At 46.8% G+C, this 115,343-nt stretch carries 89 protein-coding genes, 2 tRNA genes, 1 other RNA gene and 1 pseudogene (1 of these 93 running past the window's edge); 37 read left to right on the top strand and 56 right to left on the bottom strand.

From position 1 onward, the window contains the following. On the bottom strand, positions 1-202 hold the 5' end (the start) of the coding sequence (locus AC1RR2_RS08305; protein ID WP_493221789.1) for a CoA transferase subunit A. 497 nt of this gene lie to the left of the window's left edge; 202 of the gene's 699 nt are visible here — the first part of the coding sequence; it begins with the start codon at positions 200-202; the stop codon falls past the left edge of the window. 216 nt (positions 203-418) lie between these two features. Between AC1RR2_RS08305 and AC1RR2_RS08300 the strand changes: the two genes are divergently transcribed. Continuing rightward, entirely contained in the window at positions 419-976 is a 558-nt protein-coding gene (locus tag AC1RR2_RS08300; protein WP_493221788.1) for a LuxR C-terminal-related transcriptional regulator, read from the top strand. 81 nt (positions 977-1,057) lie between these two features. Here the strand turns inward: AC1RR2_RS08300 and AC1RR2_RS08295 are convergent, their stop codons facing one another. Further along, positions 1,058-1,834, bottom strand: a complete 777-nt coding sequence (locus AC1RR2_RS08295; RefSeq protein WP_493221787.1) for an SDR family oxidoreductase — start codon at positions 1,832-1,834, stop codon at positions 1,058-1,060. A gap of 410 nt (positions 1,835-2,244) precedes the next feature. Here AC1RR2_RS08295 and AC1RR2_RS08290 point away from each other — a divergent pair, with 410 nt between their 5' ends. Next, on the top strand, positions 2,245-3,915 hold the full coding sequence (locus AC1RR2_RS08290) for an electron transfer flavoprotein-ubiquinone oxidoreductase (protein ID WP_493221786.1): 1,671 nt from the start codon (positions 2,245-2,247) through the stop codon (positions 3,913-3,915). Positions 3,916-4,118: 203 nt separating this feature from the next. Next, positions 4,119-6,308, top strand: coding sequence for a TonB-dependent receptor plug domain-containing protein (locus AC1RR2_RS08285; RefSeq protein WP_493221785.1), 2,190 nt, complete (start codon positions 4,119-4,121; stop codon positions 6,306-6,308). Positions 6,309-6,317: 9 nt separating this feature from the next. On the opposite strand, the gene AC1RR2_RS08280 is transcribed toward AC1RR2_RS08285, so the two are convergent. The 30 genes from AC1RR2_RS08280 to acs all read right to left on the bottom strand — a co-directional run bounded on the left by AC1RR2_RS08280 (position 6,318) and on the right by acs (position 38,966). After that, a complete protein-coding gene (locus tag AC1RR2_RS08280) occupies positions 6,318-6,899 on the bottom strand; it encodes an NUDIX domain-containing protein (protein WP_493221784.1) in 582 nt (193 codons plus the stop codon). 58 nt (positions 6,900-6,957) lie between these two features. Next, complete coding sequence (locus AC1RR2_RS08275; RefSeq protein WP_493221783.1) at positions 6,958-7,266, bottom strand: DUF2818 family protein; 309 nt, start codon at positions 7,264-7,266, stop codon at positions 6,958-6,960. 35 nt (positions 7,267-7,301) lie between these two features. Beyond that, positions 7,302-8,780: an NADH-quinone oxidoreductase subunit NuoN gene (nuoN, locus tag AC1RR2_RS08270; protein WP_493221782.1), complete on the bottom strand. Its 1,479-nt coding sequence runs from the start codon at positions 8,778-8,780 to the stop codon at positions 7,302-7,304. 28 nt (positions 8,781-8,808) lie between these two features. Continuing rightward, entirely contained in the window at positions 8,809-10,302 is a 1,494-nt protein-coding gene (locus tag AC1RR2_RS08265; protein WP_493221781.1) for an NADH-quinone oxidoreductase subunit M, read from the bottom strand. Between the two features lie 20 nt (positions 10,303-10,322). Further along, entirely contained in the window at positions 10,323-12,359 is a 2,037-nt protein-coding gene (gene nuoL / locus AC1RR2_RS08260) for an NADH-quinone oxidoreductase subunit L (protein ID WP_493221780.1), read from the bottom strand. A gap of 70 nt (positions 12,360-12,429) precedes the next feature. Next, a complete protein-coding gene (gene nuoK, locus AC1RR2_RS08255; protein ID WP_390209359.1) occupies positions 12,430-12,738 on the bottom strand; it encodes an NADH-quinone oxidoreductase subunit NuoK in 309 nt (102 codons plus the stop codon). Then, positions 12,739-13,389 (bottom strand): NADH-quinone oxidoreductase subunit J, encoded by a 651-nt coding sequence (locus AC1RR2_RS08250; RefSeq protein WP_493221779.1) that lies wholly within the window; start codon positions 13,387-13,389, stop codon positions 12,739-12,741. It lies immediately after the preceding gene. A gap of 17 nt (positions 13,390-13,406) precedes the next feature. Continuing rightward, the gene (gene nuoI, locus AC1RR2_RS08245; protein WP_315472925.1) at positions 13,407-13,895 is read right to left on the bottom strand and encodes an NADH-quinone oxidoreductase subunit NuoI; all 489 of its coding nucleotides are present in this window, start codon (positions 13,893-13,895) and stop codon (positions 13,407-13,409) included. Positions 13,896-13,922: 27 nt separating this feature from the next. Continuing rightward, the gene (gene nuoH, locus AC1RR2_RS08240) at positions 13,923-15,008 is read right to left on the bottom strand and encodes an NADH-quinone oxidoreductase subunit NuoH (RefSeq protein ID WP_493221778.1); all 1,086 of its coding nucleotides are present in this window, start codon (positions 15,006-15,008) and stop codon (positions 13,923-13,925) included. Continuing rightward, entirely contained in the window at positions 15,008-17,338 is a 2,331-nt protein-coding gene (gene nuoG, locus AC1RR2_RS08235; protein WP_493221777.1) for an NADH-quinone oxidoreductase subunit NuoG, read from the bottom strand. The genes nuoH and nuoG overlap by 1 nt, the downstream gene beginning before the upstream one ends. 79 nt (positions 17,339-17,417) lie before the next feature. After that, on the bottom strand, positions 17,418-18,713 hold the full coding sequence (gene nuoF, locus AC1RR2_RS08230) for an NADH-quinone oxidoreductase subunit NuoF (protein WP_493221776.1): 1,296 nt from the start codon (positions 18,711-18,713) through the stop codon (positions 17,418-17,420). Next, on the bottom strand, positions 18,713-19,210 hold the full coding sequence (gene nuoE / locus AC1RR2_RS08225; RefSeq protein ID WP_422994657.1) for an NADH-quinone oxidoreductase subunit NuoE: 498 nt from the start codon (positions 19,208-19,210) through the stop codon (positions 18,713-18,715). The genes nuoF and nuoE overlap by 1 nt, the downstream gene beginning before the upstream one ends. A gap of 71 nt (positions 19,211-19,281) precedes the next feature. Then, the gene (locus AC1RR2_RS08220; protein ID WP_422994655.1) at positions 19,282-20,535 is read right to left on the bottom strand and encodes an NADH-quinone oxidoreductase subunit D; all 1,254 of its coding nucleotides are present in this window, start codon (positions 20,533-20,535) and stop codon (positions 19,282-19,284) included. A gap of 9 nt (positions 20,536-20,544) precedes the next feature. Beyond that, entirely contained in the window at positions 20,545-21,144 is a 600-nt protein-coding gene (locus AC1RR2_RS08215; protein ID WP_493221775.1) for an NADH-quinone oxidoreductase subunit C, read from the bottom strand. A 47-nt stretch (positions 21,145-21,191) separates the two neighbouring features. Next, entirely contained in the window at positions 21,192-21,668 is a 477-nt protein-coding gene (locus AC1RR2_RS08210; protein ID WP_315473244.1) for a NuoB/complex I 20 kDa subunit family protein, read from the bottom strand. A 17-nt stretch (positions 21,669-21,685) separates the two neighbouring features. Continuing rightward, positions 21,686-22,045: an NADH-quinone oxidoreductase subunit A gene (locus tag AC1RR2_RS08205; protein WP_493221774.1), complete on the bottom strand. Its 360-nt coding sequence runs from the start codon at positions 22,043-22,045 to the stop codon at positions 21,686-21,688. 113 nt (positions 22,046-22,158) lie between these two features. Beyond that, positions 22,159-22,243 (bottom strand) — tRNA-Leu (locus AC1RR2_RS08200). A gap of 95 nt (positions 22,244-22,338) precedes the next feature. After that, on the bottom strand, positions 22,339-22,719 hold the full coding sequence (gene secG, locus AC1RR2_RS08195; protein ID WP_493221773.1) for a preprotein translocase subunit SecG: 381 nt from the start codon (positions 22,717-22,719) through the stop codon (positions 22,339-22,341). 69 nt (positions 22,720-22,788) lie between these two features. Then, positions 22,789-23,556, bottom strand: a complete 768-nt coding sequence (gene tpiA, locus AC1RR2_RS08190) for a triose-phosphate isomerase (protein WP_493221772.1) — start codon at positions 23,554-23,556, stop codon at positions 22,789-22,791. A gap of 175 nt (positions 23,557-23,731) precedes the next feature. After that, the gene (locus AC1RR2_RS08185; protein ID WP_493221771.1) at positions 23,732-24,709 is read right to left on the bottom strand and encodes an NAD(P)H-quinone oxidoreductase; all 978 of its coding nucleotides are present in this window, start codon (positions 24,707-24,709) and stop codon (positions 23,732-23,734) included. A 139-nt stretch (positions 24,710-24,848) separates the two neighbouring features. Then, the gene (pnp, locus tag AC1RR2_RS08180; protein ID WP_493221770.1) at positions 24,849-26,981 is read right to left on the bottom strand and encodes a polyribonucleotide nucleotidyltransferase; all 2,133 of its coding nucleotides are present in this window, start codon (positions 26,979-26,981) and stop codon (positions 24,849-24,851) included. Between the two features lie 241 nt (positions 26,982-27,222). Next, entirely contained in the window at positions 27,223-27,492 is a 270-nt protein-coding gene (rpsO, locus tag AC1RR2_RS08175) for a 30S ribosomal protein S15 (protein WP_186915119.1), read from the bottom strand. Positions 27,493-28,103: 611 nt separating this feature from the next. Next, positions 28,104-29,642, bottom strand: a complete 1,539-nt coding sequence (locus AC1RR2_RS08170; RefSeq protein WP_493221769.1) for a 2-isopropylmalate synthase — start codon at positions 29,640-29,642, stop codon at positions 28,104-28,106. Positions 29,643-29,999: 357 nt separating this feature from the next. Next, positions 30,000-30,863, bottom strand: coding sequence for a CDP-diacylglycerol--serine O-phosphatidyltransferase (gene pssA / locus AC1RR2_RS08165; protein ID WP_493221768.1), 864 nt, complete (start codon positions 30,861-30,863; stop codon positions 30,000-30,002). A gap of 164 nt (positions 30,864-31,027) precedes the next feature. Beyond that, complete coding sequence (locus tag AC1RR2_RS08160; RefSeq protein ID WP_493221767.1) at positions 31,028-33,127, bottom strand: AsmA family protein; 2,100 nt, start codon at positions 33,125-33,127, stop codon at positions 31,028-31,030. Between the two features lie 5 nt (positions 33,128-33,132). Then, positions 33,133-33,846: an ABC-type transport auxiliary lipoprotein family protein gene (locus AC1RR2_RS08155; protein WP_493221766.1), complete on the bottom strand. Its 714-nt coding sequence runs from the start codon at positions 33,844-33,846 to the stop codon at positions 33,133-33,135. Positions 33,847-33,854: 8 nt separating this feature from the next. Further along, positions 33,855-34,793 (bottom strand): MlaD family protein, encoded by a 939-nt coding sequence (locus tag AC1RR2_RS08150; RefSeq protein ID WP_493221765.1) that lies wholly within the window; start codon positions 34,791-34,793, stop codon positions 33,855-33,857. A 1-nt stretch (position 34,794) separates the two neighbouring features. Further along, complete coding sequence (locus AC1RR2_RS08145) at positions 34,795-35,670, bottom strand: ABC transporter ATP-binding protein (protein ID WP_493221764.1); 876 nt, start codon at positions 35,668-35,670, stop codon at positions 34,795-34,797. Position 35,671: 1 nt separating this feature from the next. Then, positions 35,672-36,820 carry an ABC transporter permease gene (locus tag AC1RR2_RS08140; protein ID WP_493221763.1) on the bottom strand — a complete coding sequence of 383 codons (1,149 nt, stop codon included), beginning with the start codon at positions 36,818-36,820 and terminating at the stop codon, positions 35,672-35,674. A gap of 166 nt (positions 36,821-36,986) precedes the next feature. Next, positions 36,987-38,966 (bottom strand): acetate--CoA ligase, encoded by a 1,980-nt coding sequence (acs, locus tag AC1RR2_RS08135; protein ID WP_493221762.1) that lies wholly within the window; start codon positions 38,964-38,966, stop codon positions 36,987-36,989. A 402-nt stretch (positions 38,967-39,368) separates the two neighbouring features. Between acs and AC1RR2_RS08130 the strand changes: the two genes are divergently transcribed. The 3 genes from AC1RR2_RS08130 to murI are packed head-to-tail and all read left to right on the top strand — an operon-like array spanning position 39,369 to position 42,405. Continuing rightward, on the top strand, positions 39,369-39,986 hold the full coding sequence (locus tag AC1RR2_RS08130) for a TIGR00645 family protein (RefSeq protein ID WP_493221761.1): 618 nt from the start codon (positions 39,369-39,371) through the stop codon (positions 39,984-39,986). Between the two features lie 33 nt (positions 39,987-40,019). Continuing rightward, positions 40,020-41,540, top strand: a complete 1,521-nt coding sequence (locus AC1RR2_RS08125; protein ID WP_493221760.1) for a fumarate hydratase — start codon at positions 40,020-40,022, stop codon at positions 41,538-41,540. Beyond that, entirely contained in the window at positions 41,533-42,405 is an 873-nt protein-coding gene (gene murI, locus AC1RR2_RS08120; RefSeq protein ID WP_493221759.1) for a glutamate racemase, read from the top strand. Before AC1RR2_RS08125 ends, murI begins: the two co-directional genes overlap by 8 nt. 105 nt (positions 42,406-42,510) lie before the next feature. Here the strand turns inward: murI and AC1RR2_RS08115 are convergent, their stop codons facing one another. Then, the gene (locus AC1RR2_RS08115) at positions 42,511-43,704 is read right to left on the bottom strand and encodes an amino acid aminotransferase (protein ID WP_493221758.1); all 1,194 of its coding nucleotides are present in this window, start codon (positions 43,702-43,704) and stop codon (positions 42,511-42,513) included. A gap of 623 nt (positions 43,705-44,327) precedes the next feature. Between AC1RR2_RS08115 and AC1RR2_RS08110 the strand changes: the two genes are divergently transcribed. From AC1RR2_RS08110 to AC1RR2_RS08090, 5 genes are all read left to right on the top strand, one after another. Beyond that, positions 44,328-44,681 (top strand): DUF1428 domain-containing protein, encoded by a 354-nt coding sequence (locus AC1RR2_RS08110; protein ID WP_493221757.1) that lies wholly within the window; start codon positions 44,328-44,330, stop codon positions 44,679-44,681. 20 nt (positions 44,682-44,701) lie between these two features. Then, on the top strand, positions 44,702-45,175 hold the full coding sequence (locus tag AC1RR2_RS08105) for a VOC family protein (protein WP_493221756.1): 474 nt from the start codon (positions 44,702-44,704) through the stop codon (positions 45,173-45,175). 566 nt (positions 45,176-45,741) lie between these two features. Next, positions 45,742-47,010 carry an alpha/beta fold hydrolase gene (locus AC1RR2_RS08100; RefSeq protein ID WP_493221755.1) on the top strand — a complete coding sequence of 423 codons (1,269 nt, stop codon included), beginning with the start codon at positions 45,742-45,744 and terminating at the stop codon, positions 47,008-47,010. A 195-nt stretch (positions 47,011-47,205) separates the two neighbouring features. Then, positions 47,206-47,592, top strand: a complete 387-nt coding sequence (locus tag AC1RR2_RS08095) for a BlaI/MecI/CopY family transcriptional regulator (protein WP_493221754.1) — start codon at positions 47,206-47,208, stop codon at positions 47,590-47,592. Continuing rightward, positions 47,592-49,226 (top strand): M56 family metallopeptidase, encoded by a 1,635-nt coding sequence (locus AC1RR2_RS08090; RefSeq protein ID WP_493221753.1) that lies wholly within the window; start codon positions 47,592-47,594, stop codon positions 49,224-49,226. The genes AC1RR2_RS08095 and AC1RR2_RS08090 overlap by 1 nt, the downstream gene beginning before the upstream one ends. Positions 49,227-49,343: 117 nt before the next feature. On the opposite strand, the gene AC1RR2_RS08085 is transcribed toward AC1RR2_RS08090, so the two are convergent. From AC1RR2_RS08085 to AC1RR2_RS08075, 3 genes are all read right to left on the bottom strand, one after another. After that, a complete protein-coding gene (locus AC1RR2_RS08085) occupies positions 49,344-52,463 on the bottom strand; it encodes an efflux RND transporter permease subunit (RefSeq protein WP_493221752.1) in 3,120 nt (1,039 codons plus the stop codon). A gap of 9 nt (positions 52,464-52,472) precedes the next feature. After that, entirely contained in the window at positions 52,473-53,651 is a 1,179-nt protein-coding gene (locus tag AC1RR2_RS08080; RefSeq protein WP_493221751.1) for an efflux RND transporter periplasmic adaptor subunit, read from the bottom strand. Between the two features lie 365 nt (positions 53,652-54,016). After that, positions 54,017-54,958, bottom strand: a complete 942-nt coding sequence (locus AC1RR2_RS08075; protein WP_493221750.1) for a TSUP family transporter — start codon at positions 54,956-54,958, stop codon at positions 54,017-54,019. Between the two features lie 440 nt (positions 54,959-55,398). Here AC1RR2_RS08075 and AC1RR2_RS08070 point away from each other — a divergent pair, with 440 nt between their 5' ends. Further along, the gene (locus AC1RR2_RS08070) at positions 55,399-57,858 is read left to right on the top strand and encodes an ATP-binding protein (protein ID WP_493221749.1); all 2,460 of its coding nucleotides are present in this window, start codon (positions 55,399-55,401) and stop codon (positions 57,856-57,858) included. A gap of 155 nt (positions 57,859-58,013) precedes the next feature. Here AC1RR2_RS08070 and lpdA read toward each other — a convergent pair whose 3' ends face one another. The 3 genes from lpdA to aceE all read right to left on the bottom strand — a co-directional run bounded on the left by lpdA (position 58,014) and on the right by aceE (position 64,393). Beyond that, positions 58,014-60,110: a dihydrolipoyl dehydrogenase gene (gene lpdA, locus AC1RR2_RS08065; protein ID WP_493221748.1), complete on the bottom strand. Its 2,097-nt coding sequence runs from the start codon at positions 60,108-60,110 to the stop codon at positions 58,014-58,016. 106 nt (positions 60,111-60,216) lie between these two features. Beyond that, positions 60,217-61,509, bottom strand: a complete 1,293-nt coding sequence (gene aceF, locus AC1RR2_RS08060) for a dihydrolipoyllysine-residue acetyltransferase (RefSeq protein WP_493221747.1) — start codon at positions 61,507-61,509, stop codon at positions 60,217-60,219. 190 nt (positions 61,510-61,699) lie between these two features. Continuing rightward, the gene (aceE, locus tag AC1RR2_RS08055) at positions 61,700-64,393 is read right to left on the bottom strand and encodes a pyruvate dehydrogenase (acetyl-transferring), homodimeric type (protein WP_493221746.1); all 2,694 of its coding nucleotides are present in this window, start codon (positions 64,391-64,393) and stop codon (positions 61,700-61,702) included. Between the two features lie 871 nt (positions 64,394-65,264). Here aceE and folD point away from each other — a divergent pair. From folD to AC1RR2_RS08030, 5 genes are read left to right on the top strand one after another with little or no spacing between them, the layout of a single operon-like run. Further along, positions 65,265-66,110 carry a bifunctional methylenetetrahydrofolate dehydrogenase/methenyltetrahydrofolate cyclohydrolase FolD gene (gene folD, locus AC1RR2_RS08050; RefSeq protein ID WP_493221745.1) on the top strand — a complete coding sequence of 282 codons (846 nt, stop codon included), beginning with the start codon at positions 65,265-65,267 and terminating at the stop codon, positions 66,108-66,110. Between the two features lie 13 nt (positions 66,111-66,123). After that, positions 66,124-68,202, top strand: a complete 2,079-nt coding sequence (locus tag AC1RR2_RS08045) for a M3 family metallopeptidase (RefSeq protein WP_493221744.1) — start codon at positions 66,124-66,126, stop codon at positions 68,200-68,202. A 24-nt stretch (positions 68,203-68,226) separates the two neighbouring features. Further along, a complete protein-coding gene (locus AC1RR2_RS08040) occupies positions 68,227-68,886 on the top strand; it encodes a DUF4124 domain-containing protein (RefSeq protein WP_493221743.1) in 660 nt (219 codons plus the stop codon). A gap of 60 nt (positions 68,887-68,946) precedes the next feature. Next, positions 68,947-69,372, top strand: coding sequence for a DNA polymerase III subunit chi (locus tag AC1RR2_RS08035; RefSeq protein WP_493221742.1), 426 nt, complete (start codon positions 68,947-68,949; stop codon positions 69,370-69,372). After that, on the top strand, positions 69,369-69,926 hold the full coding sequence (locus AC1RR2_RS08030) for a DUF2486 family protein (RefSeq protein ID WP_493221741.1): 558 nt from the start codon (positions 69,369-69,371) through the stop codon (positions 69,924-69,926). Before AC1RR2_RS08035 ends, AC1RR2_RS08030 begins: the two co-directional genes overlap by 4 nt. A gap of 16 nt (positions 69,927-69,942) precedes the next feature. On the opposite strand, the gene AC1RR2_RS08025 is transcribed toward AC1RR2_RS08030, so the two are convergent. Both AC1RR2_RS08025 and AC1RR2_RS08020 read right to left on the bottom strand, forming a co-directional pair. Then, positions 69,943-70,452: an Lrp/AsnC family transcriptional regulator gene (locus AC1RR2_RS08025; protein ID WP_493221740.1), complete on the bottom strand. Its 510-nt coding sequence runs from the start codon at positions 70,450-70,452 to the stop codon at positions 69,943-69,945. Positions 70,453-70,538: 86 nt separating this feature from the next. Continuing rightward, positions 70,539-70,847: a c-type cytochrome gene (locus AC1RR2_RS08020; RefSeq protein ID WP_493221739.1), complete on the bottom strand. Its 309-nt coding sequence runs from the start codon at positions 70,845-70,847 to the stop codon at positions 70,539-70,541. A gap of 185 nt (positions 70,848-71,032) precedes the next feature. Here AC1RR2_RS08020 and AC1RR2_RS08015 point away from each other — a divergent pair, with 185 nt between their 5' ends. The 5 genes from AC1RR2_RS08015 (at position 71,033) to AC1RR2_RS07995 (ending at position 75,909) form a co-directional block, all read left to right on the top strand. Continuing rightward, positions 71,033-71,263 (top strand): TIGR04438 family Trp-rich protein, encoded by a 231-nt coding sequence (locus AC1RR2_RS08015; protein WP_493221738.1) that lies wholly within the window; start codon positions 71,033-71,035, stop codon positions 71,261-71,263. A 71-nt stretch (positions 71,264-71,334) separates the two neighbouring features. Continuing rightward, positions 71,335-72,213: a LysR family transcriptional regulator gene (locus tag AC1RR2_RS08010; protein ID WP_493221737.1), complete on the top strand. Its 879-nt coding sequence runs from the start codon at positions 71,335-71,337 to the stop codon at positions 72,211-72,213. A gap of 8 nt (positions 72,214-72,221) precedes the next feature. After that, the gene (gene lgt / locus AC1RR2_RS08005) at positions 72,222-73,067 is read left to right on the top strand and encodes a prolipoprotein diacylglyceryl transferase (protein ID WP_493221736.1); all 846 of its coding nucleotides are present in this window, start codon (positions 72,222-72,224) and stop codon (positions 73,065-73,067) included. Between the two features lie 465 nt (positions 73,068-73,532). Next, positions 73,533-74,354, top strand: coding sequence for an enoyl-CoA hydratase/isomerase family protein (locus AC1RR2_RS08000; RefSeq protein ID WP_493221735.1), 822 nt, complete (start codon positions 73,533-73,535; stop codon positions 74,352-74,354). A gap of 37 nt (positions 74,355-74,391) precedes the next feature. After that, complete coding sequence (locus AC1RR2_RS07995) at positions 74,392-75,909, top strand: malonate--CoA ligase (protein WP_493221734.1); 1,518 nt, start codon at positions 74,392-74,394, stop codon at positions 75,907-75,909. 3 nt (positions 75,910-75,912) lie between these two features. On the opposite strand, the gene AC1RR2_RS07990 is transcribed toward AC1RR2_RS07995, so the two are convergent. The 3 genes from AC1RR2_RS07990 to AC1RR2_RS07980 form a co-directional block, all read right to left on the bottom strand. Then, positions 75,913-76,371, bottom strand: coding sequence for an EVE domain-containing protein (locus tag AC1RR2_RS07990; protein ID WP_493221733.1), 459 nt, complete (start codon positions 76,369-76,371; stop codon positions 75,913-75,915). Positions 76,372-76,574: 203 nt separating this feature from the next. Beyond that, the gene (locus AC1RR2_RS07985) at positions 76,575-77,621 is read right to left on the bottom strand and encodes a hypothetical protein (protein WP_493221732.1); all 1,047 of its coding nucleotides are present in this window, start codon (positions 77,619-77,621) and stop codon (positions 76,575-76,577) included. 14 nt (positions 77,622-77,635) lie between these two features. Beyond that, on the bottom strand, positions 77,636-79,354 hold the full coding sequence (locus AC1RR2_RS07980) for a molecular chaperone HscC (RefSeq protein WP_493221731.1): 1,719 nt from the start codon (positions 79,352-79,354) through the stop codon (positions 77,636-77,638). Between the two features lie 241 nt (positions 79,355-79,595). Here AC1RR2_RS07980 and AC1RR2_RS07975 point away from each other — a divergent pair, with 241 nt between their 5' ends. From AC1RR2_RS07975 to AC1RR2_RS07945, 7 genes are all read left to right on the top strand, one after another. Next, positions 79,596-80,975 (top strand): SWIM zinc finger family protein, encoded by a 1,380-nt coding sequence (locus AC1RR2_RS07975; RefSeq protein ID WP_493221730.1) that lies wholly within the window; start codon positions 79,596-79,598, stop codon positions 80,973-80,975. Between the two features lie 7 nt (positions 80,976-80,982). Next, positions 80,983-82,680, top strand: a complete 1,698-nt coding sequence (locus AC1RR2_RS07970; protein ID WP_493221729.1) for a DUF5691 domain-containing protein — start codon at positions 80,983-80,985, stop codon at positions 82,678-82,680. Further along, positions 82,677-83,771, top strand: a complete 1,095-nt coding sequence (locus AC1RR2_RS07965) for an ATP-binding protein (RefSeq protein WP_493221728.1) — start codon at positions 82,677-82,679, stop codon at positions 83,769-83,771. Before AC1RR2_RS07970 ends, AC1RR2_RS07965 begins: the two co-directional genes overlap by 4 nt. A gap of 10 nt (positions 83,772-83,781) precedes the next feature. Then, entirely contained in the window at positions 83,782-86,145 is a 2,364-nt protein-coding gene (locus AC1RR2_RS07960; protein WP_493221727.1) for a DUF5682 family protein, read from the top strand. Continuing rightward, positions 86,142-87,284 carry a VWA domain-containing protein gene (locus AC1RR2_RS07955; RefSeq protein ID WP_493221726.1) on the top strand — a complete coding sequence of 381 codons (1,143 nt, stop codon included), beginning with the start codon at positions 86,142-86,144 and terminating at the stop codon, positions 87,282-87,284. The genes AC1RR2_RS07960 and AC1RR2_RS07955 overlap by 4 nt, the downstream gene beginning before the upstream one ends. 177 nt (positions 87,285-87,461) lie before the next feature. Beyond that, positions 87,462-87,866 (top strand): MbcA/ParS/Xre antitoxin family protein, encoded by a 405-nt coding sequence (locus AC1RR2_RS07950; RefSeq protein ID WP_493221725.1) that lies wholly within the window; start codon positions 87,462-87,464, stop codon positions 87,864-87,866. A 48-nt stretch (positions 87,867-87,914) separates the two neighbouring features. Further along, complete coding sequence (locus AC1RR2_RS07945; RefSeq protein WP_493221724.1) at positions 87,915-88,628, top strand: RES family NAD+ phosphorylase; 714 nt, start codon at positions 87,915-87,917, stop codon at positions 88,626-88,628. 128 nt (positions 88,629-88,756) lie between these two features. Here AC1RR2_RS07945 and AC1RR2_RS07940 read toward each other — a convergent pair whose 3' ends face one another. Further along, positions 88,757-89,557: a hypothetical protein gene (locus AC1RR2_RS07940; RefSeq protein WP_493221723.1), complete on the bottom strand. Its 801-nt coding sequence runs from the start codon at positions 89,555-89,557 to the stop codon at positions 88,757-88,759. A gap of 451 nt (positions 89,558-90,008) precedes the next feature. Next, complete coding sequence (locus tag AC1RR2_RS07935) at positions 90,009-91,241, bottom strand: MFS transporter (protein WP_493221722.1); 1,233 nt, start codon at positions 91,239-91,241, stop codon at positions 90,009-90,011. A gap of 297 nt (positions 91,242-91,538) precedes the next feature. Here AC1RR2_RS07935 and AC1RR2_RS07930 point away from each other — a divergent pair, with 297 nt between their 5' ends. Both AC1RR2_RS07930 and AC1RR2_RS07925 read left to right on the top strand, forming a co-directional pair. Next, positions 91,539-92,210: a TetR/AcrR family transcriptional regulator gene (locus AC1RR2_RS07930; protein WP_493221721.1), complete on the top strand. Its 672-nt coding sequence runs from the start codon at positions 91,539-91,541 to the stop codon at positions 92,208-92,210. A 385-nt stretch (positions 92,211-92,595) separates the two neighbouring features. After that, positions 92,596-94,248 carry a methyl-accepting chemotaxis protein gene (locus AC1RR2_RS07925; protein ID WP_493221720.1) on the top strand — a complete coding sequence of 551 codons (1,653 nt, stop codon included), beginning with the start codon at positions 92,596-92,598 and terminating at the stop codon, positions 94,246-94,248. Between the two features lie 78 nt (positions 94,249-94,326). Here the strand turns inward: AC1RR2_RS07925 and ssrS are convergent. From ssrS to AC1RR2_RS07900, 5 genes are all read right to left on the bottom strand, one after another. Beyond that, a non-coding RNA gene (ssrS, locus tag AC1RR2_RS07920) (6S RNA) lies at positions 94,327-94,505 on the bottom strand. Positions 94,506-94,593: 88 nt separating this feature from the next. Then, positions 94,594-94,905: a cell division protein ZapA gene (locus AC1RR2_RS07915; protein ID WP_493221898.1), complete on the bottom strand. Its 312-nt coding sequence runs from the start codon at positions 94,903-94,905 to the stop codon at positions 94,594-94,596. Positions 94,906-94,916: 11 nt separating this feature from the next. After that, positions 94,917-95,129: a DUF904 domain-containing protein gene (locus AC1RR2_RS07910; RefSeq protein ID WP_493221719.1), complete on the bottom strand. Its 213-nt coding sequence runs from the start codon at positions 95,127-95,129 to the stop codon at positions 94,917-94,919. A gap of 178 nt (positions 95,130-95,307) precedes the next feature. Beyond that, the gene (locus tag AC1RR2_RS07905) at positions 95,308-98,760 is read right to left on the bottom strand and encodes a UvrD-helicase domain-containing protein (RefSeq protein ID WP_493221718.1); all 3,453 of its coding nucleotides are present in this window, start codon (positions 98,758-98,760) and stop codon (positions 95,308-95,310) included. After that, a complete protein-coding gene (locus tag AC1RR2_RS07900; RefSeq protein ID WP_493221717.1) occupies positions 98,760-101,621 on the bottom strand; it encodes a PD-(D/E)XK nuclease family protein in 2,862 nt (953 codons plus the stop codon). Before AC1RR2_RS07900 ends, AC1RR2_RS07905 begins: the two co-directional genes overlap by 1 nt. A gap of 291 nt (positions 101,622-101,912) precedes the next feature. Between AC1RR2_RS07900 and trxA the strand changes: the two are divergent. Together trxA and rho are read left to right on the top strand one after the other, a co-directional pair. Next, positions 101,913-102,269 (top strand): annotated as a pseudogene (gene trxA, locus AC1RR2_RS07895) (thioredoxin TrxA); the annotation flags it as partial. A 222-nt stretch (positions 102,270-102,491) separates the two neighbouring features. Next, positions 102,492-103,754 carry a transcription termination factor Rho gene (gene rho, locus AC1RR2_RS07890; protein ID WP_493221716.1) on the top strand — a complete coding sequence of 421 codons (1,263 nt, stop codon included), beginning with the start codon at positions 102,492-102,494 and terminating at the stop codon, positions 103,752-103,754. An 860-nt stretch (positions 103,755-104,614) separates the two neighbouring features. On the opposite strand, the gene AC1RR2_RS07885 is transcribed toward rho, so the two are convergent. The 3 genes from AC1RR2_RS07885 to AC1RR2_RS07875 are packed head-to-tail and all read right to left on the bottom strand — an operon-like array spanning position 104,615 to position 110,603. Continuing rightward, a complete protein-coding gene (locus tag AC1RR2_RS07885) occupies positions 104,615-106,045 on the bottom strand; it encodes an efflux transporter outer membrane subunit (protein WP_493221715.1) in 1,431 nt (476 codons plus the stop codon). Next, the gene (locus AC1RR2_RS07880; RefSeq protein ID WP_493221714.1) at positions 106,042-109,257 is read right to left on the bottom strand and encodes an efflux RND transporter permease subunit; all 3,216 of its coding nucleotides are present in this window, start codon (positions 109,255-109,257) and stop codon (positions 106,042-106,044) included. The genes AC1RR2_RS07885 and AC1RR2_RS07880 overlap by 4 nt, the downstream gene beginning before the upstream one ends. A 47-nt stretch (positions 109,258-109,304) precedes the next feature. Continuing rightward, entirely contained in the window at positions 109,305-110,603 is a 1,299-nt protein-coding gene (locus AC1RR2_RS07875) for an efflux RND transporter periplasmic adaptor subunit (protein WP_493221713.1), read from the bottom strand. Between the two features lie 29 nt (positions 110,604-110,632). Between AC1RR2_RS07875 and AC1RR2_RS07870 the strand changes: the two genes are divergently transcribed. Continuing rightward, complete coding sequence (locus tag AC1RR2_RS07870) at positions 110,633-111,394, top strand: TetR family transcriptional regulator (protein ID WP_493221712.1); 762 nt, start codon at positions 110,633-110,635, stop codon at positions 111,392-111,394. 9 nt (positions 111,395-111,403) lie between these two features. On the opposite strand, the gene AC1RR2_RS07865 is transcribed toward AC1RR2_RS07870, so the two are convergent. Next, entirely contained in the window at positions 111,404-112,036 is a 633-nt protein-coding gene (locus AC1RR2_RS07865) for a trimeric intracellular cation channel family protein (protein WP_493221711.1), read from the bottom strand. A gap of 193 nt (positions 112,037-112,229) precedes the next feature. On the opposite strand from AC1RR2_RS07865, the gene AC1RR2_RS07860 reads away from it, so the two are divergent. From AC1RR2_RS07860 to AC1RR2_RS07850, 3 genes are all read left to right on the top strand, one after another. Further along, entirely contained in the window at positions 112,230-112,499 is a 270-nt protein-coding gene (locus AC1RR2_RS07860; RefSeq protein WP_422991467.1) for a type B 50S ribosomal protein L31, read from the top strand. A gap of 219 nt (positions 112,500-112,718) precedes the next feature. Then, positions 112,719-114,446 (top strand): ArnT family glycosyltransferase, encoded by a 1,728-nt coding sequence (locus tag AC1RR2_RS07855; protein ID WP_493221710.1) that lies wholly within the window; start codon positions 112,719-112,721, stop codon positions 114,444-114,446. A 158-nt stretch (positions 114,447-114,604) separates the two neighbouring features. Then, positions 114,605-114,689, top strand: a tRNA-Leu gene (locus AC1RR2_RS07850). 94 nt (positions 114,690-114,783) lie between these two features. Here AC1RR2_RS07850 and AC1RR2_RS07845 read toward each other — a convergent pair. Continuing rightward, on the bottom strand, positions 114,784-115,266 hold the full coding sequence (locus tag AC1RR2_RS07845) for a phage tail sheath C-terminal domain-containing protein (RefSeq protein WP_493221709.1): 483 nt from the start codon (positions 115,264-115,266) through the stop codon (positions 114,784-114,786). Positions 115,267-115,343 lie beyond the last annotated feature (77 nt).

Genomic DNA, 115,343 nt, shown 5'->3' with positions numbered 1-115,343 from the left:
TCGTTAACAATTGACCCAAACCAAAACCATCGACGCCCGCATTATTGGAGATTGCAGTCAGATTTTTCTTACCGCTGTCCCGCAAAGCGCCGATTAGCGCTTCTGGAATACCACACAAACCAAAACCACCAACCGCAATGGTTTGACCATCTTTGACTATATCAGCCAGTGCCGTTGCGGCATCAGGATAAAGCTTATTCATACGTCTCCCTTTTCTAGGTGCACCAAAAAAATCAAGCATAGAGCGCAAAGCAGAACAATGCAATACCGTAGAACTACTACATGAAAACCGCACAGTCTATCTGCAACGACGCACAAACCCACCAGCAATCTCTCGCCATTACATGCGCTTCATTGTATTCTATGCAGCATGCATTCTCATCACGACGTCCTTACTCATTATTTATTTTTTCTCGCTATGCCCACTGACTTGCCAATCGATTTTGCCAGCATTTTTGAATTGGCTCCCATAGGCATGTGCGTCTCGCAAAATCGTCGCATCACCGCCTGCAATCAGGCTTTGGCGGCGATGTTCGGCTATCGCCAAGACGAACTCATAGGGCAATCATTTTTAGTGTTATATCCTAGTTCTGATGAATTTGAACGCACAGGGGCACGCATAGTGCCTATCATCAACGCGACTGGCACTTATTCAGACGAACGCATCATGAAGCGCGCAAATCAAGAGCTATTTTGGTGCCATGTCACTGGCCGCTCCTTACATCCAAACGATGCGCACGCCGCAGGCATCTGGACTTTTGATGATTTGAGCGCTAAGCGCAAAGTGTCACAAGAGCTATCGACCAGAGAGCGTGAGATCGCCGCATTATTAGCAGATGGTCAAACCAGTAAAATGATCGCACGCAATCTTAAGCTTAGTCCGCGTACGGTAGAAATGCATAGGGCTAAGTTAATGAAAAAACTCAATGCCACCACATCTAGTGAATTGATTAATAAATTACTGCGAATAAGCTAGTCGTGCTGACAGCATCAAGCGCACAAAAAAATACCCGAAAATTTTATTCGGGTATTTTTTGATCGAAACAAAATAGGCAACTTACGACGCGCTCAAACCATCATCAGCTGAAACTATCGCGCCATTGATAAAGCGCGATTCTTCGGCGGCTAATAATAGCAACAAACCATCCAAATCTTCCGGCGTACCAACTCGTTTTCGCGGCAACATATTGATCAATTTTTGACCTTGCTCAGTTCTGAAATGATCTTCATTAATTTCAGTCTCAATATAGCCAGGGCAAATCGCATTTACATTGATACCAAATTTACCCCATTCCACCGCCATGGCTTTTGTCATTTGTACTACGGCGGCTTTGCTCATGCAATAAATACCTAATTGCGGGATCACGCGCAAACCAGCAACGGAGGCGATATTGATAATTCTGTGTTGCTTTTTATGATCACCTTTATAGCGGGTGATCATACGTTTTGCGGTTTCTTGGGCTACAAAGAATGCACCACGTTGATTCGTATCCATCACAAAAGCATAATCTTCGGGCGTTACATCGACCAATTTTTGTTGGGTCGAAACGCCTGAGTTATTAATCAGAATATCAATCGGACCGGCTTCGGTTTCAGCGTGAGCAATCGCCGATTTGATACTCGCATAATCGGTCACGTCTAAAGCGACTACATGGGCGGCACCACCTTCAGCTTCAATTTCTGCGCGCAACTCTTTCAAGCGATCTATGCGACGTGAAGCCAATACAACCTGCGCCCCCGCCATCGCCAAAACTTTTGCAAAGCGAGCACCCAAACCACTCGATGCACCGGTAATAAGGGCAACTTTGCCCTCAAAATTGACTTCTATTCCCATTTCTTTCTCCAACAAAATTATGATCTAAAATTCCGATCTGGTAACTGCTTCTACAATGCCATCTTGCTGCCTTGCCCCCAAGACAAATCAACTTAGCAAATTGTGCGAATCATACCCGCAATCAACATTATGATGGGAAAATGTCACTTGAGAGATTTCTCACAAATCATTTTTTTCCTAAGAAATATGCATTTTCTTGGATCAATTCGAGGTTTTTCCTAGCTGGGCATACAGGCAAGCGCATAAAAATCTGGGATAATCCAGCACTTATGCGCAATTCAAAATACAACAAGAATCAAGCATTAGAAATCCACCACTAGTCGATCACCTTGCACATTTGTTTCCGTGCACATAAGATCGTGGATCGAATTTTGCAAGCGACTGCCTTCAATCTGGAAAGCCCACACACTATGACTACTTCACAGCAATTATTAGAAGAATACGGTCCACGCGATGCGATGGAATATGACGTTGTAATCGTTGGCGGCGGCCCTGCTGGCTTATCTGCGGCGATCAAACTCAAACAACTGGCCGCAGAAAGCGGCAAAGAAGTGTCTGTCGTGGTCTTGGAAAAAGGTGGCGAACCGGGCGCGCATATCTTATCCGGTGCAATTATGGATCCGATCGCCTTGACTGAACTTTTTCCAAATTGGAAAGAACTTGGCGCACCACTCAATACACCAGTCACGGAAGATCGCATCTATGTTTTGACTGAGAATAGCGCATTCAAAACACCGAATTGGCTAGTTCCTAAATGCTTCCATAATGAAGGCAACTATATTGTTTCTTTAGCTAATGTCACACGCTGGTTAGGCCAGCAAGCCGAAGCCTTGGGCGTAGAAGTTTTCCCTGGCTTTGCCGCTGCTGAAGTCTTATTCAATGAGGATGGTTCAGTCAAAGGCGTTGCCACTGGCAATATGGGCGTGAACCGCGAAGGTGAAGCATCGCCTTCATTCCAGATCGGGATGGAATTACATGCGAAATACACCTTGTTTGCAGAAGGCGCACGTGGCCACCTCGGCAAACAAATGATTACGAAATACGAGCTGGACAAAGGCAAAGATCCGCAATCTTACGGCATAGGCATTAAAGAATTATGGGAGATCGATCCTTCCAAACATCAAGAAGGCTTGGTCGTACATACGACAGGCTGGCCGATGATGAGTGAATACGCAGGGTCATTCCTTTATCACCTGGAGAATAATCAAGTGGCGGTTGGCTACGTCGTTGGCCTCGCTTACGAGAACCCATACATCTCACCATTTGAAGAATTCCAGCGTTTCAAAACCCATCCAACGATTCGTGGTTTCTTCGAAGGTGCAAAACGGATTTCTTACGGTGCACGGGCAATCACTGCAGGTGGTTTACAGTCTCTGCCCAAACTGACTTTCCCAGGTGGTGCATTAATCGGTTGTGATGCAGGCTTCTTAAATATGAGTCGTATCAAAGGTAGCCATGCTGCAATCAAAACTGGCATGCTGGCTGCCACTGCAGCATTTGAGGCATTGGGCGCGGACCGTCAACATGATGAACTGGTGGCCTATTCCACCGCATTTGAAGCGTCATGGTTACATGAAGAATTACACGTCGCACGTAACGTCAAGAATTTGCTAAAGAAAGGCGCATACGGTTCACCTTTTGTCTGGTTAGATCAAGTGCTATTGCGTGGCAAAGCGCCCTGGACTCTACGCCATTCCACACCGGATCACGCATGCCTGCGCCCTGCTTCTGAGTTCACACCGATCAACTATCCTAAGCCAGATGGCAAGTTAACTTTTGATCGTTTGTCGTCCGTATTTATCTCCAATACCAATCACGCTGAAGATCAGCCTATCCATCTGACTTTGAAAGATGCGAGTGTGCCAGTCAACATTAACTTAGCAAAATACGCTGGACCTGAAAGTCGTTACTGTCCAGCCGGTGTATATGAATTCGTAAAAACGGATGAAGGGGGTGATCGCTTACAAATCAATGCCCAGAATTGCGTGCACTGTAAGACTTGCGATATTAAAGACCCGACGCAAAATATCGTGTGGGTGACACCTGAAGGTGGTGGTGGTCCGAATTATCCTAGTATGTGATTTATTTTTGAATGGCTCGTTAGTGAGATCGACTCCTTCAAGTGATATGAAAAACCGCTATTACGTAGCGGTTTTTTACTTTTTACTGCGCATTTTTGGACGAATCTCGCTTACATCCAAAAGCAATTTTTTAAAACGATACTAGCCACATAAGTACAATAAAATTCTCAAATTATTAATTACGCAACGTGATAATATTAACTATGCTTTTTACTATCCAGACCCGCCAATTCATGCCACTAATGTATTCCTTACACATAACTCAAAAAACCTTAATCTGTGCCGTCTTGAGTACTTGTTACGCGACCAGTACGGTGCATGCACAAGAAAATAGAGGAAGTAAAGCAGCAACAAAATTAGAACCAACGCAAAAAGTCGAAATCAATGCCAAACAGTATGATGCACGACGCGAGGACACCGCTTCCAAAATCGTAGTGACAGAGGACGAAATTAAGCAGTATGGCGAGTCTAATGTTGCAGAAATTCTCAAGCGCCAATCTGGCGTTACCGTCAGCGGCAATGAGATTCGTATGCGTGGCTTGGCCAGCGGCTACACGCAAATTCTAATGGATGGCGAGCCGCTACCAAGAGGCATGGGTATAGAAACTGTCGATGTTAACAAGATAAAGCGAATAGAAATTCTACGCGCAGGTACGGCAGACTTGAGCACCCGCGCCATCGCCGGCACCATCAATATTGTAATGAAGAAGATAGAGACGGCGAGTCGTGAATTCAGCACTAGTTTGAATCGATCCGCAATTGAATCTTTTGGAAATATCAGCTTGAATCAATCCGACAAGAGCGATCGTTTTTCTTATGGAGTCGGCGTTCGTATCATCTCGGGACATTTTTTAGGTCGTAATCAGACTTTACTAGAGACCCTTGATGGATTAACAGGACAATACGCTACAAAACTCGCACATAGTGAAGCAAAAACCTCATTTCCCGCGCTCAATATCGATCCTAGATTCACGTGGATGCTAGAAAATGGCGATACCCTCACCTTGAAGAATCGAATTTTCTATCAAAAGATAGATAGAGACAGTTTGACGGACTGGGGGAACTCGACTGATAAAACTAAGACACATGACGATAGAAAAGGGCTGGGTGCAGAGCTCAACTGGGAGCGTCGTTTAGCCAATGAATTTGGCAACAAATCCACCTTCAAATTCAATCTAGGCGTAAATCATTTTGTGCTAGGCACTACGGGCTCAGATCAAACCTCGGCTAGCAATTCTTCTTTACCATCGACACGACAAACGCAACTGAATGAAACACATCAAGATTGGAAATCAACTGGCAGTTACGTGACTTCATTTGCTAAAACTCATATCCTTAAAAGCGGATGGGATAGTGCGATCACCATCTCTGATAGCCATAAAACCCAGACGACTATGCAAGCACAGTCGCCGACCATCTTGAACGATAGTAGCGATGTACGCATTCAGCGAGCTGCCTTCTATGTGCAGGATGAATGGCTAACAACCCCGACGTGGTCCAACTATCTTGGACTGCGTTGGGAGATGTTTCAGACTACAGGATCGGGCGACCAGTTTAGCCAATTTAAAAATAAGACCAGTGTACTAAGTCCGATACTGCAAAGTTTATGGAAGCTAGCCGATAGCAAAGAAAACCAAGTCAGATTCGCGTTCGCCCGTAGTTTTAAAAATCCAGAAGCCTCCGACTTAATTCCTACCAAGTTTAAGAGTTTGAATAATCAGTTTGCTTATCCCGAACGCAGTGGCAATCCATTTTTAAAACCAGAAATCGCTCTAGGCCTTGATGCTGGGTTTGAACATTTTGGTGAGAATGGCCTGAAATACAGTGCCTCGGTTTATCTTAAAAAGATTGAAAACCTTATGCGCCGCGACATTAGTCTAATCGATCAAAGATGGGTCGATATGCCTGTCAATGATGGCAATGCACAGGCTCGTGGGTTGGAGTTCGATACCAAGTTTCCCTTATCAATCTTATTTGAGGATGGAAAAAATATAGAATTCAGAGCCAATGCAGCGCGCAATTGGTCGTCAGTTGACAATGTTCCCGCACCGAACAATCGATTTGCACAACAAGCGCGTTTATCCGCCAACACAGGGATAGATTATAAGGCGAACGATATCTGGTCGGGCGGTGCGTCTTATACCTTCACCAACGGAGGACCATTTCGATTATCCCAAGAAAACAGTCGCTATATTAGTGTGAGCCGCCGCTTGGATGCGTTTGTGAAATGGAAGTTGAACAAAGAAACCACAATGCGATTTGTTGCGCGCAATTTGCTAGCGCAAGACAAAGTGAATATCGAACAATATGCCAGCAGTAAGCTCACAACCAAGAATCAAGAATTTGCTCCTTCGTTCAGACAATTTGGCGTCACACTTGAGATGAAATTGTGACGAAATAGTTCACACTGACCATTCTTGCTTAAGAATTTTATCCAGCCAAAAAGCCCCAATAACGGTTTTGACATCGGTAATCTTTCCTGACTTAACCCACTCCAACACGTCAGAAACAGGTGCAGTGAAGGTTTCTAAAAACTCTTCCTCATCGAGCCTTGCCTCGCCCGCAATCAAACCGCGTGCCAGATAAATATCAAGATGTTCATCGGCATAGGCAATCGCGTTATGGATAGTGCAGAGAAATTGCCAGTCGCTGGCGGTGTAGCCAGTTTCTTCTTTGAGTTCACGTTTTGCGCAGACTAATGAATCTTCGTTGGGATCGATTTTTCCCGCGGGGAATTCCAGAAAAACTTGATTCAATGGATAACGAAACTGGCGCTCCATCAACACTGTGCCATCTTCAAACAAAGGCAGGATAACGACGGCGCCCGGATGTTTGATGTATTCACGCGTAACCAGATTACCGTCCGGCAGTCTGACCGTGTCTTTTTCGACATGCAAGAAATTGCCTTGATAGACACGTTGGCTATCAACTTTAATTTCGGCTAATTGAGGGTTTTGATCTGGACCTAGATCTAGAATATTCATGCTGTTTTTGGTCGCTTTGATTAGGTGCTGAGTGGTGGCTAGTTCTTACTGAATTTTGCTAGCTATGACTTTTGCGCAGATAGCGAAAAACGAATCCGGGAAACGCCAATACGATAAACAAGCAGGCTGTTACCGCAAAAAATTCCCATTTCTGTTCGAAGCGATTGCCGGCATTTGACTCTAAAAAGAAGCCTAAAGCACCCACGACAAAATACAGCACAATCAGCTCAGCTAAACGCAGCCAGGCTGATTTTTTTTTCGAAGTCTTTAAGGGGATCAGACCAAAGACACGTTCAGTGATGAACGGCAAACTTGCGGCGAAAAGTGCCACGAAAATCACAAGCCAACTTGATAGTGATGTATTCAAGGCACTTCTCTCTTTAGAATAGGAGATGAAAAAACTTAAGAAGCTAAGGCACTCTTCACTGCATCAACACAGCTACGCAATAATGAGCCTGGCATCAAACCGAGTGCTAACACGGCTAAACCATTGACGCTCAATACCAACTTCAAATCCATATGCGCAGCGATAGGCGAAGTATCAACTGGCTCGTCAAAGTACATTACTTTGACGATACGCAAATAGTAGAACGCACCGATCAACGAGAACAAGACTGCAGCTACCGCCAACCAAATCTGACCGGTAGCTACTACCGAGCTCAACACCGATAATTTTGCATAGAAGCCCATCAATGGCGGAATACCTGCCAATGAGAACATCAGTAATAACATGATGAAGGCGAACCACTTACTACGTTTATTCAAACCTTTGAGATCGGCAATGTTTTCTGCTTCAAAACCAGCACGTGACAACATCAAAATAATACCGAAAGTACCCAAAGTCGTCATGACGTAGGTAATCGCATAAAACATAGAGGCGCTATACGCTTCTGCGGCAAGCTCTGTATTGCCGTTCGAGACGCCAGACAAGAAGCCCAGCAACATGAAACCCATTTGTGAAATGGTGGAATACGCCAGCATACGTTTCAAATTAGTCTGAGCAATCGCGGTGATATTACCAATCGCCATCGACATCACTGCCAGCACCATTAACATTTGCTGCCAGTCGACTGCCAGGCTAAACAAGCCTTCGACTAATAAACGGTAGGTAATTGCGAACGCGGCCAATTTTGGCGCGCCACCCAACAATAAGGTAACGACCGTGGGAGATCCTTGATAAACGTCCGGCACCCACATATGGAAAGGCACAACACCCAATTTGAACGCCAAACCGGCGACCAAGAAAACAATACCAAATACCAGAATTGTTTTATTGGCGGTGACAGAAGCTGCAACCTTAGACATCTCATTCAAATTCAAGGTACCAGTCGCGCCGTAGAGCATAGAAATACCATACAACAGGAAACCTGAAGCCAAAGCCCCCAAGACAAAGTATTTCATCGCAGCTTCGGTCGATACATTATTGTCGCGACGTAAGGCCACCAATGCGTACAAGGCCAAAGACATTAGTTCCAGACCAAGGTAAATAATCAAGAGATTATTACCGGAGATCATGATCATTTGACCCAACAAAGAAAACAAAGCCAAGGTGTAGAACTCACCGCCGAGCAAACCGCTAGTCATGCCGCGATCTGTCGCATACTGACGTCCATAAATAAAGGTCACGCCGACTGCAATGTAGCTGAACATTTTTAGCAGATTCGACATAGCATCAGAAACGAACATGTTATTGCTCAAGTAAACTGAACTACCTGTCGTTGCATTCATCGTCAACACACCACAAACACCCAACGCCAGCAGGCTCAGTGCGTAAGTGATATTTCGCTTTGTATCGCCGAGAAACATATCGATCAGCAAAATAGCGCAAATCGACAGCAGCAAAAATACTTCTGGATAAAGTGATGGTGGAATCAGGTTCATATTATTGATTTCTAATTTCTAATGGCTACTATGGAGCAATTTTAGATGTTGCAACATGCTTCAATAAATCAGCAACGGAGACTTGCATCGCATCGGTGAATGGGGCTGGATACACGCCCATCGCAATCACTGCAATCGCCAGTACGCCCAGCATAAAGAATTCACGCTTGTTCAAATCCGTTAATTTCGCCACGTGATCATGCGTGATCGCGCCGAACACCACGCGCTTGACCATCCATAATGAGTAAGCGGCACCAAAAATCAGCGCAGTCGCGGCTAGCATGCCGATCCAAAAATTAAACTTAACGGCACCGATGATCACCATGAATTCGCCGACGAAACCTGAGGTCGCTGGCAAACCGCAGTTAGCCATAGAGAACAAGACGAACAAAGCAGCAAACTTAGGCATCGTGTTGACCACCCCACCGTAGTCAGCGATTTCACGTGAATGCACGCGGTCATACAATACACCGATACAAAGGAACATCGCCGCGGAAATAAAACCGTGAGAAATCATTTGGACGATGGCGCCCTGCACCGCCAATTCATTAAACATAAAGAAGCCAAGCGTGACGAAGCCCATGTGAGCAATCGAAGAATAGGCTACCAACTTCTTCATATCTTTTTGTACTAATGCGACCAAGCCGATGTAAACCACCGCAATCAAAGACAAGGTAATCATCATGCCGGATAAGTAATGACTAGCGTCAGGTGCGATCGGCAAAGAGAAGCGCAAGAAACCATAAGCACCCAATTTCAACATGATCGCAGCCAACACCACAGAGCCACCGGTCGGTGCTTCCACGTGAGCATCGGGCAACCAAGTATGTACTGGCCACATTGGTACTTTCACCGCGAATGCCATCAGGAACGCCACGAACAACATGATTTGCTCATGCAAAGTCAAAGGTAATTGATGCCAAGTCTGAATATTGAAAGAACTACCAGATTTGAGGTAGAGATAAATAATCGCTACCAAAGTCAGCAAAGAACCTAACAAGGTGTACAAGAAAAACTTAAACGCTGCATAAACACGATTTGGTCCACCCCAAACACCGACGATGATGTACATAGGGATCAGAGTCGCTTCGAAGAAGACATAGAACAGCAAACCATCAGTCGCACAGAAAACGCCTATCATCAATCCTGACAGAATCAGAAAAGCACCCATATATTGGGCGACGTTTTTCTCTATGACTTCCCAGGCGGCGATCACCACGATGACCGTAATGAAGGCAGTCAAAGGCACCAACCACATGGAAATACCGTCGACACCTAAAGCATAAAAGGCATTGAAACGGGAAATCCAGGAAAAACTTTCGACGAACTGCATGCCATGCGCAGTGTTATTAAACCCATCAATAATTGGAAGGGTAACCGCAAAACTGAGCAGTGAACCAATCAAAGAAAGAGTTCGCACAAAACCAGGGCTTTTATCGCGCCCCAAGGCTAATACAACAACACCAAATACGATTGGCAACCAAATCGACAGGCTTAATAATGGAGAGTTTGACAGCATCATGATTATCTTATTATGGTCACTTATTTAGCAAACGGGATAGGCATGAAATAAATCAAGAAGCCCAATACACCCAAAATCATTACCAGCGCATAGTGGTAGATGAAACCAGTCTGGAACAAACGAACCAACTTGGAGAACAACCCGACCAACTTCGCACTACCATTAACGACCAAACCATCGATCAAACCTTTATCGCCGATATTCCACAAACCGCCACCCAACAAACGGGCGCCACCCGCAAACACGATTTCATTGAATTTATCCATGTAATATTTGTTGTCGAGCAAAGAATAAACAGCACTGAACTTTTGTTTAATCATGGTTGGAATCGCAGGCTTCACCATGTAGAAGAAGTAAGACAATGCCACACCAGCCACGGCTAACCAGAACGGTGGCGTCATCAGAGCATGGACGCCCATTGCTTGCCAACCATGGAACTCTTCCTTCAATTCACCCATCGCATGGTGTGCGTGATGATCAATGAAAATCACATCTTTGAAGAAGTCACCGTACAACATAGGTTCTATCGTGTACAAACCGATCAACACAGATGGAATCGCTAACAAAGCTAAAGGAACCCACACCACCGCAGGAGATTCATGCGGTTTTTGTCCCGGTGCCAAGCCATGATGGTGGTCATCATGATGATCGTCGTGACCGTGCGCATCATGAGCGTGACCGAAATTTTCCTTACCGTGGAATACCAAGAAATACATACGGAAAGAATAGAAAGCCGTGACGAAGACACCTGCCAATACCGCAAACTTAGCAAAACCAGCACCAGGCAAATGCGACAACATGACGGCTTCAATAATCGAATCTTTTGAGTAGAAACCCGAGAAGAATGGCGTACCGATCAATGCCAGAGAACCTAATAATGACGTAATCCAAGTCACTTTCATGTACTTACGCAGACCACCCATATTGCGAATGTCTTGATCATGATGCATACCAATAATCACAGAACCCGCCGCTAAGAACAATAATGCTTTAAAGAAGGCATGTGTCATCAAATGGAACACTGCCACTGAGTAAGCCGACGCGCCCAAGGCGACTGTCATATAACCCAGTTGAGACAAGGTTGAATACGCCACAACACGTTTGATATCGTTCTGAATGATACCTAAGAAGCCCATGAACAAAGCAGTGATAGAACCGATGATCATGATGAAATTTAAAGCGGTATCAGACATCTCGAACAATGGCGACATACGAGCCACCATGAAAATACCGGCAGTCACCATCGTTGCTGCGTGAATCAAAGCAGAAATTGGTGTAGGGCCTTCCATAGAATCAGGCAACCAGACGTGCAATGGGAATTGTGCGGATTTACCCATCGCGCCGATGAACAAGCAGATACAAGCAACGGTGATCAACATCCAGTCAGTACCTGGCAACATCAATGGTGCGAGTTCCGCTTTCTTGGCAAAAACTTCGGCGTAATCCATAGAGCCTGCGTAAGCCACTAACAAACCAATGCCCAAAATAAAGCCAAAGTCACCAACACGATTCACCAAGAAAGCCTTCATGTTGGCGTAAATAGCAGTGGGTTTGGTATACCAGAAACCAATCAACAAATAAGAAACCAGACCAACTGCTTCCCAGCCGAAGAACAATTGCAAGAAGTTATTGCTCATCACGAGCATCAACATCGAGAAAGTAAATAAAGAAATGTAAGCGAAGAAGCGGTTGTAGCCTTCGTCTTCAGCCATATAGCCTACGGTATAGATATGCACCATCAATGACACGAAAGTCACCACACACATCATCATAGCAGTCAGGCTATCGACCAAAAAACCAACTTCAAGCTTCAGGCTACCAACCGTCATCCAGTGGTACAGAGTGGCATTGTATTTTGCGCCATCGAGCACTTGCGACAAAGTCATGCAAGACAGAATGAATGCAATCAATACACCAAGAATAGTCGCTGTATGCGACACCTTGCGACCAACCAGATTGCCGAAAAATTTCGTGCCTAACAGACCAGCAATCGCTGCACCAGCGAGTGGCGCTAATGGTACTGCCAGCAATAAATGTGGGTTAAGTTGCCCCGCCATAATGACCCTTTGTTATCTTAATTCTTATAAATTCTCGAACTGCATTCAAACCAAGAAGACTGTTACTACATTAACCTTTGAGCGTACCCAAATCTTCGACATTGATCGTATCCAGATTGCGGAACATCACCACCAAAATCGCCAAACCAATGGCCGACTCAGCGGCCGCCACAGTCAAAATAAAGAAGACAAAAATCTGTCCCGCTGCATCACCCAAATAATGTGAAAATGCGACAAAATTCATATTCACCGCCAGCAACATTAACTCTATCGACATCAATAAAACAATGATGTTTTTGCGATTCATGAAAATACCGACGATAGAGATGGCGAACAAAATCGCGCCCAAAATCAAAAAATGTGTCAGAGTCAAAGCCATTTATACACCTGTATTTTCTGCATTAGTTGCACTTGCCTGCACATCGCCTGTTGAGCGATTTGATTCTGCTTTCATGCTCACAATACGAACACGGTCAGCACGTTTTACTTTCACAGCAGCCGCTGGATCGAAATACTTGCTGTCTTTACGTTTGCGTAAAGTCAAAGCTACTGCGGCAACGATTGCTAACAATAAAATCGCAGCAGCAACTTCAAATGCAAATACATAGTTCGTGAAAATTTCTATACCTAAAGCCTTAGTATCTCCAATTTTTGAGGCTGCGGCAGGAACACTATTGTCTGTGCGCAAAAAGCCTCGGAATAGTACCGCAGACATTTCCAATGCGATAACGACACCAACAATGGCAGCCAGTGGCAAACGTCCCCAGAAGCCTTCTCGCAACTTGTCCATATTGATGTCCAACATCATGACTACGAACAAGAACAAAACCATGACTGCACCAACGTACACCAGCACTAACACGATCGCCAGAAACTCCGCTTTGAGCAACATCCAAATTCCGGCCGCATTAAAGAATGCCAGCACCAGAAATAAAGCCGCATGCACAGGATTACGAGCAGTGATAACTTGCGTTCCAGCGATAATCAAAATCGCCGAAAACACATAAAATAAGACAGTAACAAAATCCATAATTCAGCTCTTCCAGTTTAACGGTACGCTGCATCGGCTTGGCGAGCCGCAGCAATTTCTGGTTCATAACGATCACCGACTGCAAGCAACATCTCTTTGGTGAAATACAGATCGCCACGTTTTTCGCCGTGATATTCCAAGACATGGGTCTCTACGATGGAATCAACCGGGCAAGACTCTTCACAAAATCCGCAGAAAATACATTTGGTCAAATCAATGTCGTAACGTGTCGTGCGACGTGAACCGTCTTCACGTTGATCAGATTCAATCGTAATAGCCATTGCCGGACAGACAGCCTCGCACAATTTGCAGGCGATGCAACGCTCTTCTCCATTTGGATAGCGACGCAAAGCGTGCAGGCCACGGAAACGAGGGGATTGCGGTGTTTTTTCTTCTGGGAATTGCACCGTAATTTTGCGCGCAAACATATAGCGACCCGTCAAGGCCAAGCCTTTGATCAACTCGCGCAGCATTAAGCTGCCAAAAAAATCCTTAATTGCTTCCATTATTTGCTTCCAATTTTCTTTAGCTGTTTACTTCCAAATATTCCAGGAGGTTTGCATCCATGCCGCAACGATCACCAAATAAACCAAGGTCAAAGGAATAAACACTTTCCAACCTAAGCGCATGATTTGATCGTAACGATAGCGCGGGAAAGAAGCACGTGCCCAAATGAACATCGATACCACAACAAAAGTTTTCAAGCCTAACCAAATCCAGCCCGGCAAATAGGCTAACAATCCCAGCACAGGAACGGCGTGACCTATCGGTGAATTCCATCCACCCAAGAACATCAAAGACGCTAAGGCGGAAATCAAAATCATATTGGCGTATTCAGCCAAGAAGAACATGGCGAAGGACATACCTGAGTATTCAACCATGTGACCAGCAACGATTTCAGATTCACCTTCAACAACGTCGAATGGATGACGGTTAGTCTCGGCAATACCGGAAATCACATAAATCACGAACATAGGCAGCAAAGGCAGCCAATTCCAAGACAGAAAATTCCAACCATGCTCAGCAAAATAGCCTTTCATCTGACCGTTGACGACATCTGACAAATTCAAGCTACCAGATACCATCAATACAATCACAAGCACAAAACCCATCGCGATTTCGTAAGAAACCATTTGAGCTGAAGCGCGCATTGCACCTAAGAAAGCATATTTAGAATTGGATGCCCAACCGGCGATAATGATGCCGTACACCTCCATCGAGGTAATTGCCATAATCAGCAACAAACCAGCGTTGACGTTTGCCAAAACGACTTCGGGACCGAAAGGAATCACAGACCATGCAGCCAAGGCTGGCATAATCGTCATAATTGGTGCAATCACGAACAACACTTTATTCGCTTTTGCCGGGATGATGATTTCTTTAAGCAGTAACTTTAAAGCGTCAGCAATCGGTTGCAAAAGACCAGCAGGGCCAACACGATTTGGACCAAGACGCACGTGCATCCAGCCTATCATTTTACGTTCCCACAAGGTCAGGTAAGCAACGCAGCCCATGACCGGTAAAGTGATACAGATAATCTTGGTTAAAGTCCACACCAAAGGCCACAAACCACCGAGGTATTGCACGCCGTAGGACTGAAGCGTATCTAAGAAATTCATTATGCACGCTCCACATTAATCGGGCCGAACATCGCACCCAGTTGATGGGTTGCCAAAACTCCGGCAGCCACGCGCACCACAGTCGCAGGCAAAGTTTTATCAAGCTTAGCAGCGCCTAAGACCGAGCTACCTGCTTGTGTTAATTTCACAAAATCGCCATCAGCAATACCCAGACGTCCAAACTCTGCGGCGCTCAAGCTAATCACTGCGGCTTTCGCATCGGCTGTGCGTTGTAAGGATTCAGAACGACGCACAATCGCATCGGTGCTATAGATAGGCACATCAGATACACGTTCCAAGCCGGTATGCTGAACAGAAGAAGCAATCGCTATATCTGCAATGTTATTTAACTTAGACGACAAATCAGTTTGCCCTTGACCTAAAACAGCATCACGAACCGCTTCTGCTGTTTCAAACTCAAAGTTATCGAGGCCTAACAAATTCCCCAGTACACGCAATACTTTCCATGCAGGACGCGTATCACCTAATGGTTTTACGACACCATGGAAGCTTTGCGCACGACCTTCGCAATTGACGAAGGTACCCGCTGTTTCGGTAAATGGAGAAATCGGCAACAAGACATCAGCGTATTCCATGCCATGTTTAAACGCGGACATAACGACAACCATGTCTGCTTGTGTCAATACTGCTTGTGCTTGATTAGCATTCGCAAAATCGAATGTTGGTTCGGCGTTCAGCAACAGCACTGCCTTACGCGCATTACTTAAGACATGAGTCGCCGTATCAGCATTTGTTGGAACAGCGTCAGCAAGATAAGCACCGACGGTATTGGCGGCTTCGGTTAAGTAACCAAAACCAGCCCCCGTATTTTGCGCTATCCATTGTGCCAAGGCGTGAATCTTAGATGCATCAGGATGTTGCGTCGCTGTGTTACCCAAGAACACACCAGCCGATTGCGCCTCTGTACCTGACAACAAACTAGTCGCAATCGCTAGTGCCGCGTCTGATACAAGGACTTCCGCTAAACCAGCTGGTTTAGCAATTTGTTTTGCGCTAGCAACCGCAGTTGCGATTTCACTTAAGAAAGACAACCATGCAGATGGAGCGAGAACTGCTTTATTCGCGACCTTCATCAAGAGTTCATCATCGGTCGCATGCAAGACACTTAACTTCGTGCCAGATTTGACCGATTGACGCAAACGAGCTGCTAACAATGGGTGATCTTTACGCAGGAAAGAACCAATTACAAAGACTTGCTTCAATTGTGCAAATGCAGCAATAGACATACCCAACCATGGTTTGATTTTGCCAGTTAAAGCCAAATCAGATTGGCGCAAACGCGTTTCGATATTGTCAGAGCCCAGACCACGTACTACGCGCGACAAAAGACTTAATTCTTCCAATGTGGAATGGGCGGAGGCCAAGCCAGCAATAGCATTCGCACCATGCTCATGCTTTACATTTTTCAAACCATGCGCAACATATTCCAATGCCGTTTGCCAATCAGTTTCTTGCCATTGACCGCCCTGTTTCAACATAGGCTTAGTGAGACGATCAGCGCTATTTAAACCTTCGTAGGCAAAACGATCTTTGTCGGAGATCCAGCATTCATTGACCGCATCATTTTCCAAAGGAACGACGCGCATGACTTTGTTGTTTTTAACTTGAACGATTAGATTCGAACCGAGGCCATCGTGTGCGCTGACCGACTTGCGACGTGACAACTCCCAAGTACGCGCTGAATAACGGAACGGTTTGGAAGTCAATGCACCCACTGGGCACAAGTCAATCATATTGCCAGACAACTCTGAATCAACCGTTTTACCAACGAAAGATGTAATCTCTGAATGCTCTCCACGACCGAGCATACCAAGTTCCATTACACCAGCAACTTCTTGGCCAAAACGTACGCAGCGTGTGCAGTGTATGCAGCGGCTCATCTCTTCCATCGAGATCAGAGGGCCAACATTTTTATGAAACACTACACGTTTTTCTTCTTCATAGCGCGAGCTTGTTTTACCGTAACCGACCGCCAAATCTTGCAATTGACATTCACCACCTTGATCGCAAATTGGGCAATCAAGCGGATGGTTAATCAACAAAAATTCCATCACGTCTTTTTGTGCCTTGACCGCTTTATCGCTATTCGAACGAACGATCATGCCTTGTGTCACTGGCGTAGCACAGGCTGGCAAAGGTTTAGGCGCTTTTTCAACCTCAACCAAACACATGCGGCAATTAGCAGCAATCGACAATTTTTTGTGATAGCAAAAATGAGGAATGTAGGTGCCAAGTTTATTAGCAGCGTCCATCACCATGCTGCCCGCAGGGACTTCTACTTTCTTGCCGTCTATTTCAATTTCAACCATGGTGTGCTCTGGGTACGCTAAGCGAATAAATATTCAGACTTGAATTAATTCTCAATTCAAGAACAAACTACAGCCTTGTTTATAAATAAGTCGGAACCAAGCAGTGTTTATGCTCGATATGGTATTCAAACTCTTCACGGAAATTTTTGATAAATGCACGAACTGGCATCGCAGCAGCATCACCTAAGGCACAAATTGTGCGACCTTGAATACCGTCTGCAACCGCATTTAACATATCTAAATCGTCTGGACGACCTTGACCGTTTTCGATGCGATGTACCATGCGATACAGCCAGCCTGTGCCTTCACGGCATGGCGTACATTGACCGCATGATTCTTCGAAGTAGAAGTAGGACAAACGCAATAAAGATTTGACCATGCAACGCGTTTCATCCATCACGATGACGGCGCCAGAACCGAGCATAGAGCCCGCTTTAGCGATGGAGTCATAATCCATATCGGTCGCCATCATCACATCACCAGTCAAGACTGGCATAGAAGACCCGCCGGGAATAACTGCTTTAATCTTTTTGCCGTCACGCATGCCGCCAGCCAACTCTAACAATGTTGCGAACGGTGTGCCCATTGGGACTTCGTAATTGCCTGGCTTAGCCACGTCACCGGACATGGAGAAAATCTTGGTACCACCATTGTTTGGCTTACCAAGTGCAGCATAAGCTTCGCCGCCCATCGCCAACACGAATGGCACAGCGGCAAAGGTTTCAGTATTATTGATGGTCGTTGGTTTACCGTACAAACCAAAACTTGCCGGGAACGGTGGTTTGAAACGTGGCTGCCCTTTTTTGCCTTCTAAAGACTCCAGCAAAGCAGTTTCTTCACCGCAGATGTACGCGCCGTAACCGTGGAAAGCGTGCAATTGGAAATTAAAATCCGAACCGTGGATACGATCACCCAACATATTGGCAGCTCGCGCTTCTTCTAAGGCTTCTTCGAAGCGATCATAGTCAGCAAAAATCTCGCCGTGAATGTAGTTATAGCCAACCGTAATACCCATTGCATAGGCACCAATCGCCATACCTTCAATCAAAGCATGTGGATTGTAGCGAATGATGTCGCGATCTTTAAATGTACCAGGTTCGCCTTCATCGGTATTGCAGACTAAATATTTTTGCCCTGGGAATTGACGTGGCATAAAGCTCCACTTCAAGCCCGTTGGAAAACCCGCACCTCCACGACCACGCAATGAAGAAGCTTTCAGCTCCGCAATCACTTGTTCAGGTGGGATTTTTTCATCCAAAATACGTTTTAAAGATTGATAGCCACCGCGCGCAACATAGTCTTGCAGGTGCCAGTTTTTTCCGTCTAAGCCAGCAAGAATCAGTGGCTTGATATGGCGATTATGTAGACTCGTCATTATTTACCTGCTTCTGTTGTTTGGCTTAGTTCACTGACCAAGGCATCGATTTTGTCGTTCGACATAAAGCTGCACATACGTTTGTTGTTAACCAACAGCACAGGGGCATCGCCACAGGCTCCCATGCACTCACCTTCCATCAAGGTAAATTTGCCGTCAGCGCTTGTTTCTTTGTAGTCGAGACCAAGCTTTTGCTTTAGATGATGTGCTGCGCGCTCACCACCAGACAAGGCACATGGCAAATTGGTGCAAACAGTAATTTTATGCTTACCAACTGGCTTGGTATTGTACATATTGTAGAAGGTCGCCACTTCTTGCACTGCAACGGCAGGCATACCGATGTAATCGGCAACAAACTGCAATACTTCAGGAGATAACCAACTAGTTTCATCCTGGGCAATCGCCAGGGCCGCCATCACGGCAGACTGACGTTGATCCGCGGGAAACTTCGCCAATTCGCGATCAATTTTCTTTAATGCTTGCTCTGATAAGACCATCGCTTTTGCCTCAAATATTGACCCTCAATAAGAGCCAATCATTTATCAATATTTAATTCTTAAATAACCGATTAGCGGTCGATTTCACCGAACACAATATCTTGCGTACCAATAATCGTCACGGCATCGGCGATCATATGACCTTTGGCCATTTCATCCAAACCTTGCAAATGAGGGAAACCTGGTGCACGAATCTTCATGCGATATGGCTTATTCGCGCCATCCGACATCAAATAAATACCAAACTCACCCTTAGGATGCTCAACCGCGGCATAAGCCTCACCAGCAGGAACATGGAAGCCTTCAGTAAACAATTTGAAGTGATGGATCAACTCTTCCATATTCGACTTCATGTTGACACGACTTGGTGGCGCGACTTTATGATTGGTCGACATGACTGGGCCTGGATTATTTCGCAGCCATTCAACACATTGTTTAATAATGCGATTTGACTGGCGCATTTCTTCAACACGTACCAGATAGCGATCATAACTATCGCCGTTCACACCAACCGGGATGTCAAAGTCGAGCAAATCATAGACTTCATACGGCTGCTTTTTACGCAAATCCCATTCAACACCAGACCCGCGCAACATAGGGCCAGTGAATCCCATCGCCATTGCACGTTCAGGCGAAACCACTCCGATACCTACCAAACGCTGCTTCCAGATACGATTATCCGTCAACAAAGTCTCATATTCATCAACGTATTTTGGAAAACGGTTCGTAAATGCTTCAATGAAATCTAGCAGAGAACCTTGGCGATCTTCGTTCAACAAACGCATCGCTTTTTCATTTTTCAGAATCGACGCTTTGTGCTTAGGCATTTCATCTGGCAAATCACGATATACACCGCCCGGACGATAATACGCTGCGTGCATACGAGCACCTGATACGGCTTCGTAGCAATCCATCAAATCTTCGCGTTCACGGAACGCATACAAAATCACCGCCATCGCACCGACGTCAAGCGCGTGCGCACCTATCCACAATAAGTGATTCAACAGACGCGTAATCTCGTCAAACATGACTCGAATGTATTGTGCGCGCAAGGGTACTTCCAAGCCAAGCATCTTCTCGATTGCCATGACATAGGCATGCTCATTGGACATCATCGACACATAGTCGAGGCGATCCATGTAAGGCACAGATTGCAAGTAAGTTTTTTGTTCTGCTAGTTTTTCTGTTGCACGGTGCAACAATCCAATATGCGGATCCGCACGTTGAATAACTTCACCATCCAATTCAAGCACCAAGCGCAAAACGCCATGCGCTGCCGGATGTTGAGGACCAAAGTTTAAGGTGTAATTTTTAATTTCAGCCATGATGCTTCCTTACCCCTTAATCCCGTAGTTTTCTTCGCGAATAATACGCGGCGTATTTTCACGCGGCTCTATTGTCACCGGCTGATAAATAACGCGTTTTTGATCGGCGTCATAGCGCATCTCTACATAACCAGAAACAGGGAAGTCTTTTCGGAAGGGGTGACCGATAAATCCATAATCAGTCAATATGCGACGCAAATCATTATGACCATCAAACAAAATACCAAAGAAGTCGAATGCTTCGCGCTCATACCAGTTTGCTGCACTCCACACATCGACCAAAGACGCCACGATCGGAAATTCATCATCTTCAGCAAAAACACGGACACGTAAACGCCAGTTATGCTTAATTGAGAGTAAGTGCGATACCACAGCGAAGCGTAAGCCTTCCCAAGCACCCTCACCATAAGTGGAATAATCCACGCCACACAGATCGATCAATTCTTCAAATTGGGTGGCAGCGTTGTCACGCAAATCACGCATCACCGACAAGTAGTCTTTTGCAGAGACAATGACAGTCAACTCACCCAGCGCCAATTGCGACTGCATGAGTCGCTCGCCGATGACACCCTTCACTGCCGACTCAAGATTTTCTAATTTGGTAGTCATTTTGCTTTATGTTGTAGTTTTCGCTCACGAATTACACTAGCACCACACTAGCGCGCAATCGTATTGGTGCGCTTAATTTTGTTTTGCAATTGAATGATGCCGTAAATGAGCGCCTCAGCAGTCGGAGGACATCCAGGCACATAAATATCAACCGGAACAATACGATCACAACCGCGCACTACAGAGTAAGAGTAATGATAATAGCCACCACCATTTGCGCAAGAACCCATCGAAACTACCCAGCGCGGCTCTGCCATTTGATCGTAGACTTTACGCAAAGCTGGCGCCATCTTATTACAAAGCGTACCAGCCACAATCATTACATCTGATTGACGCGGAGAAGGGCGAAAAATCACACCAAAGCGATCCATATCATAACGAGAGCAACCTGCGTGCATCATCTCAACCGCACAACAAGCCAGACCAAAAGTCATTGGCCACATAGAACCCGTTTGAGTCCAATTAATCAGCTTGTCCAAACTGGTTGTAACAAAGCCTTCGCTCAATACACCTTCAATTGACATACGCTTTTCCTATCAGGTCACTCCCAATCCAGGGCGCCTTTTTTCCAGATATACCAAAATCCGACCGCAAACTCCAAGATGAAGCCAAGCATCACCAAGAAGCCAGTCCACCCCAACTCCTTCATGGAGACAGCCCATGGGAAGAAGAAAGCAGTTTCGAGATCGAACAAAATAAAGAGAATTGCAATGAGGTAGTAACGCACGTCAAATTTCATACGCGCATCTTCAAAGGCTTCAAAGCCACACTCGTAAGCAGATGTTTTTTGACTATCAGGTCGGTGCGGCGCAATTAAACGGCCCAAGATCTGCGGCACAACACCAACAGCAATACCAACCAAAATAAAGAGAAGAACTGGGAAATAATTTTCGAGGTTCACGTTAGGCTACCCATATAAAAACGTAACATTGATATGTTTATTGCATGATTGGGAATACTTAAATCCACAACCACTTCCTCGATCAAGTCAGCTAGAAAAACTGACTTATTCATTGGTGCCGACGACGAGACTCGAACTCGTACAGCTTTCGCCACTACCCCCTCAAGATAGCGTGTCTACCAATTTCACCACGTCGGCATAAGCCCAGCATTGTACTCGGTTCAGCTCAATTGTTCAACGCACAATTGCAGTAATTCAAGATTTTTTTGCCGAACAAACTGATCTACGATAAGTTATTTTGGAATTTCAGAAGCTTGGCTAGCGGCACTTGCTGGCGCAACCACTGGAGGAACTGCAGCAGCATTCGCAGAAGCACTTGCAGGTGCTGTTTTCGCTGCGGGCAAATTATCCATAACACCAACAGACGGGGTTTTATTAGCACCGAAAGAGGTCAAAACCAAAGTCGCAATAAAAAACACTGCAACAGCGACACCTGTGGATTTCGACAAGAAATTAGAAGAACCTGTCGCACCGAACAGACTACCGGAAGCACCAGAACCAAATGAAGCCCCCATATCAGCCCCCTTACCATGCTGCAGCAAGACCAGACCAACAATAATCAACGCAGACAAAACCTGCACAATCATAACCAAGGTAGATAAAGAAGTTTGCATTTAAAACATCCAAGTAAAATTAATCATTACAACAAAAATAATCCAAAAAACTGAGCGCAGCGAAAAAACTTAAACTGCGCGAATAATTGCGAGGAAGTCAGCCGACTTCAAAGAAGCACCACCAATCAAGCCACCATCAATATCAGGCATTTCCAATAAGGCTTTCGCGTTATCAGGCTTCATACTACCGCCATACAAAATACGAACTTTATTCGCAGCAAAATCACTACGCTCCGCCAAAGTCGAACGCAATACCGCATGCACTTCTTGTGCCATTTCAGGCGTCGCTGTTTTACCAGTACCTATCGCCCAAACAGGCTCATATGCCACCACGATGCGCGCCAAAGCACCATCATCCAATACATCCATTACTGCACGCAATTGAGTCACAACAACTTCATTGGTCTTACCAGCCTCACGCTGCTCTAAAGTTTCACCGACACACACGATAGGAAAAATACTAGAACGCAAAGCCTGCAATGCCTTTTGTGCCACTAACTCATTCGATTCATGATGATAGGCACGACGTTCAGAGTGCCCGACAATGACATACTCACACGAGAAATCAGCTAACATTGCCGAAGATATTTCACCGGTATAGGCACCGGATTGATGAGCCGAAACATCTTGCGCACCAAGTGCGATGGCTGAGGATTTCAACACGGCTTCACATTGCGGCAAAAAAATGGCTGGCACACAAACCAACACTTCACACGCAGAACCGTCTAAGGCAACCTCGGGGGCAAGCTTCAAACTCTCAAGCAAACTCGCATTTACTGCAAGACTGCCATTCATTTTCCAATTACCGGCTATTAATGTGCGTCGCTGTTGTGGCATAAGCTTAAAAATTTAATTAACTGTCTATTGTATCGCGGCAAGGCTATGAGGGTCAATTTTCCAATCATAAGTTTAAAGATGAACACCTCATTTTGTCATCTAGCCGTGCCGAATTTGCCAAAATTCTTAGAATTCATCAAAAATCTACAGAACAACCAAGCCAAAACTACAAAAATCACAATTCAAGCACTAACTTACCAATATGTTGACTCGCCTCCATCACTTCATGCGCCCGACTCGCCTGCGACAAAGAGAAAACCTGATGAATCACCGGTTTAATCGCACCATTTTCCAAAAGTGGCCAAACTTCTTTACGCAAAGCCAGAGCAATTTTGGCTTTAAATTCGACTGAACGTGGACGCAATGTTGATCCAGTCACATGCAAACGACGACGCAACACCTGCGACATATCAAGCTCAGCCTTCGCCCCGCCCAAGAGCGCAATAATGACCAAACGCCCATCATCAGCCAAGCTGTTGATGTTTTTGGACAGATATTTGCCAGCCACCATATCAAGTATTACATCCACGCCCCTACCCGCCGTTTCCGCACGCACGACATCAAGAAAGTCCTCGGTACGATAATTAATTGCGCGAAGCGCCCCCAGTTTTTCTATCGCCCGGCATTTCTCATCAGAACCCGCCGTAGCAAACACTTTAGCACCCAAAGCCGTCGCCATCTGTATTGCCGCAACACCAATACCAGATGTACCACCATGCACCAATAAAGTTTCATCAGCCAATAAGGCTGCTCGATCAAAGACATTAGACCAGACAGTAAAAAAAGTTTCAGGCAGAGACGCCGCCTCAATCATGCTCAAACCTTTGGGAACTGGCAAACACTGCACCAAAGGAGCCACGCAATACTCTGCGTAACCGCCGCCCTGCACCAAGGCACACACCAAATCGCCGATAGCAAATTCACTATTAGACAAATCCCCAGCAACAATTTCACCTGCCACTTCCAAACCTGGCAAGTCGGAAGCCCCATCAGGCACAGCGTAATATCCCATGCGCTGCAAAACATCTGGTCGATTAATTCCTGCGGCTCGCACATGTAACAACACTTCACCTGCAGCAGGAACAGGCACTGGTCGCTCACACAATTGCAAGACTTCAGGTTTACCGTACTGCGTAATTTCGATCGCTCGCATTACCCCCCCCCACCAAATAATAAAGTCACCAAACAAGCATTACCCATAAAAAAAACCGCTCGTAGTTTCCTACGAACGGCCTTAATTTTACGCTGAATTGTTTTCGACGATATGAAGATCATCTACCAACAAGAAGCGATTACGCCTCCGGCGCAACCTCTGCAGGAGCAGCAGCCTCAGCAGCAGCTTTCATCGACAATTTAAAGCGACCGCGATCATCTGTTTCCAAGACTTTCACACGCACTTGCTGACCTTCTTTGAGGTAATCAGCCACCGCATTCACGCGCTCATTGGCGATCTGGCTGATGTGCAACAGACCATCTTTGCCTGGCATGATTTGCACAATCGCACCGAAGTCCAACAACTTCAATACGGTGCCTTCGTAGATCTTGCCAACTTCAACTTCCGCCGTCAATTCTTCGATACGACGCTTAGCTTCTTGACCCGCAGCCGCATCAACCGAAGCGATAGTGACTACACCCTCATCGCTGATATCGATTTGCGTGCCAGTTTCTTCCGTCAATGCACGAATTACCGCGCCGCCTTTACCGATCACATCACGGATTTTTTCCGGATTGATTTTCACAGTAATCAAGCGAGGTGCAAAGTCAGACAATTCCACTTTACCGACTGGAACTGCTTTTTGCATTTCACCCAAGATATGATCACGACCTTCTTTAGCTTGCGCCAAAGCGACTTGCATGATTTCTTTCGTGATACCTTGGATCTTGATGTCCATCTGCAAAGCAGTGATACCTTCTGCCGTACCAGCAACTTTAAAGTCCATATCGCCGAGGTGATCTTCATCACCCAAGATGTCGGTCAATACTGCAAATTTATTGCCGTCTTTAATCAAGCCCATCGCGATACCAGCAACGTGTGCTTTCATCGGCACACCGGCATCCATCAATGCCAAACAACCACCGCAAACAGAAGCCATAGAAGAAGAACCATTGGACTCTGTAATTTCAGAAACCAAACGCACTGAATAGCTGAAATCTTCCGGTGAAGGCAATGCTGCTTGCAATGCGCGTTTTGCCAAACGACCATGACCAATTTCACGGCGTTTAGGTGTACCGACGCGACCTGTTTCACCAGTAGCGAACGGAGGCATGTTGTAATGCAACATGAAGCGGTCAGAATATTCACCCATCAAAGCGTCAATCTTTTGCTCATCACGAGAAGTACCCAAAGTCGCAATCACCAATGCCTGTGTTTCACCACGGGTGAACAAGGCTGTACCGTGCGTACGTGGCAAAACGCCTGTACGAATCGTGATTGGGCGTACAGTGCGTGTATCACGACCGTCGATACGTGGCTCGCCATCCAAGATTTGGGAGCGAACGATTTTGGATTCCAAATCAAACATGATATTGCCAACATCGCCGGAGTCTGGCGCTGCAGTGCCAGCAGCTGCTGCTTGCTCAGCCAAAGCCGCACTCACCGCTGCACTTGCTGCTTTTAATTGCTCAGTACGTGCTTGCTTTTCTTTCGTTTGATACGCAGCGCGCAACAAAGGCTCTGCCACTGCAGTCACTGCCGCAATCAAAGGCTCATTCTTAGCCGCTGGCGCCCATTGCACTTCTGGCTTGCCGCCATCACGCACCAAATCATGAATCGCATCGATGACTGCCTTCATTTGTGTGTGACCATACACAACCGCGCCCAACATCACTTCTTCAGACAATTGTTGCGCTTCAGATTCCACCATCAATACCGCAGATTCAGTACCAGCAACAACCAAATCCATTGCAGATGTTTTCAATTGCGTTGCAGTTGGGTTCAATACATATTGACCATCGATATAACCAACGCGTGCTGCACCCACCGGACCGCTAAATGGAATACCAGATACGCAAATCGCTGCAGAAGCACCAATCATCGCTGCGATATCCGGATCGATTTCTGGGTTCACAGACAGAACGTGCACAATCACTTGCACTTCGTTCAAATAACCTTCTGGGAACAACGGACGAATCGGACGATCAATCAAACGCGACGTCAATGTTTCTTTTTCTGATGGACGACCTTCACGCTTGAAGAAACCACCTGGAATACGACCAGCTGCATAGGTTTTTTCCAAGTAATCCACGGTCAATGGGAAGAAATCCTGGCCTGGCTTGGCATCTTTTTTTGCAACTACAGTTGCCAACACCACAGTATCTTCAATCGATACCAACACGGCACCAGAAGCCTGGCGTGCGATTTCACCTGTTTCCAAGGTCACTGTATGTTGACCGTATTGGAATGTTTTCGTAACTTTATTAAACACAATGTGTCCTTTCACTATTTTCCGACAGATTTCCAGGGGCTGTCGTTCACCTCACCACAAGCAATTCAGCTTCAAATCGCCCTTACCACTTCCAACAATTTCACTACTTTTACTGCCAATGACGCCCAAATTTTAAGCAAATTTAGATGCCCTAAAGGCAAAAAGCCTGCATCAGTCAAACTGACGCAGGCTTTTTACTTTAATTCTTTGCTGTGTTTAGCAAAATACTCTAATGAGTAAATTACTTACGCAAGCCGAGTTTTTCGATCAATGAACGATAACGATTCAAATCTTTCTTTTTCAGATAAGACAATAAACTCTTACGACGGTTAACCATCATGATCAAACCACGACGTGAGTGGTGATCTTTAGAATGAGATTTGAAGTGACCGTTTAAGTCATTGATACGTGCAGTCAACAAAGCAACTTGCACTTCTGGAGAACCTGTGTCGTTTTGACCACGGGCATTATCCGCAACGATAGCGGCTTTTGCACTTTTTTCGATAGACATCTTATTTCCTTTACATGCGATACCAAGAGTTAGCTTTTTTAAACCAGCACCGTCGATATCGTGAAATTACATTAAATAAATCCCATCAGAATTTGATGAGACCGCGACTATAGCATGGAAATTCAGATGGATTCAAGTCCAAACATCAAAAGATTCAGGTCTTTACCATCAAGTCAGCAAGCATAGTTTCACGTTTGTTATTAAATCTAAAGCCCCTCAACGCCGAGGCGCCGAGACGCAGGGGGAAAAACCAAAGAGAGGAAAACAGTAAATCATTAATTTCTTCAACCCAGATTTTCCATTAGGATTTGTGAAGATGACGGATGCACTTTTCGAGGCAGTTTTGTTGCGAGTGAGGAGCAAATAGCGAGCTCTTTGCAACGAAGAGCAACAAAAATGACCGACAATGCGCCGTCAGCACACAAATAGCACCGCAGGTGCGCCTAATGGAAAATCTGGGTTCAATCTCAACAAACTCCAAAAACAAACGAAAATCCAAGAAAATCTTCACCCTTCTCTGCGCTACTCAGCGTCTCTGCGCCTCTGCGTTGAGGGGTTTTGCATCTTCTATCGCTATCCCCTCTAAGCAATTAATCGATACAAATAGATCATCAAATCTGCGGATTCAGCTTTTCGACCTTAGAATGCAATTTATTCAAAGCTGAAATGTAGGCTTTCGCCGAAGCCACCACGATATCCGGATCGGCTCCCACCCCGTTGACGATGCGACCCGCTTTGCTTAATCGTATCGTTACCTCACCCTGCGATTGCGTGCCGGCAGTAATTGCGTTAATCGAGAACAGTAATAGCTCCGCTTCACTCTTCACTTCAGATTCAATCGCACCAACGATGGCATCGACTGCACCATTACCTTGCGCGATACAAGATTTTTCTTTATCGCCTATCGTCATCACAACCACTGCAGAGGAACGTTCACCTGTTTCTGAATGCTGACTGATCGATACCAAACGGTAGTGATCCGCGTCGTGTGAATGCTCCTCATCGGCGACGACTGACATGATGTCTTCATCAAATATTTCGGATTTTTTATCAGCGAGTTCTTTGAAACGAGCGAAGGCGGCGTTAATTTCAGTTTCCGATTCCAAAGCAATGCCAAGCTCTTGCAAGCGCTGTTTGAACGCATTGCGACCTGAAAGTTTGCCAAGCACGATTTTGTTTGCGCTCCAGCCTACATCTTCGGCACGCATAATTTCGTAGGTGTTACGCGCTTTCAAAATGCCGTCTTGATGAATTCCGGATGCATGTGCAAAAGCATTTGCGCCCACAATCGCCTTGTTTGGCTGAACTGCAAAACCGGTAATTTGCGATACCATTTTGGAGGTCGCGACGATTTGCGTGGTGTCGACACCAATATCCAAATTAAAATGATCTTTACGAGTACGCACCGCCATCACGATTTCTTCCAGTGCGGTATTCCCTGCACGCTCACCAAGACCGTTGATCGTGCACTCAACCTGACGCGCACCACCAATCATGACTCCAGCCAACGAGTTTGCAACTGCCATGCCCAAGTCATTATGGCAATGCACAGACCAAATCGCTTTATCGGAATTCGGAATAGTCTCACGCAAACGTTTCAATGTACTGCCATACAATTCAGGCACACCATAGCCAACTGTATCCGCGAAATTAATCGTAGTCGCACCTTCTTTGATCACCGCTTCAATCACGCGACAGAGAAAATCAAAATCAGAGCGACTCGCATCTTCTGGACTAAATTCCACATCATCCGTAAATTTGCGGGCAAAACGAACCGCCTGTATCGCTTGTTCCACAACCTGATCCGGACTCATACGCAACTTCATTTCCATATGCAAAGGTGAAGTCGCGATGAATGTGTGAATACGTTTGCGCTGCGCTTTTTCCAAGGCTTCGGCAGCGCGTGAAATATCTCGGTCATTTGCACGTGACAAAGAACAGATGATAGGTTCACGTACCGCCGCGGCAATCGCTTTGATTGACTCAAAATCGCCGGGCGAGGCGGCTGCAAAACCCGCTTCAATCACATCGACCTTTAAACGCTCTAGTTGGCGAGCAATGCGTACCTTTTCATCTTTGGTCATAGATGCGCCAGGGGATTGTTCGCCGTCACGCAAAGTTGTATCGAATATGATGAGTTTGTCTGCCATGTTTGCCTCCGAAAATGCCGAAAAAAGAACGTAAATTTAAGTGGGAATAAGTAAAAAATTTGAGTAAAACTCGGTAACTTGAATAGATCTTTCCCGCCCCTTGCAAGACGCACATGGGTGAGAGACTACTCAAGTTGTGGGGTATTGGGATTTAGCGCGCGAGCGCTAGTAGCGTGTTCGCTAGTGACAATGCTAGTAGAGATGCCAGGATAGCGGCAACTGGTAATGCCAACGACAAAAGCAGACCGGAGCGATCTGCTTTAATGAATGCTTTTTGAGCATTGGATGTCGTGGATGAGAATTTCATGCAAAAGACTATAAGCGGGATTGCACAAAAGCGCAAGAGCCCGTCCTCAATTATTTCTTAAGGTCGTCGACTTCGCCGTTGTGCGACTCCGGCGTCAATTGCACCAGGCTCACTGGACGCCCATTGCGCCAACGCCAGAGCAGCAAAACATAGCCTGACAACGCATAAATTACAAATAGTGCGAATAAGACTTTTGGCGGATCACTCACCACCGCAACATAGGCCAAGACAATCAAAAATGGTGCGATAAAAGGCACGGATCGTTTCAAGTTTACATCTTTAAAACTATAAAATGGCACATTCGTGACCATCGTTAAGCCTGCAAATAAAGCGACACTCCAAGCAAACCAGCGTACATCGACACCCGGTATAGCCAAATCATCCATGAGCAAAATAAAGCCCGCCACCAAGGCAGCGGCCGCTGGACTTGGTAATCCTTGAAAATAACGCTTGTCGACCACAGTAATGTTCGCGTTAAATCGTGCCAAGCGCAAAGCAGCACCAGCACAATACACAAAAGCCGCTAACCAACCCAGCTTGCCCATACCTTTCAAAGCCCACTCATAGGCAATTAAAGCCGGCGCCACGCCAAACGAGACCATATCTGACAAGCTGTCATATTGCGCGCCAAATTCGCTTTGCGTATTTGTCATACGCGCTACCCTACCGTCGAGACTATCGAGCACCATTGCCACAAAGATGGCTAGGCCAGAATGTTCAAATTTTTGGTTCATCGCCATGACGATGGCATAAAAGCCGCAAAACAGTGCTGCAGTGGTGAATGCATTTGGCAATAGGTAAATGCCGCGAGAAGGCTTACGCGGTGCTCCGAGTAATTCACCATTATTTTTTCTCGCGCCACGTGGAAATAACTTAAAACTGCCCTTAGGCTTACGATCTTTAACTGGCGTCATGCTGATTCTTATTGTGGAAATTGAGCGAAAAAAACCGAGCAGTTACTTAGTCTTGCAAAAAAAATACTAAGTACTCAGTTTGGAATTTCTCAAGTATAACCTCGAAACACGTCGACGAAAATCAAATCAAACCTAAATTAGACGAATGATCAGCACCATCAGCACTATTTCCTGAGCACTAATTTGCGACTTTTCACCGCTGGTTTATCTTCACATATTGGACTATCCGTTGATCCAGAATTCACCAAAGGAATCAATGCTGCGACCGGTGCTAAAGTAGCCAAAGCAATTGCAGCGCCCGCACGTAAAGCGACGATACCTTTATCTATTCTTGTCGTCGGATGTTGTAAGCTACCGCGTACATAGATAGGAGCGCGCAGCGAAATTAACCTGATTCCTTTGCTCTTTTGTGTGATCTCTAAATCAATTTGTTCTTGCCGTAAATTGATAGCTCCCTGTAGATTTAGTCTGGACTGTTCTGTATCGACTACAAACTGTTTGGTTTGCACTAGGCCATTGTGCACAGAAAAATGGGCGGCAAGACAATTCAATTTAACCTCTTCATCGCCAAACACAGTGGTCAGCACGATACTACCGATGTTCAAACCTATCTTCTCCAACAATAACTTACTCACCATGCCCCGATTAATTGCAGCATGCAACTCGCCATTTGACGAACCTAACAAAGTAGCGATGGAATTACCGACAGCTGATATGGATGCATTGCCGTTAATCTCTCCCAAACTGGCGTCCAAGTCTTTCACAAACGGCATAATTTGTTTCAACTGTAACCGATGAGCTTGTACTTGTACCTGAGCGACGATCGAATTTTTTTCGCGACTGTGGCTCCCATCGAGCGTAATATCTGAGCGCAGACTACCGCCTGCCATATCAAAATTCAAAGGCTTCAGGCTCAACACACCATCCTGAAGATTTAAATGTGTCATGAGTTTTGTGATCGATGACGTTTCACTACGAACGATATGGTCTGCACTAAACTTTACGTTCGCATCAATACTCTTCCAACGATCTGTCTTAAAACTTTCAATCGGCAAAATTTTATTGGAAGGCTGCACAGTAGCCAACCCACGCGTTTGTTTGCTCGAGCGCGAATCAAGGCCAATGATAGGTGCGAGATCCGAGAACAATAAGGATTTCGACACGATGGTGCCGCTGAGTAAAGGCCGCGGCGACTTGAATTCAAATTGCAGATCACCAGAAATATCGCTGCTTCCCACTTTCCCTCTAAAGTCGCTGTAGTCCCACTTTCCACCGCTAGCATTTAGGACGCCAGTCAACTGTCCTTCGCTTGAAAATGGTGGTGTCTCTGGAAGGAATATGCCTGTGATCGCATACAACTTTGCCATACTGAGCGCCGCGACCGCTAAACGCATTTGGATAGCCATCAAGTCCATTGGACGCGTAAGTGTGCCAGTTAAGGCTATTATCGATTGATCTTGGCGCAAATAGCCGCGAATCGGGAACGGTCGGGTCTGATCTGTTAAGGCCAATACTGCCCCAACCTGCCCTTCTCCAACAATCGCTTCATCATTTAAGTTACCTGTCAAATTCCAGGCGAAGCTGTAATCCGAATCGCTACTATCTTCATTGATGCCGATCTTGATATCAGCGTGCTTGATCGCGTCTTGCAAATAAATCGTGCCGTTGGTCAACGCAATTTGTTGTAAGCCCAATTGCCACAACGAGGTACCAGCCGGTTTTCTAACTGTCCAATTGTTTGTACCATTCGCCAGTCGTTGAAGATGCACTAGTGGCGCGGAAAGCCGCAATGTGGGAATGCTAATTTCTTTATGTAAGAGCTTCCATGGATTTAAAGAGAAACTCACTTCCTTAATACTCGCCGTTTCATCTTGAATTTGATCTGCTATGTGAACGGATTCTTTTGTCTCGCTTTCTCTGACAATGGACTCACTTTTTTGTTGCTGAAAATCGGCAGGATTAGCAATATGAACGTCGGTCGCAAAGAACTGTGGCCAAGGTATGAAGCTGTGCCAGGCTTTGTCGAGATTATTTGACTCGGGGTTAGCATTTGATTTGAAATTCGGTGTCGGTTTTGTCCATTGCAAACGAAGCTCGCCTCGAATTTGAAATGGCCGCCCCAATGCCTCGCTCATGCTGGCATTAAAGCGTGGCTTCGCGCGGTTCCAGTCATATGTCAGTAGAACAATCAGCGCAATCGCGGGAACAAGGATCAATAGCGTTAGGATGCCAAGCAATACTTTTGTTTTAGTTTGAAGTTTCATCTCGCTTAGTGTTTCTCTGATGTGGGCGAACTCACTTGCTGCGGCGCTTTCGACTGACTTTGTTGCCGATGTGTCTTGGCACAGAAATCAGCAACTTGTTCGACCAGCAAACGCACAACCTGATTGGCCGCCACCACGCCGCCGTATGGGTCTTCGCTGGTCGCGGCCACCGCAGCATCAAATTCTTGCCAAGCAATGACGCGACGACTTGCGATGTCAATCAAATGCGCACGCAAAGTAAAATGGACCTGGCTCGGCGTTCTAAAAAACTCGTGCTGCAATCGAACAATCTCAAGATCTAAGCGCAATTGCCCGCTTGCCCCCGATGGCGATTGCAAGACCGCTTTAAAATCACCAGTTCGCTCTAAGGCATGACTCATCAAGGGCAGCAACATGGCGGTCGGTGGTGCAGCCCATTGACTTAGGCTAAAGTACTCCAACTGAAATGATAGGCGTACATAAGCAATTTGACTGGTTTCAAAGCCAGCCGCCGCGCGCGGCATGCTTAACATGATGGTTGGCGCTTCTGGATTGCGGAGCTTGTCTCTATGATTTTCCTGAAGTGCAGCCCCAACCGTAAGGTTAGCGCCGCTCAAGGCGTACACCGAGATCTGATCGACCTTATTCGGAGTTAATAAGGAGCAGCTACTCAACAAACAGACTACACTAAGCCAAAAAAAGTAGCGCAATGAGGAGGTCAAGATGGGATGGAAAATCATAAAGGCTTTCATGGTTTTACTTTTTCGCCCGGGCCTAGGGGCGCGGTCTGACGACCTCGTAACAAGCTCGCAGGATTGCGCGCAGTTTGATCACTCAGCTGCTTTAGAGATGCTGACAAGACATTCAATTCCACTAGAAGGCGCTCTAACTCAGGCAGCGTCTCATCAGTCAATTGCTTAATTCCACCATCTAATCCCTGCATCGCGTGTTTAGCCCCTGTGCTGGCAAGCTTTGCTTCGTCTGCCATCTTTTGCACGGCATCGGAAGCGCTGCTGATGCGCGCCAATACCGGCTCGACTTGCGGTGCGATTCGAGCTGCAGTGTCAGCGGTCATCGCTGCGGAATGCATAAAGCGCTGCAATTCTTGACGCTGCTCCGCGAGCGTAGCCATGAACAATGAACTGTTGGCGAGAATCTTTGTCACTTCCAAACGATTTTGATCACTGAACATCGCGTTGACATTGGCTGAAGTGCGATCCAAATTGGCCAGCACCGTGGTCAAGACATTTTCCAATCGTGTACTGAGTGATGGCTTGGTGCCAACAATGGGGTAAGGATTATCGCCACGCACTTGAAGAAAAGCCGAAGCCGCAGTACTGCCACTTAGCTCAACATAAGCGATTCCGGTCAAACCCTGGGTTTTTAACACTGCGACGGTATCAACTTTGATCGGTGTTGACTTTTCAATGGCAAACAGCAAGACCACCTGTTCTGGCTGTGAAGGATTTAGTTGTATCGATTTGACCTTACCGACCGTCACACCAAGATACTTGACTGGCGCATCCATATTCAGCCCCGCGACCGATTCATTCACAATCGCCATGTAAGTTTGAATTTCTTTCTTATGCCCAAAGCCAACTGCTAGCCACAGTATTCCCGCTAGCAATGCAGCGCATAGCAATAAAACGAAAGCACCCACTGCTGCGTAATTAACTTTCGTATCCACGTTATTCCTTCAATGTTTCAGCCTGCAAAGGCGTTTTTGACTGCGCTTGGATTGGTGTTGCTGATGTTGTCGATTGCGTCTGCGCCGCCCTTCCACGTGTTCCGTCAAAATAGCTACGCACGGCAGGTTCCTGCATCCTTGCTAACTCCTTCATAGAACCGACTGCAATCACATGTCCGTCTCCAAGCACCGCGACCCTATCGGTCACCTGCCATAACAAATCGAGATCGTGCGTAATGATGACAATGGTGGTATTAAACAAATCGTGCAGAGTGTGAATCAAGCGATCAATTCCACTCGCGCTATTGGGGTCAAGCCCTGCTGTTGGTTCATCTAAAAACAAAAGTTCTGGGTCGAGTGCAATAGCACGCGCCATCGACGCGCGCTTGAGCATGCCGCCACTCAATTGCGCTGGAAACTGCACGGCAGTTTCCAGCTTCAAACCAACCATCTGCAGCTTCCATGCGGCCAGCTCATCAATGACTGCTTGCTCCAAATCCGTGTTTTCCGATAGCGGCAAAGCGATGTTGTCATGGATGCTCAAGGTGCCAAATAAACCACCGTGCTGAAACATCACACCACAGCGTTGTCGCAAATCGAGCGCATCTTCCTCTGTAATGCCTTTCAGTTCTTTGTCGAGAATTTTGATGGTTCCGGCGTTTGCCTGGTTCAACATGATCATCTCTCGCAATAGACTTGATTTACCCGAACCACTACCGCCAACAATCGCAAATATCTCACCCGCCCTGACGTCCAGATCCAAATTTTCATGCACCACATGATCACCAAAACGGGTGCTAATGCCACGCATTTCAATCACATTTTTGCTGGTCGTGCTTGGTGTATTCGCCTGCAAAAGTAGTGATGACGCAGTCATATCAAAGATCAATCAAACTAAGTACGATAGAAAACAGGGCATCAAAAATGATGATGATAAAAATCGATTGCACGACACTGCGCGTAGTCTGCTGCCCTACACTATCGGCGTTCGCCTTGGTTTGAAATCCTTGAAAGCAGCCTATCGTCGCAATCACCAGCGCAAACACCACCGCCTTACCCACGCCTATCAAAAACGAAGCCAGCTGCACTTCGTGACCAAAGCGCAAAAGAAATTCAGGAAAATCAACCGCTAACTGCGAGCGCGCCATCACCATGCCACCCAGCACACCAGCGATATCCGAAAAGACCGTCACTAAAGGCAAGGCCACTAGCAATCCAATTATTTTGGGTAGCACCAAAAGCTCTATAGGTACGATGCCTATCGTTCGCATCGCATCAATCTCCTCATTCACCACCATGCTGCCGATTTGTGCGGCGTAGGCTGATCCAGAACGCCCGGCGACGATAATTGCCGTAATGAGCGGGGAAAATTCACGCAACATGGAATAACCAAGCAAATCCACGACAAATATATTCGCGCCGTAATGCTTAAGCTGGTCGGCACCTTGATAAGCAATCACGATACCAAGTAAGAAAGAGGTAACACCGATGATCGGTAAGGCGTCCAAACCCGCGATCTGAATTTGTCGCAGTATCATGCGTAGACGCCAGCGCCTGGGGTGCCATAAGACTTGCTCCAAACTTTGCGCCACTTCACCAATAAAGCTCAATAGGACTAGAACGCTATGCGCAGCGCGGTAACTTGTTTTGCCTAGACACACCAACATTGTCGGCTTCACCTCTTTCGAAACCGACGGAGCTATGTCACCGCTCTTTTCGGTATCAACCACAGCAACCACGTCCACCAGTCTTTGATATTGCGCAGGCCAGTTCAGGAACCGTATGGTCTTTCCTTGTTGCCTAATCTTGTCCAACTCACTTTGCAAAATCCAAAACCCTGCACTATCGATTTTTTCGAGACTGGCACCATCCAATACAATTTCACTGTGTTCGGGCACCACCAGGGCCTGCAGTTGGGCGAGTTGGCTTTTAATGGAAGCTAGATTGCGCGCAGTCCATGCACCAGACAAGGCCAGCACTGAATTTGGCTTTGGCAGATTATTTGTAGTGATCGCTTGAATTGGCATCAGTCAAATCAGAGTAGGTTTTCATCCTCGTAATCTGACTGGATTTTGCTGAACTATCAGTTCGCAAGCGAACATAAGGATGTTCAAAGTAAAAAGACCTCCCAGCCTGATTGGCTGGGAGGTCTTTTAAATTTCTGCTACTTAATCTACTGAACGTTTAATACTTCTATTGTGCTTGCTTCAGTTGCTCCAAAATCGCAGGATTTTCTAATGTTGAGATATCCTGCGTAATTTCTTCGCCTTTTGCCAACACGCGCAATAAACGACGCATAATTTTTCCGGAGCGGGTCTTCGGTAAATTATCACCAAAACGAATTTCTTTCGGTTTCGCGATTGGACCAATTTCCTTAGCTACCCAATTGCGCAATTCCAAAGCAATTTGTTTCGCTTCCTCACCAGTTGGGCGACTACGCTTCAACACGACAAAAGCACAAATTGCCTCGCCTGTCGTGTCGTCAGGTTTGCCGACTACGGCTGCTTCTGCAACCATAGGGTTAGCGACCAATGCGGATTCGATTTCCATCGTTCCCATGCGATGACCGGAAACATTCAACACGTCATCGATACGACCGGTAATGGTGAAATAGCCTGTGTCTTTATTGCGAATCGCGCCGTCACCCGCCAGATAGGTTTTACCACCTAACTCTTCAGGGAAATAACTCTTCTTAAAGCGCTCGGTATCACCCCAAATATTACGTATCATCGAAGGCCAGGGACGTTTCACCACCAAGATACCGCCCTGCCCGTTTGGCAGATCAGCGCCGGTTTCATCGACGATCGCCGCCATAATCCCAGGCAAAGGCAAAGTACATGAACCTGGCACCAAGGGCGTTGCACCTGGTAATGGTGTGATCATATGACCGCCTGTTTCAGTTTGCCAGAAAGTATCCACGATAGGACACTTCTCGCCACCGATATTGCGGTAGTACCACATCCATGCTTCAGGATTAATGGGCTCACCGACCGAGCCTAGTAAGCGCAAGGATGTCAGATCATATTTACTCGGATGAATCGCTGCATCGCCATCGGCTGCTTTGATCAAAGAACGAATCGCAGTTGGCGCGGTGTAGAAAATCGTCGCTTTATGCTTTTGTATCATGTCCCAGAAGCGGCCGGCGTTTGGATAAGTTGGAATACCTTCGAAAACGATTTCAGTCGCACCCATTGCCAATGGGCCGTAGGTAATATAAGTGTGGCCAGTAACCCAACCAATATCCGCCGTACACCAGAACACATCATTCGGCTTAATGTCAAAAGTCCACTTCATCGTGAGCATCGCCCACAACAAATAACCGCCAGAAGAATGTTGTACACCTTTTGGTTTGCCTGTCGACCCAGAGGTGTAAAGAATAAACAGAGGATGGTCAGCATTCACCCACTCTGGTTCGCATTCGGTCGCTTGATCAGCAACAAGTTCGTGCATCCACAAATCGCGTGCTGCATTGAATGGCGCGTTACCACCAGTACGCTTATAAACCACAACTTTAGAAACTTTTTCGCAGTCGCCGAGTGCTAAAGCTTCATCGACAATCGCTTTCAAAGGCAAATGTTTACCGCCGCGCACTTGCTCATCGGCCGTGATCACCAGTGTGGCGCCAACGTCAACGATACGTTCTTGTAAGGATTTCGCAGAAAAGCCACCAAATACGACAGAATGCGTTGCACCGATACGAGCACATGCTTGCATCGCGACGACGCCTTCAACTGACATCGGCATGTAGATAACAACACGATCACCCTTTTTTACACCCAGAGTGCGCAAGCCATTGGCAAATTGACAGACTTTGGCATGCAACTCTTTATAGGTGACTTTGGTAACGTCACCGACGTCAGATTCAAAAATCACAGCGACTTTATCGCCCAGACCTTTTTGTACATTCACATCAAGACAGTTGTATGACACATTGAGCAAACCATCATCAAACCATTTGTACAAAGGGGCGTCGGACTCGTCCAAAGTTTTGGTGAACGCTTTATGCCAATGCAAATTTTCGCGAGCGAGCTTTGCCCAAAAGCCTTCGTAGTCATTGGCAGCCTCAGCACAGAGTGCGTTGTACGCGTCCATGCCTGAGATCGCGGCGTTTGCAACAAAATTCGCCGGTGGGGGGAACACACGTGATTCAGTCTTTACTTCTTGATCCGACATAATTGTCTCCATGCTGTTGTGAATATCAAAAAAACTCGAATTGCAGATGCCCTGAATATGTATAGACAAGTTTCACATCGCAATTGACGAATATTTGCCGATTCGCCTTCAAGCCTTTTTGATATTCACCACTTACTCTCTTTTGACGTTGATTCTAAGGCTAGCAGCCCAAAAAAGCTATTTTTTAGTGAGTGGTATTAGGGGTAATTTAAGGATTCAGCGACAGCATAGACTTGATTTAAAACAAGCAAAGTGCATTTAAGCCAGTACGCAGACATGACCGGCCCATCGGTGTAAAATGCACGCAAATTTTGTATCCGCAAACTAGCTTCATTTAAATTCAAGAAATGATTCACTTAGTGCAAACAAGATAATTACTTTTATTAGTTGAAAAGGCTACGCATGTCCGACAATTCACACGCTGTTGAAACACCACAAATTTCCCCGATTTCCAAATTCATTTTCGCCAGCCGCTGGCTGCAGTTACCTCTGTATCTGGGCTTGATTTTGGCACAGTGCGTTTATGTCTTTCATTTTTGGGTCGAACTCGTTGACTTGATTCGTGCCGCGATGGGTGATGCTACCGCTCTGCAGCACCTACTTGATGCAGTTTCTGTCGTTGGATCCGAAGCAGCAAGACCAAGCAAACTCAATGAAACCACGATTATGTTGGTGGTACTAGGCCTGATCGACGTAGTCATGATCTCCAACTTGTTAATCATGGTAATCGTCGGTGGTTATGAAACTTTCGTTTCCCGCTTAGGATTGCAAAATCATCCCGATCAGCCAGAGTGGTTATCACATGTGAATGCGACGGTACTCAAAGTTAAGTTAGCCATGGCAATCATCGGTATTTCATCGATTCATTTGCTAAAGACTTTTATTAATGTCAAATCCTACGACGCCAAAGATCTTATCGCGCAAACTGTCATACACGTGGTGTTCCTACTGTCTGCATTAGCCATCGCATACTGCGATCAATTGATGACTAAGACGCAGCAGCAAGCACAAAAACATTAATTTTCTTTTTCATTACTTAGCCAAGAGCCAACAATGACTACCATTATTAAACAAGACGATTTAATCGAATCCGTTGCAGCTGCATTGCAATACATCAGCTATTACCACCCTGCCGATTACATCGCGCATTTAGCGCGTGCTTATGAGATAGAACAAAGCCCGGCAGCGAAAGATGCGATTGCCCAAATTTTGACCAATTCACGTATGTGCGCTGAAGGCAAACGCCCGATTTGCCAAGACACTGGTATCGTCAACGTTTTCTTAAAAATCGGCATGGGTGTGCGTTTTGAAGGTTTCTCTGGCTCGATTATTGATGCCGTAAACGAAGGTGTACGTCGTGGTTATGCTTTCTCCGATAACGTCTTGCGCGCCTCTATAGTTGCCGATCCTTTGTTTGAGCGCAAAAACACCAAAGACAATACGCCAGCGGTAGTTCATATGGAATTGGTGCCTGGAGATACGGTTGATGTGCAATTAGCGGCCAAAGGCGGCGGCTCCGAAAACAAATCTAAATTCGTCATGCTCAACCCTTCCGATTCCTTGATCGACTGGGTCATGAAAACCGTACCTACTATGGGTGCGGGCTGGTGCCCACCAGGTATGCTCGGCATCGGTATCGGCGGCACCGCAGAAAAAGCCATGTTGATGGCGAAAGAATCCTTGATGGAAGACATCGACATGCACGAGCTCAAATTGCGTGGACCACAAAACAAAACCGAAGAATTGCGTATCGAATTGTGCGACAAGATCAATGCGCTAGGTATCGGTGCGCAAGGTTTGGGTGGTTTAACGACCGTGCTCGACGTGAAAATTAATATGTACCCAACCCATGCCGCGTCCAAGCCGGTCGCGATGATCCCGAATTGCGCAGCAACACGCCATGCGCATTTCGTACTGGATGGTTCAGGTCCAACTTATATGGAGCCGCCATCGCTGTCCAACTGGCCAGACGTGCATTGGGTTGCTGATACCGAAAAATCCAAACGCATTGATCTCAATACTTTGACGAAAGAAGAAGTAGCTTCATGGACGCCAGGTCAAACCTTGCTGTTAAACGGCAAAATGTTAACCGGTCGTGATGCCGCGCATAAGCGTATTCAAGACATGCTGGCAAAAGGCGAAACCTTGCCAGTTGATTTTACCAATCGTGTGATTTACTACGTCGGTCCAGTTGATCCAGTGCGTGACGAAGCGGTGGGTCCAGCAGGTCCGACGACGGCAACGCGTATGGATAAATTCACCGATATGATGTTAGAGAAAACGGGATTGATCTCTATGATCGGTAAAGCCGAACGAGGCCCAGCAGCAATTGAATCGATCAAAAACCATAAATCAGCTTATTTGATGGCAGTCGGCGGCGCGGCGTATCTCGTCTCAAAAGCAATCAAGACTGCAAAAGTAGTTGGCTTTGCTGATTTGGGAATGGAAGCGATCTACGAATTTGACGTCGTTGATATGCCAGTCACAGTCGCGGTCGATTCTAAAGGCACTTCAGTGCACAATACCGGTCCAAAAGAATGGCAAGCAAAAATCGGGATTATTCCAGTTGCTTAACATCGTAGAGACTCAAGCAAAAAACAAGCACGCCGACAGCAGAGCGCCTGTCGGCGTGTTTGACTCTGGTATCGGTGGCTTGTCAGTGCTCAAGCATTTGCGCGAGAAGTTACCGCTTGAAAATTTTTTATACGTCGCGGATACGGCCTACGCTCCATACGGCGAACGCAGCAACGAAGAACTAATTGACCGCAGTATCAAGATTACTGAGTTCTTCTTGCAACAAGGCATTAAGGCCTTGGTCATCGCCTGTAATACGGCCACAGCGGCAGCCGTCAATACCTTACGTGAACGCTACCCTGCTCTGATCATCATCGGCATGGAACCGGGCATCAAGCCCGCAGCAGCACGCAGCGCCAGTAAGATTGTCGGCGTGTTAGCAACCCGCAGCACTTTGCAGAGTGAAAAATTTAATCGCTTAAGTGAACAACTGGGGCGAGAAACGCAGACACAATTTATTCCTCAAGCCTGTATTGGTCTTGTCAATCAAATTGAGCAAGGCGATTTGCATTCGGCTGAAATTCTGAATTTATTACGACTTTATGTTCCGCCCTTACTCGATCAGGGCGTAGATACGCTGGTACTCGGCTGCACGCACTATCCCTTTGTCGAACAACAAATACGTCAGGTGATACGCGAGCATCAGATTGATCAGATCAAGCCTATACACATCATTGATACTGGCGAAGCGGTTGCGCGGCGCTTATCTGATCTTTTGGAAAAACAGCAATTACGGAATACCTGGCATCAAATTATGCAGCCTTTTCAGGCGTGGACCACAGGTGATGCGGGCACTTTACAAATGGCTTTAGGATTTATCACAGAAGGCGAATCAAGCCCCGTAGCGCAAGCACTGGATATCTAGACTTTTAGCGACGATGTGGCCGCAGCGCTTCTGCGATATTCCTCCAACAGACAATAAAAAAGGACAGAAAAATCTGTCCTTTTTCAATCTAAGTAACTACGAAGATTAAGCTAAAACCGCCGCCATCGCCGCCGCCGTTGCTTCTACATTGCGCGTATTTAAACCCGCCACGCACATACGACCGGAACGTACCACATACACGCCAAATTCTTCTTTCAGGCGATCACACTGCGCTGCTGTCAATCCAGTGTAACTGAACATACCGCGTTGCGTTAAGAAATAGCTAAAATCACGGCCAGGTACTTTGGCCACCAAAACATCATGCAGCGCCTTACGCATCGCTTGAATACGATCACGCATAGCCACCACTTCGGCTTCCCACATAGGGCGCAATTCTGGATCAGTCAGAACCGTTGCGACCAACTGACCACCATGCATAGGAGGGTTGGAATAGTTACGACGAATGATGGCTTTCATTTGTCCCAAAACATTTACCGCTTGCGCCGCATCTGGACAAACCACACTCAATGCGCCGCAACGTTCGCCGTACAAACTCATGCTCTTAGAGAATGAGTTTGCGACGAAGAAACTTAAACCTTGGTCAGCCAACAAACGAATCGCAAAAGCATCTTCTTCAATACCATCGCCATAGCCTTGATAAGCTAAATCTAAGAATGGAATCAGATTACGCTCTTTCAATACCGGTACCAATTGTTCCCATTGCGCCTTAGTCAAATCCACACCCGTTGGGTTATGGCAGCAGGCATGCAACAGAACCACCGATTTTTCTTCAGCTTGTTTCAGGCTCACCAGCATTTCGTCGAAACGCAAACCACCTGTTTCAGCATTGTAGTAAGGATAGGTTTTGACTGGCAAACCAGAGCCTTCAAATACCGCACGGTGGTTGTCCCACGTTGGATCGCTCACCAACATTGTCGTCTCTGGGAAATAACGTTTCACAAAATCCGCACCCACTTTTAAACCGCCACTAGAGCCAACAGTTTGCAAAGTCACGACACGGCCTTCTTTGACCGCTGGGCGGTCCGCACCGAACAATAAATGTTGAACCGCGGTACGGAAATTCGCAGCACCTTCCATAGGCAAGTAAGGACGCGCACCCGCAGCTGCCACCACTTTCAATTCTGCTGCACGCACAGATGGCAACATAGGAATCTTGCCGTTATCGTCAAAATAGATCCCAATCGACAGATTAATCTTGTTTGGGCGGGTATCTTTACCGAACGCTTCATTCAAGGACAGAATAGGATCGCCTGCATAGGCTTCGACGTGCTGAAACATGTTAAAACTCCAATGTGAGAAAAATCATAAACAAACAAAAACGTTAAGGGAGCAACGATATTAGCCTGATTTCTAGACAGAAAAAAGGGCAAAACGGCTCAACCAAAATCCAGCTATTCGTTAGTTGCATGACCCGAGTATCTACGCAGATCAAGCTGGCAAGTGCTTAATAATTGCTCAAGCACCCTACGCAGCGATCATGCTGGCAACTTGTTTAGTTGCCGATATCGAAGTCTCAGTGCAAAGGGAAAATGATGATTTCCAAGAAGTTTGCGCCCAGCATATGAGGCAAAACAGCAAAAAAGACGAATAAAGCAAGATTTCACGAAGCGCATATTTTGACACAATATCTGTGAATTAAATGCCCAGCGCTTAGCATTTTTTCGATTTATCTCCAGAATTGTTAGCGCCGCAAGTCGTTAATCAGGAACAAAATCCATATTTGCCTTGCTTGATCAACATCTGATATTTACACTCATTAAGATTGTTTCTGCTGTGACCAATTTCATTGCCATTCAGCGAAAGAATTAGAACAAACACCTAGCCTTAGCTTTTTGTCACACTCCCCCGCAATTCGTGAACACGAATATTTGTAGATTTAAATTCTTTTAGAAGGCGCCATCATGAACTACATAGACGGTTTTATTATTCCGGTACCCACCGCAAGTCGTGAGATTTACAAATCCTACGCAGAAAAATCCGCTGCCCTTTTCAAAGAGTTCGGTGTCATCAACATCGTTGAATGTTGGGGCAATGACGTACAAGCGGGTAAGATCACTTCATTTCCGCAAGCTGTCATGTGCAAGGAAGATGAAACAGTCGTGTTCTCGTGGATGACCTGGCCCTCCAAAGAAGTAAGGGATGCGGCATGGGAAAAAATGATGGCCGATCCACGCTTTGCGCAGGAAACTCTACCTATGCCGTTTGATGGCAAGCGTTTGATCTATGGTGGATTCGAAAAACTAGTGGAATTCTAAAAATCTAACAAGGAAACCCAATGAAAAAAATTATGCCCTGCCTATGGTTTAACTTCGATGCCGAAGAAGCTGTCAATTTCTATCTGAGCATTTTTGAAAGTGGCCAGATTCTGGACGTGTCCCGCTATGGTGATGCTGTGCCTGAACTTGAGGGTAAAGTCTTGACCATGCGTTTTGAGTTAGAGGGCCAGGAATTTCTCGCCTTAAATGCTGGGCCACAATTTCCATTTACCGAAGCGATTTCACTTTTTGTAGACTGTGAATCGCAAGAAGAAGTCGACCACTATTGGGAAAAGTTATCCGAGGGTGGTACGCCAGGACGCTGTGCATGGCTTAAAGATAAATTTGGACTGTCATGGCAAATCGTACCGCGTAGCCTGGTCACGATGCTACAAGATGACGATGCAGAACGCTCAGCACGCGTTATGAAAGCAATGATGGAGATGGGTAAAATCGATGTTGCGGTGCTGGAGGCTGCCTATAAAGGAGACTAAGCATCACCATAGATAGCCCAAGCTTTGATGGGCTTCTTTAGTGTTAGGACAAATATTCTGCAACAAATCAATATTAGTCGATTGGGGGAAATTTATGCCCGTGTGGATTTCCCCCGATTCAAAATCAAAAAAGACTCTCTTTCGACTTAGCCGAGATTTCCCATTAGGATTTGAGATGTGGAAGGATGCACTTCCCTAGACAGTCGTGGTGTGAATGAGGTGCCAATAGCGAGCTATTGGCAACGAAGAGCAACAAAAATGACCGAAGATGCGCCCTCGGCGCGCCTAATGGAAAATCTCGGCTTAGCTTAGTGTAGCAACAAACTGTGCAACTCCTCTCCGATGCGCGATTCCGTTTGCCCTTACCATATCCCCCAGATTAAACATTTACCAACAATCAGCACTGTTTGACATTTTCAAAATAAAGGTGCTACACTTGCAGCATGCTACAAAAGTAGCACAACATAGAAAAGTAATTGGATGGGGATATGCGAGATTCAGTCTGAAAAATCCATTTAAAAATTTACTTAACAACAAGATACGACGATACTTTACCTGGAAATGTTATGAAAAAAATCTTCTTAAGCCTGCTGCTTGTTTTAAGCACACTGCTTGCGAGTACACCAGCAACGGCTCAAAACAACGAAAAAATGGTGGATGTCGCCAACGGTAAATTGCATGCCATTCTGGCTGGAGACGGACCGTACACCGTCGTCTTCGAATCGGGTTTCGTCAGCGACTTAAGCGTCTGGCACAAGGTCGCGCCCAGCATAACCAAACATGCTCAAATACTGGTGTACTCGCGCGCAGGTGTTGGAAAATCCCCAGCACGTCTTCAGCCACTTAACCTGAGTCAGCATGTCGAAGAGTTGCAACAATTAATAGAATCCTTGCAAATCAAAACACCGATCATCCTAGTTGGTCATTCCTACGGCGGATGGGTAGTCCGTCAACACGCTGCCCGTTTTCCACAAAAAATTGCGGGTTTGGTCTTAGTTGACCCGGCGAATGAAAGCTTAGAATTAGAATTGAAAAAACTCGATGCGCAAAAAGTGCTGCAAGATCAAAAACGTTTAGAAAACATGGCGCCGCCTGCGGCCAAGGCCGATTTAGCCTTAGTCCAGCAAATTTTTGATCAGGCTAAATTACCGAATACAGCTGCACTCCCGGATGTACCTATGGTCATCCTGACCTCAATACAAGCAACGCGTAATAATCCATTTTTTCAAGAAACTGCACCGGCTTTGCAAGTTAAACGTGATCTACATGCCAAGTTGTTTCAATCGTTTTCAAATGGTGCCCACATAGTGACTTCGCGCAGTGGCCATCACATTCAATTCGATGAGCCACATTTGGTCATCAGAGCGATTGAAGACATGATCACTAACCTCGATAAAGAAGCACAAAAACAAGCCAAGCAATTAGCAAAACAAAAAGCAAAGCAAACTTTGATGCAAGATTTAGAGAAAGCCGGAAAAGAGATCGCTGCCAAAGAAATTACAACGGCGATCGATAGTGTGAATACCGCATTAAAAGCATCTCAATTTTCAGAATCAGAGATTAATCAGCTGGGTTTTGATTTGATGCTCAAAGCCAAACAAGGCGTGCTCGCAGAAATGGTTTTGGCATATAACGTGATGCAATTCCCACAATCCGATAATGCATATGACAGTCATGGCGAAGCCTTACTCAATCTACAGCGCTACGAAGAGGCTCGCAAACAATTTCAAAAAGCGATAACATTGGGAAAAGCTAATCCGCAACGTAGTCCTAAAGCATTACAAGGCTACCAAGATAATTTACAAAAAGCGGAACAAGCACTACAACAGAAATAATTCAATCAACTGCCAATGCAGTTTAGTAAAACCCTGGTCTCATTTTTCGTCATTCCCAAGAAGGCGGGAATCCAGCGGCGTAAAGCCTAAAGACACTGAATCGCTGCCTACGCAGGGATGATACGCCGATGTCTTGAACTAAACTGAACGGCATAAACAATCAACTGCAATTACTTTATTCAGTATTCAACTCCTATGGATAACATTAGCATCGAAGATTTACCTTGGCGTGAACGACAAATTGTCGAAATTATTTATCGCCTGCAAGAAGCGACTGCCGCGCAAATACAAGAAGCACTGGAAGACCCACCCAGCAATTCGGCGATTCGTGCCATGTTGGCGCGACTGGAAGACAAAGGCGTTCTATGTCATCGTGAAGAAGGCCAACGTTACCTTTATAGAGCAGTACAAGCAAAGAAGAAAGTTGCCAGCTCCGCTTTAAAGAAACTGGTAGGTGTGTTCTATGACAATTCACCCGCCAGTGCGGCCACCGCCTTACTCGGCATGTCGGGGAAATTAAGCGACCAGGAAATCGATCAACTCCAAGCCTTAATTGATAAAGCCAAGAAGGATGGACGTTAATGCAAACCAGTAGTTTGAATGCACTATTTGGCAGAACATATGGCATCACACTACTCGATTGCGTCAATGCATTAGGAAAGCTTAGCCTGATTTTATTGGTCGTCCTGCTGGTACTCGCTGGTTTGCAGAAGCTATCTGCCGCCAAGCGAGCACTAGCAGGACGTTTGACTTTAGTCGCACTTCTTCTTGCGCCAATCGCCATCGCCCTCGATTGGAAGATACTGCCTAGCTTTGCCGTGAATGCACCACTTGCCTGGTCAGCGGTCAGCGACGCCGCGCTCAATTTGCCCAGTTTACCTAAACTAGGTTATGTCGCCGCGCACCAGCAATTGAGGGATGGAGAACCATCGCTTGCTTATGCGCTGATTGTCACTTATGTGTTCGTCGCTTTACTACTGCTTAGTCAACTGATCTTCGACTTGTGGCGCTTAATGAAATTGAAGCGCAGGCTGAGCTTGTCAATTTCAACAAAAAAAGCGACGGAAAGGCATAAGCTTTGGCATGCAAGATTAGAAAGTCTGCGCCAACAATACAAAATTGAACGGCCTGTTGATTTATTTTTTTCCTCACAGATTACTGCGCCGATTAGCTGGGGCTTACGGCGACCTTGCGTCCTGATTGATCTCAAAAGCTACGAGTACCAAGAACCCGACGACATCTTGCGTCATGAGCTGGCGCATATTGCTAATCGTGATTGGCCTACATTGATGCTGGCAAGATTGATCACCGCGCTATATTGGTTTCATCCTTTGATCTGGACTATGCAAAAACAACTGCGTTTCAATATGGAATGTGCTGCTGATGACACCGTAATACGCATGGGCGGTCGCCCTTCCCATTACGCTGAAATGTTAGTTCAGGTTTCGCAAGCCGCCAACGCTCAATCACAAGCTGAGCATGATGCGGCAACAGCCTTGGCTGCTCGCGGCAAAACTTTGTATCAACGCCTACTTGGCATTCTCGATCCGCATAAAAGCAGACAACCAGTCACTTCCTTGGACTGGACCATTACTAGCCTGTTTACTGTCGTTTTGTTAGTCGCTACCAGCAGCATCAGCCTGGTCGGCGAGCAAGCAAGCTGGCCGCAACATCTGTTTATTGAGACTAAGTTGACAGGAACTAGTCCCGGCGATGCTGGCAAACGCGCAGCAATCGCCTTAGAAGCTTTAAACAATCCGAATTTTACTGCGCTGGCAGCTGCCTTACGCAGTGCTGATTTTGCGACACGTCATGCAAGTGATGTCGCCTCGTTCAAGCAACGACGTGCAATTGCGCCCCTGATTTTGGCACTGCATGATGATGACGCCAATGTGCGTCGATTGGCATTGTGGGGCTTGAGCGAAATGCGCTTCTACGAAACTATCCCTGTCATAGCCTTAATGCTGAAGGACCCGAATCACTTGGTACGTGCAGAAGCGGCACGCGCGATTGGCGACTGTGGCGAACGCGACTGGTCAACACAATTATTGGCTCTATTATCCGACCCCTCGCCTTACGTCCGACAACAAGTTGCCCATGCCTTAGGTGATTTAGCTGATCCACGCAGCCTGCCTGCACTGCAAGCCCATTTGCAAGACAGCGATCCTGACGTGGTAACTAAAATTAAATGGGCGATACAAGAAATTAATCATTGAAACAATTCTGCTTCAAACCCGAAGTCAATTCGAGTAAAAAAAGCTGGCAAATGCTTCTTCACATTTGGCCAGCTTTTTATAGATCAAAAAGAACTATACTGCAGATATCGATTTTTGCTACGACTTACTTCGTTTTTTAAACAAGCGTTTCATCCAATGTTCAAAATCATCGACATAAGTAAATACCGCCGGCACCACCAAAAGACTCAACAAAGTCGAGGTAATCAAACCACCTATCACTGCAATCGCCATCGGTGAACGGAAACTAGGATCGGCGCCCCAGCCCAAAGCCAAAGGCATCATGCCTGCGCCCATCGCGATCGTCGTCATGATAATCGGACGACTGCGTTTATGACAGGCATCGACCAGAGCGGCAAACCTATCCATCCCGGCACTGCGTGCAATGATGGCATAATCGACTAACAAGATGGAGTTCTTAGTCACAATGCCCATCAGCATAATCAGACCTATCATGGACGGCATGGACAACGCGCGACCGGTAACTAATAATGCGACAAAGGCGCCACCAATACTCAGGGGTAAAGCGGCCAGTATCGTTACTGGTTGTAAGAAGTCCTTGAACAACAAAACCAGAACGCCGTAAATACACAAGACGCCAATCAACATCGCAATACCAAAGCTGGCAAACAATGCCTGCATTTCTTGCGCATCGCCCAACTCTGCAATACTGACGGGCGCTGGCAGATTTTTCATGGTTGGCAAAGCACGTGCTTCTTCATTGACTTCGCCTAATTGTCGTCCACCTAGTTCGACATCCAAAGTCACGTTACGACTACGATTAAGTCTGTCAATTTGCGCCGGACCAGATTCCATACTGACTGTCGCGACACTGCTGATCATCACAGGACCATTTTTTCCTGGTACCGTCAGACGTTCAATCGACGCAAGATCTGCGCGTACATGGTCTGGCAATTTAACCCGTATCGGTACCTGACGCTGTGCCAAATTCATTTTAGAGAGCGCCATATCGTAATCACCAGCAGTGGCGACGCGCACCGTTTCTCCTATGCTTTCTGCAGTGACACCCAGATCTGCCGCCTTCGCAGAATCGGGACGAACAATAATTTCAGGACGCACCAAAGACGCACTAGAACTGACATTCCCTATGCCTTTTAATGTGCGCAATTCGCGTTCGACTTTGCGCGCAGTTTCTAGCAAAACCACAGGGTCTTCACTCTTTAATACAAGTTGCAATTTGACACCTGTATCTAAAGGTCCGACAGAGAATTTAGCCCCTGCAATATCGCTCATTTTAGTGCGAATCAAATTATCTAAATCCGACATCGACTCCTTACGTTCATCGCGATGCACTGCAATCACCGTGAGTACCGCGCGACGCGCTTCCGCCGCTGCACCTGGCGCAAAAGCATCGCCGCTGGAACCACCACCGATAGAGCTAAATACACCCTTAATACCCTTCACATTCATAATCGCTAAACGCGCACGTTCGGCAATATCGCTGGTTTCCGATAAAGTGCTGCCAGGTGGCAGTTCGATATTAACTTGGGTCTGCGCCCTATCCGAAGGTGGTACAAAGCCAGTCGGCAAATATTTGGCTAGAAGAATAGATCCAGCAAAAAACAGCGACGCGAAAAACACTGTGATTAAGCGATGACGTAAGCACCATTGCATGGTGAACATATAAGTTCGCATCATCCAACTGTCCGGTCTTATGTCAATATTGCCCGCTGCATCTTTCTTCGGTGCTTTCAAAATATAAGCTGCCATCATCGGTGTCAGCAAACGCGCCACCACCAAAGACGCTAAAATCGCAATCACCGCCGTCCAGCCAAACTGTTTAAAGAATAAACCAGGTACCCCACCCATAAATGCCGTAGGCAAAAATACGGCGACCAAAGCAAAAGTTGTTGCGATCACCGCCATCCCGATTTCATCCGCCGCTTCGGTTGCGGCCTGCATAGGCGTTTTACCCATCTGTAAATGGCGCGCGATATTTTCGATTTCGACAATTGCGTCATCGACTAAAACACCGACCACCAGGGCTAAAGATAACAAGGTCACTGTATTAAGTGTATAGCCAAAGTATTTGAGGCCCAAAAAAGTAGGAATCACAGAAAGTGGTAAAGCAGCCGCTGCCACCAAAGTCGAACGCCAGTCGCGCAAGAACCACCACACCACCAACACCGCCAGCAGCGAGCCTTCGTACAATAATTCCATTGAACCTTTGAAATTTTCTTCTACTGGCTGTGCATTATCAATTGCATGTTGGAATACGTACTTTGGATAGGCTTTTTTGAGTTCCTCTATCGCCGCGCGAGTACCTGTGGCGACATCAACTTCAGACGCACCTTTGGTACGAAATATCTCAAATCCGACCACAGGCTTTCCATTGAACGTCGCACGAGAACGAGGTTCACTTACCGTGTCGCTCACGCTGGCAACCTGATCTAAGCGTATATGTCGGCCATCTGGCAGTGGTATATCTAAACTGCCCAATTCTTCCGCTGTCTTTACCGTCGCGATGGTGCGCACAGCCTGTTCTGCACCACTGACATCGCCGCGACCGCCGGGCGCTTCTTTTTGAACAATTTTCAAACGACGCGAGACATCGACGGCGGAGACGTTTAGCGCCGCCATTTTATTGGCGTCTAGTTCCACACGGATCTCGCGATTAACACCACCCATGCGCTTCACCGCACCAACACCAGGCACACTACGCAAACGCTTGGATACGGTGTTATCCACGAACCAACTTAAGTCTTGCACGTCGGGCGTGGTATTTTCTCCAGCGACTAAAGGCGTATCTTTGCCAGGTGGTGCAGCCTCAATGGTATAAGTCAAAATCACGCGACCAGCGGTCGACATTTTTGTCACTGTCGGGTCGCGCATTTCGCTCGGCAAATCGGCACGCACGGTAGCGACCGCATCGCGTACTTCATTCACCGCATCGGATAAAACTTTTTCCAGGATGAATTCCACCGTGACATTAACATTGCCGTCCAGGACATTGGTGTACACGTTCTTGACACCTTGCAAACTGGCGACAGCATCTTCGATTTTTCGTGCAACTTCCGTTTCTAATTGCGCTGGCGCAGCACCCGGCAAACTGGCATTGACTGTCACCAAAGGCAATTCAATATCAGGGAAATCTTGAACTATCGTGCTGCGAAAAGATAAAACACCTGCTAGCGTCAGCAAGGTAAACAACATAATTGCCGGGATAGGATTTTTAATAGAAAGCGTAGAAAAATTCATCGTGCGCCTCTATTTCTTTACAGTAGAGGGGGCAGCAGTAACACCTGCTGTGGGAGGCAGCAGTTTTACCAGATCACCATCATTTAAGAAACCGACACCACTTGCAGCGATTTGCGTTCCCGCATTGATGCCACTTAGGACTTCAATTTGTTCGCTACCATTGACTTGCATACGACGTCCGGTTTGAATTTTTACCTGCGTCACGCGTTGGTCGGGATTGAGTTTAAACACATAACTAAATCCATCACGTACCACTACTGCCTGCTGCGGAATAGTGATGGCCTGAGAGTTTCCTAGGAAAAACTCACCACGGGCAAACATGCCAGGCTTAAACGCGGCAGCGCTCTTAGCTTTCGGCAAAATCAAATCCACATACACCAGACCAACGCGATTAGTCACATCTACCGTCGGGGCCACCATACGCACCTTGCCCAGCGTTTGTTCACCGTTGGGTGCGATCACGGTTACGCTCATACCGGTGAGCAATTTACTCAAATCAGCAGAAGTTACTTCGGCACGCCATTCCAAACGACCTTGACGTATCATGCGAAACAACTCAGCACCGTTACCGAGCACGGCACCTACCGTTGCCATCCGCGCCGAAATAACACCCGCATCCGGTGCCACTACTTGCGTATATTTCAAACGCAATTGCTGCACATCGAGGCTCGCTTTAGCGGCCGCCATTCTGGCCTTTGCCGTTTGCTCTACCGTCAGATACTGCCCTATCTGTTGTTTACTAATCGCGCCACTAGCTTGCAAACCACGCGCCCTGTCGGCATTTGCCGTCGCATCCATGGCGCTCGCCTCGGCCTCAGCCAATGCGGCCTTAGCTTGTGCCACATCGGCGCGCACCGCTTCGCTATCGAAGCTCGCCAACAACTGACCACGCTTCACCACATCACCCACATTCACCATCAATTCAGTCACACGCAAACCGCTAGACTGCGATCCTATCGTCGCTTCCTGCCATGCAGCGACGCTGCCATTAGCGACTAACTTGGTTGCCATTTGACCGCTACCGACTTGGGTTGCGGTCACGGTTAATGAAGGCTTTGCCGTGCTGACTGCGGATGCCGTCGACGCAGCGCTTGCCTTTGCGCTGGCAACTGTTTGCGCTTGCACCGGCGATATCGTCGCAAAGAAACCGAGCAGTAGGAGATTGAAGGGGATATACGATTGCTTCATCTTTGTATTTCCTTTAGTAATTTAAGAATAATTCGAATTGCGTTTTTCTTGTTTCTCCCCGGCCCACCCACTTGAATCTAGCGTATTGACTAATGAGGCAAGATCGCTTCATCGGCGACAAGATTTTCTTTTATGATTTCTCTTGAGTCGACTTCAATTTTTTCATTCGAACTTAGTGACTCAAAGCGTATCGCCATACTAACCGATGAGAAGGAACTCGAACCAGGAAGTTTCACGGAAACCTATACAAATCCAAACCTGCTACTTAGCAGGAGACCATGCATATTAAATAAAGGTTCAAAAAAAAGCGCCTCGTATTTCTACCTGGCGCTTTCTTTATTGACTAACGTCACAACTATACGGAACTAACGCTCACGCCACGCCGCACGTAATAAAGTCGCGGCGACGATCAGCACCACCGCTAATACTATCCAACGCACCGCATCGAGAGGCAATGACTTAACCACATAGGCCGCTACCAGAACCGCAGGCACGCCACCAATCGCGATACCTAAGGCGGCAGACGGCAGATATTTCCCATTTTGAAAAAATCCTATACTACTAATCGGCATCAAAAATGCACACGAGCCCATCATGATAGGAAATGCCGCTAGTGGGCTCATACCCAACAAACTGACCAAGATCATGCACGGCGCATACAGACCTATTCCTAAAGGCATCAAGATACCGAGCAACAAATTACCAATCACACCTGCCCACCATTTCCAGCCAGTTAATGACAAGGCATCCAAACCTGATGGCAAAATACCCTGCATCGACAGGAACATAATGGTGGCAGCGATTAACAAAGCTAAGCCCATACCAATACGAATCTGGAATCGTGGCAAATGTCCGACCATCTTGGTACCAATCGCAGCTCCCATGCCTGCCGCCAATATCATGGGCAATAGAGTCCCCGGCGCGACCTGCACTATTTGAATAAAGATCAGCGCTTGGGTAATGGTTCCCAAGGTATGCCCAACATTGAGTGTGCCGGGGATCAACTCGTCGGGCACCAACTTAAACAGTCTGAAAAATGCCGTACTCGGCGCAAACGAGCCTATGCCCAAAGTATCGAAAAAATCGGTGATCACACCAATCGCAATTTCTATCGGTTTAGGCCAGTTCCACGCCTGTCCAGTTTGACGCATCTGGCGTAATCGTTTTGCCCAAAGCAAAACAAACATCAGCGCTAAACCAGCAAAGACCACCAGTAAGCCCAGGCTTAAATCAGCGCTCTGCAACTCGCAGCCGGTCAGCATTGATAATAGGACGAATACAAAACCAGTTTGAGCAAAAGTTTTCATAAAATACCTGCGGATAGAAAGCGAGTGAAATTGCAGTACCGATAGGATCATGAGAATGAGCTAGCGATCAAAAAAATTAATATATTTAAAAAATATGTAGAAGTATCCTTCGTCCTTACGATTAAAAGCAAGACATATTTTTCACTTTCCTTCAAGCTAGAGCGTGTCGACGGCAATTCTAAATAAGCCTGATGTGAATGAGGCGCCAAGCGCTAGCATTTGGCGAGCAAGAGCAACAAAAGCAAGCGACCTCGCCCCCTTAGCACGCGAACAGCAGCGCAGCTGTGCAGTATGAATAATCTGGGTTAAATCAACAACAGACAATTCATTTATCAATTCGATTCGCGACTTTCTTCGCATTGCACTGAAAAAATACGAGTAGAATAAATTCAAGCTCAGTTCTTAATTTGTATCCTTGTTCGCTCACAGCGCAAATCAACGTGAATCCCCTGCCCCAACATCATTTTAGAGATCGCTTAGCTAATATCCTCATGCTAAGTCTGATATTACTTACTCTAATTGCCTTGTACGCGAACGAACACTGGATGACACGCCGTTTGCGAATCGATACCAACACTGCATTTGGACTTAGCGTCGTGGACGATAGGCCAGAAGGTGGGAAAAGCCTTGCAAGCCTACACAAGAGTCCACAAGGTATACGCATGGACTGCGAGATTCAAACGGGCTATCAATGGCCATTCTGTGAACTGGAAATTCGCTTAAGCAATGATCGCAAAGGGATAGATCTAAGCCAATTTGATTCCCTCAAACTAAAGCTTCGTAGCGATGGACCGGAGGTGATACACCCCGTTCGAATTTTTTTGCGCAACTTTAATCCAGCTTATTCCAAAGCCGATATGGGTGGCAGCTTAAAGCCACACGAAATTGTGTATGACCCCAACCAAACCAAGGCGGAGGTCGAATTCAAATTAAGTCAATTCATGGTGGCATCATGGTGGGCGCAAGACCATTCAACCAGCATTGAGCATCTTGGGCCAGAATTAAGCAATGTGGTCGCGGTCAGTTTCACCACCGGTGGTAACGTTGTGCCAGGTAAGCACCATATCACTTTAGAATCCGCCGAGTTCGTCGGCTTAATGGTGTCACCAGAAAATTTTCGTTTGGCGATTATCTTTATCTGGATCGCAGCTATTCTGACTTATCTAGGCATGGCGTGGCAGCGATCAAAACAAGATTTGATCGAATCGGATCGACTCAAAGAAGCTTTAAAACAAACTAATCAGATGCTAGAGTCGCGCGTTGAAGAACGCACTCGCGCCTTAGCATCAAGTAATTCTAGGCTGATAGAAACGCTACAAAGTTTAGAAGGCACCCGCTATGAATTAGTGCAAAATGAAAAAAATGCGGCTTTAGGTGCATTGGTCGCAGGTGTTGCCCACGAATTGAACACGCCTATCGGCAACGCACTCTTAGTCAGCAGTACTTTATCGGACAAAATCAAGGAACTAGAAGTCATCAGCGAGAGCAAATTCACGCGCAAGGCTTTGAAGGATTTTTTCTTCGAGGCCTATCGCGGCACCGACATTTTGCTGCAAAATTTGGAAAGAGCGTCTGCGCTCATCAGCAGCTTCAAACAACTCTCAGCCGATCAGCATTCCGAACAAAGGCGCGAGTTCTCGCTGATCGAGGTGGTGGAAGAAACTCGTCTGGCGATGCTGCCATCCATCAAACAAACCCGGCATATTTTTCAGTCGGATATCTCGCCTGACATTGTCATGAACGCATATCCTGGACCGCTGAGCCAAATCTTTATGAATTTCATCAACAACGCCATTTTGCACGCGTTCGATGGCATCGATCAAGGTCATATGCTACTGACGGCAAAGTTAGTCGGCACTGACAAAGTAGACATTATTTTCAGTGATGATGGCAATGGTATCCCGGCACACGTATTGCGCAGAGTCTTTGAACCCTTTTTTACCACTAAGCTAGGTAAAGGTGGCAGCGGCCTTGGCATGCATTTAGCCCATACCGTTGTCACCCAAATCTTCGGTGGAAAAATCGAGATCGAATCCAAACCTGGAGAAGGCACCAGCATACGCATGTTGTTACCTCTGTTTGCCCCAGAAATCGATCAAAGTTTGATGAAAATCGGTGCGCCTAAAGATGTTGTCGAGGACTACCAGCTCTTTCTTGAAAGTAGTCAGATAAAGTCTATTGCTGATTTTTCTGGCGAGTTTTCGGGCGAACACAGTCGCAGAGATGTGGTTGAACTCGCGTTCTTTATCCGCGCATTCCAAACTGTCTGGCCAGATGCCAAATATGAATTAGTCCCTGTTGATAGTTATGCCAATGGTATAGAGCAGTTACGATCCTGCACTATCGCGGCGCTTGCCACCACTTGCTGGCGCTCGGATCTGCTGGCCTATGCAGAAGAAATTTTCATGTCCGATGCCATGATCCAGGATGGCAAATCATTGGTTGGTATCTACACCCATCCCAATAATCAACACGCACTGACTTGCAAAACCCTGGCTGATTTTATCCAATTAAGATTCGTCTCCAACCGCGATTGGAGCGCAGATTGGAATACCTTAGAACAACTGGGCGTACAGCATTGCGTCGATGTAAAAACATGGCGACAGATGGTGTACATGGTAAGTAGTGGCGAAGTTGACGCCTTATTAGCGCCGTTTAGCAAAGTGCGCGCTATGAATATAGAACTGGACGATTGCAGACTAGTTCCAGTACCTGGTCTGCGTATCGCGCTAAACGGCTCACGCCATTTCGCCAGTAGCACGACCGCCCAAGGAAAAGCCATAGCAGAAAAGATTTTCCCTCAATTACAAGCCGCGCTACAAGATGGCAGTTTTGAACTGGCACTTCAGCAATGCGGTTTTTACAATACGACCACCAAAGATTGGACTATTCTTAATTGATCGAGCTGTTCTCCCAAAAACTGAGTAAAGATTTAGAAAACAAAAGATATAAAAAAAACCCGCAAGCGAAGTGCTTGCGGGTTTTCTTATTCAAGACTAATCAATCAACACCGAAAAAAAACGGCTCGCCTAAAGCAACTCAATAAATTGTCGGCTTATTTTTTACGTTGCGGTGGCAAATCAGTACAAACACCTTTGTAAACTTCGGCGGCCATTCCCATAGACTCGCCCAGAGTTGGATGAGGGTGAATCGTTTTACCTATATCCACAGCATCCGCCCCCATTTCGATTGCCACTGCCAGCTCACCTATCATGTCACCTGCATGCGTACCCACGATAGCGCCGCCAATAATACGCTTACTCTCGGCATCGAAAATCAACTTAGTAAAGCCTTCAGCACGGCCATTGGCGACCGCGCGACCAGATGCAGCCCAAGGGAAAACGCCTTTTTCGATTGCCAGGCCTTTGACTTTGGCTTCATCTTCAGTCACACCCACCCATGCCACTTCAGGGTCGGTATAAGCAACGGATGGAATCACAGTTGCGTCGAAGTAGGCCTTATGACCTGCTGCCGCCTCTGCCGCCACATGTGCTTCATGCACGGCTTTGTGCGCCAACATAGGTTGTCCGACCAAGTCACCGATTGCAAAGATGTGAGGGACATTGGTGCGCATTTGTTTATCGACGTTGATGAAACCACGATCTGTCACTGTCACGCCTGCTTTATCAGCAGCGATTTTTTTACCATTAGGGCTGCGACCCACTGCGACCAAAACCAAGTCATAAATCTGAGGTGCCGGTGCTGTAGCGCCCGCTTCCGCCGCTTCAAATGTGACCTTAATGCCCTCAGAAAGTGCTTCCACACCGACTGTTTTGGTCTTCGTCATCACATTATCAAAGCGATGCTGATTATGCTTTTGCCAGACCTTGACCATGTCACGATCAGCGCCTTGCATCAGACCATCCATCATCTCTACTACGTCAATCCGTGCGCCTAGCGTGGAATAAACGGTTGCCATTTCCAGGCCAATAATACCGCCGCCAATCACCAGCATGCGCTTAGGAATTTGACGTAACTCGAGTGCGCCCGTGCTATCGACGATACGTCTATCTTCGGGCACAAATGGCAAGTTCACTACAGAAGAACCCGCAGCGATAATCGCTTGCTTGAACTTTATGGTTTTCTTGCTGCCATCAGCGGCAGTCACTTCTATATGATAAGGACTGACAAACTGACCGTTACCTTGTACGACATTGACCTTACGCGCTTTCGCCATGCCAGCCAAGCCGCCCGTCATTTGCTTGATCACACCATCTTTGTGCGCACGCAAAGCATCAAGATCAATTTGTGGTTTGGCAAAAGTTACGCCATGACCCGACATCGCTGCGGTTTCGTCGATGACGGCGGCGACGTGCAATAAGGCTTTGGATGGGATACAGCCGACGTTCAGGCACACACCGCCCAAGGTCGCATAGCGCTCGACCAAGACCACATTCATCCCGAGATCAGCTGCACGGAAAGCGGCTGAATAACCGCCCGGTCCTGCGCCCAAGACCATCATGTCGCATTCGAGATCGACTTTACCGCTGTAGCTTGATGCCACTGGTGCCGGTGCAGCAGCCACTGCTGTAGAAGCCGGCGCGGCTGCAGGTGCGGCTGCAGGTGCAGAAACTGGTGCAGAAGCACCTGCACCTTCTACCAATACCAACAAACTACCTTCAGCGACTTTATCGCCGACCTTAACTTTGATTTCTTTCACCACGCCAGCGTGACTGGAGGGAATTTCCATACTAGCCTTGTCGGATTCCACGGTAATCAAAGACTGGTCTACTTTGACCGTATCACCGACTTTGACCATTAATTCAATTACTTCAACTTCTTTGAAGTCGCCGATGTCAGGCACTTTGACTTCGATGATGCCGATCGATGCAGCTGGTGCAGCAACGGGCGCAGGTGCGGCTACTGGAGCAGTGGTAGTTACCACTGCAACTGGTGCAACTGCGGCGCTTGCACCAGCAGCTTCAACAATAATCATCAAACTACCTTCAGCGACTTTATCGCCGACTTTGACTTTAATTTCTTTCACCACCCCAGCATGACTGGAGGGAATTTCCATACTAGCTTTATCGGATTCAACCGTGATCAAAGATTGATCTACTTTAATCGTGTCGCCAACTTTTACCATCACTTCGATAATTTCGACTTCCTTAAAATCGCCGATATCCGGGACTTTGACTTCAATTGCACTCATAGTATTTGCTCCGATTTTATTCTTCGTAGGGTGGGCATATGCCCACCGCCTTTTCCTTAAGATTTACCTTACGCGTGGGCACAATGGCGTGCCCACCCTACGTTTTTTACAGCATCGTTTTGCGCAAATCAGCGAGTACATCCGCCAAATAGGCAGTGAATTTCGCCGCCATTGCGCCGTCGATCACGCGATGATCGTAAGACAAGGACAAAGGCAACATCAGGCGTGGTACGAATTGTTTACCGTCCCAAACGGGCTTCATCGAAGACTTGGAGAGACCAAGAATCGCTACTTCAGGTGCATTAATAATCGGCGTAAATGCGGTACCACCGATACCACCTAAAGAAGAAATCGTGAAAGTCGCGCCTTGCATATCGGCTGGTTTCAATTTGCCATCGCGGGCCTGGGCAGACAACTCGCCCATTTCTGTGGCGATCTGTGACAGTGTTTTTTGATCCGCGTTTTTAATGACAGGTACCACCAAACCATTTGGCGTATCAGCCGCAAAACCGATGTTGTAATACTGCTTCAAAATCAAGTTTTCACCGGTTGCATCCAAAGAGGCATTGAAGGCTTTGAACTTCTTCAGTGCTGCCACGCTAGCTTTGATCACAAACGCCAACATCGTCAATTTCACACCGGATTTTGCCAACGCATCATTCGAAGATTTACGGAAGTCTTCCAGACCAGTGATATCCGCTTCGTCAAATTGCGTAACGTGCGGGATCATGACCCAGTTGCGATGCAAGTTTGGACCGCTGAGTTTTTTGATGCGGGACAATGGCAATAATTCTGTGGTGCCGAATTTACTGAAATCCAATGAAGGCCATGGCAAGAGATTCAATCCTGCTCCACTACCATTGCTGCTTGCTGCGGCAGCGACTGGTGCATTCGCGGCACCCGCAACTACACCCTTCACATAATTTTGTACGTCTTGTTGCGTGATACGACCTTTGGGTGCCGTGCCTGCTACTTTGCTGAGATCGACACCGAGTTCACGTGCAAATTTGCGGATTGACGGGGAAGCGTGCGATTTTCCTGCAGCCGCTGTTGCAACAGTATTTGCCGCGGCTGGTACACTAGCGGCAACTGGGGCAGATACGGCTGGTGCTGGTGTAGGAGTCACTGCCGCTGGTGCAGGTGCCGCCGCTACCGCTGCGCCATCTGCATCCACGATCACTACCAAAGAACCCAAGGCAACTTTATCGCCGACTTTCACTTTAATTTCTTTCACCACACCCGCATGGCTGGATGGAATTTCCATACTGGCCTTGTCGGATTCCACGGTAATCAGTGACTGATCGACTTTAATCGTGTCGCCGACTTTGACCATCAACTCAATCACTTCAACTTCTTTGAAATCACCGATATCCGGGACTTTGACTTCTACTGTACTCATAATGTTCGCTCCGATTCTTTACGAAAGTGCTGACATGCACCGAATTCAAATTTTGGAAATTGATTAAAACCCCTCAACGCCGAGACACAGAGTCACGGAGAAAAGCAGGAGAGAACCAAAGCAAAGTTAAAAAACTCTTGATTTTCTCTGTATCTCAGTGTCTCTGTGTTGAGAGGTTTTGAATTACAAATTACACAGTCACCGGATTAGGCTTATTCGGATTGATGCCGTATTTCTCAATCGCTTGCGCCACGACGGAAGCTGAAATTGAACCTTCATCAGCCAAGGTTTTCAACGCGGCCACAGTCACAAAATAACGATTCACTTCGAAGAATTCACGCAATTTTGCGCGGCTGTCAGAACGACCAAAACCGTCTGTTCCCAAAACTTTATAGCTACGATCTTTAGGAATAAATGCGCGCACTTGTTCGGCGTAAGTACGCATGTAATCGGTAGAAACAACGATAGGACCTGCGGTATCTTTCAAGCATTCAGCAATATAAGGAACACGTGGCGTATCGGTTGGATGCAACATATTCCAACGCTCAACGTCTTGACCATCACGCGCCAATAATGTGAAGGAAGGTGCGGACCAAATATCAGCCGCGATACCCCAGTCGTTCATCAACAAATCCGCTGCAGCAATCACTTCACGCAGGATCGTACCTGAGCCTAACAACTGCACGCGGTGTTTCGTTTGTGCTTCAGATTTCTTGAAGGAATACAGACCTTTGATAATGCCCTCTTCTTGCCCAGCAACCAGACCTGGATGTGCGTAGTTCTCATTCATCACGGTGATGTAGTAGAACACGTCTTCCTGATTCGTAACCATGCGACGCAAGCCATCATGAATAATGACTGCAACTTCATGGGCAAAAGTTGGATCATAAGGAACGCAGTTAGGAATCGTCGATGCCATCACATGACTATGACCATCTTCATGCTGCAATCCTTCACCGTTCAAAGTAGTACGACCAGCAGTACCACCGATCAAGAAACCACGTGCGCGCATATCGGCTGCTGCCCATGCCAAATCGCCGATACGTTGCAGACCAAACATAGAGTAATACGTGTAGAACGGGATCATCACACGGTTATTGGTGGAGTAAGAAGTCGCCGCAGCGATCCATGAACTCATACCACCGGCTTCGTTAATACCTTCTTGCAAAATCTGACCCGCTTTATCTTCGCGATAGTACATAACCTGATCTTTATCGACTGGCTCGTACAATTGACCGACTTGACTGAAAATACCAATTTGACGGAACAAACCTTCCATACCAAAAGTACGCGATTCGTCAACCATAATTGGTACCACACGCTGACCGAGACTGCTATCACGCAACAGGGATGTCAATACGCGCACATACGAAGCTGTCGTGGAGATTTCACGACCTTCAGCCGTTGGCTCCAACATTGCTTGGAATGCAGACAATGGCGGCACTGTCAGCATTTCATCCGCTTGTTGACGACGTTGTGGTAAATAACCACCGAGTGCCGCGCGGCGTTCTTGCAGGTACTTCATTTCTGGCGTGTCGTCAGCCGGTTTGAAGAAAGGAATTGCTGGCAAATGTTCATCCGCAATTGGTAATTGGAAGCGATCACGCAAAGCTTTGATTGCTTCGTCATCCAGCTTCTTGGTATTGTGCGCTGTATTACGTGCTTCGCCGGATTTACCGAAACCAAAACCTTTGATACTTTTCGCTAAGATGACTGTCGGTTGATCAACGCTTTCTTGTGCGACTTTGAATGCGGCGTAAATCTTGTGTGGATCATGACCACCACGAGTCAAACGCCAGATATCGTCATCCGACATATGCGCAACCATGGCCAAAGTGCGCGGATCTTTAGCAAAGAAATTAGCGCGAACATAGGCGCCGTCTTTCGCTTTGTAGTTCTGATATTCACCATCGACGGTTTCCATCATGATCTTACGCAAAGCACCTTCTTTGTCTTTTGCTAGCAACTCATCCCAGCCTGAACCCCAAATCACTTTGACCACGTTCCAGCCTGCGCCGCGGAAATCGGACTCAAGCTCTTGAATGATCTTGCCATTGCCGCGCACTGGACCGTCTAGACGTTGCAAGTTACAGTTAACCACGATCACCAGGTTATTCAACTTCTCACGACCCGCCATACCAATCGCGCCCATGGATTCTGGTTCGTCCATTTCGCCATCGCCGCAGAAGGCCCACACTTTACGTTTCTCGGTATCAGCGATACCACGAGCATGTAAGTACTTCAGGAAGCGAGCTTGATAGATCGCCATCAAAGGACCCAAGCCCATCGATACCGTTGGGAATTGCCAGAAATCTGGCATCAATTTTGGATGTGGATAAGAAGACAGACCTTTACCATCGACTTCACGACGGAAGTGCAAGAGTTGATCTTCGCTCAAACGACCTTCGAGAAAAGCGCGAGCATAAATACCAGGAGAAGAATGACCTTGGATATAGAGTAAATCGCCGCCATGATCAGCGGTTGGCGCATGCCAGAAATGATTGAAACCTATACCCAGCATATTCGCCAAAGACGCGAAGCTGGATAAGTGACCACCAAGATCACCATCGAGACGATTCGCTTTGACCACCATCGCCATCGCGTTCCAGCGCATATAAGAACGCAGACGTTCTTCAATTTCCAAATTGCCTGGGCAATGCGCGCCTTTATCCGCAGGAATCGTATTCACATAGGCCGTGTTGCTAGAGAATGGGATATTCGCACCACGACGACGCGCCAAATCCATCATGCGTTCCATCAAATAGTGGGCGCGATCCGGACCTTCCGTATCAATCACAGCCTCTAAAGCATCGAGCCACTCATTGGTCTCGATCACATCAGGGTCATTCACGGCTTGCGCCAAAATTTGGTCTATTTGTGACATACGGTCTCCTCGTTGATCAATTTACATTCGCAATCTTAAATTCGCAATTTATTTTCGCGATCTACATTCGCTAAATTCATCTGCATTCATTGCTACTTTTTTATTGTTTCAGACAACGGCACTTTTACTGGCCTCGACTTTTGTATCAATTTTCTAGCTTGTCTGAAATACGCCAAAAGCTCAATGAATTTTGGATCTGAATTTTAAAACTGAAGCATTCTAACAGCAGTTTTCGCAAATTTCAAATTACGATATTCGATTTCATAATGTGATATTCATGTCGCAACGCAACATACACAATTGCTGGTGTTTTGATATTTTTTGTGACATCCAAAAACCAAAATCCCTCAACACCGAGACGCTGAGACTCCGAGGGAAAGCGAAAGGAGAGAAAACCATGTTTTTGTGATTCGCTCAAAACTATTTAGCTCAGAAGCGAGAGATAAAGAGAAAAAGGGCCAATAAATTCTCGACATTCCTCTGCGCAACTCGGCGCCTCTGTGTCTCGGCGTTGAGGAGTTTTCTCGAATTCGACATCAACAAGTGTTAGATTGCCTAGTGCCACACCCATTCAAAAAAGTGGTGTTTGCAAAACAATTTTGTTCGTCGTTTTTTATCACCACATTTTCAAAAGCCCCAAACACCGATTCAGCAATCTATCGTCACAAGTTAAAAACCTATAAGTTAAAACTGCTTAGACATGATCCGTACCAGATTTTCCTACTACAAACTGCCTTTTTAAGTGCTATTTAAAATGAAAAAGCGCTTCATCCTTTATAATCATGACTTATCCTTTCTTTGCAATCCTGGCTAAAAAGCAGTTAAAAAATCAACTAACTTCCTCCTCAGCCACTTTTCCGAGTTCAACATCATGACGGCACAAATCATCAGCGGCACCCAGCTTTCTCAACAAATTCGTGAAGACGTTACCAAACGCGCAGCAGCCTTGACCGCGCATGGCAAGCAGCCCGGTCTGGCCGTAATTTTGGTCGGTGAAAACCCTGCTTCGCAAGTCTATGTTCGTAACAAAGTCAAAGCTTGCGAAGATTGTGGCTTTTATTCAGTGCTGGAAAAATATGATGCAGACCTGAGCGAAGTGACTTTATTAGCGCACATAGAACGTCTAAACAATGATCCGAAGATCAACGGCATTTTGGTGCAATTACCTTTGCCGGCGCATATCAACGCGAATAAAGTCATAGAAGCGATTGCGGCTGAAAAAGACGTAGACGGTTTTCATATCAGCAATGCAGGCTTGCTGATGACAGGCCAGCCCTTATTCCGTCCTTGCACACCGTATGGCGTAATGAAAATGCTGGAATCGATCGATTACCCAGTTCGTGGCGCGAATGCGGTTGTAGTCGGCGCCTCCAATATTGTTGGCAAACCACAAGCCATGTTGCTCTTGCAAGCGGGCGCTACCGTCACCATATGTAATTCCAAGACCCGTGATCTGGGCGCGCACACTCGCAATGCCGATATTCTCGTTGTGGCCACTGGCAAACGTAATATTGTGACTGCCGATATGGTCAAGCCCGGCGCGGTGGTACTCGATGTCGGCATGAATCGCGATGATGAAGGTAAATTGTGTGGCGATGTCGATTACACGAATGTCAAAGAAGTTGCCAGCTACATCACCCCAGTACCAGGCGGAGTAGGCCCGATGACGATCACGATGTTATTAGTGAACACCATAGAAGCTGCTGAAAGAACTTAATAATATGACTGAAATGACGACCCAATTGATGACCTCAACCAATCCCCTGCTCGACTTCAGCGACCTGCCCCGATTTGAGCAAATCAAACCGGAGCATGTGAGCCCAGCGATCGATATGCTATTAGAAGAATCGCGCGCTGTGGTAAAACAATTAGAAGCGCCGATACCGGACATCCATTGGGATAATTTCGTCACACCATTAGAAACGGTGACTGAAAAATTAGGTCGCGCCTGGGGCATCGTCAGTCATCTCAATTCAGTACGAGACACGCCAGAACTGCGCGCGGTCTACAATGAGAACCAACCCAAGGTCACTGAATTCTGGACTGAGTTAGGCCAGAATCTGCATTTGTATCAGCACTACAAAGCTTTGAATACGAGTGCGGACTATCCCAAATTAAGTCCTGCCCGTAAGAAAATCATCAGCAATGCTTTGCGTGATTTCAAACTCGGCGGCGCAGAGCTGGCGGACGACAAAAAGAAACGTTACGCAGAAGTACAAGAAAAGCTGGCTGCACTCTCAACCAAATTTTCTGAAAATGTTTTAGATGCGACCAATGACTACAAATTGCTAGTCACCGATGTTGCCGAACTCAAAGGCTTACCAGAAGAAGTTTTGCAAGCGGCTCAGCACGCCGCCGCACAAGATGGCAAAACCGGTTATCAATTCAGCCTGCATTTCCCTTCGTATTTTCCGCTTTTACAATACGCAGAGAACCGCACGCTACGTGAAACCATTTATCGCGCTAACGCCACCAAGGCATCTGAATTAGGCGGTCATCCTGAATGGGATAACACTACCATCATCGACGAATTGCTTAGCCTGCGCCAAGAAGAAGCAGAATTGCTCGGCTACCAAAATTTTGCTGAAGTATCTTTGCTGCCTAAGATGGCCGAAAGTGCGGCACAAGTCGAAAGTTTCTTGCTCGATTTGGCGCACAAAGCCAAACCATATGCGGAAAAAGATCTGGTGGAACTACGTCAATTCGCCCAAGAACAATTCGGTATCAGCGACTTACAAGCTTGGGACACCACGTTTGTTTCAGAAAAATTACGCGAACAACGCTATGCGTTCTCAGAACAAGAAGTGAAACAATACTTCCCGGAACATAAAGTCGTCGCTGGATTGTTTAATGTTATTCAATCCCTATTCGCAGTCAATATCAAAACGGATGTCGCAGCCACTTGGCATCCTGACGTGAAGTTCTATCGTGTAGAGCGCAATGGCGAATTAGTCGGACAATTTTATGTGGATCTGTACGCACGCGCCGCCAAACAAGGTGGTGCATGGATGGATGATGCCCGCGCACGTTGCCTTAAAGCGAACGGTGTACAAACACCGGTGGTCTACCTGACTTGCAATTTCAATGCACCTGTTGTGGTGGATGGCGTGACCAAACCAGCCACCTTTACCCATGATGAAGTGATTACCTTGTTCCATGAATTTGGACATGGCCTGCATCAATTGTTGACTAAGGTCGATGATATTTCGGTTTCCGGCATTTCTGGCGTGGAATGGGATGCGGTGGAATTACCATCGCAATTTATGGAGAACTTCTGCTGGGAATGGGATGTATTGCAGCAAATGACAGCCCATACCGATACCGGTGAGCATTTACCACGCAGCCTGTACGACAAAATGATCGCTGCTAAGAATTTCCAATCTGGATTGCAAACCCTACGTCAAGTTGAGTTCGCCTTATTCGATATGCGTCTACATGATGGTAGTGCGCGCGTTGCGCAACTCAGCGTTGCGCAAGTGTTGCAACAGGTCAGAGATCAGGTTGCAGTGATGCAGCCACCCGCGTTCAATCGCTTTCAGCATTCATTCGGACATATTTTTTCTGGTGGTTATTCGGCTGGTTACTTCAGCTACAAGTGGGCAGAGGTTTTGTCAGCGGATGCCTATGCAGCATTTGAAGAAGCCGCTAAAACAGAAGGAAGTAGCCTGTCACGTAAAGTGGGACAAGCTTTCCAAACCGAAATTCTGGAAATGGGCGGCTCGCGCCCTGCGCTTGAATCCTTTGTTGCATTTCGCGGCAGAAAACCATCCATAGATGCCTTATTGCGCCATAATGGTATGAATCAATAAATAATCGATGTGGAGATTATCGCAATGCTATTCAATGTGACGCAATCGACTTCAGCAAGGACAAAAAGCCTGCAAGCTTGCTTGGGCGTTTTTGCTATGATCGGCCTGGTATCTTTGTCCAGCCTAGTCCAGGCACAAACGTATAAATGGATAGGCCCAAATGGAAAAATGGTCTATAGCGATACGCCACCACCTGCGAATGCCAAAAAACTTATCAGCAAATCGATGCAGGGTACGGCGCAACAATCAAATGTCAAATTCCCACCTGACCTCGATATTGCAGTTCGCAAAAATCCAGTCACACTTTATGCAACGGTCTCTAGTACACCGTGTGCCGCCTGCAATGAAGCACGCAATATGCTGAAGCAAAATGGCATTCCCTTCACAGAAAAAACGATAGACACCAAAGACGATGTCGAAAAACTCCGTCAAGTCAGTGGCGATACTCAATTACCCTTAATGCTGGTCAGCAAAGCAAAATTTGCTGGCTTTGATGCTGTCGAGTGGCGCACCGCCTTAAGTACCGCTGGCTACCCTGAAACAAGCATACTGCCAAAAGATTATCGTTATCCAGCACCGGAACCTGCCGCACCGCCGGCACCGACTGAAAATAAGGAAAAAGCCGAAAAGGCCAGCGAACAAGTAAAACCCCGAACCGCGTCCCCCACAGGTATTCGTTTCTGAGTACAAGATGCATGCGAACGTTTAGCTACGCTGCACACATAAACTAAGTTTTGAACAAATATGACCAGAGTTGATTTTCATAGTCAGGTAAGCGACAAGATTCACTACACTTGTCGCCTCATCCGAAAAGCACGTGCTGCCAATTGTCAAATTCTGGTGTTGAGTCAAAATGCGGAACAGGCTCAGACATTGAACCAGGCGCTATGGGATTTTTCTGCGACTGATTTTTTACCGCACGTACTCATCGAAGATCCGCTGGCGGCACAAACCCCCATACTCATTGCCTCTCATCTGACTATGCCATTGCCTCATCATGATGTGTTAATTAATCTTAGCCAGTCATTGCCAGAACAGTTCCAAAGCTTTCAACGCGTAATCGAAATAATTTCAAGTGAAGAGCAAGATGCTGATGCCGGTCGTCAACGCTTTCGTCTCTACCAACAACAGGGTATAAAACCCTCTCACACCGTCGCCAACGCATCATGAATGATCAAATTGATTCTAGTATTCCCACATTGACAGAAGTCATTGCGCCGGCAACGGCAACTCCACCGGTCAACGAGAATAAACCGGCCTTACCCAAATCGGCGCCATTGATTGCAAGCGCAGCGCCGCTCCGACCCACGCCATCAAGTATCAGTCCTGCCTCATCAGCCAGCACTTCGCTCATGCCCGCAACAAGCAACACAATAGCGAAACCAACGGCGATGCCAGCAAGCGCAAAACCAACGATCATCGCAACTAGTGCTGATAAAGCAGCACAACAAGTAAGCGTGCCTATCGTTGACAAACCGTTGATGTCCGAGGACGAGTTTCAACTCTTGGAACAGACGGTAAGAGAGAATGTCCTACGTCAGGTACTATCACGCGTTGATTTTGTCCTTGAACACAGAGTACGCGACAGCTTGGCTGAGGTTTTGCAGAGCGCAGTCGATCAACTGGCCGATGATATCCGTGCTGGCTTGCGCCAGAGTCTGGAAGAAGTCGTCACACGTGCTGTTACCCAAGAATTGACCAAGTTAAAAAGTCACAAGTCTTAAACGGCACACCAAACGACTATTTAGCGATGCGAACCGAAAGTTCAGGCATTTTTTCATCAAAGGCAATGCGTGTAGAAAATTTGGCCCGTTTCATAGGGAAACGCGAGTGAAAGTGACGGACATTACCCGAGCCAGAAATCGCCCTGCGCACAAATTGATAATACGCCTCCATATCCACCACATGGATCACTAAGAAATAATCAATTTCGCCCGACACAAAATAACATTGCATAACTTCAGGCTCATGATTCATACAAGCCTCGAAATCACGCATGTGCTCATCAGACTGGTTGGACAAAGAAATCTCAAGGAAGGCAAGCATGCCGTAGCCAAGAGAAAAAGGATCAACCATGGCAACATCTGCGCTGATAATGCCGGCGTCTCGCAAACTCTTGATGCGACGCAAGCAAGTCGGCTGCGAAATATGCAATTTCTCAGCCAATACTCGGGTCGAAGTTTGATTATCTTTTTGCAGAAAATTAAGCAGCTTGCGATCAACTTTATCAAGTGTTTGAAATTTAGCCATAGATCTGTGCGTATGAATGAAAGAAATGCCCTGAACCAAAATAAAAAAGCCCGGAATCTTCCGAGCCTTTTTGGAATGCGGTCAGCTTACTTCAAAGACAGTATCCAGGTAACCAAAGTTTTAGCTTCTGCTTCAGTTACTTGAGCATTTGCTGGCATAGGAACTGGCCCCCAGACACCGCTGCCACCCTTCAGCACCTTAGTTACCAATTTCGTTTCTGCGGTTTTATCGCCTGCATATTTCTTTGCGACTTCTTTAAAACCAGGGCCTAAAACTTTTTTTTCCACTGTATGGCAAGCCATGCAGTTTTTTGCTTTTGCCAGATCGGCATTTGCCATTGCAGAACCCGAAGCCAACAAGGCCGCGCTGGTGACGATCATTAATGCTACTTTCATCGAAATTCTCCTGATTAAATTTGAAGTACAGATATTCTACCGCCTTTTGCTTCTATTTCACTCCAGCAACGTTGCAAAATTTCACTTGGTTGACCCGCCAGGAAATAATCCCTATGATGGTCTTAAGACTAGTATCATTCAAGTCGCGATTATCCTTATTCAAAGCCCATTTACCATATCCAATTATGTTACTGATTATTCCTATTGTTATCCTCTACGCCTTAAAACTGCTTGAGCTGAAATTTATGGAAAATGTTTCATGGTGGTGGATTAACGGATTTGCATTTGCCGCCTTTATCTGGTTTGAGTTCTTGGAACGTATGCTAGGTTTAGATAAACGCAAGGATGAAATGCATCATAAAAAAATGCACGAAGCACGCATGAAGCGCAACTTCAAAGACGGCAAAAAAAAGTAAATTTGCCACCCTGCTTCGCTCCAACCTTACTACCTGAAACCCTATACGCCTAGTCACTTACGCGCACGTCCATGCAAATAGAACTGCGTCAACTCAAATATTTTGTCGCGGTCGCTGATGAAAAACATTTTGGTCGCGCTGCACTAAGACTAAATATGACGCAGCCTCCGCTGTCCCAAGCGATACAACATTTAGAAAACCAATTGGGCGCGCAATTATTCATACGTACTACGCGCCATTTTCAGTTAAGCGCTGCTGGACATGCTTTGCTGCCTGAAGCCCGGCGCTTGTTGGCGCAAGCAGAATTGTTGCCGAAACTCGTTCAACGTGCGGCCAATGGAGAAACGGGCGAGTTGCGACTGGCCTTTATTTCGATAGCAGATTACAGCATTTTGCCACCTATCCTGCGAGCCTTTCAGCAAGGGCATGAATCCGTCAAAATGGAATTGATAGAAGCGACCAGTGATAAACAATTAGAACTGCTGGAAAAAGCTGAAATTGATTTAGGATTTCTGATTGCGCCGGTACCTGAATCTCTACTCAATACACTACATTATAAGAAAGTGCGTAGCGAGGCTTTGATTTTGGCCATCCCCGAATCGGAAGCCCACAGAAAAGCACCGCAGGATTTGACCACGTACAAAGATTTGCCATTAATACTTTTTCCGCGCAAAATCGCACCTGCTTTGCACGATAGCATTTTGTCCTGTTTCGGAAGCGTTGGATTGACACCAGTTATTTCACAAGAAGCCATACAAATGCAAACGATCATTGCGCTAGTGTCTGCCAATATGGGAATCGCATTGGTACCCGAATCGGTCTCCAACTTAAAACGCCCGGGCGTCACTTATTTCCCGTTGGCGCAAAGTCAAGATGCATTGGAAATTGGTATCGCCTGGCGCAAAGATAATCCTTCGCCTGTGTTGCAGGCTTTTTTACATCTTTTATAGAATTCAATATGCTGGAACATCCCAACTTCGACCCAGTCGCGATTCGACTTGGCTTCATCAACATCCATTGGTACGGCATCATGTACTTGGTCGCCTTTGCGCAATTTGTCGCATTAGGCCGCTTACGTCTGCGCCAGAAACACATTGCAGCTCTAGGCTGGACCAAGGAGCATATTGACGACATGCTATTTTATGGCGTGTTAGGCGTGGTACTGGGTGGGCGTTTAGGCGAGGTAGTGTTTTATAACTTGGCTTACTATTTGGCTAATCCTTTAGAAATTTTCATGGTGTGGAAAGGTGGCATGTCGTTTCATGGTGGCTTTATCGGCGTGTTGTTCGCGATGTGGCTATGGGCGCGTAATGCGAAAATGCCACTGGTTCATGTCTATGACTTTATTGCCCCTTTAGTACCTCTGGGTTATGCCGCTGGACGCATTGGAAACTTCATTAATCATGAATTACCAGGCCGTATCGCTTCCAGTGATTTAGCTTGGGCGATGAAATGGCCTGGTATCGCCTACCCCGTACATCCGTCCCCCATTTACCAGGCCTTAGTCGACGGACTTTTGCTATTCATACTGGTATGGATTTATGCGCGCAAAACACGTCCCGCGCTGGCAGTCGGTGCATTATTTGTATGTTTATACGGTTGCGCGCGTTTCTTCACAGAATATTTCCGCACCCCTGACTATGAGGTTAATTTACTTGGCATGACGATCTCGGCAGGACAAATGTTGTCCTTACCCATGATACTTGGCGGTCTGCTATTGCTCTGGCTTGCCTATGCGCATAAATTTGAACCTAAGGTTTCTTTACCAGTTCGAGAAAAAAACAAGAATAGGAAAGCAAAATAAGTTGAATTCGATTATTCAACAAAGAGAATGTGAAAAATAAGAAATAGAATTTGCGCAAAGCGATCGCTATCTGGTATTGCTTGCATAAGATCAATTGACTAGGGCCTGTTAACATTTAAATTGGGAGTGCGAATGCGGAAAAACGGGCACAGGGCTAGGCGTCAAGGCGCGCCGCAGTGCGAGCACTGTAAGCGACTTGCAACAACGCCATGTGCCCGTTTTACCCATTCCCGAAGGGTTCAAGCCAAAAGGCGCGATGGACAGCGTTGCAGCTCTTGCCGAGGCATCAGCCTCGGCGGCGAACTACGCCTTGCCATCCCACCTTTTGGCTTGAACGCATCTCCCGATTTAAATGTTAACAGGCCCTAAACACGCTTTGTGCTGGCTTGATCGGCGAACGCTATTTATGAGCAAGACGCTTGCTATTGCCTGAATTCTTAAAAAATAAAAAACAAGGAGACCGCAATGAACAATATACAAAACAGTGCCGATAGCGGCCTTCCGGAAGAAGTACAAGGTGAAATTCTATGCGAGATTCAGGGCAAAATTGCCTACGTAACGATTTCCAACCCAGACCGCCTCAATGCCATCAATATGGGTATGTGGGGCACCCTTACCAAGCACTTCATCGCCCTCGATCAAAATACCGACTTACGCTGCGTGATTATCCGTGGTGCCAATCGGAATTTTGCGGCGGGTGCTGATGTCCAGGAATTTGCTACAGTAAGAAATACCTTAGCGGACGGAATGCGCTATCACAATCAGGTCATCGCAGCAGCGCTCAAAGCGATCGCTGGATGTCAGCATCCTGTCGTCGCCGCTATCGAAGGCGTCTGTGTTGGAGGTGGACTGGAAATCGCCATTTCTTGTGATATCCGGATTGCCGCGCCTAACTCACGTTTTGGTATTCCAATTAACAAACTAGGTTTCCCCTTAGCGCCACAAGAGATGCAAAGCCTGCTTTCATTAGTCGGCAAAGCCGTGGCATTGGAAATTTTATTGGAAGGCAGAATCTTAAATTCCATAGAAGCGAAGAATAAGGGCTTGGTGCATCGCCTGTCCGACAATGTGCCAGCAGAAGCCTTGGAAACCGCAGAAAGAATTGCACGTGGTGCGCCGCTAGCGGCCCGCATCAACAAAAAAGTGATACGCCGCCTCAGTTTTGTTCCTGAACCACTCAATGAACAAGAGCAATTAGAAGCCTTTTCCTTCCTCGAAACCAATGACTATCAAGAAGGTGTGCTCGGTTTCCTCGCCAAAAAAACGCCTGAGTTTACAGGCAAATAATAATTAAGCAGTCCTATTTCCGTTGCAACGATTTTCTATGAACGCCAACCTTTACGCCCTATTCGAAAAAAACTTCCCTTCCGATGTAAATCGCTGCTACATAGAAACGCATGATCAACGCTACTACAGCTGGCGAGATATTTCGCGTGCCAGTGCCAAACTCGCCAATCTCCTGGTTAGCTTAAATTTACAACCTGGCGCCAGAATCGCGGTGCAAGTCGAAAAGTCGCCCGAGGCTTTGATTTTATATCTGGCAAGCTTGCGTGCTGGCTATGTTTTCTTGCCATTGAACACCGCCTATCAACATGCTGAAATTGCTTATTTCGTTCAAGATGCTAGGCCAGAAGTAGTCGTGTGTTCTCCGCAAAATTTTGGCTGGGTTTCACAAATTGCGTTTCAAGCAGGCAGCAAACATGTATTCACTTTAGATGCACCAGCACTGGGAAATAATCGCGGCAGCCTGCTAGATCGCGCCACAACGATGTCCGACCAGTTCACTACCGTTCACAGTCGCGCAAGCGATCTGGCGGCGATACTTTATACGTCTGGGACTACAGGACGCAGTAAAGGTGCCATGCTAAGCCACGACAACCTCGCCTCCAATGCCAAGGTATTACAAGAGGCTTGGGGTTGGCAGCATGACGATGTCTTGCTACACGCCCTGCCCTTATTTCATGTTCACGGTTTGTTTGTCGCTTTGCACGGCGCGCTTTTAAACGGTAGTAAAATGATTTTTTTGCCCAAATTCGATGCGGATCTGGTGCTCGATTATCTGCCGCGATCCACCGTGTTTATGGGTGTGCCAACCTATTATGTGCGCCTATTGCAGGACAGTAGATTGAATCAAAACGTATGCGCTACTATGCGACTGTTGATCTCCGGTTCTGCACCTTTGTTGCTGGAAACCTTCCGTGATTTCAAGCAGCGAACCGGTCACACTATCTTAGAACGCTATGGTATGAGCGAAACCACCATGCTGGCTTCCAATCCTTACCATGGCGAACGCAAAGCGGGCACGGTAGGCCTGCCCTTGCCTGGAGTTCAAATCCGCCTAACGAATGCTGAAGACAAGATATGCGGCGTGGATGAAATTGGCGATATCCAAGTCAAAGGTCCCAACGTCTTTCAAGGCTATTGGCAGATGCCGGAAAAAAATGCCCAAGAATTTACCGCCGATGGCTACTTCCGCACCGGTGATGTCGGTAAGTTTGATAGTGATGGCTACTTAAGCATCGTTGGGCGCAGCAAAGATCTGATTATTTCTGGCGGCTACAATGTTTATCCCAAAGAAATCGAAGGACTAATTGATGAAATGCCTGAAGTAGCAGAGTCCGCTGTCATCGGTCTATCACATGTCGATTTCGGCGAAGCGGTATGTGCGGTAATTGTTTTAAAGACGGCTACAACGCTAGACTCGGCAACGGTAATAACAAGATTAAAATCGCAAATCGCTAACTTCAAAGTACCTAAACAAGTTTTCTTTCTCAATGAATTACCGAGAAACAGCATGGGAAAAGTACAAAAAAATTTGCTCAGACAACAGTTTCAAAATTAGCGACTACTTTTTATCCAATAGCTTCAATACCGCTTTCCATTCGAGCGCAGTCACTGGAGTAATCGACAAACGACTCCCTTTCTGCAACACCACCATACTCGCCAAATCTTCATTGGCACGCATTTCCGCCAGACTTAAGACGCGCGTCTTGCGAATCGCTTTCACATCAACCAAAATCCAACGCGGATTTTCTGGCGTCGCTTTCGGATCGTAATAATGACTCTTAGTATCAAACTGCGTGGCATCGGGATAAGGCGTACTGGCGACTTCCGCAATGCCAACCACCCCCGGCTCATCGCAGCTAGAGTGATAAAACAAAACCCCATCACCCAACTGCATTTGATCGCGCATAAAATTACGCGCTTGATAGTTACGTACACCAAACCAGGGGGCTGCACCAATGCGCAAGGCGTCATCTATGCTAACTTCGCTGGGTTCTGATTTCATTAGCCAGTATTTCATTTAAATTCTCACTTTCAATTCAAAATAGCTACTTATTTAAAAAGCTTTCTTTTTTTAAACATTTCGAATAGACGTTAAATTTGGTGCTTAGCTAAGCCTTTTACATCGCAAATAAAATTCGATCACTCTTTTCAGTAACGAATTGAATTCTCATTACAAATATTTATTAGGTTTGCATCGGAGGTCTATCGCTTGCACTTAGCTTATATTCTATAAATAAAGAACAAAGCCATCAAAAAAACCACTAACAATTGCAACACAAATGGCGACCATTCATTGTCTGTAAAAAATTTATCAATTTGAGCCAAGTTCAAGGTCGGCGGCTGAAAAAATTTGTACTCCAGTGCCCGCTGATGCCAAGTCTGCAAATTCTCATACTTCGTCACCATCGCCAACCAAGTCGGATAACTACTCAGCATCTCGTCGATAAAATAAATATTTTCACGCAAAAATTGCTTGGTCGGCGCTGCATCATTTCTGGCGAGGCGTATCAAGTTAACTTGTCGATTGCTGCGTGCCTCTTCTTGCAAATTGAAAGAACTCATTTCATCGACCGCACGATCGAGGTAGTAACCTACTTCTTGGAATCTCAACAACCTATGCTTGTCTTGATTCCAGCCAAAACACTTCACCGCAGCGCCAAACAAATCACCATTACCCGTCTGCCAGCCTTGCGCTAAATGTTCAGCAAGCAGCCACTCAAACAAGTCACGGACTTCAACATTAATCAAACGCTCGTCATCCAGATACATACGCAGCAAAAACTCCGTCTGACCGACTTCTTCTGCTTTTTCTCCTAGATGATGCAGAAACTCCATGAAGATATGACGGGCAAGGTCAATCGCATAAACGGCTTGGTCTTCATTATTCTCTACGGCACTGGAAGTCGGGTCGCTGGGAACATGCTCGGTCGATACTGCGTTTTCTAAATTTGCGTTTGCCTCAGCATTGGCATCATCCGTCGCAAGAGATGAGATATTCGGTGCGCTCTCGTCATGTCCCGGAGTCAAGCCCAATCCTGTCGACTGCTCAGTCTCAGCATTTTGCTCAGCAATATACTGTTCGCGCCATTCTTTACTACGCGCCCAAGCCAAAGCACGCTCATATTCCTCACGCAGATTTTGAAAACCTTCGAGATCATTATCCTGATCGATCTGCTTGAGCGCTTTGGCATAAGCGCGTTTAATCGTGCGTTCATCGGCATCTTGTTCGATACGATGATCAATAAAAAAAGCGGGTATATCAAACATAATGCGCTCTTTGCTTATTCAGTGAAATCGGGATGCAATACGACGTCTTGCTCGATTTGATCTAGTGCTTCGGAAAATTGCTTTTGTGCTGGCGCAATCAGTTTAGGATTTTGCGTTTCGATCACACGTTCAAATTCAGCGATCTGATGACTCAGCCAATCACGTGCCTCGCCTTTCAATTGTTGATACACGCGATCTGCACGTGCCAACAAAGTGCGAACTTCCAACGCATCACGCGGATGCATTTTCAACTTTTCCAATTCGACCAGACGCTGGGCGATTTCATCCTCCGTGAGCAAACCTGGATTGCCTTGAATAAGCATTTTTTGTACTTTTTGCGTGCGAATCACGGTGGCCTGCACTTCCAACAAGCCGTTCACATCATAGGTAAATCGCACATCTACACCATTCTGATCACGTGGCAATGGCTCCAAATTAATTTCCAATGAACCCAATAAAATATTATCTTTAACGAGGCGTGATTCGCCTTGATAAATATCGAGCTGTAATAATTTTTGATTGTCTTCAATCGGATAATATTGCGCGACACGACTGATAGGCACCGTGCTATTTCTTTCAATAATCGGTGAAAAATGCCCACTGACATTTTTGTTATTCGCCAAACGCATCGCCACTTCCACACCTAAGGAGTAAGGTGCGACATCGGTCATTACGACTTCATCAAGTGCTGCATCTTTCATCTTTAAGCCAGCCTGAACCGCAGCGCCCATCGCCACCACTTCATCAGGATTAATCTCGCTAGCGGGGAAACGGCCGAACATTAAGGTCACCAGACGCTTTACAATCGGCATACGCGTAGCACCACCCGCTAACACGATGCTATCGAGTTGATTGCTGCGTAAATTGGTGTCACGCAAAGCGCGTTCGACAGGCTCACGTAAACGCTTAATCAATGGTGCAGCTAATTTAGACAAACTCTCTTCGTCGAATTCAAGTTCCAAAAGTGCATCCGTGGTCTGCACTTCCATCTTCGCTTTTTCTTCCGACGACAGATCGCGTTTCGCTTTCTCTGCTGCCGCAAACAGCTGCTGCATAAAGCGGGGATCATTACGCACCTTGGGTGGAAAGGCATGCTTTTCAATAAAGGCATCGACCATGATCTTAGTGATGTCTTCACCACCTAAATAATTATCGCCGGCAGAAGCCCGCACTTCCATCACGCCATCGAACATCTCCAAAATCGAGACATCGAATGTGCCGCCGCCCAAATCGAAAACCAGGAAGCGACATTCATCTTTAAACTCATGCATGCCATAAGCCAAAGCCGCAGCGGTCGGTTCATTCACCAAACGCTCGACTTTTAAACCAGCAAGTTGCCCAGCAGTGCGCGTCGCTTTACGCTGCGCATCGGAAAAATAAGCAGGAACCGTGATCACCGCCTCGGTGACCGCTTCACCCAGGAAGGCCTCGGCATCCGCCTTTAAGCTCTTCAAAACAAAGGACGACAGCTCTTCCGCACGAAACTCTCGCTTACCTAATTTGATTTTCTTATCGCTGCCCATATAACGTTTAAACACAGCAGCGGTCAATTCTGGATGCGTTTGTAAACGCTCTTTGGCGGCACGTCCGACCAAAATACTGCCGTCTTCGTCAAGACTGACGCAAGACGGCGTCAAGGTATCGCCCAGACTATTAGGTATCAATTGCGATTTCCCATCACGCCAGATTGCTACCAAGCTATTGGTCGTACCTAAATCAATGCCGATTATCATGCTGCACACCTTTATTCTGAGCAAAAAAATAAGTGCACATTATCTATCGCTGCAGATATTGTGCACTTGCTATTCACGTGTTGACGAACCTGAAGCATTGTAAAAGGAATCAGTTTGCTTGACAATTTTTACATGCCCAGATACTCAAGAAATGCGTCAATGAATTTATTCGGACACGAGATTTTTTAACAATTCATTCAAGGGCTCTGATAAGCTGCTTGCTTTTTTAACTTGTCAAAACATGCTAACGGCGGAACAAATTTTAGCATTGGCACCGGATGCTGCTTCAGCAAAAGCAGGAAGTGGGCAAGCCAATCTCAGCTATTGGTCACAACTTGGCGCCAACGAAGAAGCTTTATGGGGACTTTGCCAAGGTAGCGGCAAAGAACCATATCGCACGCAAATCGAACTTGGCACACCAGCCTTTAAATGTTCATGCCCTAGTCGTAAATTTCCCTGCAAGCATGGCTTGGGACTCTATCTACTTTACACAAAACAGAAAGATCAATTTCAGCACGCTCAACCAGAATGGGTAAGCGAGTGGTTGAAGGGGCGCGAACAACGGCAGGAAAAGAAAGCCAGTAAAGCTGAAGAGACTCAAACGCTAACGGCGGAGGATCTCGCCAGTCGTGAAAAATCCGCACAAAAACGACAAGACAAACGTGAAACCAATGTTGCCAACGGTATCGCGCTTTTAGAGACATGGCTAAGTGATTTGGCGACCGAAGGTTTGGCTGGATTACGCGCTAAACCCGCCAGCGCTTGGGAAGCTATGGCTGCCCGCATGATCGATGCACAAGCTGCAGGACTCGCCACCAGAATACGCGATATCGGCATGCTAATTTACGGTTCGAGTCAGACGGCATGGGAAATCCCAGTGGCACGCGAGCTTGGTAAGCTCAGTCTCTTGCTGCAAACCTACAATAAAATGACACAGGCACCGGAATTGTTGACGTCTGAGCGGCAAATCGATGTCCGCACCGCGATAGGTTGGGTCGCCAACCAAGAGGATGCGCTGAAACAAAATGCCTATGAAGATCATTGGCTAGTTTTGGGGAACGATACTCATCATGAGGCGCGCCTTAGTCGTCGTGCCTGTTATCTTTGGGGCATGCGCACAAATAAGACCGCCATGCTGCTTCAGTTTGCCGCAGGTGGGCAAAGCTTGCCTAGCCCTTACCTGACTGGCAGCGTTTATCAAGGCGGCGTGCACTTCTATCCATCTGCGACACCACTCAGAGCACAAGTCAGTGGCGACTTGCAGCGTTGTCAGGAGCAAATATTCAGTCTGGAAAAGCAGGTGTTTTCTCATCAATTACAATGGTTCGCAGAGCAGCTAGCCGTCAATCCTTTCGTCGATGCACTGCCCATCATACTCAGCGATGTTCGTACCTTGTTTGTCAATCAGCTTATTCCAAAATGCACCTTAATCACAGCGGAAAATGAGCAAATTATGCTTGCGCCGCAATTCAAACATAGTTGGCATTTACACGCCTTAAGTGGTGGCGCTACTTGCACCATTTTCGGCCTCTGGAACGGCTTGGAATTCATGCCGCTTAGTGTATTGGCGGCCGCCGGTTTGCCAGCGCATCAGCAGATTCATAGTTTCGATACGGAGTGAACGCGATATGAGCGATATCTTACTTCCTGAAAAAATTCATAAAGCCGTATTGGTAGGCAGTTCACGTTGTGCGCTCCATCCGCAACAGGATGAATTGAGTAACGCATCCGAATTAACGACTTTATTACAAAGCGCCGACTCGCCCCATTTACGTTTATGGCAAAGTATCGCCGCCAACGATTTATGGCAACGCGCGGGCTATACACCGCCTTTACTGAATGACAGTCATGCCCAAGCGGGCACCTCACTTTCGCCAAATAAAATTACAGAAGCTGAAAACTGCCCTTTAGCGGCACAAGAACTCTTACATCGAATGCTGCGCGACATTCATGCCGATTTACTGGAGCAATGGTTGCAGTACGCTCATGCTAAAGGAATCAGCTTACCTGCGCGTTTTTTGGTGCCACTGCTCAACAAAGCCAACAAAAATCCGTCCTTACAAAACATGCTCAAGCCTGTATTGGGCATACGCGGCCAGTGGTTGGTTGCACAGCATCCTGATTGGCAAACACAGTATTTGCTAAACAGCGATAAACAAGCAAGCGCTGAATCCTTGACCGAACAATGGCACCTGGCCAGCGCTCAACAACGTTTGGACATCTGTCAAAATTTACGTTTACGTAATCCCCAACATGCTCGTGAATTATTGCAACAGGATTGGGCAAACGAATCCCCAGAAAATCGTGCCAACTTGCTCGCATGTCTACAAGTCGGATTAACGACCGATGATGAAGATTTTCTCGAACTCGCCTTAGACGATAAACGCAAAGAAGTACGAACCGTAGCGCAGGAATTACTACGACAGTTACCTGAGTCAAAATTGGTGCAACGCTGTCTAGCTCGTTTACAAGGAATATTTCAACTCGAAAAATCGACGGGTATCAACGCGGCTTTAGGAAGCTTCTTCTCCAAGCTCGGTGCCAATCCTCTACAAGCGAATTTAACGGTTCAGTTACCAGAGGTTGCAGATAAGAGTATGAAACGCGATGGCATAGGCTTGCAAAACTATCCAGGATTGGGAGAGAAAGCTGCATGGCTGCGCGACTTGATGCGCTGCACCCCAGCACAACATTGGGTCAACACTTGGCAGCTAGAACCAACGCAAATTTTACAACTATTGTCGCAACATGAATTTAAGGATGCCTTGTTACAGGGATTACTCAGTTCCCTATGTGAACAAGGACAAGATCGTTTGAGTGATCCAAGTTACACCGATTGGATAGAGCTGCTAATCAGCCAAATCAGCAAAGACAAAATCCATGTCGACCTCAATCTCATCCACGCCATAGTCAAGCGCTTGCGCGAATTGACACCCAGCACGCAGGATCGATTATTGATCGCCTGTATGGAAAACTATTCGCGCCAAGACTTACACCTACTCTACGCTTGGAGCCAACAGCAAAGTGCCGCATCTGCATCGATTTCTGAGTCAACATCGACAGTATCTGCAGCACTGTCACACGCCTGGCTCAAACATGTGCAAAGGCAGATGGCACAGAGTAAACAGACGGGCTGGGATTTGCGTCAGCATTTAAAACAAATTGCCTATTGGTTAGATGCCAGCGATTTATCTTATATCGCGCAATCCTGGCCAACCGATGACTGGGAACACTGGTCATTCTGGCGCGAGGCGGTTCATGAATTTCGCGACACTTTACAATTTCGCCACCAACTTAAACACAGTTTTATGGAGACCTCGACATGACACAAGCAAGTACTGAGCAAGTGATACGCCAACAAGCAGAACAACAATATGCGCACGAGCTGACAGCGCTAAAAGAAGTCGATCAACGGCAACGTCCGCCTAATTGGCAACTGTCTCCCTGGGCAGTGTCGACCTATCTGCTTGGAGGCAAACTCGATAATGGTGTTGAGATTAGCGCGAAATACATAGGCAATCGGCGCATCATAGAAATCGCCATTTCGACGTTGGCAACTGACCGAGCGCTTTTGTTACTCGGTGTACCGGGTACAGCAAAGTCTTGGGTATCCGAACATCTGGCAGCAGCCATCTGTGGCAATTCCAATTTAATCGTGCAAGGCACCGCCGGCACTTCCGAAGAAAGCATACGTTATGGCTGGAATTACGCCCAACTCCTAGCCAAAGGGCCGAGTATGGAGGCAGTTGTCGCCAGCCCGATTATGCGCGCCATGCAACAAGGGAAAATCGCCAGGGTGGAAGAGCTGACCCGAATTCCTGCCGAAGTGCAAGACAGCTTTATCAGTTTGTTGTCCGAGAAATTTTTACCAATTGCTGAGCTAGACGATTACATTCAGGCCAACAAGGGCTTCAACGTCATCGCCACCGCCAATGACCGCGATCGTGGCGTCAATGAGCTATCGAGTGCCTTAAAACGTCGCTTCAACACTGTCGTTTTGCCGCTACCAGAGACAGCAGAAGAGGAAGTCAGAATCGTTGAATCACGTGTTGCCAGCCTTGGTAAATCATTGGAGTTACCTGCTGAAAAACCAGCTTTACAAGAGATACGCAGGATCGTCACCCTATTCCGTGAATTACGTGCAGGCCAAACTGAAGATGGCAAAATTAAACTCAAATCACCAAGCGCGAGTATGAGTACGGCTGAAGCGATTTCGGTCGTCACTAACGGCATGGCGCTCGCAGCACATTTTGGTGATGGCAGTTTGCGTGGTGCCGATTTAGCCAGTAGCGTGATTGGTGCCGTCATCAAAGACCCGGTACAAGATCGCGTGGTCATGCTCGAATATCTAGAAACCGTCGTCAAAGAGCGCGATGGTTGGAAAGACTTATACCGCGCATGTCGCGAAGTCATCTAAGCGAGGCATCATGGCGGTTCATCTTTTCGGCATTCGGCACCACGGACCAGGCTGCGCTCGCAGTCTGGTCAAGGCTCTCCACGAATTGCAACCTGACTGTATTTTAATCGAAGGCCCACCGGAAGCCGATACGCTGCTGCCGCTGGTGAGTGCCGAAGGCATGCAAACACCTGTCGCGATTCTGGTGTATGCACCTGCCATGCCACAACATGCGGTTTATTATCCTTTTGCCGAATTTTCGCCAGAATGGCAAGCGATACTCTACGGACAACAACACAATGTAGAAACACGCTTCATGGATCTGCCTCAAGCCTATCGGCTGGCGGAAGAGATGAGTCTGGCTGCTGAGCCTGTATCCGACACTGAAACCGAAACTGAATCTAATGCATTGGACATTACTTTACAGGAGCCAAATACATCAATTGATGAAGATCTAAAGACTACACCACTGCGCACCGATCCATTGCTTTGGCTAGCGCAAGCTGCAGGCTTCAGCGATAGCGAAACCTGGTGGGATCATCTGGTGGAACAACGTCAAGACAGTCTCGATCTATTCGCTGCGATCGAAGAAATCATGGGCGTCGCTCGTAAGGAATTAAGCGCAGAATCGGAAAGTAGCGAAAAACTCAGCCTACGTGAAGCGCAGCGCGAAGCCTATATGCGGCAAACGATACGACAAGCGATGAAACAAGGCCACCAGAGAATCGCCGTGGTGTGCGGAGCCTGGCATGTGCCTGCTCTGCGTAACATGCCTAGCGCCAAGTCCGATACTGACATTCTCAAGAACCTGAACAAAGCTAAAGTTACAGCCACTTGGACACCTTGGACTTATGGCCGCTTGTCTGCCGCCAGTGGCTACGGTGCGGGTGTACAAGCACCAGGTTGGTATCACCACTGTTGGAATACACCGCAAAAAGCGGCCATGTATTGGCTGACAGATGCCATGCGTCTACTCAGAAAAAATGATCTGGATGCATCGTCTGCGCATTTGATAGAAGTACTACGTCTGGCAGATTCACTCGCCAGCTTACGTGATCGTTCTCGCCCCGGCCTAGACGAGCTACTAGAGTCACTGCAAAGCGTGCTGTTTGGGAATAGTCACGCACCAATGCAATTGATTCAAAATCAATTACTCATCAATGACCGTCTCGGCAGCATTCCATCCGAGACCCCGACGTTACCGCTGGTAGCTGATGTCAGAGCGCTGCAAAAACGTCTGCGTCTAGCGCCAAAGATTGAGCACGTCGATCTCGAACTAGACTTGCGCCAAGAAGCGCATTTAGAAAAAAGCTGTTTTTTACATCGTTTGAATTTACTTGGCATTCACTGGGGTAAAACGCTCAGAGTCAATGGCAAGAGTGGTAGCTTTCATGAGCATTGGCGTTTAACTTGGCAAGCTGAATTTGAATTAGGTCTGATAGAAGCGAATGTCTGGGGCGCGACTCTAGAAAGCGCATGTGATGCCAAACTGCGTCATCAGGCACAGCATTGCAAACAACTTCCGCAGCTATCTAAGTTGGTAGAAGATATGCTGTTAGCGGATATCAAATCAGCGGTACCGACACTGATGCAGGCGATGCAAAAACTCAGCGCCAACACGAATGACGCGGGGATTTTATTGGAAGCCCTCCCCGCGCTGGCGAATATTCTTCGCTATGGCAATACGCGTGGTACCGATCTGAATATGGTGGCAGAGGTATTTGCTGGTTTGGTGCAACGTGCCTGCATTGCCCTCCCGATTGCAGCGCATGGCATTAATAGCGATGCGGCACAGACGCTACTGAGACAAATCAATTTGGCAGATCAGGCTCTGCAATTATTACAGCAAGAAGAATACAAAAATGCCTGGTTAGCGGCTCTGCAATTAACCAGTTCGCCACACAATCACGCACTGATTGCGGGTCGTGCGGTCCGCCTACTGATCGATCATCAAGCGTGGGACATAGAACGATGTGCATCGGCGCTGTCGCTAGCTTGCAGCAATCCAATCAATCCACTTGCCAGCGCTGAATGGCTAGAAGGATTTTTGCAAGGTAGCGGTTTATTGCTGATCATGAACGATCAATTATGGCAAATCTTGCAGGATTGGGTAGCTGGTTTATCAGAAGAGATTTTCACTGAATTACTGCCATTGCTGCGACGTAGCTTCTGCCACTTTGAAGCAGCGGAGCGCCGTCAACTTGGTCAAAAGGTCTCGACTGGTCTCGTTCAACTGCAAGGTAAAACGAACCAGCAAGTTGTCATTAACGAACAGCGTGCACGCTTGATGCTCCCCATCTTGTCCAAGATTCTCACCCCAGTGAGTGAACGGACTCCAGATCCATCCCTACAGCCGACTACCGATCAAAACGCCATCATCTTAAACAAACTATGAGCACCAATTCTCCTTCACTCAATGATCGTCGCTGGCGTTTAATACTCGGTAGTGAAGCCGATAATCTGCCACTCTCCCCCACCGACATCGGCATAGATCGCGCACTACAGGCGCTGTATGAACCCGACGATAAAAATCGCAAAGGGGGTCTGCAAAGCTCAGCACCAACGGTGGCACGTTGGCTAGGCGATATACGCGAATACTTTCCCAGTAGCGTGGTGCAAGTCATGCAAAAAGACGCCATGGATCGTCTTGGTTTGCAACAAATGCTCATGGAACCAGAGTTGTTACAAACAGTTCAGGCAGATGTCCATCTAGTCGCAACGCTGCTTTCGCTCAATCGCATCATGCCGAACAAAACTAAGCAGACGGCACGACTGGTGGTGCGCAAAGTGGTGGAAGAGTTAGAGAGAAAATTAGCCAACCCGCTGCGGCAGGCCGTTTCTGGCAGCTTAAACCGCGCCGCCCGCAATTTCCGACCTCGTCACAATGAAATCGATTGGATACGCACCATCCGCGCCAATCTCAAGCACTACCAAGCGGATTACCAAACCATCGTTCCTGAGCGCCGCATCGGTTTTGCACGCAAAGGACAAAGCCTGCGCGATATCGTTTTATGTATAGACCAAAGTGGTTCAATGGCACCATCGGTGGTGTATGCCAGTGTCTTTGCCGCCGTACTCGCTAGCATCAAAGCGGTCAGTACCCAAGTCGTGGTCTTTGATACTGCCGTGGTGGATTTAAGTCACTTGTTAGAAGACCCGATTGAAGTCTTATTCGGCACCCAACTCGGCGGTGGTACCGATATCAATAGCGCCCTCGCCTACTGCCAAGGTTTGATACAGAGGCCGCAAGATACGATTTTTGTACTGATCAGTGATTTATATGAAGGTGGCAACGCCAATCAAATGCTAGCTCGAGCGCAAGCGTTGGTCGATAGCGGCGTACAAGTCATTGCTCTACTCGCCCTCGATGATCAAGGCGCACCAAGTTATGATCGACACCATGCGAGTGTTATGGCGGCCATGGGTATCCCCTGTTTTGCCTGTACGCCTGATCAATTCCCAACTTTAATGGCGATGGCGATACAAAAACAAGATATTGCGGCTTGGGCTGCCAATCAAGCCAACGCGAAATAAACGAGTAGAAACACAGTGATCAAACCTAGTAGGCCCATGCAAATAGATAAAAAGCAATTTAAAAACACATCTAAACCGTTTTTATTGCAACAAAATTTGTTTCCATTAAAACGAAATGCTATAGTTCAACACCAGTTTCTTTTTTACCTTTGCCTTTTTATGAATAGGAGCGCATCCATGTCTGGCCTATTACGACAAGCAGAACCGCACATTCCCGCCTCGGAGGATCGTGGTGCCTTGGCGAAGATGGTGATGACACTGATGGATCATTGGCAATTATCGACCGAAGATCAAGCTGCATTGCTCGGCATTGCTGCCAGTAATCGCGCGACCTTGACGCGATATCGCAAAGGCGAAGCGATAGGCACCAATCGTGATCAATATGAGCGAGTCGGACATCTACTCGGGATTCATAAGAATTTGCGACTGCTATTCCCACAAAATCGTGAACTGGCTTATTGCTGGATGACGACCCGCAACCGTGCTTTCGATAATCTATCGCCAGTGCAGGTCGTTCGTGAATGGGGGTTTACTGGGCTGTTGATGGTGCGCTCCTATCTTGATCGCGCTCGTGGGGTTTAATTCTTTGGTCCATCGCATTTCATCGACATCCTCTAGCCCTCTCCACGCATGCAATCCTTATTTTCTAAAGTCAAACTCCATGACGTTCATGAAAACGTCTATCGAAATATCGTCTCACTCCAAATTTCACAAGACTTATTCGACGACTTAAGTGATGCACCGGACGATTGGGCCTTGGCACAGCAAGTGGAAGATGAAGTAAAGCCCCCGACCTTTATCTCCGCAACACCGATCATCCACCGACCATTTGAGGACGCGCATTGGTTCAATGCGATCACCTGGCCTTTTCAACATTGGCAAGCGAGTCGTTATTCTGATGGGCAATTTGGGGTCTGGTACGGTGCAGAATCGATAGCAACCACGGCATACGAAACTGCCTATCACTGGTATCACGGTTTATTGACGGACGCCGGTTTTCAAGAGAAGAATGTTCGAGCGGAACGCAAGGTCTACACCGTCGCCTGCGATGCAGCGCTACTTGACTTACGCCCTTTCCACAAAAGCCAAACAGGCCTGATGCACAAGACAGACTATAGCTACACACAGGCTATCGGCACTCGTTTACACCGTGAGGGGCACCCGGGACTAATCACCCACTCAGTACGCAATCCATCTGGCCATTGCTTTGTGATCCTCAATCCCAATGTCTTATCTGGTCCGCGCCACTGCTGCCACTTATCTTATCGTATTGATGGCGATAAGATTTATGTCGAAAAACAGACGGGAGATGCGTGGTTGACGATTTCGGTTTGCGCTTGTTGATCGGTTTATTGAATTAGAAGATGATGTTTAAGCTATCTTTTCATCACTTCAAACTCAAGTTGAATAAGGGCATACGACAAACTAAGCCAAACTTTGATCGCGGGGTTAGCGCATTCCAAGCTTTCACTTTAAGAACCAAACTTGCCATAGCGTTGAAAATCTGAAAAATAGAGGACTATGACCTTCCCCTGTAACTTCAAAGGCAAATACAGCTCGTAGTTACCACTTTCAGCACGAAAACGCATGTCCATTTGGCTCTTTGTAAAAGCATTTTCTAAATACGCACGCTCGTCCTTAGTCGAGCTATAAATATAGTCTTGCTTCTCTTCGACTTTCTTTGAGGAGTCGTAAGTGTTGCCTTGAAATGCCAAAAACACGCGCTTGTCTCCTATGGAGTCGGGAACAATCACTTTCACTTCTGGAAAATTCTTGTCAATTTTCGCCATCACAGAAAGAATCTTTGCGGCATCTTCGACATAAGCATTACTAAATTCATAAACAGCGAGCTTACTAAGTTCTTTTTGATTTTCAGCAACCATTGCTTGTGCCGCCGACACTAATAATTCCTTTTTCTTTTGTGCTGACAGTGCATTACCCGCAAATAGCAAGCCAACAATGACTGGCACCGATGCCACAGCCGTATAGAACTTTACTCTGGAAGAACGATGAGTCGAAACTGTGCTTGCATCGTTGACAGTTATTGACTCGGAAATCTTTGACAGGTTAGACATCAGGTTCAATACGATAGAACTACCTAGAATTGCAAAGATCCCTAATATGCTGAGATAGAAGGTCTCAGTCATATGTCCACGAAATATTTTCAAATCGAATATGGTGATCGTCAAAAATGTAACGACCCAATAGAACAAAGCAATGGTCGCATACAGTGCGACGCGATTGGTAATTTTGATGATGGAGGCGTGATTCATATTCTTTGAAAACCTTTAAGTAACAACATGAGATCGCTTAGGACGAATTGCTTCTTTCTTTTTGCTTCCCTTAGCGCTTGATTCCAAGCACGCAGTTTACTTCGTGCGACCTGAATTTTCAGATACTAACATCCGCGTATCAAATTTTTCAAAATTAAAAGCTACTGGCATTAGCAAAAAAAGCCACGCGATCCATGCCTTTCATCTCAAACATTCAAGACGAAAAATGCCTTCAACAAAAACGAAAAATATCTCAAGAAAACTTATAAGCACTGAAGACTATCAATAGCACCAAGCTTATAAGCAGCCTAACAAAACACATAGCGATTCGCCAAATCCACAATAAATGCGGGCTGCAGATACGCACAGAACACCAAAACCAATATCAATCCGATCAAGATCGAGATCAGCGCATGGCGCGTTCTTGGTCTAAGTTTCATATCGATCAACCTCATGCGGCGGCTGGCAATTTGGAATCGCGTTCAATAGCCGCTTCGTTAATCGGCAGATTGATCAGCGTGGCGAAAATTCCTAAGCCAATCACGATCACCCAAACCGCATCGTAGTTACCGTTTTTGGTGTACATATAACCGCCCAACCAAGCACCGATGAAGCTCCCCAATTGATGCGAAAAGAAGACAAAACCAGACAACATGGACAAATATTTCAAACCAAAAATTCCCGCGATCACGCCGTTGGTAAGCGGCACGGTTGACAACCATAACAAGCCCATCGCAGCGGCGAAGACGTACACACTGTAAGTGCTTAAAGGAGCGAGGATAAACAAGGCGATCACGATACTACGACTGAGGTAAATGCTCGACAAGAGATAAGATTTAGGGAATAAACCACCCAATTTCCCTGCCCCATACGAGCCGAAAATATTGAATAAACCTATCAGTGACAAAGCAATCACGGCGACGCTGGGATCAGTAATGCCTTTATCCTTTAAATAGGCCGGCATGTTCATGCCAATAAAGACTAATTGAAAACCACACACAAAATAACCCGCCAACAAGAGTAAGAAAGGTTTGTGCGCAAAAGCTTCCCGCACCGCCTCCATCATACTCTGTTGTGGACCAATGTCGACCGTGCGCTCTGGTTCTCGTAATTTCCAGGCCATGGGCAACATCACCATCAACATTAACGCGGCAAGCACGTACAAGGCATTTTGCCAACCAGCGTGTTGTATCAATTGCTGATCAACTGGCATCATAAAAAACTGACCAAAAGAACTGGCTGCCGACGACATACCAAAAGCCCATGAGCGTTTTGCCTCTGGCGCTGTGCGCCCTATGATGCCGCTGACTGCACCGAATGTAGTACAGGCCAGCGCAGCACCGATCAATACACCCGATCCGATAATGAATAACAAAGGATGATTGACTAAGGCCATCCATAACAAACCAAACGCAAATAAAACTGCCCCCAGCACGATGACTTTTGCGGTACCTAGTTTATCTGCGGCCATACCTGCAAAGGGTCCGAATACGCCCCACATCAGATTTTGAATCGCGATCGCCATTGAGAAAGTCTCACGCGTCCAGTGGTATTCTTGCGAGATGGGCTGCAACCAAAAACCAAAACCATGACGCACGCCCATTGATAAAGTGAGAACAAATCCTGTCGCTAACAATACCGTTTTCAAATCGGGGGATTTCAATTTTCTCGTGTAATCGGTCATGACGTACTTTCAAATAGGCACAAGCGCCTAGTTTAACGGAATTCAAATTGGTGCGTTTTCCTCTGTCGGTTTTAGGATTAATTATTGAACAAGGGAAGCATGGAAATAATAATACGCTCAAGCTCTTTGAAAACGACATCAGCAGCTTTAAATCATCTCCAGATTTAGATGCATAAAACGCTTAACTTGCATTAGAATTCTCCACCCCTTAACAATCAGTGTCCTCACTCCAAAGCACTATACCAAAGCCGTATGCATTCGCCCCTTGCAAACTTTATTGACTTGTAACCCACACCTATGAATGAGATCACTGTTACGCCAGCTCCCAAAAGACGACGCGCCCGCCGCGGTGATCTGGAAGAGCAAATGCAGCTAAGGGAAAAAATAATCCAAGTCGCAACGATCATCTATCAACGAGATGGTATCGAGGCACTGACCATGCGTTCGGTCGCAAAGCAAGTCGGGATGTCGGCAATGGGTTTGTACTATTACTTCAATGACAAATCGGAACTCCTGGTTGCTTTGTGGGACAGCATATTGGACGAACTACATCTACAAGTTGCAAGCGCGATTGCTAGCCCCGGAAGCGCTCGCCAACGTCTGCGTAAGAGCATAGATGCTTATCTGAGTTATTGGGAAGCGCATCCAGAAAATTTTCGGCTGGTGTATATGTCTGAGCAAACAGTACGCGGGGCCCACAGTCAAAAACTGACCATGTCATGTAGCTACAAAAATGTGATTGCGATCTCGCTCCCCTTGATAGAGCAAGTCGCCATAGAAATTCAGGGTGACATCAATAAAGCACCGATGGCGCGTGACCTGCGCTTAAGCCTGATGGTAGGTTTCTTACATTCTGAATTAATCAATGTTCGCTATCCTTGGATAGACTTAGCTCAATTACGCTTGCATGTCATAGAGTCAATTGCCGTCGCTGTGGAAAACTGCCTGGCGCAGAATTTGCTTGAGTAATTCTCAATATAGTCCGCATTTAGTCACTGTCTCTACAAGAAGTTTGAGCCTGATTGCCACTCAAATCAGTGACTTATCTAGCGCGCTAGCATGTACGAACGAAAATTTGGGGAATTTGATCTCGATAAAAGCTTGGAGAACGACGACAAAATCATTTTTTTCCATGTCAAAAAAAGACAGTAAAAAAATTTCCACATGGAAATTATTTCGTTTTACGTGTAAATTCTAAGAAGCTAACTTAATTCCACAAAAAGGCTATCTTAAGAAATCGATCAAGCTCTAACAAAACTAAAACACTAACTTTCCTTCAACTAAATCACTATCTCCAAATACTTTTGCTTTATTTTCTACAAATGGGGAACGCTTACAACTAAGAAAGCCTGAAATGCGATTAAATACGCCCATAACGCAAAATGAATTTCACATCAGTGATTCTGACTCCATCGTTTCCACCACCGACTTACAGGGAAATATCACTTATGCGAATCCTTATTTCATCGAGGTCAGCGGCTTTACTGAAGAAGAGTTAATCGGAGCGCCCCAAAATATCATTCGACACCCGGATATGCCAGTTGAAGCGTATGCAGATTTATGGAGCACAATAAAATCTGGGCTGCCATGGACAGGCGTCGTTAAAAACAGGCGCAAAAATGGAGACCATTACTGGGTCTACGCCAACGTCACACCCGTCATAGAAAATGGCCAAGCAACCGGCTATATGTCAGTCAGGACCAAGCCTAGCGTGGCACAAATTCGTCAGGCAGAGCAACTCTATAAAGACTTTAAAAACGGCAATCCCAATAATCTGAAATTGCGCCAAGGTAGTGTCGTAAAGTCAGATCTAGTAAGCAAATTCAAATCACTAATTAACTTCAGCATCAGTCAACGAATAGCGATCAACGTCGTGCTGCTGTTTTTGGCAATTGCCAGCATACTCACCAATTTACTGCTATCTCAGGCAAAACCATTTATCAGCAATATAGGAATGGTCACCATACTCGGTTTCGCATTCGCTAATACCGTGTATCTTTGGTATAGCTTTCATATCGCAGTCGTCATCCCCAGCCAACAAGCACTGATGGCAAGTAAGATTATGGCTGGTGGCGACTTAACAGCGAAGATAGAAACAAACCGAACCGATGAACTGGGACAAGTATTAAGAATGCTACGTCAAGTGAAAGTGAATTTGCATTCGATCGTTGGCGATGTACGTAAAAATTCGGAACACATTCGGGTCGCAACGCAAGAAATCGCTGCCGGCAATATGGAATTGTCTGGCAGGACGGAATCGCAAGCATCCTCTTTGGAAGAAACGGCCGCCAGCATGGAAGAATTTGCATCGACGGTTTCGCAAAATACCGACAATGCGAATATCGCCAACAAGATGGCGAGCGATGCATTAGGTATTGCTGATCATGGCGGCACTATTACCAAACAAATGGTAGAAACCATGGAAGAGATCAACCTCTCCTCAAAACGTATGATCGATATCACAGGCATTATTGAAGGTATCGCGTTTCAAACCAATATTCTGGCGCTCAATGCCGCGGTCGAAGCAGCTCGTGCGGGTGAACAAGGTCGTGGCTTTGCCGTCGTTGCGTCAGAAGTACGTAGCCTGGCTCAACGCAGTGCTGCCGCCGCCAAAGAGATTAAACAATTAATTGATACGTCGGTAGAAAAAATCCATACGGGCACAAGTTTAACCGCTCAAGCCGGGAGTGCCATGCAAGAGATTCTAAGTTCGACCAACAAAGTCAGCGGTATCATGAATGAAATAGCTTCTGCATCACGTGAACAAAGTGCTGGCATTATTCAAGTCAATGAAGCGGTCACCCTAATGGACACGGTCACTCAACAAAATGCCGCACTCGTTGAAGAGGCTGCTGCTGCCGCAGGAAGTCTAAGTGAACAAACACAAACTTTGGTCAAAGCCCTGTCCGTGTTTAAGTTGGAACATGCATCAAACCATACTGTGCACAAAGCAAGTACTACGAAATTGCACTCAGCACCTAAGGGTTCACCAAGATTGCTTACCTAGGCAAATCAAGGCTGTCCCCCTTCTGTCCATAAAAAAAGCACTTATCAGCGATGATAAGTGCTTTTTTGTACAAACGAATTAGTTCCCACCAGTGCCGCTATGCCGGCATCCTGAACCCGGCGGTTCAAGTCGGCCAAGGTCAGTTCAAATCGGGTTCATCGGACATAAGCGACGCTCACACCATTGAACAATTTCCAAAGCCTATGCACATAAATGGTTCAAGGAATATATGGCACTGGCGAACACGGTAGGAGTTCGTAGTTTACTCCTTATTTATTCCGAAATCAGAAAAATCTTCAAATTTTTTCTGATTTTTTTCATTGTATTAAACAATAAAGGCGGCGCTTAAAATAGATTTTCTTGTGGCGTTAATGCTTGATCAATGGTGTCGCTCATGGCGACAATTTTTTGCTTCACTTCACCTATGCTTAAGCCTGATAACGGTCCATCATGGGCCTTGGTCGCTAACAAATCAATTGCCATACTTAATGCGGCCATGACGGCGATTCTGTCTGTCCCTTTGACTTTAGAAGCTTCACGGATGCCGGACATTTTTTCGTCCAAGTAAGACGCCGCTTGTTGCAAGGCACGGTCTTCACCTTCTTTGCATGACAACTTATAAGTTTGTCCCATGATGTTGACATCAATTTGAATCACTTTAGCTTCACTCATGCTACATCCTTCATATCATCAGCTGGTAATTGTGCAAGAATTGCTTCCACCCGATCATGCGCATCCTGCACGCGCTCACGCAACTCTTTGTTCTCAGAGGCGAGATCAACTGCGGTACGACGCAGAGCCGCATTTTCCAGACGCAAGGTTTGAGTCAACTCCGCTAAGCGGCTGACCTTTTCTGCGAGTTGTTCAAATTCAGAAATCATCTTGGCAAATTCTTGGCAAATAGGACGAAAATTAGACTATCGATATTTAAGTCGGGTCAAAGCTAAATCAGCTCTGAAAGTAAAACGTCTTTAATTATAAGGGGTATTTTCATACAATTGTGCTGCTTAGTTGTTCTACTTAATTGAACCGTTTCTTTCTCCCACTTACAAGCTACCACTAGGCAATTAATCCCCGTCCCGCAAACTCCACCAAACGACCATCACCCAATATCAAAGCCGTTTTTATCGTTTTCATAGGATAAATAGCCTGTAAGGCGTCATGGTATGTCGCTAACTGGGCTTGATATGCGGCTTCTTGTAGCCCAGATAATTGACGTTTATAGTCCAAAATCCATACGATATCCGACAACACCACCAATCTATCCAGACGCAAAATCTGTTGTTGAAACACGATATCCATTTCATTCCTGGCGTACTCAAACAGACGCGCATCAAAAAATTTCTGCAAATGGGGATTCTTTAAAATCGCCACCGCTTGTTCGCGCACCACTTTTGCCACCGATAATGCACATGGCAGCCAAGAAGAAATCACTTCGGCTGTTGGCACCTTGATAGGCCACATCTTATTTTCGCTTTCAGTCAGACGTTCCATTAAAGCATGTAGCGCAATGCCTTCAATCTGTTCATCTGTTTGCCTAATCGAAGGCGCTGGACTTGGCAACGCTAGGTCTGGTGGCGTAAACAAATGCAAAGAAAAAAACTCTTTTGCTGCAACGCTTGCATCGGCTCTCTGTGCGACCACTTCGGCTTCTTCCAAGTGTACGAAGCGCTGATACCAACTTCCATGCTGCACACCAGGATACTCACTCATACTGTCGGCGGCCTTGTCGCTAGCGATCCCACTCACGATTAAAATCTGTTTGGCACGAGTGACCGCGACATATAGCAAATTCCAATTTTCTTGCTCAGCCTGTTCTTCTTCCGCTTTGAATAAATCATCACGCGCAGCACCTCGTTCATCTTTTTTACCGAAGGCGGAAAAATGTTTTTTGCCACCTTCATGCAAAGGCCATGCACACAAAATACCAATATTGTCTTTGGCTGTATCACTATGATTACAATCAAGCATCGCGACCACTTTGGCTTCCAGACCCTTAGCACTATGAATAGTCAAAATACGTAGCGCATCAACACCACTACCAATATTGGACTCATCGGGGGCATCGTTTTCTGCCCCTCTATCAAATTCTTTCAAGGCAGCGATAAATTTAGGCAGACTGGGATAACGTCCGCCATCCATGTTTAATGCTAGCTCGGTAAACGCCGTGATATTGCCGATAATCTGTGCCCGATTCGTTGCAGGAGCTGCTTGTGCATAACGTTGTACGAGATCACCTTGATGCAAAATTCTATCCAACAAATCGTGTACAGGTAGGTCATGGGCAGCTTGCATCCAGGTTTGTAATAAAGGCCCAGCACGCAACAAAGCGGGCGATGCGGCCTCGCCCTCAGCGTTAGCACTTATCGCAGACAATAGCCGCTTCCACCACGAACTTTCACTACCTTGCGCCAAGAGAATCAAGTCCTCGTCGCTAGCAGCAAACATAGGAGACTTCAGCACGTGGGCTAGCGCGCGATTATCACCTGGCGTGATCAAAAAATTGAGCAAGGCGATCAGGTCCGCAATCTCTAAGGTCGAGAGTAATCCACCGCGACGATTTGAGACAAAAGGAATACCAGCTTCACGTAATGCTTTTTCATATGAAGCCAGATTGCTACGGCGACGCACTAATAGCATCACGTCTGACCAGCGTAAATCTGCCTCATTTTGCAAATTAGATTCTGCACGCAAAAGCAATAAGGCTTGCGCTAATTGCTGCCCTTCTTGATAACGCCTTATATCGTCTTCCTCCTCGGCGGGTGTGGTCAAGGGATCGCGCAAAGGAAAAGGGCTACTCGCTCCCGCCTCTTCCTCGCTAACGACTTGACCGCGAATCAAAGGCAGGCGCAACACACTTCCCCTCATCGTGGCTGCGGTAGTTTGCGCCGAGTAGATAGGATTACCGGTCATCGCTTGATTCAAGACTTCGACTATGGCTGGCGCGTTTCGACGCGTTTGATTGGTACGCAAGATCGCTGCACCTTGCCCCGCCAACATGTCACGTGCAGCGATAAAAACACGCGGATCAGCGCGTCGAAATCGATAAATCGATTGTTTAGGATCGCCCACGATAAACACCGTCGGCCGGTTCGTGTCTGCGCCATACGCATCGAGCCAGGCATTAATGATATTCCACTGCAAAGGATTGGTATCTTGGAACTCATCGAGCAAAATATGTTTGTAACGCGCGTCCAGACGTCCATGCAAATACGCGGCAAAATCCTCATGACTCAAGAGACGATAGGCCTGCCATTCCAGATCAGCAAAATCGAGGGCGCGTTGCTCAGCTTTTAAGCTTTGATAGCAATTCAGGTAAGCCTGTCCGACGGTGAATAGGGCTTCATTCAAGCGTAGCACCGATGCTTCTTTGCTGCGTTTCTCCAACACCTTGAGAGTTTCTGCGATGGCATTGCACTCATCATGAAAGGCGTCCTCATTGTCGGCACCTAACCAGGCCGCGATAGACAGGCTTAAAGCCTTGGTTTTACGATTTTTTCGATTGCTGCCATCGGCACCATAAAATTCATTGGTTAAGGCAGCAAAATGTTCGAGACTGACATCGCCACCTCGCGCCATGGCCTCAAGCGCAGTCGTTAGCGCTGTTTCAATCGCAACGCCGCGCTTTTGATTTTCAGGACTACCTTTTCCTAAACAAATACCCACTTGCTGTATACGTTCTAGCAATGCATGATCCTGCCATACTCGAAGCCGCGCATCGTAATGTGCATCGTCTCCCATCAAATCAAGCAAAAGCTGTAAGGGTGCTTGCACAGAACGATCTTGGGTCACGGCCCACCATTCCGCTCGCTTATCGATAAAAGCATCGAGCATCACTTTGGCGGTAAAATCACCAAGCGCTTCATATAAATACATGAGCTGTTGTTTAATCTTGCTTGGTGCTGCATCTTCACTTGTTTCCTCACTATCGTAGACATTGCTAGTAAATTCGGGATCAATATGGATGCCGATTTGCTGCATCAATTGCCCCCAGGCTTCACGCTGCAAACTACCGGTCGCTTCGACCAAAGTAAATCCATGCGGCACACCAGAAGCTAATGGTGCCAATTGCAGTAAACGTCCGAACCAACTATGGAAGGTATCCATAGACAATCCTTGCGGATTACTCAATAAATTCTCATAGAGTTTACGAGCGCGTGGCAAACAAGTCGGTAAGTCGAGTTCCGCAACGCCGCGTTCGCGCAAAATAGTGGCAGCATGCGTGTCATCCGCCAGAGCTAACTCTGCCAATAGTTCCATCAAGCGATGCCGCATTTCTTGCGCAGCTTTACGGGTAAAAGTAATTGCCAATAGTTCTGCCGGTTCTGCTCCATCTAATAATAGTCGCAGCATACGGGCAACCAATAACCAGGTTTTTCCACTACCTGCGCAAGCCTCTACTACCACCGAACGATGTGGATCGCACGCCGCCGCCGTGAACTGCGCAGCATCCACCGCGTGTCCATTGAGTTCATAGGCTTGTGCGGCGCTCATGTGCGAAAGCGAATTCATTACCACGCTCCTTTTCGGCACAGACCACGCACGTCGCAATATTGACAAACACTCTCGACGCCTTGCGCTGGCAAGGCTGCGCCTTGCTGTATCGCTTGCATATTTTTTCGTATCGCTTGTTCCAATTCAATTTTCCATACGCGGTATTCTTGCGCCTCAACCGAACCTGTTTTTTCACGCTCTAATTCTAAGGCGACGTAACTTGCTGTGTCCGGTGCATCTAACAATAGCTTGGCGACGGCTGTTTCTCCCTCGCTTTGGTCTGCGGTCGATTCAAGCACGGGCTGCAATAGGCCATAAAAGGCAAGTTGATGATCGTCAAAATGTTTTAAACGCGTTTTGAGTGAACTCTTGGTTTTGGTTTTGTAATCAAGTACAGCTCGCTCCACGCTGCCATTCTCTAACTGCCGCTCATCAATACGATCAACCCGACCACGCAATTTAATTTCACCATCATCCCACTGTAATTGGGATTCTGCCCACACTTCGCCAAAGGCAAATTGCCAACCGTCTGCTTCGTGCTGATTGGCCCACTCTACATAAGCAGGAATCACTTTGCGCCAACGCACGCTATAACCCAAAGCAGCTGGACTATGTTTCAAGACGCGGGCAAACCACATATCGGAAATGGCATTGAGCAATCCACTCCTATCAGCATTTAAGGGGATTTTATCCTGCTGCAATTGATCGTGATAAGCCTTCAAAATCGCGTGCAGCCAATCACCATAGTCGCGTTTCTCAGGCATATCCGACAATTCATCAATCGCCGCCAACTTCAACATGCGACCCGCAAAAAATTGATAAGGACAAGCGATCAGACTGCTAAAACCACTGGCCGACAAGGTGGTTGGCATTAAGGCCGCCGCACTTGGCTTCGGTTGCTCACTAGTCTGCGCTTGCAAACGATGTTCTGCCAAAGGCAATGCCTGACTATGTAATGCGGCTAGATTTTGACGCGCCAAAGCCAAATTAACTTGTTCTATCCACGGACTAACGGGATTAAGTTCACCATTAATTTGCGATTGCCACGAGAGAACCACCTCGATATTCGACAAAATTAATTCTGCGAAATCACGTTGCTGTTGCAATCGCCGCTCCTCGCGCGTCACCAAACCACACTCGCGTCGCACAGCATTTGTAAAAAACAGCGTCTCTTGTGCCTTTGAAGGCAAATGTTTGGCATCACCGCCAATCAAATACACCGCATCGAAATGACGCAAGCGCGCGCCATTTAAAGGCAACATCACGACACGCTGGTCGACTTGTTCCAATTTAAAGGGTGTGGCTTCCATTTGCAGATTAATGAAGGCTCGCCACTCAGGGAAACTAAAATGCGTATCCAATCCATGACAATCTGCACCCAAAGTCTGCAACATCTGTAGCACCTGCGCGCCAGCCACATCTTGTTGCAACAAGGCTTGCATACCAAGCGTATCAAAACTTTGCAGGCTGATCGTAGTCCAGTCCTTTAAGCTACGACGCGAAGCACTGGAACTGCTGACATAAGTATGGGCGAGACGCGCAATCGCTGCGACCCATGCCCGCGCCTGCGGTTGACGTTCCAAAGTGGACAGCACCGCATCCCACCCTCCTACGACATTATTTCTACGTAAGGCTAGCTCGATATCCATGATGAGATCGGCTTTATCAATTGCACCCGATAGCGCCGTATCGGCATTATCGATTCCTTCCAGTTGGCATGGCAAAAACGGGGATTTAAGAAAATCCAATAAAGCGATGGTATCGGCACGCGTCGCCAGCATTTCAAACCAAGCGGCTAAAGCAGCTGCAGCGCGTGTCGTTGAAAGTTTCCAGCCAGTTTCATCCGCGACGATCACATTGGCCCGTTCTAACAAGGCACGCAAGCGACGTGAGACCACTCGATCTTGGGCAATCACTGCTATTTTTTGCTTGCCCTGCTGTATCCACTCCACAATAGTTTGTGCAGCTTGCTCCGCTTCTTGCTCCAAGCTATGTAGTTCACACAGGCGCAAGCGCTGCCAATCAAAAGCTGTGTGTGGCATCGATTTTTGGGCAGTGGCATCTGCCGAACATAAATCATTCCAAGCCAAACGCATAGTTTCAGGCACAGCGGATGCCTGCCAATCTATGCTATACAAATGAACCTGTTGATGCCTCTGGTAAGTTTGCAGGAAGGCTTCTTCCAAAGCGTTCGGCAAGGTCGGAGCGATCCAAAATAACTCGGTATTGGCACTTTGCGCCAGACGCATCATGTGCTGAATTGCTTGTACCGTTTGATCATGCTGATCAAGCTGCCCTTGCCACAAGGTCCACACCAATTGCGTTTCATCCGAGACGATTTTATGCACAGGTAAAGGCAATTGCGCCAATGCCTCATGCCAGGTCGCTTGCATTTTTTCGGTATGAATTTCCTGCTTACTATCCAATACCTTAGGTAACCAGACCTGCGTCAGTTCATCAGACAAAGTCAACAAAGTCTGTGCTAAGGGCAACAGATCGGTATTGCGTTTCGCGCCAAATAATTTCTTCAGCCAGGCATGTTGGCGCAACTCAGAATACAAGCGCATCAGACGTTCACTATTTGCGGTCACAGCCACGCCATGTGGCACTTGCATTCCCAACCAGGCAAACATGGTCTGTATGCGCGGTGGAATAAAATGACTACCCAATTCCTGACTTAAAGCACGCAATAGTAGATGCGCATGTTCAAAGGTGGGTACAACAACTCGAACATCAGAAAAATCATTACTTTGACTTAGCTCTGGCGTCGCAAATAAATCCGCTGGTAATTGAGCCTGATGCCGCGCTTGTATGAATTCGCGTGCCACATGGTTCCAAAACTGCGCAGAAGCAGGGATAAGTCGGGTAATTCTTGCCATGGGGTCTGATAATGAATAATCGTAAATACCAAGAAACAAACTTAGTAGCGAGGAGGATGCAATCTGATCAGGCATTTTATGCGAGCACCGTCATAAAATGCAGCTGGAATAAGGAAAAATCAGTAAATAAGCCACTTTTTTAAAAATAGGGTATGATTTACCACTGTCGATGCCGCAATAATTCATAAAAGTGATTTCGCCCCAGAGAAATGGCAAGGAGGCGCACTTGAAATAGGCGGAAGTACCCCCAAGTTCAATCCCTGATTTAATTTATTTAAACATCCCCCTCTTTTAGAGATTAACCAGAATAACGAGAATTCTATGAGCGACAATATCATTTATGTAAGCGATGCATCTTTCGAAGCTGATGTATTAAAATCTGACAAACCAGTCCTGGTCGACTTCTGGGCTGAATGGTGTGGCCCTTGCAAGATGATCGCGCCAATCTTAGAAGAAGTTGCCAAAGAATATGACGGCAAAATCACGATTGCTAAGATGGACGTTGATGCGAATCAAGCCGTACCAGCAAAATTTGGTATTCGCGGCATTCCAACACTGATTCTGTTCAAAAACGGCGAAGCAGCTGCACAGAAGGTCGGCGCTCTGGCAAAAGGCCAATTAACCGCCTTTATCGACGGCAATATTTAAGTTACTATTCTGCTGTAGATCATTATTTCAGGCGATGTTACAAGAAAGTTTTTACATCGTCTGAATTAAGTCTTACAATACGCTGAAATTGGTGTACCACCATAAAGTATAAGTAGCGACCGGCATCAAACCCGCTCTGCAGTTTTCTAATCATCCAGTAGTTCGTTTTTTCACTTCTGTTCACTCCCCCACCTCACTCTCCCATCCCGGGACACTCACAACATGCATTTATCTGAATTAAAGGCCTTACACGTCTCCGCACTGTTAGAAATGGCCATTGGTCTCGATATCGATAACGCTGCGCGTATGCGTAAGCAAGAATTGATGTTCGCGATCTTGAAAAAGCGCGCCAAAGGCGGCGAACAAATTTTTGGCGATGGTGCACTCGAAGTCTTGCCCGACGGCTTTGGCTTTTTGCGCTCGCCCGATGCCAGCTACATGGCATCCACCGACGACATTTATATTTCTCCTTCACAGATCCGCCGTTTCAATTTGCACACGGGCGATTCGATCGAAGGTGAAGTCCGAACACCAAAAGATGGCGAGCGTTATTTCGCCCTGGTGAAAGTGGACAAGGTCAATGGCGAAGCGCCAGAGATGTCCAAACACCGCATTCTGTTTGAAAACCTAACACCGTTACACCCAAATAAAATCTTGCAATTAGAGCGCGACATGCGTGGTGAAGAAAACACCACAGGTCGTATCATCGACTTGATCGCCCCTATCGGCAAAGGCCAGCGTGGCTTGTTGGTTGCGTCTCCCAAATCGGGTAAGTCAGTGATGTTGCAGCACATCGCCCACGCAATTACGACCAATCATCCAGATGTGACTATGATCGTTCTGTTGATCGATGAACGTCCAGAAGAAGTGACTGAGATGCAGCGTTCCGTGCGCGGTGAAGTGGTTGCGTCGACATTCGATGAACCTGCCACTCGTCACGTACAAGTTGCTGAAATGGTCTTGGAAAAAGCCAAGCGTTTAGTCGAAATGAAAAAAGACGTGGTGATCTTGTTAGATTCCATCACGCGTTTAGCACGTGCCTACAACACAGTGATTCCAGCATCCGGCAAAGTCTTAACTGGTGGTGTGGATGCCAACGCTCTGCAACGACCAAAACGCTTTTTCGGTGCAGCACGTAATGTAGAAGAAGGCGGCTCCTTAACCATCATCGCGACTGCCTTGATCGAAACTGGCAGCCGTATGGATGATGTGATCTACGAGGAATTCAAAGGCACAGGTAATATGGAAGTGCATTTGGAACGCCGCTTAGCAGAAAAACGTACTTATCCAGCGATCAACCTGAATAAGTCTGGCACACGTCGTGAAGAATTGTTGATTAAGCCTGATCAACTCCAGAAAATCTGGATCTTGCGTAAGCTTTTATATAGCATGGACGAGATCGAAGCGATGGAATTCATCCTCGATAAAATGAAGGCTACCAAAAACAACTCAGAATTTTTCGAAATGATGCGTCGTGGCGGGTAATTAAATTATTCGCTTTTGGTTTGCTTTAAACGAGAAGGCCGGACTTTATGTTCGGCTTTTTGTTTTTTGGGGATGATTTTGGAATTGTAGCGAGATTATTTTGAAATTAAAATTTCATCGGCAAAAACTAATTCCTCAGTAACTCATCGTCTACAGGTCGGGTGTGGCCCGACAGCCACTCCCTTTCTTTGCTTCGCCAAAGAAAGGAAGCAAAGAAAGGCGACCACGCTGCCACTGGCCTTCGGCTTCCCAATTGTGCAAGACAAAAAATGGGAAAGCTTCGAAACTCGCTTCGCTCAAACAACGAAGCTTTCTTTATCCATTTTCTGTCTTGCACAATTGGCAGTGTCAGAAGTGGATAAAAGTCAAAAGCAACAGCAACACCAAGACAATCAATACCTACGGTCATTAATTCTTCCAACAACAGTTGTAGGTCGTTGTTTTTGACTCTGTTTTTGACTCTGTTTTTGACTTCCCCCGTTTGAGACGATGTAATTTGTGCTTCACTGAAAATGGATAAGAAAGTGTTGTTGTCGGAGGTGTAGCAGGGAATTCGAGGCGCATGCGCCTCGCCTGCGGAACGGTGTTCGCTTGCAAGCGAACATTCCTAAGTACAGTTTCAACACTTTCCCATTTTTTGTGATGCACAAATTATGCTGAAGCGAAGCGTAAGCACCCGCAGGGCGAGTCTACGGTCACCTTTTTTGGAGGACCTTTTTTGGCGAAGCAAAAAAGGTGCTTGGCTGTCGGGCCACACCCGACCTGCGAACGATGAGCAGATCAGATAATAAATTTGACTCACAAAAAAGCCGAACCTTCTACAGTCCGGCTTTTCAAATACTGCCAACAAACAAAACCTACTACTGCCCCCAACCGCCCCCAACAGCCTTGTACAAAGCCACACCAGAACTCAGCTTCGCACGTTGGCTATCAATCGCAGCAATCTCCGCTTGCATCAAATCTCTTTGTGCATTCAAGACTTCAACATAAGCGCTATAACCGCTTTGATAACGCAGATTCGACAAACGATAAGTTTCACGTACCGCCGTTAAACGAGATTGTGTTGATGCATCAATCTCGGCATTGCTCGCTGCATTATTCAAACTATCGTGCACATCGCGAAAAGCGTTTTGCACAGTTTGAACATACTGTCCCAAAGCCTGACGTTTGCGAGCTTCGGCACCATCGACTAGTGCGCCGACTGTTCCTGCACGAAACACGGGTTGCACTAGACTGGATGCCACATTCCACAATAACGACGCTGGGCTAAACAGATCTTCCAACACACGAGATTCACGTCCCAGAGAAGTCGTTAGGCGCAAGCTTGGATAGTAGGCTGATTTCGCCTGACCAACATCGGCATTGGCAGCAACCAAAGCTTGCTCAGCGGCGACAAGATCGGGGCGACGCGCCAACAAATCAGATGGCAATTCTGCCGCTGTCGGCAGATTTTGTACCAATTGTTGCATTGTCAAACCACGTGGAATCTCGGGATTCATCACCTGCTTTGGTGTGCGTCCGACCAACACTGCCAAAGCTGACTCGACATTACGCAGCGCCTGTTTTGCTTGCGTAAAAGCGATCTCACCTGCAGCGAGTTCAGATTCTGCATAATGCAAATCGATATCACCAATTGCACCTGCAGCATGACGTTTGCGCTGTAAGCTTAAATTTTCTTGACGGCTCTTCAAAGTCGTTTCAGCAAATGCTAACTGGGCGTCGAAAGCGCGCAGAGAGAAGTAAGTTTGTGCCACATTTGCGACTAAGCTAATTTGCACTGCATCGCGTGTGGATTGCTGCGCCAACAATCGTGCTTTCGCGGCTTCATCGGCACGACTCAATTTACCAAACAGATCTAGCTCATAGGCCGCACTCAAACCGAATTGATAATTCTCTGCAACCAGCTTGGCATTAGCTGGCAACTTACCGGAGTTTTCACTGGTGCGAGAACGGCTCACTGCCAAGTTGGCATCCACAGTCGGGAAACGATTTGCCAAAGCAATTCCAGCAGTCGCTTTGGCTTCATCCATACGCGCCGTGGCAATCAATAAATCTTGATTTTGTTTCAGTGCATCGTCGATCAGTTGATTCAACACGGGATCTTGTAAGCCCTTCCACCAATTCTTTAATGCGGCATTTTGCACATTAGAGGATGATGTTGATTGCGGCAAATCCAACTGCGGACGTTGATAGTCGGGACCGACAGAAATACATCCAGCCAAAGTTAAACTCAACAGCAACGGCAGCATCTTCAAGCTGGAGCCTTGAGGAAAAATCTTCCCTAATCTCATGATTTCACCTCGTTATTTTCTTTAACAGCATCATTACTTTTCACATCCTTTTCCACTTTTCTAAAAGGATTCTCAAATGGATCATTGGCATATTTATGCTCTGGATGATCAAAGTCCGTATCTAAAGTTTTAAAGCGACGGTCATAGATCAATTTGAAGAACAATGGCACCAAGAAAATCGCTAGGAAGGTTGCGGCAATCATGCCACCCAATACACCAGTACCCAAAGATTGACGTGCTGCGGCACCCGCACCACTGGAGAATGCCAGAGGCACCACGCCTAAAATAAACGCCAGCGAAGTCATCAAGATAGGACGGAAACGTAGGCGTGCAGCTTCCAATGCTGCTGCCACTGGCGCATAACCTTCATGTACTTTCATGACTGCAAACTCGACAATCAAAATCGCATTCTTCGCTGACAAACCGAGCAAGGTCACCAGGCCGATTTGGAAGTACACATCGTTATTAAAGTGACGCAAATACACCGCCAATAAAGCGCCGAAGATACCGAATGGCATTGCCAACAAAACGGAGAATGGCAAGGACCACTTCTCATATTGGGCTGCGAGGATCAAGAAAATCATCAAGACACCAGCACCGAGCGCCAATCCACCTGCATTGCTGCTACGCTTCTCTTGGAATGATGCACCACCCCAATCGTAAGTCACATCCGCTGGCAACACGGCTTTTGCAGCACGTTCCATCGCGGCAATCGCCTGACCTGAACTGAAACCAGGTTTCGCATCGCCCAGCAATTTGATCGCTGGCAAAGCGTTGAAACGCTGTACAGAATCAGGGCCTGTAATGAACTTGGTCGTTGTAAAGGCACGGATAGGAATCATCTGACCAGTCGTCGAACGCACATACAAATTGCCGATGTCTTCTGGCTTAGCACGATACTGCCCTTCAGCTTGTAATTGCACAGTGTAGACACGACCATTTTTATTAAAGTCGTTCACATAGTAGCTACCCAAAGTTGCGGCTAAAGTATTGTAGACATCCGATAAGACCACGCCCATAGAGCGCGCTTTTTCGTTATCGACATCGACAAACAATTGTGGCGAATTCGCTTGCCACAAAGTCTTCACACCCGCTAATTCAGGCTGCTTATTGGCTTCGGCGATCAAGGCTGGCAATAATCCCGCCAGACGCTTAACACCACCCTCGCCCTTGTTTTGCAAATAGAATTCAAAACCACCGGTTTGTCCCAAACCTTGAATCGCAGGTGGACTGAAAAATAATGGCAAACCCTCTTTGATATTGCCCGTGTGCATAAAGGATTCACCGACTAATTCTTTTGCAGATTTATCGCGCTCATCCCAGGGACGCAATGGGAAGAACATGGTCGCAGCAGACGATTTCAAACCGCCACCGCCCAAGAAATCCAAACCAATCAAAGCAAAACGCGTGTCAATGTTTTTGTTGGACTCTAAGGCGGTTTCCATTTGCTTGACCATCATATTAGTGCGCTCTAAAGAAGCACCTTCTGGCAAGATCGCAGCACCGATGAAATAGCCTTGATCTTCATCTGGCACCAAACCACCTGGTACAGTTTTCCAAAGCAAACCAGCCAAAGCGATCATGCCAACGAACAAGCTCACACCCAACACCGCGCGCTTCAAAAAGAAAGTCACACCAGCGGTATAGCGTCTGGTCAAACGTGCAAACGCATGGTTGAACCAATCAAAGAAACGATTATGATTTTCCGCACCCGGCTTCAACAAAATCGCGCACAAAGCGGGTGTCAAAGTCAAAGCAACGATACCGGACAAAATCACTGCGATAGAAATCGTGACGGAGAATTGTCGATACAACTCACCAGCCAAACCACCCAAGAATGCAATCGGACCAAATGCGGCCACCAACACCAAGACAATCGCAATCACCGGCCCAGTCACTTCTTGCATTGCTTCAATCGCTGCTTCTTTCGGCGACATGCCTTCTTCGTTCATTAGTCGTTCGACGTTTTCCAACACCACAATCGCATCATCGACCACAATACCAATTGCCAGCACCATGCCGAATAAGGTCAAGGTATTGATACTGTAACCAAGCATGTGCAAACCAGCCATCGTACCAATCAAGGAAACCGGCACTGCTAAAGTAGGAATAATCGTGGCGCGCCAGCTTTGCAAGAATACGTAGACGACGATAAATACCAAGACCATCGCTTCAGCCAAAGTCTTCAAGACTTCATAAATCGATTCTGTCACAAAGGGTGTGGTGTCATACGGCGTTTTGTACGTCATACCTTCTGGGAATTTCGCCTTTAATTCTTGCAAAGTGCTTTCTACGGCTTTGCGTGTATCCAGCGCATTTGCCCCCGTTTGCAAGAAAATACCGATGTTGGCGGATGGGTGACCATTAATACGTCCATACAGATTGTAATCTTTGGAACCCAGCTCAACCCTTGCCACATCACTCAAGCGTATCGTACTACCGCCCTTGCCCGCTTTAATAATGATATTGGCGAATTCGGACGGTTCTAATAAGCGACCTTTGGCCGTCACGGTCATGGTCAGTTCTTCGGTGTTATTCGGCGGTGCGCCTATCTTACCTGCCGCGTATTGCGCATTTTGTTCTCCGACTGCGCTCGCGATATCGCTAACGGTCACACCTAGTTGTGCCATGCGATCAGGACGCATCCAAATACGCATTGCATAGTCCTTCGCACCGAATACTTGTACATTGGTGGTACCAGGAATGCGTTTAATCGCATCCAACACGTTTTGCGTAACGTAGTTCGACAAGTACAGACTATCGTAGCGATTATCTTCAGAATAGAAGGCGGCAACCACTAAGAAATTAGACGAGCTTTTCGATACCGTTACGCCTTGGCGCCTTACTTCTTGCGGCAACTTCGCTTCTGCCTGACGAACACGGTTATTGACGTTCACGGCAGCGATATCTAGATCAGTACCGACTTCAAATGTCACGTTAATAGAGACGCGACCATCGGCTGCAGAAACAGAATCCAAATAGAGCATATTTTCAACACCATTGATTTGCTCTTCAATCGGTGCAGCAACAGTACGCTCTAACACTTCAGCAGAAGCGCCAGGGTAGAAAGCAACCACATTCACCACCGGTGGTGAAATTTCGGGATAACGTTCTATTGGCAACACGCGCAAGGCGGCCAATCCAGCGATCACGATGATCAAGGACACCACGGTCGCGAATATCGGTCGATTAATAAAAAATTTAGAAAACATAGTGAGTCCTTAAAATCGATAGTGATGCACACTCATCCTCGTGGGACTCAGTGCGCAGCTTTCGCACTGGCGGAAGCAGAAGCTGCTGCAGCTGATGGGGCTGCAGGTGTTGGGCTTGCAGCCGCTTTCGCATCAATCGCCACGGGTTTAACTGTCATACCAGGGTCATGTGCTTTGATAAAGCCATCGACCAAGACGCGCTCACCCGCTTGCAATCCTTTGGTCACAATCCATTCACCACGCGACCAGCCATCCAACTCGACTGGACGCGGCACCAATTTATTATCTGGCGACACGCCAAACACCATCTTGCCCATGGGACTATCAATCACTGCACGCTGAGGAACAGCGATTGCCGCTTGACGCGTTGCGCCTTGCAACAGCACGCGCACAAATTGACCTGGACGCAAAGCCCCATCTGGATTAGCGATTTGAGCGCGTGCATCAAAACCACCTGTCGTCGTGTTGACTTTCTCGCTCAGGAAATTCATCTTGCCCGCGGTTGGGAAAATGTCACCATTGGCCATTTTCAATTTCACGTTGAAATCCAGACCACCATTGCTGGCACGCTTACCGGGCAAATGTAATTTGCCGTCGGCCAGATCCGCATTCAATTTCAAATAGTCAGCTTCGCTCACACTGAAATTGACATAGATAGGATCAGTCTGAACGATGGTCGTCAACAAACTATCTGCTGGCGTCACCAAACTACCATTTGGTTTAACCGCAACACCTGTGACACCCGAAATCGGAGCGACTACTTTGGTATAGCTAAGATTTAACTTCGCTTCATTGACTTGTGCGCGCACTTGCTTAAAGCTTGCTTCAGCCATTTCTAAAGCCGATTTGGCGTCGTCATACTCACGTTGACTAATCGCTTTCTCGGTTGCTAATGGTGTTAAACGCGCATATTCACGTTTTGCCTGATTTAGCTTCGCTTCGCTGACGCCAAGTGCCGCTTCGGCCGATGCCAACTGAGTTTGATAAGAGCCCGGATCAATTTGAAACAGCACCTGACCAGCTTTGACTTTGGCACCCTCTTCATACACACGCTGTTCCAAAATACCACTGATACGCGCACGCACTTCGGTTTCGCGGATACCCGCGGTTTGTCCAACAAATTCAAAATCAACCGGCAAATCACGGCCTTGCAAGGTGACGACATTGACTTCTGGCGGCGGCATTCCGCCTCCAGATGGCGCGCCTGACGCCCCCTGCTTATTACATGCACTCATACCCAAAATAGGTAAAGCTAAAGCAAGCACAATCGCTAACTTATTGAATTTAAATGAAAAAGCCTTCACATTTTGGCTATTTTTCTGATGTCGAATGAAAGTCTTGCTCATGAATTCCCTCTTTAAATGATGATTGCAGTGTGCTATTATATACATACACGAATGTTTGTATAGTTCAAAATTATAAAATCCGTCAAATATATAAAAATAAAATATCAGGTAGATCGCGTCGTTATAGCGCATTGATTGAGACATCGAGGAGCTCCACCATGGTCAGAAAAACCAAAGAAGATACCCAGCAAACTTATGAGGCTCTGCTCAATGCGGCTGAACAGGTATTCTGTGAAAAAGGGGTTTCTAATACGACCTTAAACGACGTCGCGTGCGCAGCAGGAATGACGCGCGGTGCGATCTATTGGCACTTCAAAGATAAAAAAGAATTATTTCATGCTCTGTGTGATCGTGCTTTTATGCCAATGGAAATTTTGCTCAATGAGATTACCAGCAGCACCATTGAAGATCCAATTGCAGCACTTCGCGAACTGAATTTACACTTTATAGCGCAAGTGACTGCAAATTCAAGACAAACCAAAGTATTTGATATTATTTTTCATCGCTGCGAAAAGACTGCCGAAATGCAATCCTTCATTCAAGAGCGCGAAAGCCGCAATGAATGTATGGACAAGATTGGTGATATCTTCCGTGCCGCGGTCACGAAGGGGATGTTGCCTCCCAACACAGATATTCAGATCGCAGTGCAAATTAATCACGCGTTTCTGATTGGACTAGTTCATGAATGGTTGATAGACCCAAGCGCTTATGATTTAGCCATGCAAGCAGAGGCCATGATCGATTCGGTGCTATTTGGTTTAATAAACAGACCTCCACTCAAAAGAAGCTAAATTAGGGCATTAGCCAGGTAACTTCCAATCAAAACGCACCGCCATCAAACGCAGGAATAAGGTCACAGCAATACCGCTGATGACCGCAAACAATTCTGTCATTCCAAGCAAGGTCAGGCCCAAATACGCCCAACACCCCAAAAAGGCGCAAGTTGCGTACAGCTGACCACGGCGAAATACCATAGGAATTTCATTACAAATTATATCGCGCAAGACACCACCAAAAATTCCAGTGATCACCCCCATCATCACGCACACAAACAGAGGCATCTTCATCCCATACGCCAAGGAAGCGCCACCGACGCTAAACAAGCCTAAGCCCAAAGCATCTGCGTACAAAATCACACGCTCAGTCACCACCTGCCGCAACTGTCGAAAGAATGGGGAAACCAAAATACAAAAAACAAACACCAAAGTCGGGTATTCATAATTCTCTATCCAGAACAAAGGACGTCTGTCCAACAAAATATCACGTACAGTACCGCCACCAAAAGCCGTAATAAAAGCCACCGTGAATACACCGACCAAATCCATTTTCTTACGTCTGGCCTCGACCAAACCGGAACTGGCAAACACAAATACACCAATGACTTCAACCACGTGAAGCACAGTGCTCATCCCAGCATGAATATTTGTTGACATACTTTCCCTCAGTGACCCGCCAGCGCGGTCAAAATCGTGCAATTCTATGATTTTATTGTATAATTGCGGGCTTAGCTTGATGCTAAGAAACTTTTTATATGATTTAAACCCTGGCAAGTGATAAGCAATCGGGTCAAGAAGCAAGACGACCGCCGAAGTGCGTATTGGCTACCAAACTATTTTTGAGGCAAGCATGAGAGACGGTATCCACCCAAATTATCGTGAAGTTTTGTTCCACGATGTATCTAACGATTTCAAATTCATCACACGTTCTACAATCAATACACGTGACACAATCGAATTCGAAGGCGCAACTTACCCATTAGTAAAGATCGAGGTTTCTGCGGAATCCCATCCTTTCTACACTGGTAAACACAAAATTGTTGATACAGCAGGTCGCGTTGATAAATTCCGTAAGAAATTCGGTACTGTTGGTTCTAAGACAGCCATTTCTAACCAATAATTTGCGATATGACGCATTTTGTCGGATAGTACGACGATGCGACAAAGTTACATCAGCAGTAAAAAAAGGCAGCTCAGGCTGCCTTTTTTGTATCATCAAGTTTTACACTAAACGTCATTTACATTCCTCTGCTTCAGTCTGTCGGGCAGCCTGCCGCGTTATCGCACACCGACATACAAGTAGAGAAACGAAGCGTTCATTTCTCTATCGAAAAGATCTATGAAACCAGTCCGCCTGCCCGCCGCTGCCACTATCGCCCTACCACGCTGGAGTATTTTTGCGCTCTGCCTGCTCTACATACTTCCCGGCTTGATAGGTCGCGACCCATGGAAAGGCGTCGATGCAGCCAGCTTTGGCGTGATGTGGACAATGGCACATGGCAATCTGCATGATTGGTTATGGCCACACATTGTCGGTTTACCAGTGCCAGAAGAAGGTCCCCTCGCCTTTTGGCTAGGTGCGCTATGCATCAAACTATTTGGCGGTCTGATTGGCGATCCGATGGCAGCGCGCATTTCCACTGGTGTGGCATTTTTAATTGGCTCAATATCAGTCTGGTATTGCACCTATCTATTAGGTCGTCGTCAAGAAGCGCAGCCTTTGAAACTAGCCTTTGGTGGTCAACCTGAGCCACGCGATTTTGGTCGTACGTTAGCGGATGGTGCTCTATTAATTTATCTCGGCTGCCTTGGCCTTTTACTGCCCAGCCACACCACCAGTACGGGTCCTTTATACATCGCCTTAATCGCTTATACGCTGTATCTCTGCATACGCTTTTTTGATCTTCCACAAAAAATCACGGCAATTAAAATGGGCCTCATTTTAGGCCTACTGGTACTAACCCGTGGCTGGGTTTTACCCGCGGGACTGTTTCTCACATTACTAGCGATCTGCATTTATCGCAAACAAGCGCTCTACAAATACCTGCTTGGCCTAAGCCTACCCGTCAGTATCTTGATCGTCGGCGCATGGTTCTTTGCACTACAACAAATTCAACCTTATGCCAGCTCTCCACTTGAAGGCTGGATGGACTGGAATTATCGTCAAATTGGCCTCCCGATTTTTGATAACTTTAAACATTTCCTCGGTTACGGTATTTGGTTCGCCTGGCCAGCATGGCCCTTCGCTGCATGGGCTATTTTTGCCTGGCGCAAACAAGAACGCGCCTTACACATCTCTTTGCCTTTAGGATTCTTGATCTGTTTCACGATCTTGGCCTTATTAAATCGCACCCATGAAGAAGGTTACCTACTTCCTCTATTGCCTCCCTTAGCTATCTTGGCTGCATTTGGATTGCCGACCATGAAACGCAGTGCCATCAACGCGGTGGACTGGTTCGCGGTGATGGTGATGACAGGGGCAGCGGGCTTATTTTGGTTTGGCTGGATCGCAGCGCAAACTGGATGGCCAGTTAGAACCAGCACCAAAGTACTCAGCTGGGCGCCGGGTTTCACACCGAGTTTTAATGCATTCACTTTCATTATCGCTCTGGTCGTCACCATCATCTGGTTCCGCATTGTGTACTGGCGCATCTCGCGCCAACCATCGGTGTTATGGCGTGCCGTTGTATTGTCTAGTGGCGGCGTGATTTTGTGCTGGTTCTTACTGATGTCTTTGTGGTTACCACTGGTCAATCACCGCGTCAGCTATTCCATCGTCGCGCAAGACATGATACAAAAAATCAGTACGCCCTACCGCTGCATAGACAGCAAACTCGGTCCATCACAACGCGCCTCGTTCGCCTATTTCAGCGGCGCCCATTTTGCAGGCTTTAATGAACAGAATTGTGACCTGCTGCTAACGCAAGGCAATCGCCGCTTCCAAGGCAAAATCAAAGGTCCCGTGGACAAAGACTTTCCCGGCACTTGGGAAATGATTTGGGAAGGCCAACGTGCAGCGGATAAAGATGAGTTCTTTACGCTCTACAGAAAAGTAGAAAAGAAATAAATCGCCTGTGAAATACTGCCCAAGAAATCAAAAACAAGATTTGCCGAATAATTAAGCAAACCAAGCTATTCAAAGAGCGAAACCATAAAATATAACAGCAATTTAGACCAAGTGCTTGCAATAATCGAAGCGTCCTGTCATAATTCTGTTCATGCGTTGCCGAGATGGCGGAACTGGTAGACGCACTGGACTCAAAATCCAGCGCCGCAAGGCGTGCCGGTTCGATTCCGGCTCTCGGCACCAAAAGTATTCAAGCCTCTTGAGAAATCAAGAGGCTTTTTGCTTTGTGGCGCAATCATTCAATTCAATTCAATTCCATTACGCCCGAACTCTTGCGCTATTGGCTTGTCGCCATCTGCTGTTGAAAGGTGATGACAATAAATTCCGCAGGATGCGCCACCGCGACTCGTATAGTGACCCTCATAAAACCATTAAGGATGTCATCTGCAGTCATAGTCGTACCCAAACCACAAGCTACAGAAAAAGCGTCCGAAGGACTAGCACCCTGCAAGCCACCTTGTTGCCATACCGAAGTCAAGAAGCTATTAATCATACTTGTCACCGCCGCCCAAGTATTCTCATCGTTCGGTTCAAAAATATAAGCACGTGCGGCTTCTTTGCATGATTGTTCCAAATACGTCATCGTGCGACGCACCTGAATATAGCGCCAATCATCGCTATTTCCGTCAAGTGTACGAGCACCCCATATTAAAATACCTAGTCCGTTAAAAAACCGAATCGCATTAATGGATTTTCCCGTTACAGCATCCACATTTAAATTTCCTTGTTGTGCATCGCTTAAACGAATCGGCAATGACACTGTAAACCTCCCTCAATCAGTGCCAGGTATTACTAGAGTTTTGAGGTTGGTGAAACAACCGGTATTCAACAGGGGTC

Source organism: Undibacterium sp. GW821-FHT11H02, assembly GCF_058808015.1.
Note: the sequence above shows the minus strand (reverse complement) of the source record. Positions and strands in the feature narration are given on the sequence as shown.

What these genes read in the sequence shown, in the direction of transcription:
- AC1RR2_RS08300 (WP_493221788.1), top strand. Translation starts at nt 419, where the DNA reads ATGCCCACTGACTTGCCAATCGATTTTGCCAGCATTTTTGAATTGGCT.
- AC1RR2_RS08295 (WP_493221787.1), bottom strand. Translation starts at nt 1,834, where the DNA reads ATGGGAATAGAAGTCAATTTTGAGGGCAAAGTTGCCCTTATTACCGGT.
- AC1RR2_RS08290 (WP_493221786.1), top strand. Translation starts at nt 2,245, where the DNA reads ATGACTACTTCACAGCAATTATTAGAAGAATACGGTCCACGCGATGCG.
- AC1RR2_RS08285 (WP_493221785.1), top strand. Translation starts at nt 4,119, where the DNA reads ATGCTTTTTACTATCCAGACCCGCCAATTCATGCCACTAATGTATTCC.
- AC1RR2_RS08280 (WP_493221784.1), bottom strand. Translation starts at nt 6,899, where the DNA reads ATGAATATTCTAGATCTAGGTCCAGATCAAAACCCTCAATTAGCCGAA.
- nuoN (WP_493221782.1), bottom strand. Translation starts at nt 8,780, where the DNA reads ATGAACCTGATTCCACCATCACTTTATCCAGAAGTATTTTTGCTGCTG.
- AC1RR2_RS08265 (WP_493221781.1), bottom strand. Translation starts at nt 10,302, where the DNA reads ATGATGCTGTCAAACTCTCCATTATTAAGCCTGTCGATTTGGTTGCCA.
- nuoL (WP_493221780.1), bottom strand. Translation starts at nt 12,359, where the DNA reads ATGGCGGGGCAACTTAACCCACATTTATTGCTGGCAGTACCATTAGCG.
- nuoK (WP_390209359.1), bottom strand. Translation starts at nt 12,738, where the DNA reads ATGGCTTTGACTCTGACACATTTTTTGATTTTGGGCGCGATTTTGTTC.
- AC1RR2_RS08250 (WP_493221779.1), bottom strand. Translation starts at nt 13,389, where the DNA reads ATGGATTTTGTTACTGTCTTATTTTATGTGTTTTCGGCGATTTTGATT.
- nuoI (WP_315472925.1), bottom strand. Translation starts at nt 13,895, where the DNA reads ATGGAAGCAATTAAGGATTTTTTTGGCAGCTTAATGCTGCGCGAGTTG.
- nuoH (WP_493221778.1), bottom strand. Translation starts at nt 15,008, where the DNA reads ATGAATTTCTTAGATACGCTTCAGTCCTACGGCGTGCAATACCTCGGT.
- nuoG (WP_493221777.1), bottom strand. Translation starts at nt 17,338, where the DNA reads ATGGTTGAAATTGAAATAGACGGCAAGAAAGTAGAAGTCCCTGCGGGC.
- nuoF (WP_493221776.1), bottom strand. Translation starts at nt 18,713, where the DNA reads ATGACGAGTCTACATAATCGCCATATCAAGCCACTGATTCTTGCTGGC.
- nuoE (WP_422994657.1), bottom strand. Translation starts at nt 19,210, where the DNA reads ATGGTCTTATCAGAGCAAGCATTAAAGAAAATTGATCGCGAATTGGCG.
- AC1RR2_RS08220 (WP_422994655.1), bottom strand. Translation starts at nt 20,535, where the DNA reads ATGGCTGAAATTAAAAATTACACCTTAAACTTTGGTCCTCAACATCCG.
- AC1RR2_RS08215 (WP_493221775.1), bottom strand. Translation starts at nt 21,144, where the DNA reads ATGACTACCAAATTAGAAAATCTTGAGTCGGCAGTGAAGGGTGTCATC.
- AC1RR2_RS08210 (WP_315473244.1), bottom strand. Translation starts at nt 21,668, where the DNA reads ATGTCAATTGAAGGTGTATTGAGCGAAGGCTTTGTTACAACCAGTTTG.
- secG (WP_493221773.1), bottom strand. Translation starts at nt 22,719, where the DNA reads ATGCAAACTTCTTTATCTACCTTGGTTATGATTGTGCAGGTTTTGTCT.
- tpiA (WP_493221772.1), bottom strand. Translation starts at nt 23,556, where the DNA reads ATGCCACAACAGCGACGCACATTAATAGCCGGTAATTGGAAAATGAAT.
- AC1RR2_RS08185 (WP_493221771.1), bottom strand. Translation starts at nt 24,709, where the DNA reads ATGCGAGCGATCGAAATTACGCAGTACGGTAAACCTGAAGTCTTGCAA.
- rpsO (WP_186915119.1), bottom strand. Translation starts at nt 27,492, where the DNA reads ATGTCTATCGAAAAAAGTGCAAAAGCCGCTATCGTTGCGGATAATGCC.
- AC1RR2_RS08170 (WP_493221769.1), bottom strand. Translation starts at nt 29,642, where the DNA reads ATGGCAGACAAACTCATCATATTCGATACAACTTTGCGTGACGGCGAA.
- pssA (WP_493221768.1), bottom strand. Translation starts at nt 30,863, where the DNA reads ATGACGCCAGTTAAAGATCGTAAGCCTAAGGGCAGTTTTAAGTTATTT.
- AC1RR2_RS08160 (WP_493221767.1), bottom strand. Translation starts at nt 33,127, where the DNA reads ATGAAACTTCAAACTAAAACAAAAGTATTGCTTGGCATCCTAACGCTA.
- AC1RR2_RS08155 (WP_493221766.1), bottom strand. Translation starts at nt 33,846, where the DNA reads ATGATTTTCCATCCCATCTTGACCTCCTCATTGCGCTACTTTTTTTGG.
- AC1RR2_RS08145 (WP_493221764.1), bottom strand. Translation starts at nt 35,670, where the DNA reads ATGACTGCGTCATCACTACTTTTGCAGGCGAATACACCAAGCACGACC.
- AC1RR2_RS08140 (WP_493221763.1), bottom strand. Translation starts at nt 36,820, where the DNA reads ATGCCAATTCAAGCGATCACTACAAATAATCTGCCAAAGCCAAATTCA.
- acs (WP_493221762.1), bottom strand. Translation starts at nt 38,966, where the DNA reads ATGTCGGATCAAGAAGTAAAGACTGAATCACGTGTGTTCCCCCCACCG.
- AC1RR2_RS08130 (WP_493221761.1), top strand. Translation starts at nt 39,369, where the DNA reads ATGTCCGACAATTCACACGCTGTTGAAACACCACAAATTTCCCCGATT.
- AC1RR2_RS08125 (WP_493221760.1), top strand. Translation starts at nt 40,020, where the DNA reads ATGACTACCATTATTAAACAAGACGATTTAATCGAATCCGTTGCAGCT.
- AC1RR2_RS08115 (WP_493221758.1), bottom strand. Translation starts at nt 43,704, where the DNA reads ATGTTTCAGCACGTCGAAGCCTATGCAGGCGATCCTATTCTGTCCTTG.
- AC1RR2_RS08110 (WP_493221757.1), top strand. Translation starts at nt 44,328, where the DNA reads ATGAACTACATAGACGGTTTTATTATTCCGGTACCCACCGCAAGTCGT.
- AC1RR2_RS08105 (WP_493221756.1), top strand. Translation starts at nt 44,702, where the DNA reads ATGAAAAAAATTATGCCCTGCCTATGGTTTAACTTCGATGCCGAAGAA.
- AC1RR2_RS08100 (WP_493221755.1), top strand. Translation starts at nt 45,742, where the DNA reads ATGAAAAAAATCTTCTTAAGCCTGCTGCTTGTTTTAAGCACACTGCTT.
- AC1RR2_RS08095 (WP_493221754.1), top strand. Translation starts at nt 47,206, where the DNA reads ATGGATAACATTAGCATCGAAGATTTACCTTGGCGTGAACGACAAATT.
- AC1RR2_RS08090 (WP_493221753.1), top strand. Translation starts at nt 47,592, where the DNA reads ATGCAAACCAGTAGTTTGAATGCACTATTTGGCAGAACATATGGCATC.
- AC1RR2_RS08085 (WP_493221752.1), bottom strand. Translation starts at nt 52,463, where the DNA reads ATGAATTTTTCTACGCTTTCTATTAAAAATCCTATCCCGGCAATTATG.
- AC1RR2_RS08080 (WP_493221751.1), bottom strand. Translation starts at nt 53,651, where the DNA reads ATGAAGCAATCGTATATCCCCTTCAATCTCCTACTGCTCGGTTTCTTT.
- AC1RR2_RS08075 (WP_493221750.1), bottom strand. Translation starts at nt 54,958, where the DNA reads ATGAAAACTTTTGCTCAAACTGGTTTTGTATTCGTCCTATTATCAATG.
- lpdA (WP_493221748.1), bottom strand. Translation starts at nt 60,110, where the DNA reads ATGAGTGCAATTGAAGTCAAAGTCCCGGATATCGGCGATTTTAAGGAA.
- aceF (WP_493221747.1), bottom strand. Translation starts at nt 61,509, where the DNA reads ATGAGTACAGTAGAAGTCAAAGTCCCGGATATCGGTGATTTCAAAGAA.
- aceE (WP_493221746.1), bottom strand. Translation starts at nt 64,393, where the DNA reads ATGTCACAAATAGACCAAATTTTGGCGCAAGCCGTGAATGACCCTGAT.
- folD (WP_493221745.1), top strand. Translation starts at nt 65,265, where the DNA reads ATGACGGCACAAATCATCAGCGGCACCCAGCTTTCTCAACAAATTCGT.
- AC1RR2_RS08045 (WP_493221744.1), top strand. Translation starts at nt 66,124, where the DNA reads ATGACGACCCAATTGATGACCTCAACCAATCCCCTGCTCGACTTCAGC.
- AC1RR2_RS08040 (WP_493221743.1), top strand. Translation starts at nt 68,227, where the DNA reads ATGCTATTCAATGTGACGCAATCGACTTCAGCAAGGACAAAAAGCCTG.
- AC1RR2_RS08035 (WP_493221742.1), top strand. Translation starts at nt 68,947, where the DNA reads ATGACCAGAGTTGATTTTCATAGTCAGGTAAGCGACAAGATTCACTAC.
- AC1RR2_RS08030 (WP_493221741.1), top strand. Translation starts at nt 69,369, where the DNA reads ATGAATGATCAAATTGATTCTAGTATTCCCACATTGACAGAAGTCATT.
- AC1RR2_RS08025 (WP_493221740.1), bottom strand. Translation starts at nt 70,452, where the DNA reads ATGGCTAAATTTCAAACACTTGATAAAGTTGATCGCAAGCTGCTTAAT.
- AC1RR2_RS08020 (WP_493221739.1), bottom strand. Translation starts at nt 70,847, where the DNA reads ATGAAAGTAGCATTAATGATCGTCACCAGCGCGGCCTTGTTGGCTTCG.
- AC1RR2_RS08015 (WP_493221738.1), top strand. Translation starts at nt 71,033, where the DNA reads ATGTTACTGATTATTCCTATTGTTATCCTCTACGCCTTAAAACTGCTT.
- AC1RR2_RS08010 (WP_493221737.1), top strand. Translation starts at nt 71,335, where the DNA reads ATGCAAATAGAACTGCGTCAACTCAAATATTTTGTCGCGGTCGCTGAT.
- lgt (WP_493221736.1), top strand. Translation starts at nt 72,222, where the DNA reads ATGCTGGAACATCCCAACTTCGACCCAGTCGCGATTCGACTTGGCTTC.
- AC1RR2_RS08000 (WP_493221735.1), top strand. Translation starts at nt 73,533, where the DNA reads ATGAACAATATACAAAACAGTGCCGATAGCGGCCTTCCGGAAGAAGTA.
- AC1RR2_RS07995 (WP_493221734.1), top strand. Translation starts at nt 74,392, where the DNA reads ATGAACGCCAACCTTTACGCCCTATTCGAAAAAAACTTCCCTTCCGAT.
- AC1RR2_RS07990 (WP_493221733.1), bottom strand. Translation starts at nt 76,371, where the DNA reads ATGAAATACTGGCTAATGAAATCAGAACCCAGCGAAGTTAGCATAGAT.
- AC1RR2_RS07985 (WP_493221732.1), bottom strand. Translation starts at nt 77,621, where the DNA reads ATGTTTGATATACCCGCTTTTTTTATTGATCATCGTATCGAACAAGAT.
- AC1RR2_RS07980 (WP_493221731.1), bottom strand. Translation starts at nt 79,354, where the DNA reads ATGATAATCGGCATTGATTTAGGTACGACCAATAGCTTGGTAGCAATC.
- AC1RR2_RS07975 (WP_493221730.1), top strand. Translation starts at nt 79,596, where the DNA reads ATGCTAACGGCGGAACAAATTTTAGCATTGGCACCGGATGCTGCTTCA.
- AC1RR2_RS07970 (WP_493221729.1), top strand. Translation starts at nt 80,983, where the DNA reads ATGAGCGATATCTTACTTCCTGAAAAAATTCATAAAGCCGTATTGGTA.
- AC1RR2_RS07965 (WP_493221728.1), top strand. Translation starts at nt 82,677, where the DNA reads ATGACACAAGCAAGTACTGAGCAAGTGATACGCCAACAAGCAGAACAA.
- AC1RR2_RS07960 (WP_493221727.1), top strand. Translation starts at nt 83,782, where the DNA reads ATGGCGGTTCATCTTTTCGGCATTCGGCACCACGGACCAGGCTGCGCT.
- AC1RR2_RS07955 (WP_493221726.1), top strand. Translation starts at nt 86,142, where the DNA reads ATGAGCACCAATTCTCCTTCACTCAATGATCGTCGCTGGCGTTTAATA.
- AC1RR2_RS07950 (WP_493221725.1), top strand. Translation starts at nt 87,462, where the DNA reads ATGTCTGGCCTATTACGACAAGCAGAACCGCACATTCCCGCCTCGGAG.
- AC1RR2_RS07945 (WP_493221724.1), top strand. Translation starts at nt 87,915, where the DNA reads ATGCAATCCTTATTTTCTAAAGTCAAACTCCATGACGTTCATGAAAAC.
- AC1RR2_RS07940 (WP_493221723.1), bottom strand. Translation starts at nt 89,557, where the DNA reads ATGAATCACGCCTCCATCATCAAAATTACCAATCGCGTCGCACTGTAT.
- AC1RR2_RS07935 (WP_493221722.1), bottom strand. Translation starts at nt 91,241, where the DNA reads ATGACCGATTACACGAGAAAATTGAAATCCCCCGATTTGAAAACGGTA.
- AC1RR2_RS07930 (WP_493221721.1), top strand. Translation starts at nt 91,539, where the DNA reads ATGAATGAGATCACTGTTACGCCAGCTCCCAAAAGACGACGCGCCCGC.
- AC1RR2_RS07925 (WP_493221720.1), top strand. Translation starts at nt 92,596, where the DNA reads ATGCGATTAAATACGCCCATAACGCAAAATGAATTTCACATCAGTGAT.
- AC1RR2_RS07910 (WP_493221719.1), bottom strand. Translation starts at nt 95,129, where the DNA reads ATGATTTCTGAATTTGAACAACTCGCAGAAAAGGTCAGCCGCTTAGCG.
- AC1RR2_RS07905 (WP_493221718.1), bottom strand. Translation starts at nt 98,760, where the DNA reads ATGAATTCGCTTTCGCACATGAGCGCCGCACAAGCCTATGAACTCAAT.
- AC1RR2_RS07900 (WP_493221717.1), bottom strand. Translation starts at nt 101,621, where the DNA reads ATGGCAAGAATTACCCGACTTATCCCTGCTTCTGCGCAGTTTTGGAAC.
- rho (WP_493221716.1), top strand. Translation starts at nt 102,492, where the DNA reads ATGCATTTATCTGAATTAAAGGCCTTACACGTCTCCGCACTGTTAGAA.
- AC1RR2_RS07885 (WP_493221715.1), bottom strand. Translation starts at nt 106,045, where the DNA reads ATGAGATTAGGGAAGATTTTTCCTCAAGGCTCCAGCTTGAAGATGCTG.
- AC1RR2_RS07880 (WP_493221714.1), bottom strand. Translation starts at nt 109,257, where the DNA reads ATGTTTTCTAAATTTTTTATTAATCGACCGATATTCGCGACCGTGGTG.
- AC1RR2_RS07875 (WP_493221713.1), bottom strand. Translation starts at nt 110,603, where the DNA reads ATGAGCAAGACTTTCATTCGACATCAGAAAAATAGCCAAAATGTGAAG.
- AC1RR2_RS07865 (WP_493221711.1), bottom strand. Translation starts at nt 112,036, where the DNA reads ATGTCAACAAATATTCATGCTGGGATGAGCACTGTGCTTCACGTGGTT.
- AC1RR2_RS07860 (WP_422991467.1), top strand. Translation starts at nt 112,230, where the DNA reads ATGAGAGACGGTATCCACCCAAATTATCGTGAAGTTTTGTTCCACGAT.
- AC1RR2_RS07855 (WP_493221710.1), top strand. Translation starts at nt 112,719, where the DNA reads ATGAAACCAGTCCGCCTGCCCGCCGCTGCCACTATCGCCCTACCACGC.